Genomic DNA, 111813 nt, shown 5'->3' on the forward strand with positions numbered 1-111813 from the left:
GAATGGTGGCGGTGCGGTTGAAGAGGTCGATATCGAGAATGCGCGACATCTTGGAAAGACCGATGACGACCGCATCCTCCTGCGGAATGGCGCCGCCCGAAAGCGAGGTGCCGGCGCCGCGCGGCACGACCGGAATGCCGTAACGGCTGCAATATTTGAGAAGAGCTGCGACCTGCTCGGTCGTCTCCGGCAGCGCGACGGCGAGCGGCATGCGACGATAGGCGATGAAGGCGTCGGTCTCGAAGGGCTTCAGCCCGCGCTCGTCACTGATCAGACAGCCCTCGGGCAAGAGGTCCGCGAGGTCGGCGACGATCTCGCGGCGCCGGGTGATAACAGCCTGTTTCGGTTGCAGAAAACCGATTGTCTCCGCCATCAGCTCCTCCGGCCGCATATCAATTGGTTCATTTTCTTTACCACTAGGAGAGAGCCCTCGCAAATGCTATGAGCTTTTCCGTTTCGGAAACAATGGCAACGATTGATGACGAATTTAGGCGATCTTGAGATTTTTGCACGGGTCGTTTCCACAGGCAGCATGTCGGCTGCCGGGAGGGTGCTGGGCTTTTCCCCAGCCGTCATCTCGAAGCGCATCAAGAGGCTCGAGGATCGGCTCGGCACGCGGCTTTTGCAGCGCACGACGCGCCAGATCTCGCTGACGGAAGCAGGCCAGGGATTCTACGACCGGGTGCTCGGCATTCTGACCGGCATCGAGGAGGCCGAGGCCTATGCTTCCGGTCGCTCGTCGCATGCGCTCGGCATGCTCCGGATTTCGGCGCCGACTTCCTTCGGCCGGATGCACATCGCGCCGCATCTGACGAAATTCATGAAGGACCATCCGGACCTGAAGCTGCACATCGTGCTGACGGACGAATTCACGGATATCGTCGCCGAAGGCTTCGACATGGCGGTCAGGATCGGCGAGCTGGTGGATTCATCCCTGGTGGCAAGGAAGCTCGCGCCGGTGCGGCGGCTGCTCTGCGCCTCGCCGGAATATATCGCCCGCAACGGCGCGCCGAAGGAGATCGGCGATCTGGCCAACCACCTCTGCCTGCCGGCGCACAACAACGACAATTGGAAGCTCGAAGGGCCGGAAGGGGCATTGGTCTGGCACCCGGAGGGGCCGCTCGTCACCAACTCATCGGAAATCGTGCGCGCCGCCGTCATCGCCGGCGCCGGCATTGCACTCCGCTCCACCTGGGATATCGGCCCGGAATTGCGCAGCGGCCAGTTGGTGCAGGTGCTGCCGCAATGGGAAGGCTCGAAGCACCTGACGCTTTCGGCCGTCTATCCGAGCCGCCAGTTCCTGCCAGCCAAGGTGCGGCTGTTCATCGACTATCTGGCCGGGCTGTACGGGCCGATTCCCTATTGGGAGCAATAGTTCCTGCGCTGGTTATTTGCTTCTCGCATTCCCAACGCAAGACCGATGCACTTTTGCTGGAATTGCTTACTTGTGCTCGCTGTCCTCATGATGGCGGCGGATGCGGCGCACGATCAGCCAGACACCGGCAACGGCGAAGGGAACGGCAAGGCCGGTGAGCAGGCCCGGATCGATCGGCAGCTCGTGGCTGACGGCCTTGGCGAGATAACCGAACAGCCCGACCACGTAGTAGGAAATGGCGGCGACCGACAGGCCCTCGACTGTCTGCTGCAGGCGTAGCTGCAGCTTTGCGCGCCGGTCCATCGAATTCAGCAGCGCACTGTTCTGCCGTTCGAGTTCGACATCGACCCAGCTTCTGAGAAGAGCCGTGGCGCGGGCAAGCTTGCGCGACAGGTTGGCCTGGCGCTCCTCGACCGACTGACAGGTGCGCATCGCCGGCGCCAGGCGCCGTTCGAGGAAGGTGCCGATCGTCTCGTAGCCCGGCACCGGGGTCTCGGCGAGCGTGCGAATACGCTCCTGCACGATGCCGTAATAGGCGCGGCTGGCGCCGAAGCGATAGAGGCTGAGTGCGGCACCGGCTTCGAGATCGGCGGCAAGCCGGGTGATCTCGGCCAGCATGTCGTCGGCCTCCTCGCGCACATTTTCCTTCATGCGCTGGGTGATCCCGGTCAGGCCGTCCTCGGTCCGGCGGATCTCCGGCGATAGCGACTGGGCGAGCGGCAGGCCCATCATCGCCAGAGTTCGGTAGGTCTCGATGTCGAGCAGGCGCTGGACGAGCGCGCCGGTGCCCGCCTCCGTCATGCCGCGGTCGATGACCAGGATCTGGGTCAGGCCATCGCCGTTCTGGCGGAAGTCGGTGACGATCACCGCCTGGCCGTTCTTGGTTTCGCTGTAACAGAGGCTCGTCGGATCGAAAAGGCCGATCGCCTCGCGGGTCTCCGGCGTATCCGGCCGGATTTCCAGCCGGATACCCGAGATCAGCGAGCCAGGCGGCGAGAATCCGTCGCCAAACGGATGGATCGGCACCTCGCCGCCAAACTTCTCCGGCGGCGGTGCATCCCAGAAATAGGTGGAGAATTCCGTGTGCCGTTCCCAGCGCAGCGTGCCCTGCCCCCAGGACATCGCATGATGGTTCGCGTCCCGCCCCGGCGGGGCAATCCCGCGCGCCCGCGACAGCTCCGAAAGCACGGCGTGATCGACGATCGAGCCGCCCTCCGTCAGGAAGGCGAGTTGGAAGATCACCCGCGGCGTGGTCACCAGCGCATAGGGGCGCGAATGAACCTCACCCAAGGCCAAGGCGCGCATCGGCGCCACCGGAAATGCAAAACTACCCTTTGCCATGAAGCGCTCTTGTCCCCCTCACGCGTTCATCACGACTTTCTTATCAATCGAACGAGCAAAAGAAAAAGGACGCATTGCCGCAGTTTGACTTTTGTCATTCAGTCCAAAGTGGACAAGCAAATTGACCACTTGGTGCCGGCTGCCTAGATTGCGGCACAGTGCAGGGTGAGGAACCTGGGTGCGGCTTTCCGCCCTCTTCCGCTCTAACCTATGAGAATCACGATGAATTTTTGGCCAAAGAGACCGAACTTCACCGGGATCCGGGAGACCAAGACGTGACCGACGACCAGATCGACCTCTTCGCCCGCATCAGCCACAGCCGCACGGCCGACGAAGTCGTGCAGCAGATCGAGCTGCTGATTCTCGAAGGCGTGCTGCGCGACGGCGACCGGCTGCCGGGCGAAAGGGAACTTTCCAAGCGCTTCGACGTGTCCAGGCCGATCCTGCGCGAGGCCCTCAAGGAGCTCGAAGGACGCGGGCTCGTCGAGAGCCGCCACGGCGGCGGCACTTTCGTCGCCGACGTCGTCGGGCAGATTTTCTCCAAACCGCTGATCGACCTCATCGCCCGCCACCACAAGGCGACGCAGGACTATCTCGAATACAGGCGCGAGCTCGAAGGGCTGACGGCGGAACTGGCCGCCACCCGGGCCACGGATTTCGACCGCGACATTCTGACGAGGATCATCGAGCGCATGCGCACGGCGCACGCCGCCGGCGACTTCGACGCGGAACTCGAGGCCGATATCGAGCTCCACCAGGCAATTGGCGAAAGCGCCCACAATATCATCCTGATGCATACGCTGCGCGCCTGCTATCGGCTGCTCCAGCAAGGTATTTTCTTCCACCGAAACTCGGTTTTCGATGCGCCGGGCGCCCGCGACCGGCTGCTTGCCCAGCACGAGGCGATCTACGACGCGATCATGGCGCGGGATCCGACAGAGGCGAAGGCCGCGTCGCAGAACCATATCGACTTCGTTGCCGCCGCAACCCGCGAGGCGGAACGCACCGGCGAATGGAATCGTATCGCCCGCCTGCGCCTGCAGCAACGCGACCGCGCGAGCTGACGGAACAGGCCTACGCCCAGTTGCCGGCGCTTGGTAAACCGCCGCGGAAACGCCATATCCTGTCGTATCTGGACCACAGTTCAGCGGAAAGCTGGCTCCATATCCGGCTGCCCACTGGCGGCAACATTTACACGCAACAGGACGCTGCCATACTGGCTTTGACAGAAAACAAAAACACTGATTCGCCGAGAGGAGCGCAGACGACCTTGAACTTCTTGAACAGACTCGCATCCGATGTCCAGTTGATGTTGCGCCGCCCGGCGCGCATGCAATATGCCGCGCTCTGCTATCGGATCCGCAAGAAGACCAAGGCCCTCGAAATCCTCATGATCACCAGCCGCGACACCGGTCGCTGGGTCATTCCCAAGGGTTGGCCGATGCAGGGCAAACGCGCCCACGAGGTGGCCGAGCGCGAGGCCTACGAGGAGGCTGGCGTCAAAGGCCATGTGCAGAAATCGACGATCGGTTTCTATCTCTACCAGAAGCGCATGGACCACGGCCTGAAGATCTCGGTCAAGGTGCAGGTTCATGCTCTCGAAGTCGACGACCTTTGCAAGCACTTCCCGGAGGAAGGCCGCAGGCAGCTCGAATGGGTCGACTACAAGGAGGCTGCTTCGCGAGTGGCCGAGCCGTCGCTGAAGGACCTTATTCTCGCCTTTGGCGAACGCATGGTCGCGGCGTCTGCGCCGATGCCGAAGGCGGCGAACGGCTAACCTTCCAGGTTACCCCTACTGCATGTCTCCTTAAATCGAACGCGATTTGAGGACGAAGACATGCAGCAAATCAAAGTGCTACAGCGACCTTTGCACGTCTTAAAAGACGCGCGGCGCTGTAGAGCATCCAATGCCCTCAACGCGGGTTCCCGGACGCGCGGGCACCGATGTCCATCAAATCCACTTGAATGCGTGTTGCAGTGGCCTTAGTGGCCATGGTGACAATGGAGTTCCAGGCAGTGGCACAGCCGCGCATACGCCTCGCAAAACAGACGATCGACAAAGATCTCGACAAGCTCAGCCTTGCCGAAGAGGCATCGCAGCATGTCCGCCGCAGCCTGGCGGCGCCGGCGCTCGCCGGTCTCTTTCTACTCTTGAGCATGGCCTTTGCCGCGAGCTTCGTGACGAGTTCCGCGACCGCGCCGCTCATTCTGGCCGCGGCTGCCATCGCCGGCTACATGGCCATGAACATCGGCGCGAACGACGTGACCAACAACGTCGGCGCTGCCGTCGGCGCCAAGGCGATGTCGATGGCGACTGCACTTGCCATCGCCGCCGTCTTCGAAATTGCCGGCGCAATGCTGGCCGGGCGGGAGGTGGCGCTAACGATCGAAGCCGGCATCGTTTATGGCGAAGACGTGCTCGGTCCACAGACGATCGTCTGGATCATGATGGCGGCGCTGGCCTCTTCGGCGGCCTGGATCAACATCGCCACCTATTCCGGGGCGCCGGTTTCGACCACGCACTCGATCATCGGCGGCATCGTCGGGGCCGGCATCGCGGCAGCCGGCTTTTCCAGCGTGCAATGGTGGTCGCTCGCCGGCATCACGCTCAGCTGGTCGGTCTCGCCGCTGCTCGGAGGCACGATCGCCGCCGCCTTCCTCGCCTTCCTCAAGGAATTCATCATCTATCGCGAGGACAAGATTGCCGCCGCGAGGCGGTGGATGCCGGTCATTCTTGGCGTCACCGCGGGCTCCTTTACCGCATACCTCGCGGAGATCGCCCTGGTCCAGGTGGTCTCGATCAATTTGCCAACGGGACTCGGCCTGGGCGCCGTCATCGGCACCGCCATCTATTTTCTGACCAAGCCGTGGATCTACAGACAGTCCGAGGGGCTGGACAATCGTAATCAGTCGCTTCGCAAGCTGTTCCGTGCGCCGCTCATTCTGGCCGCGGCGCTGCTCTCCTTCGCCCACGGCGCCAACGACGTTTCCAACGCGATCGGCCCCTTGTCCGCGATCGTTTCGGCCCTGGACGGGGTCATTGCGACGGAGAAATCACCGGCTCCCCTGTGGGAACTGGCGATCGGCGCGCTCGGCATCTCGATCGGTTTGCTGCTCTATGGACCGAAGCTCATTCGCGTCGTCGGCGAGGAGATCACCAAGCTCAATCCGATGCGCGCCTTCTGCGTCGCGCTCGCCACTGCCGTCACGGTGCTGCTGGCATCGGCGCTCGGGCTGCCGATCAGTTCGACGCACACGGCCGTCGGCGCCGTCTTCGGCGTCGGTTTCTTCCGCGAATGGTACATCCGCAATTCCAAACGTCGCATGCAGTTTGTCCGGGAACGGACGGGCCAGACCGACTTCATGGAAACGGCGGAAACCAACTTCGCCGAAGTCCGGCGCCGGCGCCTCGTACGCCGCTCTCACTTCCTGACGATCGTCGGCGCCTGGGTCATCACCGTTCCCGCCTCGGCAGCGCTATCGGCCATCCTCTATTTCATTCTCTCCGGCATTTTCATGTGAAGGCACTCCATATGCGCGCCAATTTTCGCATGCAGCGACTGTTCGTCGAACATCCCCTTGACGCGGGCTCGGCCCATGAGGCGACGAAAGAGCAGTTCAACTATCTGGTGAATGTGCTGCGCTATGAAGAGGGTTCTTCGATCCTCGTCTTCAACGGACGCGACGGCGAGTGGCGTGCGGAACTCTCGTTCGCCAGCAAGAAGAAGCTGGTGCTGACCGCCGTCGAGCAGACGCGGCCGCAGCCGAAACCCTGCGACCTCGTCTATCTTTTCGCACCGCTCAAGGTCGGCAGGCTCGACTATCTCGTGCAAAAGGCGGTCGAAATGGGCGCAGGCATGCTGCAGCCCGTCATGACGCAGCATGTGCAAGGCAAACTCGGCAATATCGAGAGGGTCCGCGCCAATGTCATCGAGGCGGCCGAACAATGCGGCGTGCTCGGCATTCCCGATGTCGAGGAGCCGCGCCGACTGGAGGACGTGTTGGCCACCTGGCCCGGCGACCGACGCATCATCTTCTGCGACGAAGGCAGCGATAGCCAGAACCCGTTGCCGATCCTCTCGGCCGTCAAGGAAAAGAAACTCGCTCTGCTGATCGGTCCCGAAGGCGGTTTCTCGGAAGGTGAGCGGACGCTGCTCCGCAGCCTCGACTTTGTCAGCAGCATTCCGCTTGGACCGCGAATCCTCAGGGCCGATACCGCCGCAGTCGCGGCCATGGCAGTCATTCAGGCAACTGTCGGCGACTGGCGATAGCCGGTCGTTCCGGAGCAGGCCCGGTGCCGCGCGTTCTCCTAAAAGAAGAGGAATCTCTCAAGACAAGGCATGGTGGATCGAGGATACCTCGTTCCATGGAGCTTGCTCCAGCGCAAGCAATCGTCCTACTTTTTTTGATGAGATCTTGAAAGAAATTGACTTGCACCGCACCTGATTACGGTTCAAGCAGCCTTCATCAATTCCCGCTATCCAGCGAGAGCCGCCCAAACAAAAGAAGACGCTCATGGCCCGAGATACCACCGACCAGACGCCGGTAACCTCTATCGCTGACCTGACCGCCTACCTGGCAGCAGGTTCGAAACCGGTGGAACGGTTCCGGATCGGCACGGAGCACGAAAAGTTCGCCTTCTTTAAGGCGGACAACAGCCCCGTCCCCTATTTCGGCGAGGCCAGCATCCAGGCGCTCCTGAACGGCATGGCCGCCAAGAGCGGCTGGGAGCCGATCGTCGACGAAGGCAATATCATCGGCCTCGCAGAACAATCGGGCAATGGTGCGATTTCGCTGGAGCCCGGCGGCCAGTTCGAACTATCCGGCGCGCCGCTCGAAAACCTGCACCAGACCTGCAAGGAGTCGAACCAGCATCTCGCCGTGCTGCGCGAAATCGCCGAGCCGCTCGGCATCCGTTTCCTCGGCATCGGCGGCAGTCCGAAGTGGACCTTCGCCGAAACGCCGCGCATGCCGAAATCGCGCTATGGCATCATGAGCCGCTATATGCCCAAGGTCGGCACCAAGGGCCTCGACATGATGTATCGCACCTGCACGATCCAGGTGAACCTCGACTTCTCCTCGGAAGAGGACATGCGCCGCAAGATGCAGGTGTCGCTGAAGCTGCAGCCGCTGGCGACCGCGCTCTTCGCAAGCTCACCGTTTACCGACGGCAAGCCGAACGGGCTCCTATCCTGGCGCGGCGACATCTGGCGCGACACCGACAATCAACGTGCCGGCCTGCTGCCATCCGCCTTCGGCCCGGATTTTGGCTTTGCCGACTATGTCGAATGGGCGCTCGACGTGCCGATGTATTTCGTGGTGCGCGACGGCCACTACCACGACTGTACCCACGTCACCTTCCGCCAGTTCATGGGTGGCGCGCTCAAGGGCGAAATTGCCGAGTGGCAGCCGAACATGGGTGACTGGACGAACCATCTCTCGACGCTGTTCCCCGACGTTCGGCTCAAGCGCTTCCTCGAAATGCGCGGCGCCGATGGCGGTCCGTGGCGGCGGATCTGTGCGCTGCCGGCCTTCTGGGTCGGCCTTCTTTACGACCGCGAAGCGCTTGCTGCCGCGGAGACCCTGACGCGCGACTGGACCTTCGAGGAGGTAAGCGCGATGCGCGACGCGGTGCCCGTGCAGGCGCTCGCGACCAGGTTCCGCGCGGGCAATCTCTACGACATTGCCCGCGAGGTCATCGCCATTTCACGCGGCGGCCTGAAGCGTCGCAACCGGCTGAACGGCGAAGGCATCGACGAAAGCCAGTTCCTGGCGCCGCTTGACGAGGTGCTCGCCAAGAAGGCGACGCTCGCCGAAGACCTGTTGGCGCTCTACAACGGTCGCTGGAACGGCTCGGTCGAACCGGTTTTCGCCGAATACCAATATTGAGGCGGCCGCGGGGCACTCTCAAAAAGCGGTTTCCAGCCCCCGATTTCCCGTTATAGTGCAAGGATATGCGTCGCTTGCAGCGTCGCGCGTCGAGATGCCGAAGGGGAACTGGCATGGCACCGCTTTTTGACATGTTCGCACAGGCGCAGAACGGCAAGGCCATCGAACTGATGGCTCAACAATTCGGCCTCGCTCAGGAGCAGATGACGAAGGCGACGGTGGCGTTGCTGCCGGCCTTTTCGGCCGCCTTCAAGCGCAACACGGCCAACCCTTACGATTTCGGCGCACTGCTCACGGCGCTCGGCAGCGGCAACTATGCCAAATACTTCGAAGACATCAGCCAGGCCTTCACGCCGCAGGGCATGGTCGACGGCAACGGTGTTCTCGGACAGTTGTTCGGTTCGAAGGAAATGTCGCGCGCGATCGCCGCGCAGGCCGCCCAGGTCACCGGCATCAGCCAGGAGATCTACAAGCAGATGCTGCCGGTCATGGCCGATACGCTGATGGGCGGGCTGTTCAAGCAGACGACCGGGCAATTCGCCGCCGCAAGCGACGCCTTCGCCAACAACCCGATGGCGGCGGCGATGCGCCAGTGGATGGAAGCGGCCGGCTTTGCCAAGAAGCCGGAGCCGCAACCGAACCCCTTCGACAACCCCTTCACGCAGGCGATGCAGGGCTTCTTCGGCATGGCCAAAAAGGAAGAGAAGCCCAAGACGCCGGACGTCTTTGCCGACAACCCCTTCGTCAAGGCGTTTCAGGATATGATGCAGGCGGGTGCCACCGGCGCGCAGAAGCCGGCACCGGACAATCCGGCGCTTGCCCAGTTCTCCCAGGTAATGAACAGCATGTTCGACACCGGGCTGGAACTGCAGAAGGAATACCAGAAGAACGTCGAGGCTCTGTTCGACGCCTACAAGGCCGGGCCCGGCACAAAGAGCTGAAACGCCCCTTCCCTATCCAGGCCCCGTTGGCCGGCGCCGCCTACTGCGTCTGAGGGGCACGCGCCCCTGAGAAAATCTCAAAAGAAAAAGGCCCGGTACATGTCTTGGTCATGCACCGGGCCAAGCGGCAGGGTCTATTGGCTCTACCCTGCGGGGAACGTTGGGGCGCGCGACCTCTGGCGATCAGCAGCACCGAACTTGAAAATTCGCAGCATGATCCGCGGCGGCGGCAGGCTTTCGCGGATCATGCTCGACTGGCACACCCTAAGCGGCGGGATGCGCCGTGAAGCGGGCCGAGGATGCGGCTTCCCGCCTTCACCCCGCTTCAACTCGTCAACGGTCAGTCGTGGCGGGTCCCCTTGTAGAAGAGGCTCGCCCGGTTTCGCGAGGCGCGGGTCAGATAGCTCGCCGGATTGTCGAAGAAGGGCGAGGTGATCGCCTCGCGCACATCTTCTCGCTTCAGCCCCATATCGAGGAGCTGGCGGTCATCCAGGTCATTCAGACGGCCGATCGCATATCGGTTTCGCAGTTGGCGCCATACGGACGTCAGCATCCCTGCGACGCCGACGGCGCGGGAGGCAGGGGACTGCTTTCCTGCAACGAGGTCGAGATCGAGGACGTGGGTCGTGCGCATGACGGTACTCCTTTTCTTTCAGGCACGAAGAGGCCCATCCCCTGCGGGGAGGTCAAACGCAGGGGCGGGCCAAAAAGTTTGGGAATCGCCGGCGATTGCCGGCCGGGGATCGATGAATTTGCCCCTGATAGATCGCAAATCCTTATTGATCAGTCCAACGAATGTTTTTAATGATATTCATCAAACAATCTTATGGATGCATCACGGCCATGTCCGCACCGCTCGATATCGACCAGCTCCAGACCTTTGTCGCGATCGCCGACACGGGTAGCTTCACCAAGGCGGCCGACCGGGTCTTCAAGACCCAATCCGCCGTGTCGATGCAGATGCGCCGCCTGGAAGAGCGCATCGGCAAGCCGCTTTTCATGAAGGATGGGCGCGGCAACCGGCTGACCGTCGAGGGCGACCGGCTGCTCAATTTCGCACGCCGCATGATCCGCCTCAACAACGAAGCGATCGCCTCCTTCGACGACAATCGCCTCGAAGGCACGCTGCGCATCGGCACGCCCGACGATTACGCCGACCGCTACATGCCCGAGATCATCATGCGCTTCGCCAAGACGCATCCGAATGTCGAGCTCAATATCGTCTGCGAACCCTCCGTGGATCTCGCCGAAAAGATGGCCAAGGGCGACCTCGACATTGCGCTGGTCACGCACAATCCGCGCGCGCGCGCTTCCGATGTCGTCCGCACGGAGCCGCTCTGCTGGGTCAGCTCGATCAACCATCCGCTGCCGGAGAACGCACCGATCCCGCTCGCCGTCGGCCGACGTGACTGTCTGTGGCGGCAGGCCGCCTGTGCGGCGCTCGATGCGACCGGGCGGGAATATCAGATCCTGTTCACGAGCTGGTCTTCGACGGTGGTCGCTGCGGCGGTGCTGGCCGGCATGGCCGTGTCGGTCCTGCCGGAGTCGGCGCTCCGTCCGGGCATGAAGGTGCTGACGCTGGCAGACGGCTTTCCGGCGCTGGCGCCAGTGCAGATCGGCATCATGAAGCGTCCGGGCCTCTCGCCCTCGCTCTCGAATGCGATCAGCAACCACATCACCGCCTGCCTCGACAACATCACGCCGATCAGCACCAATGACGATATCGATGGCGATATCAAGGGCTTCCCACGCTATCCGCGGCTGAGGCAGAGCCATATGCTGCCGGGCTGGTAAGACCCAAACGACAGGAGGCCACGCACTCGAAGGGGCGCGTGGTTTTCATGCGGCTGTCCACGCGGCAGCGCGCCCTCCGACCTGTTCCGTGGCCGTGCCGACCGTATCCGCTGGGCGGGTCCGAAGCGCGGCCCGGCCACCTTGGCGAACCTGTTTTTCATCGCCGACGATAATCTCCGATTGCATTTGAACTCAAATTTGATAGGGCGTTCCTATCATGCTCACACTCCGACAGATGCGCTACTTCGAGGCGCTTGCCTCCGTTCGCCACTTCGGCAAGGCCGCCGAACTCGTTCACGTCAGCCAGCCGGCGCTCTCCGCCCAGATCATGGAAATGGAAAATCATCTGGGCGTGAAACTGGTGGAGCGCAGCCGCAGCGGCGTTTTTCTCACCCGCAAGGGCGAAGAGGTGCTGGCCCGCGCCCGCGCCATCCTTGCCGAGGTGGATCTGCTCGAGCAGAGCGCGCGCGCCAGCGCCGGGACGCTCGAGGGACGGATCCGCATCGGCGTCATCCCGACGCTCGCCCCCTACCTCGTGCCGCGTCTGGTGCCGCATCTGCGCAGCGTCTATCCGGCAATCGAGATCGAGTTGAAGGAATCGGTGACATCGCGGCTGGTTGGTGATCTCGGTGAGGGCCTGCTCGACGCGGTCGTTGCGGCGCTGCCGATCGACGCGGAAGGACTTGCGACGAAGCCGCTCTTCTCCGATCGGTTCTACATGGCGATGGCCGACGATGAACGCAACATCCTGATGTCGCCGCTGACCGAAGATCAGGTCGATGTCGAACAGTTGCTGCTGCTCGAAGAGGGCCACTGCCTACGCGACCAGGCGCTGGCCGTCTGCAGTACGGCCGGCAAGCGGCGCCTTGTCAGCTTCGGCGCCACGTCGATGACGACGCTCCTGCAGATGGTCGCCAACGGCATGGGCATGACGCTGATCCCCGAGATTGCCATTGCGACCGAGGCCGCGCGCAACTCGATCCGCATCGTGCCGTTCGCGGCCCCCGAACCGGCCCGCGAGATCGGCCTCGTCTGGCGTCGCAGCAGCCCGCGCGAACGCGATATGGAGGCGCTGGCGGCGGCCATCAGCGGCTGCGCCGACGATATCATCCGGGCGGCCGCCGCCTGAGCCGAACCCGCGTTCAGGCGAGCTTGGCCTTCAGGAACTCCACGGTCCGGCTCCAGGCGAGATCGGCGGCAGCCTTGTCATAGCGCGCGGCGGAGGTGTCGTTGTTGAAGGCATGGTTGACGCCGTCATAGATGTAGATCGTTGCGTCCTTGCCATTGTCCTTGAGCGCCTTCCGATAGGCGTCGATGCCGGCATTGATACGCCCGTCGAGCCCGGCATAGTGGAGCAGCAGGGCGGCTTTGATCTTCGGTACCTCCTCCGCCTTGGGCTGGGCGCCGTAATAGGCAACGCCAGCCTTGAGATCGGGCGAGCCGACGGCGAGCCGATTGACGAGGCCGCCTCCCCAACAGAAGCCGATGGCACCGACCTTCCCCGTCGATTGCTGGTGCCCTTGCAGGAAGGCCACGGTCGCAACGGCATTCGCCGTCGTTGCTGTCGCATCCAGCGCGCCGATCATCTCGCGCGCCTTGTCCTCGTCCGTCGGCGTCCCGCCCGATGGCGACAGGAAGTCGGGTGCAAGCGCCAGGAAGCCTTCGAGCGCCACGCGCCGCGCAACGTCGCGGATATGCGGATTGAGCCCGCGGTTTTCATGAATGACGATCACCGCCGGCAGCTTGCCGCTCATTTGCGCCGGGCGAACGAGATAGCCTTTCATGTCGCCGGCCGCGCCGGGATAGGTAATGTCTTCGCCGGCGACCCGTGTGTCAGTCGCGGCAATGATCTCCGCCTTGGCGCCGTTCGCAGCAAGCAGCGGTGCGATCGCCGCTGCCGCGGCGGCAGAGCCGGCCAGCCCGGTCAGCTTTTCCATGAAGCGACGGCGATCGAGGGTCAGATGCGTGTATTCATCATAGGCGTCGATCATCGCCTGCGTAATTTTCAGTTCCTGCATGTCGGCCTCCTTCGGTTTCGTTCTCCCGTGGCGGCAGACAGAACCGCCCGCGACAGAATAGGTGCGCGGACGGCGTGGAACAGACAAACTTGCGTTACCAATCGTGAACGGCGTCAGCCGTTGAGGTCGAGCACGATCCGGCCGTCGATCTTGCCTTCTTCCATGCGGGCAAAGATCGCGTTGATGTTCTCGATCTTGTCCCAGGTGAAATGCGAGGCGACCTTGCCTTCGCCGGCGAACTCCAGCGACTCCTCGAGGTCCTGGCGTGTGCCGACGATGGAACCGCGGATGGTGATGCGCTTCAGCACCGTATCGAAGATCGGCAGGCACATCTGGCCCGGCGGCAGGCCGACCAGCGCCATGGTTCCCTTGGAGCGCAGCATATTGAACGCCTGCTCCATCGCCTTGGGCGCCACCGCCGTCACCAGCGCTCCGTGCACACCGCCGGTCGCCTTTTGGACCTGATCGACTGCATCCTTGTCGCGCGCATCGACGACGAGGTCGGCACCAAGCTTTCTCGCCAGCGCCAGTTTCTCCGGAAAGATATCGACGGCGGCGACATGCATGCCCATCGCCTTGGCGTATTGCACCGCCATGTGGCCGAGCCCGCCGATGCCGGAGATCAACGCCCATTCGCCGGGACGCACCTCGGTCTCCTTCAGGCCCTTGTAGACGGTGACGCCGGCGCAGAGGATCGGCGCGGCCGGTCCGAATTCAAGCTTTGCCGGCAGGCGCTCGACGAAATCCGGATCGGCAAGGCCGTATCGGGCAAAGGTGCCGTTGACGGAGTAGCCGGTGTTCTGCTGGCTGCCGCAGAGCGTCTCCCAGCCGGTGCGGCAGGGCGTGCAGCCGCCGCAGGCCGTGTGCAGCCACGGCACGCCGACGCGGTCGCCTTCCTTCAGGCGCGCGACGCCGCTGCCGAGCTTGGCGACATAACCGACGCCTTCGTGTCCGGGGATGAAGGGCGGCTTCGGCTTGACCGGCCAGTCGCCGTTGGCGGCGTGCAGGTCCGTATGGCAGACGCCGGTCGCCTCGTATTTGATCAGAACCTGGCCGGGGCCCGGCTCCGGTATCGGCACTTCCTCGATTACCAGCGGCTTGCCGAATTCGCGCACCACAGCGGCTTTCATCGTTGCGGTCATCTCGTCCTCCGATGCGTTGTCGTCCAACGTCAGCAGACTACCCGCAAGAGCAGCACCGGGTACTTGATGCGTATCAAGGCGCGAAGATCATTTTGGCAAACTGTCTCAGATCTGAGCCAGTCGCGACCTAAGCGGGATCAGCTCATCGCCATCCAGACGGCAAGCCACACCCACATGGCGAAAAGCGTCGCGGCGCCCGCCATGAACAGCGGCCGGCGATAACGGATGCGGTTGCTGGTGACATGCACGAAGGCATGCACATAGCGCAGCGCGACGAAAAGCCAGGCAAGACCCAGCGAGACGATGTTGTCGGCCTCGGTGATGTAGAGCAGCACGCAGCAGACGTAGAAGAGAACCGGCAGCTCGAACTGGTTGGCGATGCTGTTCTTCACCACCAGGCTTTCGCCCGGTTCGTCGCGGTTCTCGCGAAACTGGGCCGCGTGCACCTTGCCGGCGCGGACAAGCCTCACCCGGCGGAGGGAAAGGAGAGCGTAGAGGCAGAAAACGAGAAGAACATGGACCACGATCGGCCAGAAAATCTCGAAACCCGTCATGCGCTGCTCCCTGAAATAAGCTCATTCTGAAAAACTTGATCTGAAAAGGCGAAGGGCGCCGCGAGTTCTCGCGGCGCCCTTCGAATGCAATCGCGATCAGTGCGCGCCCGGATAGTTCGGGCTCTCGCGAGTGATCGTCACGTCGTGGGCGTGGCTTTCGCGAAGGCCGGCGCCGGAGATACGCACGAACTGGGCACGCTCCTGGTATTCCTTGATGGTCGGGCCGCCGACATAGCCCATGGACGCTTTAAGGCCGCCGGCGAGCTGGTGCAGCACGCCTGCAACCGGGCCCTTGTAGGGAACCTGGCCTTCGATGCCTTCCGGAACCAGCTTCAGCGTATCGCGTACTTCCGCCTGGAAGTAGCGGTCCGCCGAGCCGCGGGCCATGGCGCCGACGGAACCCATGCCGCGATAGGCCTTGAAGGAACGGCCCTGATAGAGGAACACTTCGCCCGGGCTCTCATCGGTGCCGGCAAGCAGCGAGCCGATCATGACGGCCGAAGCACCGGCGGCAATCGCCTTGGCGAGGTCGCCGGAGAACTTGATGCCACCGTCGGCGATGACGGGAATGCCGGCCGCCTGTGCGGCTTCGACGGCGCTCATGATCGCGGCGAGCTGCGGAACACCGACACCTGCGACGATGCGGGTGGTGCAGATCGAGCCCGGGCCGATACCGACCTTGACCGCATCCGCACCGGCATCGATCAACGCCTTGGTGCCGGCGGCGGTGGCGACGTTGCCGGCCATGATGCGAACCGAGTTCGAGAGCTTCTTGACGCGACCAACGGCGTCGAGCACGCGCTGCGAGTGGCCGTGGGCGGTGTCGACGACGATCAGGTCGACGCCGGCATCGATCAGCCGCTCGGCGCGCTCATAGCCGTCATCGCCGACCGAAATGGCAGCGGCGGCGCGAAGGCGGCCTTGCGCGTCCTTCGAGGCGTTCGGATTGAGCTGCGCCTTCTCGATGTCCTTGACGGTGATCAACCCGACGCAACGGCCGCCGGCATCGACGACCAGCAGCTTCTCGATGCGGTGCTTGTGAAGAAGCCGCTTGGCTTCCTGCTGGTCGACGCTTTCCTTGACCGTGACCAGATTCTCATGGGTCATCAGCTCATGGATCTTCTGGTTCGGATCCGAAGCGAAGCGAACGTCGCGGTTGGTGAGGATGCCGACGAGACGGCCCTGCTTCTGGCCGCCGGCGCCACCGTTCTCGACGACCGGGATGCCGGAAATGCCGTGCTGCTTCATCAGGCCCAGCGCGTCGGCGAGCGTGGCATCGGGGCCGATCGTCACCGGGTTGACGACCATGCCGCTTTCGAACTTCTTGACCTGACGGACCTCTTCGGCCTGTTCGGCCGGCGTCAGGTTGCGGTGGATGACGCCGATGCCGCCGGCCTGTGCCATCGCGATCGCGAGGCGGCCCTCGGTCACCGTGTCCATCGCCGACGACAGGATCGGCAGGTTGAGGTCGATGTCCTGCGCAATGGTGGTCGCGATGTTGGTCTGACCCGGCATGACTTCGGAATGTCCGGGCAGGAGCAGAACGTCGTCGAAGGTCAAAGCCTCCAGACCAGTTGCCGTTTCGATGATGCGCGCCATGGCCAATTCCCTTCAATAAACGAAAACCCCCGGGGACGGGCTGCGATTTGTCCACCGGGTGACTTCAAAGCGTGTCTTGGAAGTTGGCGAGGGCTCGTAACACGGATATGTCAGGATGAAAATAGCCAATGCCGGGAAATGTCCCGCCTTCGACCGATATTTGTTGCAGGGCAACAATTTCGCGAGACACAGCCCGGGAGTCGGTCAGATATCGAGCTGATAGCTGACGGGCACGAAGCGATAGCCCTCGCCCTGTTTCTCGACGAAGCCGACGGCCGGGAACGGCATGTGGTAGCCGATGAAGGGCAACCGCTCGCTGGCGATCATGTCGAAAACCCTGCGGCGCGTCTCTGCCGCCTTCGCCTTGTCCATGTCGAAGCGCACTTCCCAATCCGGGCGCTGCAGCGACAGCACGTAATGGTTGGCCGTATCGGCCGTCAGCATCATGCCCTTGCCGTCGGAAGCGAGACGGAACACCATGTGGCCCGGCGAATGACCGAAGGCGGCAACGGCGGAGATGCCGGGCACGACCTCGGCGCCATCAGCGATGAAGGTCGCCTTTTCCGCAAGCGGCACCACCTTCTCCAGCACCGCCTTGTGCCCGTTTTCCGCCGGCGTGCCGGCGCGTGCGGGATCCGTCCAGAAGGCGTATTCGGCTTCGCCCATCACGTAACGGGCATTCGCGAATGCCGGCTTGCCGGCTTCCATGAGACCACCGATGTGATCGCCATGCATATGGGTCACCACGACGACCGAGACCTGCTCCGGCGCGTAGCCTGCGGCGCGGATACTCTCGGCGAGACGCCCCAGACCGGCTTGGCGGCCGCTCTCGCCCATGCCGGTATCGAAGAGCACGACATCCGTTCCGGTATCGACGAGAACCGGCGAGAAACTGTTGACCAGCGCCTCGGTCGGCAGAAAGTTCTGTTGCAGCAATTCCGCAACCGCCTGCTGCGGCTGGTTGATGCCGTAGATCTCATGCGGTTTCTCGATGACGCGCCGGCCGTCATTGACGACGACGACCTTGAAGGCGCCGAGCTTGAGAGAGCGGAACGGGGGATGGCTTGCGTACATGTCGGTCTTTTCCGCCTTTTCCTCAGCCGCCGCAATGCCGTCATCGACGATGGCGCAGCCAGAATGCCAAATGTTCCTGCCCCCATCGGGGTCCTGCGCTTCATCAACATTTCACTCATGGTCCATTCCCGCCTTGCTGCCCTGTCGAATCCCGTTGCCCCAATGGACAACCGGGCCAGAAGTAGCGTCTTGACAGCAATAGCCAGCCGGGATCACAGGCTTTTGATCCGCAATCACCGGTTTCGCCCCGACAAAAGCCATTACCAGCATTAGCTTCTCGCCATCGCTGACTGTCTCCGAAGCACCATTCCATGAACCGTATCGTCCCGATGATCCTCGCCGTCGCTCTCTTCATGGAGCAGATGGATTCCACCGTAATTTCCACGTCGCTGCCGGCCATCGCCCGCGACATCGGCGTCGGGCCGATCACCCTCAAGCTGGCGTTGACGGCCTATATGGTGGCGCTGGCGATCTTCATTCCCTTGAGCGGCTGGATGGCCGACCGCTTCGGCGCCAAGAAGATTTTTCGCGCGGCGATCCTCGTCTTCATCGCCGGCTCTGTTCTCTGCGCCATCTCCAACAGCCTCGTCGCCTTCGTCTTCTCGCGCTTCCTGCAGGGCATGGGCGGCGCGATGATGACGCCGGTCGCCCGCCTGGTGCTGGTGCGCGGCACGCCCCGCAGCGAACTCGTCTCGGCCATGGCGCTTCTCACGATCCCGGCGCTTGTAGGACCGCTCGCCGGGCCGCCGCTCGGCGGCTTCATCACCACCTATTTCTCCTGGCACTGGATCTTCCTGATCAACGTGCCTGTCGGCATCGCCGGCTATATCCTCTCCGGCATCTATCTGCCGACCATGGAGCCGCGGGATCCGCCACCGGTCGATGTGCTCGGTTTCGTGCTCGGCGGAATTGCCGCGTCCGGCATCGTCTTCGGTCTCTCCGTGATCAGCCTGCCGGCGCTGCCGCCTGCCGTCGGTATCGCCTCGGTGGCGGTCGGCACGCTTTCAGCGCTGCTCTATATCCGCCATGCCCGGCGCCATCCGGCGCCGGTTCTCGATCTCAATCTCTTCAAAGACAGCGCGTTTCGCGCCGCCTCGATCGGCGGCACGATCTTTCGCATCTCGGTCGGCGCGGTGCCCTTCCTGATGCCCTTGATGCTGCAGGTCGGCTTCGGGCTCAATCCGTTCCAGTCCGGCCTCATCACCTTCATTGGCGCGGTCGGCGCAATCACCACCAAGTTCTACGCGCGGCGCGTGCTCGCCTTCGCCGGCTTCCGCACGACACTGATCCTCGCCGCAATCCTCGCTGCGATCACCACCTTCGCCAACGGCTTCTTCACGCCGGCAACGCCCTACCTGCTGATGATCACCATCTTGCTGATTGCAGGCTTTGCCCGTTCCTTCTTCTTCACCAGCGTCAATGCGCTCTCTTTCGCAGACATAGACGATGCGGATGCCAGCAAGGCGACCTCGATGAGCGCGGTGCTGCAGCAGATCAGCCTGGCGCTCGGCGTCGCCGTTGCCGGCGCGATCCTCGAAATCGAAACCAAACTCAGCGGCGGCCCGCTGCAGCTCGACGATTTCCACACCGCCTTCATGATCATCGCCGGCGCCAACCTGATCGCGGCGATCCCGTTCCTCACCATGGCGAAGAACGCCGGCGCCTCGGTTTCCGGGCACCGGCTGCCGGTGCGCGAAGTCGAGTCGGCCGCGGGCAAGTAGGAAATCTCAGGACTTCCAGTGCCGACCTGCGTGCGAAGGAAGGCGCCCGTCCGTTGCGAGAGCTATTCCGGGCGCTCGCAGACGGCGGCGATCTTGTTGCCGTCGAGATCGCGCACCCAAGTGCCGTAAAAATTCGCATGGAACGGACGCAGCCCCGGCGCGCCCTCGTCCGTGCCGCCATTGGCAAGGGCTGCCGCGTGGAAGGCATCGACGGCCGAGCGCGTCTCGGCTCTGAGCGCGATGCTCACGCCATTGCCATAGGTGGCGGGCTCGCGGTTGAAGGGCGTCACCACCCAGAAACGGATGCGGTCGCCCTCGGACCCATAGCCGATCTCGGTCTCATCCTGGCGCTGGCGGCGGTAGCCGAGCGCCGGTAGCACCGCATCATAGAAGGAGCCGGCGCGCTCGAGATCGTTTGTTCCGACGGTCACGTAGAGCAGCATGTTATTCAGCCGCCTCGTCTTCGGTTTCCGTCTCGCTGCCGGCCTTCTGGCGTCCCTTGAAGCCCTTGGCGAGCAGGAACATTTCGACCGATTCGGCGCGCGACGACGCCGGTTTCACATGGATGACCTGGCGGAAATTCTGCTTGAGCATGTTGAGCAGGTCGCGCTCCGTGCCGCCCTGGAAGGTCTTCGCCAGGAAATGTCCGCCCTCGGCGAGCACGTCGACCGCGAAATAGGCGGCGACCTCGCAGAGATGCATGGTGCGCAGGTGGTCGGTCTGGCGATGGCCTGTCGTCGGCGCCGCCATGTCGGAGATGACCAGGTCCGGCGTGCCGCCGATCGCTTCCTTGAGTTTGCCCGGCGCCTCCGGGTCGAGGAAGTCCATCTGCAGGATACGCACACCCGGGATCGGGTCCACTTCGAGGAAATCGATCGCGGCGACGCGCGGATCGGCATCGGTCGAATTAGTGACCTTGGCGGCGATCTGCGACCAGCTCCCGGGAGCGGCACCAAGGTCGATGATGCGGCGGGCGCCGTTCAGGATCTTGTGCTTCTCGTCGATCTCCAAAAGCTTGAAAGCCGCGCGGGCGCGATAGCCCTCGAGCTGGGCGCGCTGCACATAGGGATCGTTGATGTGGCGCTCCAGCCAGCGGCGGGAGGATGCCTTGAGCTTGCCCTTCTTGACCTTCTGGCCAAGCTTGCGGCCGCTGCGGTTGCCGCCAACAGGGGGTTTTGTCATGCCTTGTTTCCTTCCTGGCTGCCGGCATTGGCGCCGCGCTGGTGACGGCGCGGCCGCGAGCGGCGCCAGGCTCCGTCATCCGCCATCATATCGGTCAGCAGCCCCTCGCGCAGGCCGCGATCGGCAACACGCATGCGGGTCGACGGCCAGCGGCGGCGGATAGCCTCGAGAATTGCGCAGCCGGCGAGCACCAGGTCGGCGCGATCCGGACCGATGCAAGGATTGGCGGCGCGCGCATTGAAGTCCCAGGAGAGCAGGCGCGCCTGCATGGCCGAGACTTCGTCGTCGGTGAGCCACAGGCCATCGACGCGGCGGCGATCATAGCGCGGCAAATCGAGATGCACGCCGGCAAGCGTGGTGACCGTGCCCGACGTGCCGATCAGGTGGAATCCACTGCCGGAAGCGCCGTTTGCCAGCGCCTCGACCGGGGGGCTTTCGAAGCGGGCAAGCATGCCCTCCACCTCATTCACCATCGCCTCGAAACTTGCCGGCGTCACGTGCTGGCCGCCATGGCGCTCCGAGAGCGTGACGACGCCAACCGGCAGCGAGGTCCAATGGGTGATGTGGTTGGCAAGCCGGTTCGAGCGCGAATCACCGATCCTGATGACGGCAATCTCCGACGAGCCGCCGCCGATATCGAAGAGCACCACCGAACGCGTCTCGCGATCGACGAGCGACGAGCAGCCGGAGACGGCAAGCCGCGCCTCGGTTTCGCGGTTGATGATCTCCAGTTCCAACCCGGTTTCGCGCGCCACCCGATCGAGGAAGTTCTCGCCGTTTTCGGCGGCACGCGCGGCTTCCGTCGCGATCAAGCGGCTGCGGCGGATCGTTCGGGCACCGAGCTTCGAGGCGCAGATCTTCAACGCCTCGACCGCGCGCTCCATCGCCTCGTCCGACAGGCGGCCGCTGGCACCGAGCCCCTCGCCCAGGCGAACGATGCGCGAAAAGGCATCGACCACCCGGAATTGGCCCGGGCGCGTCGGCTGCGCGATCAGCAGGCGGCAATTGTTGGTGCCGAGGTCGAGCGCGGCATAAAGCGGCGCCGGCGGTTCGCTGGCGGCAACATAGGGCGTGCGCGGTTGATCGGCGCGCTGGCCCGGCCGCGGCTGTGACGCCGTCTGTCCATTGGAAGCGGAGGTCGCGGACCGAGCATTGCCGCCATCGGCAGCCCTTTGCTGTACCGGCTGGCGCTCGCCGCTCGTCAGCGGACGGCCCTGGAGGCCACGACGATGCCGCGCCTTCTTGCTGCGCTTGTGGCCCTTGCGCTCGCCGAGCGACGGCTCGACGACTTGCGCGCTGCCGCCCTGCTGCGCGGACGGGCCCGTGGCCTGCTGCTTTGCGGATTTCGAACGACGACGCCGTTTGCGCTTACGCGCCGGTTCCGCATCGTTCTGTCCTGCGGGACGCCCTGCCATGCCGGCAGTGCCGGGCTGGCTGGCAATTGCAGACGGCGAAGCAGACGACTTGCGTCGTTTCCGCTTGCCCTTGCCGTTGCGCGGACCGAGCCTCGATCCATCACTGCGGCCTGCTGCCGACGCCCCGGATTCGGACGGCTTTTCGCCGTGATCGGGGTCTTTCACTTGTCTCAACCATGGCGCCGCGCAAGCCCTTGGGCCGCTCAAGGCGCTCTCTCGATTTTTCGTTGGCGCGACTGTACCAGCGCAATCCCCATTCGCCAAACTGTTTTTGACTGCGTCGCCAAGGACTAAGCCCGGATGCGGCCAACTCTGCGGACAACAATATGCCCAGCACCTCTGCCTTGGCGCGCTCACCACTGCCGCTCGCCCGCCAATGCGCGGCACCACCGCGCACCTCCGACGCCGCAAACCGGTGCAAAAATCCAGCCGCCACATCGAGATCGCATTTTTTTGCCAAAAGGTATTTGCATTGGCCGCCGTTTTGTTTATAAGCCCGCCACACCGACGCGACGGGCAGCACCCGACAGCGCACCTTGGGGAATAGGTTAACGGTAGACCAGCGGACTCTGACTCCGTTAGTCCTGGTTCGAATCCAGGTTCCCCAGCCAATCTCTTCCGCAATAGACGCAATTTTGCCGCGCACCCAACATCGTCGCATCTTGTCGCGTGCGATGTGCCCAACGGCTGGCAGTCTAGAAAGCCAACGCGCAGCCGTCCTTGCGCGGGTCCGAACCTGCCTGCAAGAAGCCGTTGATCGAATCGATCAGGATCGCCTGGCCGCCGCCATGCGGCATCTCCGCCATCTTCACCTCATGGCCGAGCGCCGCGAGCCCTTTCAGCACGTCCTCGCGGATGCCGCGTTCGGCCTCGAAGCGGCCCATCTGGTGGAAGCCGCGGGCGCAGTCGATCGCCTCCTGCACATTCATGCCGAAGTCGACGATGTTGGTCAGCACATGGCTCTGCCCGACCGGCTGGAAGCCGCCGCCCATCACCCCGAAAGACAACCACGGCCGGCCATCCTTCATCGCCATTGCCGGGATGATGGTGTGCAGCGGGCGTTTGCGCGGCCCCACGCAGTTGGGGTGCGCAGGATCGACGCGGAAACCGATGCCGCGGTTATGCAATAGTACGCCGGTCTTCGGGCTGCTGATGCCGGTGCCGTACGACCAGAACAGCGAATTGATGAAGGAACAGGCATTGCCCTTTTCGTCGACCACGCTGATGTAGACCGTGTCGCGATAGGTGGTGGCACCCGCCGGACCGGCGACCGGCATGGCCGTCTTCAGGTCGATGCGGCTGCGCAGCTCGTCGGCAAACGCAGCGGAAAGCAGCTTTTCTACCGGCACATCGGCAAAGTCGGGATCGGCGACATATTTGTCACGCGCCTGGAAAGCGAGCCTCGTGGTCTCGGCTTCAATATGGAAACGCTCGACGCCGACCGGATCGTATCTCCCCAGATCGAAGCCGCTCAGGATATTGAGCATCAGCAAGGTGGTGATGCCGACGCCGCTTGGCGGAATCTCCAGAAGTTCTATCCCGCGATAGGTCGTGGAAATCGGATCGACCCAGAAGGCCTCTTGTGCGGCGAAGTCGTCGAGCGCGTGCGTGCCGCCGAGGCTGCGCAGGTAGCCCACCATGTCCTCGGCGACCCAGCCTGAATAGAAACCGTCACGGCCATTGGCGGCGATCTCACGCAGAACCTTCGCATGCTCGGGCTGGCGGAACAGTTCGCCCGCCCTCGGGGCGCGACCATCCCTCAACCACATGCGCGCACTGTTTGCGTCCGCTTTCAGCTTGTCTTCGTTGCGGCTCCAATCGACGGCAACGCGTTCGGTGACCGCAAATCCCTCCTCGGCATGGCAAATGGCGGGCTGCAGCAGATCACCCAGCGGCATGGAGCCGAAACGCTGGTTCAGCTTGCTCCAAGCATCGACCGCGCCGGGAATGGTGACCGCATGCACCGAGGTGAGCGGGATCTCCTTCAGTCCCTGCTTCAGCAGGTGTTCGGCGGTGAGGCCCTGGGGTGCACGGCCCGATCCGTTAAGGCCGAAGACCCGACTGCCATTGGCAACATCGGTGCCGGCGGGAGCGAAGAGAACGAAATTGTCGCCGCCGATGCCGGTCGAACCCGGCTCCACCACGCATTGCACGGCGCAGGCGGCAATCGCGGCATCGGCGGCATTGCCGCCACGGCGCAGGATCTCGATGGCCGTGAGCGTGGCAAGGGCGTGCGAGGTGGCGGCGGCGCCATGCCGACCCATGACGACGGAGCGGCCAGGCAGGTGCAGGTCACGCATGGGGCAGGAACTCCAAAAAAGCCGAGAACAACTCAGGCGCACGAACCTAAGCGCCTGCCGGGCGGATGGAAAGGCTGCAGTCGATGCGCCCAGCGCCGCAACCGGTCGCCCGGCGCATGCCGCAGAAGCGAATGGCGAAACAGCACTTCCGGGCTGCCCAACGTCCCGCAAGAGGCGCATAATCTCGTCTCTTCCAAGCGATCAGGCGGAGGACGGCCGATGTTCGATGCTGGCAAAAAGACGGACGCTGAATATGCAATCGAGTACATCCAGGAAAATCCGGAAGCCGGTCTTTGTTGCGAGGATCAGCGCTGGTGGATTACGCCGAACGCGAACGAGACCGATCAGCAGATCCTGTTCCTCGACGCCGTCGAGGCGGAGCGCCTGAAGGACGATGCACGCCTTCAAGCTGTGCCTGACATCGCCCACCCTGGCCGAGCTCTCTGGATCATGCGGAAGATGACTTAAAGCACGTCGCGATCTTTCAGATTCGCTCCTTTGCTTTAAGTCTTTGATATTTCGCATGTCGTTATCGCAAAACCGCCGCACACTTTTGCGCGACAAGGGCGTCGAACGGACTGCGACCGTCAGAGGAAAAGCTGGCCTGCGCTAGAGCAGCCCCCGTCCCGCAAGGTTGCGCATCAGCGCCGCCGCGCCGAAGCTCCAGGGCGCACAGTCCGTCGAAAGCCGGACGGTGTTGGTCAACCGGCCGAGATCCGCGTTGGCGATCGTCACGACGTCGCCCAGCTTGTGGGTGAAGCCCTGGCCGGGTTCGTCGCGGTCTTCGACGGGAGCGAAGAGCGTGCCCATGAACAGCATCAGGCCATCGGGATATTGGTGGTGCGGGCCGATGGTCTGGGCGACGAGATCGAGCGGGTCGCGGCTGATCTCCGCCATCGAGCTTCGGCCGGTAAGCCGGTAGCCATCCTCCCCTTCGACGAACAGGGTGAGCTCGGCCTTGCGGACATCGTCGATCGCGTAGGTTTCGTCGAACAGGCGAATGAAGGGGCCGATGGCACAGGAGGCGTTGTTGTCCTTGGCCTTGCCGAGAAGCAGCGCGGAGCGGCCCTCGATGTCGCGCAGGTTAACGTCGTTGCCGAGCGTTGCGCCCTTCACCTGGCCGCCGGAGGAAACCGCGAGCACGATCTCCGGCTCCGGATTGTTCCAGTGCGAGGCGGGGTGCAGGCCGACATCGGCGCCGGGACCGACCGCCGAAAGCACCTGGGCCTTGGTGAAGACCTCGGCATCGGGGCCGATGCCCACTTCCAGATATTGCGACCAGACGCCCTCCTCCTGGAGTGCTGCCTTGACGCGGGCGGCCTCCGGCGAGCCGGGCTTCAGGTTGCGCAGGCTGTCGCCGATGACGGCGGTGACGCGGCTGCGGATCGCTTCGGCACGGGACGCATCGCCCGCCGCCCGCTCCTCGATGACGCGCTCGATCATCGAGCGCGCGAAGGTGACGCCGCAAGCCTTCACCGCCTGCAGGTCCGAGGGGGCAATCAGATGCAGGGTCGATGCATCCGCCTTCCGCGCGAGGCAGTCCTCAAGCGAGGCGAGTCGGTCGCCGGAAACGGAGCGCAGATGCGCGACAGGATCCGAAAGCTCGAGCAGGTCGCACATGGTCGGCGTCGTTTTCGAGGTGATATCGAACAGAGCGCCGTCGCGGATCGTGACAAGCGACGGCCCGCCGAGATCGGGCCGCCAGACGCGGCCGACAAAAGTGCCCTTGCTAAACGCTGTATCGGTCATGCTACCTCTTCCTCCATGAGCGCTCTATCTCTTGCAGCCGAGAAGAGGGCTGTAAAGCCGGCGGCGGGGTGAACGTCCCCTGGGTTGCAATATCCGGAACATTGCAAATTTTCACGCGTTTACGGTTATGCCACGCGCCCACCGGGCGCCCTTGTCGCTTCGCGACGGCGCGAAATCCGTTGCCCCACGACTGTTCGGGAAGGTTCAGGAGCAGTCGTCTGCGGCCAGGAGGACGCCAAGAAAAGGATGAACGCAATGAACCAGCACGAAGAGTTCAAGGACAAGCCGGTAATCGATCCGGTGACCGGTCAGCCTATGCCGCAAACGCAGATGAGCGATGTGCCTCCGGCCCGCTCGGGGCGCAGCAACTGGCCGATCGTCATCATCCTGCTCGCCGGTCTGGTATTGGCGCTGATCGCCTGGCTGCCGGCCGAACTGAGCCGCGATACGGCCGACACGGCCGCACCGCCGCCGAAAGCGGACCAGCCGGCTACTGGCCAGGCAACCCCTAATACGACGGCACCGGGCACGACGGGCCAGGCTACTCCGCCGGCTGACACCGGCACGGCACCTTCCAGCGGAACGGCGACGCAGCCGGCGCCGCAGCAGGGCAGCCAGACACCCGAAACGCAGGGTTCGACCCCGAACTCCACCCCGGGCACCACGCCCAACATGACGCAGCCCGCGCAGTAACGGCTGACCGATACCCGTGGCCCGGAGGGCACGCCCTCCGGGCCATTCGCGGTCAGGACGGCAAGGGTCACGCGGCAGATCGAGCGAGCGCTCAGTTCGGCTTGATCGATGCCGCGATCATCGCATCCCACCCCGCGGCGGCGCAGTCGGCGACTGCCAGCAGGGTTTCTCGTGTCGCCCCGTCGCGCGCTTCGATCGACATTCCGTGCTGGAGCGAAGCGACATAGGCCGCGATTGCCGCGCATGGGGTACCTTCCGGCAAGTCGCCTTCGGCGACGCCGCGCTCAAACCGACGCTCCAGCGCAACCTGCTTCTCGAGCCGACGCATCTTCAACGCGTCGCACACTTCCGCATCCCCACCCTCCATTTGCGGCGCAGAGAGCACGACCATGCAGCCGCGCGGTTCTATGCCGCGGGTGAAGTTGTCGGCGGTCCGCCTCAGAAGGTCGTGTACCGCCGCCTTGGCCGTTGGCGCCGCCTCCAGATCATCCCAGATGCCGGCGCCATCCGTCCGGCCATAGAGATCGACCGCCTCGATGAAGAGCCGTGCCTTGCTGCCGAAGGCGGCGTAAAGGCTTGGCGGTTTCAGCCCCATTGCCTGGGTCAGATCCGCAAGCGACGTGTTGTCGTAGCCCTTATCCCAGAACAGCTGCATGGCACGCGCCAGTGCCTCCTCTCGGGAAAAATTGCGTGGACGGCCGCGGCTCGACATGAGAGCAATTCCTTTCTGTATCGATCAATACATAAATCGCTTGACAGCGCCTGGCAAGTTGTCTCTCCATATATGTATCGATCACTACAAATATGGAGAGACGCGGTGACGAATCTGAAAGACAAGGTGGCCCTGGTGACGGGCGGCAGCCGTGGCATCGGCGCGGCGATCGCAAAGCGGCTGGCGACGGAAGGCGCGACCGTGGCGGTGACCTACAGTCAATCCAAGGCGAAGGCCGAGGCGCTGGTGACGGAGATCACGCGGGACGGCGGCAGCGCGTTGGCAATCAAGGCGGACAATCGCGAGGCGGGCGCCGTCGAGGCCGCCGTCCGGACGGTCGCCGAAAAACACGGCCGCATCGATATCCTCGTCAACAATGCCGGTGTATTCGATGCCGGAACGGTGACGGAGGTGACCACCGAGGACTTCGACCGCACAATCGACGTCAATGTGAAGGCCGTGTTTCTTGCCACGCGCGCCGCGGCTGCGCATATGCCCGAGGGCGGACGCGTCATCTCGATCGGCAGCAACCTCGCCGCCCGCGTTCCCTGGTCGGGCATGAGCCTCTATGTGCTGAGCAAGAGTGCACTTGTGGGATTTACCAAGGCCGTGGCGCGCGACCTCGGGCCGAGGGGGATTACCGTCAACGTCGTCCATCCCGGCTCGACGGATACGGACATGAACCCCGCCGATGGCGCGCACGCCGGTCCGCAGCGCGGGCTGATGGCGATCCCGCGCTTCAACGAAGCAAGCGATGTGGCAGGTGTCGTCGCCTGGCTTGCAGGTCCTGACGGCCGCAGTGTCACCGGCGCCGAATTCACCATCGACGGCGGCACCAACGCCTGAAGCCGCTTGCAGCAAACGAACAAGACCGGAAACATTGCTCCGGCCTTGTTCAAACGTTGCGCGCAGCCTGCCCGAACAATGCTTGAAACGACGCGTTTCCGCACGGTAAACCGCCCGATACCTCTCGCGGGATTGCGTCAGGCCAGAAAACGTTCCGGGCGGTAGGGCACGATATCGATCACCGTCTTTTCGCCGGTCATGGCCTCTGCCAGCGCCCTGCCCGTCACGGGCCCGAGTGTCATGCCATGATGCGCATGGCCGAAGGCGAGCCACAGGCCCTCGTGGCGCGGCGCCTTGCCGATAATGGGCATCATGTCCGGCGTGCAGGGACGCGCGCCCATCCACGGCTCCTCGTCGCGGCGTTCGGCGAGTGGGAAGAACTCGCGCGCCACCCGCTCGGCGCGCGTCAATTGCACTGGCGTCTTCGGCGCGTCGCGCCAGGCAAACTCGGCGCCGGTTGTGAGGCGCACACCGCGCAGCATCGGCGCCAGAAAGTAACCTCTCTCGGCGTCGAGCACCCAGTTGTTGAGCTCAGCGCCCTCCTGCATGCCGTAGTGCATATGGTAGCCGCGCTTGACCGCGAGCGGGAAGTGATAGCCGAGCTTGCGGGTAACCGTGTCGGCCCAAGGGCCGAGCGCCACGACGACTTCGCGGGCCTCGAGCGGGCCCTCCGGTGTCGCAACACGCCAGCCGGGACCTTCGAGCACATGCTCGGTTGTGGCCGCGTCGCCGGACACCAGGCGCCCGCCGAGCGATTGGAAATAGGCGAGATAGGCCTTGTTGAGGCTGTGCGGGTCACGGATCGACCAGGGATCGCTCCAGCGCAGACCGCCAACGAGATCCGCCCTGATCGACGGTTCTATCGTCTTCAGCTCGCTGGTCGAGAGTTTCTGGTGATTGACGCCGAAGCCGGCCGAAAGCTTTTCCGCCTCCTTGTAGGCGGCGTCCCGCTGCTTCTCGGTGCGGAACACCTTCATCCAGCCGTCCTTGCGGATGAGCTCGCCGGCCCCGGATGCTTCGATCAGGTCCTGATGTTCGCTGATCGAATGCTCGATCAGCGGCGCATAGAGATGGGCGATGCGCTGGTGTTGGGTAAAGCCCGAATGCCACCAATAGCGGGCCAGGAACGGCACCAATCCCGGCAAGGCACGGAAATGGTAGTGGGCGTCGATGGTGTTGTTCAGCGCGTAGCGGAAGAGCGCCCCGAAGTCGTGCGGGAAGCCATAGGGAAACACCCCCTCGCGCTGGATCAGGCCCGCATTGCCGTAGGAGGTTTCCTCGCCGGCACCGCGACGGTCGAGCAGCACCACCGACTTGCCGCGCCGCGCCAGATGGATGGCGGTGGAAATGCCGACGATGCCGGCGCCGAGAACCACTACATCAGTCTTCATTTGCGGCTGCCCCATAATCCGATCAAATCAAGCCGCGGCTTCGCCAAAGCCACGGCGCCAACGTCATTTCTTCTTCAGCGCGCCAAGCGGCATGGCAGAGACGACGAAGGCAAGATGCGTGATCGCCGCCCCACGTCCGATGTTCGCTCGAATATAGCTGCGTGCTCAAGAAGATCCGCAGCAGATGGCTGGAGGAGGTTGCCACGATCGAAGAGGCGACCTTGATCTTCAGCCACATTCCAGCGATTTCACGATGCTCGGTACCCTCAAGGAAAAGCTGCGGTTTCGGCATCAATAGCCAAGCGGGCCCGCAAGGGCAAGCAGACCAAGCCGAGGGTCAGATGCAGGAAGGGCGACGTTGCCGCCGCCCGTGTCGAACCCGCTCGAATTTGCGACCGCTCAGCCTCGACGCACCAGACCCGCAACCAGCGAAATCACCAGGAAGACGAGGAAAAGGAAGAAAAGGACCTGCGCGATGCCCGCGGAGGCACCCGCGATGCCACTGAAACCAAGTACACCCGCTATGATTGCCACAACGAGAAAGACAAGTGCATAGTATAACATAGCAATTCTCCTTGCCAGGATCACTGCAGAGCAAACGCCACAACTATCACTTTGTTCCGAATGGCATCTGAAACGCGATCTGCGAGAACCTTCATCTCCACAGAGCATTAACCCATCATTTACCACGATAAACAAAAGAGTCCCGAATCGAGACTGTTTGTACAGGAAACGCCCGGAACCTTCGCGATACTCTGACGTTCCTCCTCCATGGAATATGCAGGGTCGAAATGAAAATGCCGGCAGCACATATCTGGAAAACGGCGGTTGAAGCGGGTCGGGAGAGAAGGGATATCCGGGACCGGAATCTCCACATCGGCAAGACGATGCGCGAACTATACGTCAATAGCAGCGAAGATCAGAGCGCGAAACTCGAACATCTTCTCAAAGAACTTCACCGGCGCGAACGGATAAAAAAGAATAAATAGGCTAGCGCCGCAGGTATATAAAAAGCATCCGCGGCCAACATCGGGCGTGTGGTCTTATTATATTTTCCCTTTACCGCATTCGCATTTGAACATCACTGGGAAATAATTCCCCGTGAAGTGACGCGATATCCAGTGCTTCCCTATAACCCGTCGCGATCCTTCAGATTCGCGCCCTTTCGTTTCATGTTTGGACATTTCGCATAAAATCGCTGCGGACTTTCGCGCGGCATGCCTCAGCGCCGAGACATCCATTCGTCGATCTGTCGCTCCGCTTCGTCGCGCGCGACCCCGTAACGGGCTTGAATGCGCCCCGCAAGCTCCTCCCGGCGACCATCGATGATATCGAGGTCGTCGTTGGTGAGCTCGCCCCATTGCGCCTGGACCTTGCCTTTCAGTTCATGCCATTTGCCTTCAACGATATCCCAATTCATTGCTTCGCCTTTCGGTTGATGACGCCGCGGCGCGGCGCCTCGTGAACTCAATTGCGGCCCTTCGCATTGCTGTCGCGGCGCACAGCGACGGCATAGCTGCCGTCATCCACCTGCACCTTGACCTGCAGGCGACCCGAAGCGGTAACGTGCCACTCGATCGTCGCATCCTCCACAAACAGGGCCGGATCGACCTCGGCACAGGCACCATAGGCATGCTTGAAGCTCCCGGCGGTCGCCTCGATCGCCGGCGAAAGCAGTTCCCGGCATTCGTCTACGGTTTCGAAAGCTTCGATCGGCGCCGGCACCTCGCGGCAGGCATCGGTGGCCTGCATGCAGCCGACGAGGACCATGATGGCAGCGATATGTTCCATGGGCATGTTCCAACGTCAAACCTGAGAACGGCAAACGGCGATGCGTGCCCTCCCGTTCCGCGGGCGGAGATCAAATTTTTGTTGGAACCTTTGCCCGCGCAATGCGTTCGCCGCGCCCGTGCCTCGCGCTCTAGATTCGAAGAAACACGGCGGTCACTGCCGCCGACGAGGACGACTGCGCGATACAACTGCCGCCGCAAGATGCGAAGCCCGAGCAAAGGCTATGGAACAAAACGCCGCAGTCGTCGTTTTCGCAACGATAACAAGCGCTGCGACTGCGGCCGAGCGATGGAGGAGAGGCTGGGAGGCAAAGACACACCACACGGAGCTCGCTCTTTGCGAGCAAGTCAAAGCTGGCCAATGACGCGGCAGGGGGTGCGACGGATGCCTCATTGTCGTCATTCTGTTCGTCATCAGTCCCGGCAAATCAATTTCTAGCAACCGATTCTATGTTCAACAGAGCAACCTTCGGATAGGAACGCGTCATGAAAAAGATACTGATCGTAGCAAGCCTCATTCTCCCACTGGCCGCCTGCACGCAGACCGAAAAGGGTGCGGCAATCGGCGCAACCGGTGGCGCCATCATCGGTGGCGCAGCAACCGGCAATGTCAGAGGTGCAGCCGTCGGCGCAGCGGTTGGTGGTGTCGCCGGTGCGCTCATCGGACATGCCAACGAGCCGGGCCGCTGCATCTATCGCGACCGCTACGGCCGCCGCTATGAGGCCGCCTGCTGATCGGCATGACAATGGAGAGACGGGCCAAGGCCCGTTTCTCCACAAAGCGGGTTAGGACGCGCGTTCCGCCGCTTCCGCTTTCTCCAGCTTTTCAAGTAGATCGATGAAGAGGTCGGGAACCGGCTCCTGTTCCAACGCCTGGTATAGCGCCTTCAATCGGGCGCCGATCAATTCATGGGCATCCGGGACCTCTGCGGCCACACCCAATTCTCTACCCCGCCCATCCCGTCTTTCGATCGCGTCATCCATGCTCAGCCTCTACCACCGCTTGCCGTCTTTTCCATCCACCCGCGCGGGAGACCGATTCGGGAGTTCGCCGGATTTGCTCTAGGCCGAAAAACGTGTTCAAAACCATTCACGTATTCCGTCGGATCTCTCCTATCCTCAGAAAACAAACGAATCGTTTTGCACCTAAGGAAGTCGTTGATGTCACTTTCGACCCGGATCGCGCCACATCTGCCCTTTCTGCGCCGCTACGCCCGCGCCGTCACCGGTTCGCAGGCCGCGGGTGACGGTTATGTAGCCGCCGTTCTCGAGGCACTCATCGAAGACATCAGCCTCTTTCCGGACACGTCGAACGATCGAATCAGCCTCTACAAGCTATTCTGCTCGCAGTTCGAGAAGATTTCGATCGATAGGACGGAAAACGCCTCGCCGTTTGCCTGGGAGCAACAGGCAGCCGCCAACCTCTCGCTGATCGCGCCCGCCCCGCGCCAGGCCTTCCTGCTCATCTCGGTCGAAGGCTTCTCAATCGCCGATGCGGCCGAGATCATGGGGCTGAGCCAAGGCGAGTTTTCAAAACTCTTGACGGCTGCCTCGGAAGACATCTCGCGCCAGGTCGCCACCGACGTGCTGATCATCGAAGACGAGCCGCTGATCGCGCTCGACATCGAAGACATGGTAACCAGCCTCGGTCACAAGGTCACCGGTATCGCCCGCACCCATACGGAGGCGATGGATCTCTATCGCAAGACGTCTCCGAAGATGGTGCTCGCCGACATCCAGCTTGCCGATGGCAGCTCGGGTATTGATGCCGTCAACGAAATCCTCACGCAGGCCGCGGTGCCGGTGATCTTCATCACCGCCTTCCCGGAACGGCTGCTCACGGGCAAACGACCGGAACCCGCCTTCCTCGTCACAAAGCCGTTCAATCCGGACATGGTCAAGGCGCTGATCAGCCAGGCCCTGTTCTTCGATGAGCACGCACGCTCGGCCCGGCGCTGACGTGAACTAACCGGGAAGCTGTCTTTCCGATGGCTGCTCGTGCATTTCCTCTACAATCGCCATGGCGATCAGCGAAAGCGGAAGCGCCAACATGGCGCCGACGGCGCCCCACATCCATGTCCAGAAGATGATCGCCAGGAAGACGAGGAACGGGTTGACCTCGAGCCGGTGTCCCAGGATCGCCGGCATCACCAGATTTTCCATGGCAAGATGGACGACGAAGAAGGCTGCGGCCGGAGCGACGACCAGCAGAACCGTCTCGTGGGTCATCAGGCCGCCCACCAGCAATCCCGCCGTCATGGCGGTGACGCCGAGATAGGGAATGAAACTGGAGACGAAGGCGAACAATCCCCATAGCAGCGGCATGGCAAGCCCACCGACGAGCGCGATCAGCATCGTGACGACACCGAGCGCCAGATAGACCAGGCTGGCAATCGAGAAATAGCGCGCCAATGCCTCCTCGATCGCGTTCATGATGCGAATGGTGTTCAGGCGGCTTTCCCGGCTGGTAAACGCAAGGATCAGGGCCCGGCGCAATTGCAACCGTCCAAGCAGGAAGAAGCCGAGCGCGGCGAGGAAGATCAGTGTCTGAACCAGCGCCGGCGTCAATCCGGCGACGACGAGACCGAGCATCGGCCCGGCATTCTTGATAACCGTGTCGGCCACCGCGTCTTCGCCCGCCCCTCGGGCGAGCGCCAGCCGGCCCCATTCGAACCGCTCGATGAACGGCAGCAGGCGCTCCATGACGCTCTCTGCGAGGCGAGGCGCCTGCTGAGCGAGGTCGCTCAACGGGCCGAGCAACGTGTTGACGATCGCCGACAGGCCAAGAGCGAAGAACACCGCCAGAAGCAGGCCCCCCATGATGGGCGGCAATCCGAACCGCGCCAGGCTATCGGCAGCTCGCCCAAGCACGATGCCGATGACGATCGCCAGAGCAACCGGCATCAGGATCGTTTCCATGGTGTAGACGACGGCCGAACAGGCAATCACGAAGAGGCCAACAATGCTCCAGGCCACGAGGATTTCGATTGTATCGCGCTTCGGCGCGGCTGAAGGCGCTGCTGTTACGACCGCGATTTCCTCGTCGATGAGGCGCTTCGCCCTGTTCCGGGACGCGACCTGCCGCAACATTTCCACCATCATGCCTCGCTTTCTCTCATCCACCCGGATAGCGCCTCCCTGTGACGCGCGACGCGCGACCGCCTGCCAAGGCCTGATGCCCTGGCGGTCCAGCACTCATCGCAGAGAAGGACAGTTGTCGCCCGGCGCTCGATCAATGATGCTCCGGCGGGAAGACGTGCAGGGTCAGCGACAGCAGGCCGAGCCCCAGAATGATGATGAGCAAGGTATGGGCGACACCTGCTGCGGTGTACGGAACGAGACCAAACCCGATCAGGATGCCTGCGACTAGAAGGACACAGACCCGTGGCAGCCAATAGAGCATCGACAGTCCTCCCAAATGCGTTCGCCTGGTTTTTTGGCCGGTTTCTTGGATCGGACAGTTAACGTGCGGGCGTGTCGATTGGTTCCGCTGGCGCGCGCACGCAAGGCAACGAAAGACGCCGCCGGACCCGAGGCCCGGCGGCGCGGAAGAATGCGACGGTCGTACCGCGGGCCTTAGGCGGCGGCAGCGACGACGATGACTTCGACCAGATATTCCGGGGTCGCGAGCTTGGCTTCGCCGGTGGCGCGCGCCGGGGTATGGCCCTGCGGAGCCCAGGCGTCCCAGACCGAGTTCATCTTCGGGAAGTCGGCCATGTCGGCGAGCCAGATGGTGGCCGACAGAATACGGGTCTTGTCGGTGCCGGCGAGCGCCAGAAGACGGTCGACTTCGGCAAGCGCCTGCTTCGTCTGCGTCACGACATCGTCACCGGCATTGCCGACCTGGCCGGCGAGGTAAACGGTGTTGTTGTAGACCACGGCCTGGCTCATACGGGGGCCGGTTTCAAAACGCTTGATTTCCATGATCGTGTTCCTGAGGTTGGGCCGAACGGGTCCGTCCGGCCGAAAAGCGGCTGCCCGCCGCCGAAAGGCGAGAAGTGAAGGCGGCGCGACACCTCTACACGATCGCGCCCCCGAGTCAAAGAAGCCGGACAGTGGCTGCCCGGCTTCCTTGTTTCATTTCATTGGCGAAGGTTCAGGCGGCCCGTTTCTTGGCAAGCCGGGCCTTGATGCTCGCCACATCCGCACGCGGCGTCGCGGCAAACAGGGTCTTGGTGTAGCTGTGCTTCGGATCAGCAAAGACCTCGTCGCGGCTGCCATATTCGACGGCCTCGCCGAAATACATCACCATGACGTCGTCGGCGATGTAGCGCACGACCGAAAGGTCGTGGCTGATGAAGACGTAGGTCAGCTTGAACTCGTCCTGCAGGTCGGCAAGCAGGTTCAAGACCTGTGCCTGAACCGAAAGGTCGAGCGCCGACACCGGTTCGTCCAGCACCAGGAGCTTCGGGTTCAGCATCAGCGCGCGCGCAATGGCGATGCGCTGGCGCTGGCCGCCCGAGAACATGTGCGGGTAGCGGTTGAAGTGCAGTTCGGTGAGACCGACCTTCTTCAGCATCGTCATCGCCCGATCCCGGCGCTCGTCGGCGGGCGTATCGGTGTTGATGACCAGCGGCTCCATCAGGATATCGCCGATCTTCTGGCGCGGATTGAGCGAGCCATAGGGGTTCTGGAAGACGATCTGCACCTTGCGGCGCATCTCCGCCGTCATGTCGCCCTTGGCGATGTCGATCTTCTTGCCCTCGATCAGCAGTTCGCCCGAGGTTGCCGGGTCGATCAGGGTGAGAATGCGGCCAAGCGTCGACTTGCCGCAACCGCTTTCGCCGACGATCGCCAGGGTCTTTCCCTGTTCGACGCTGAAGCTCACGCCCTTGAGCGCGTGAACGGTCTTCGCCTTCTTCAGCAGACCGCCGGGGATATGGTAGTCGCGCACCAGGTTGCGCGCTTCGAGAATCACGCTCATTGGGCAGCTCCCTCATCGACGAAGAGTTCGGAAATCGTCGGCAGACGATCGCCGGTTGCGTTGTCCGGCAGGGCCGCCAGGAGTGCGCGCGTGTAGTTGCTCTTCGGGTTCTCGAAGAGCGTCAGCACGTCAGCCTCTTCCATCTTGCGGCCCTTGTACTGGACAACCACCCGGTCGGCGGTTTCCGCAACCACGCCCATGTTGTGCGTGATCATGATCAGGCCCATCTTGTGCTCGGCCTGCAGCTTCATCAGGAGGTCGAGGATCTGCTTCTGGATCGTCACGTCGAGCGCGGTGGTCGGCTCGTCGGCGATCAGCAGCTTCGGGTTGCAGGCGATCGCGATCGCGATCATCACGCGCTGGCACTGGCCACCCGACATCTGATGCGGGAAGTGGTTGAGCCGCTCGGCCGGATCGGGGATGCCGACCGCCTCGAACAGTTCGATCGCCCGCTTACGCCGGGCGGCCTTGTCGAGGCCCATATGGACGCGGAGCACTTCCTCGATCTGGAAGCCGACCGTGAAGCACGGGTTGAGGCTGGCGATCGGCTCCTGGAAGATCATGGCAATGTCCTTGCCGACGATCTTGCGTCGCTCATTGGCCGACATGCCGAGCAGGTCGCGGCCGTTGAAGGCCAACTTGTCGGCCGTGACTTTCGCCGTCCACGGCAGAAGTCCCATGGCCGCCAGCATCGACACGGACTTGCCCGAGCCGGATTCACCCACGATCGCCAGAACTTCGCCCTCGTGGACCTTCATCGACACGCCGTTGACGGCGCGGAAGGGGCCGGAGGCCGTCTGGAATTCGACGACCAGGTTTTCGATTTCGAGAAGCGCCATGATCAGGACCTCTTCAGCTTGGGGTCGAGCGCATCGCGCAGGCCGTCACCCATCAGGTTGATCGCCAGCACCGTGATCAGGATCGCGATGCCCGGCAGCGTGACCACCCACCAGTGGCTGCTGATGAACTCGCGTGCTTCGGCGAGCATCGTGCCCCATTCCGGTGTCGGCGGCTGGGCGCCCATGCCGAGGAAGCCGAGGGCCGCAGCATCGAGAATGGCGCTCGAGAAGGAGAGCGTCGCCTGGACGATCAGCGGTGCCATGCAGTTCGGCAGGATCGTCTTGAACATCAGGCGACCATGGCCGGCACCGGCAACCTTGGCGGCAACGACATAGTCACGGGTCTTTTCGCTCATGACCGCAGCGCGCGTCAGGCGCACGAAGTGCGGCTGGAAGACGAGCGCGATGGCGATCATGGCGTTGACGAGGCCCGGGCCGAGCACCGCGACGAGCACCAGGGCCAGCAGCAGCGACGGGAAGGCAAGGATGATGTCCATCACGCGCATGATGACGGTATCGACCCAGCCACGGAAGTAGCCGGCGATGACACCGAGCGCGATGCCGCCGACGAGCGACAGCGTCGTCACGATGACGCCGACGAACAGCGAGAAGCGGGTGCCGTAGATCAGGCGGGACAGCATGTCGCGACCGACGGCGTCGGTGCCGAGCAGGAAGTCGGCGCGGCCGGCCTCCTGCCAGACCGGCGGGACCAGCACCGCATCGCGGTACTGTGCCACCGGATCATGCGGGGCGATCCACGGCGCGAAGACGGCGAGCAGAACGAGGAAAAGGAAGAACACGAGGCCGATGACGGCGCCACGGTTCTCGGAGAAATAATACCAGAACTCGGCCAGTCGCGCCCGGCGGGACGGATCGGTCGAAACGGCGCTTGTTGCAGCAGCTTGAGACATGACGCCCTCCTTAGTGCCGGATACGCGGATTGATGAGACCGTAGAGCAGGTCGACGATGAGGTTGACCAGCATGATCACCGCGGCGATGACCAGGAGACCGCCCTGGATGACGGCGTAGTCACGACGCGACACCGAATCTACCATCCACTTGCCGATGCCCGGCCAGGAGAAGATCGTTTCGGTCAGGATCGCGCCGGCGAGCATGACGCCCACCTGCAGGCCGATGGTGGTAACCACCGGGATCATCGCATTGCGCAGCGCATGAACGCCGACGACACGGAAGGTCGAAAGCCCCTTGGCGCGCGCCGTGCGCACGTAATCTTCAGAGAGCACCTCGAGCATTGCCGAGCGCGTCTGACGCGCGATGACCGCAAGCGGAATGGTGCCGAGCACGATCGTCGGCAGGATCAGGTGGCTGACCGCCGACTTGAAGGCACCGGCCTGACCGGACAGCAGCGAGTCGACCAGCATGAAACCCGTGACCGGCGGGAAGAAGTACATCAGCGAGATGCGGCCCGACACCGGCGTCCACTGCAGCATGCCGGAGACCAGCATGATGAGCAGCAGACCCCACCAGAAGATCGGCATGGAGAAGCCGACGAGCGCGGTGCCCATCATCGCCTGATCGACGGCCGAACCGCGCTTGATCGCGGCGATCACGCCGGCGGGAATGCCGAGGATGACTGCAAACAGGATCGCGCAGAGCGAAAGCTCGACGGTCGCCGGGAACAGTTCGAAGAACTGGTCGATGACCGGCTTCTTGGTCACGATCGAGGTGCCGAAATCCCCCTGGAGCACGCCCCAGAGATAATCGAGGTACTGGACCACGATCGGCCGGTCGAAACCGAGTTGATGAGAAATTTCCGCATGTCGCTCCGGCGACATGACGCGCTCGCCCGAAAGCAGCGCTACGGGATCGCCCGGAAGCAGGCGAATGAAGGAGAAGGCGATGATGGAGACCCCGATGAAAGTCGGAATCAGGACAGCCAATCGCCCCATGAGAAATCGGAACATGTTAAACCCCGCGCCACGTTGCCGCGGCATTGTTTCCCGCCGCTGGCACCACTGCATGCTTCCTTAAACCCTATCGGACCCAAGCGCAAAAACATGCAGCAACACTAAATGTCACAGCGCCCCTGGCGCGTCGGGTGACGCGTGGCGCCGCGGTAGATGCAAAGAGGGGCGCTTGCCCTATGACAAACGCCCCCTTAAGGATCTGTTAACTAAATTACTCGACGATGTCCACGCCGTCGAAGGCAAAATCGCCGAGCGGGCTCTGAACGAAGCCTTCGACATTCTTGCGCATCGGAACGACGGAGAGCGAGTGGTCGATCGTCGCCCACGGCGCTTCGCGCTTGAAGACGGCCTGCGCCTCTTCATAGAGCTTCGTGCGCTCGGCGATGTCAGAGGTTTCCTTCGCCTTCTTCACGAGCTTGTCGAATTCCTCGTTGCACCACTGCGCGCGGTTGTTGCCGCCGACAGCGTTGCAGCCGAGGAGCGTGTCGAGGAAGTTGTCCGGATCGCCGTTGTCGCCGGTCCAGCCGAGGATGACGGCACCGTCACGATCCTTGGCCTTGGACTTGTCGAGATATTCGGCCCATTCGTAGGAGACGATCTCGGCCTTGACGCCGACCTTGGCGAAGTCCGACTGCATCAGTTCGGCTGCACGGCGAGCGTTCAGCATGTACGGACGCGAAACCGGCATGGCCCAGAGCTTCATGGACAGGTCCTTGACACCTGCGTCCTCAAGCATCTTCTTGGCGACTTCCGGCTCGTAGGTGTCGTCTTCGAGCTTGTCGTTGTAGGACCACATCGTCGGCGGGATCGGGTTGACGGCCGGCTGGGCAGCGCCCTGGAACACGGCGTCGACGATTGCCTGCTTGTTGATCGCCTTGTTCAGCGCCTTGCGGACTTCAACCTTGTCGAACGGAGGCTGGGTCGTGTTGTAGGCGAGATAGGAGACGTTGAGGCCGGCCTGTTCCATGACCTTCAGGTTCGGGTCTGCCTTCATCTTTTCAACGTCGGCAGCGTTCGGATACGGCATCAGATGGCATTCGCCGGCCTGGAGCTTCTGGAAGCGAACCGAAGCGTCGGTGGTGATCGCGAAGACGAGGTCGTCGATCTTCTGCTTGCCACCCCAGTAATCCGGGTTCGCCTTGTAGCGGATGACGGCGTCCTGCTGGTAGGCGACGAAGGCGAACGGACCGGTGCCGAGCGGCATCTGGTTCATCTGTTCCATCTTGCCGTCAGCCTGCAGCTTGTCGGCATATTCCTTCGACAGGATCGAAGCGAAGGGCATCGCGATGTTGGCGAGGAACGGTGCTTCCTTGCGCGTCAGGGTGAACTTGACGGTCAGGTCATCGACCTTTTCGACCGACTTGATGACTTCCGGGAAGCCCATGCCGGCTGCGTATTCCCACGAAGCGCCAGCGATGTACTTGTTCCACGGGTTGTCGGCCTTGAGCTGACGCTCATAGGAGAAGACGACGTCGTCCGCATTGAGGTCGCGGGTCGGCGTGAAGAATTCGGTCGTCTGGAACTTGACGCCCGGACGCAGCTTGAAGGTGTACTCGAGACCGTCGTCGGAGATCTTCCAGCTCTCGGCGAGGCCCGGCTCAACTTCGGTCGTGCCCTTCTTGAACTCGAGCAGGCGGTTGTAGACCGTGTGCGCAGCCGCGTCGAAGGTCGTGCCGGCGGTGTACAGGCCCGGGTCAAAACCCTCAGGCGAACCTTCCGAGCAATAGACGAACGTCTTCGACCAGGCAGAGCCGGCCATCAGCGTGGCAAGCGCCGTCGCTGCAAAGAGAGTAGTGAGCTTTTTCATGAGCTTTGCTTCCCAGATTTGTTTTTGTTCTCGTGTTTTCCTGACGCGGAACGCCGTTGCCCCCCGGTCAAGGCCGGATGGAACGACATTTGGCGTCGCATTGCAATAAGTCGCCGCATAAATTTGTCTATGCGAAAAATTCGTCCTCAGGTAGAGCCGGGATATCTGTCCACTGTTTTAGAATCGACTGACGAATCAGTGCAGCGCGACGCTTTCGAACCAAGGCTTTCCGCCTGCTTCCGCAGGGTTTGTCACACGCCTCGTCCGTCCCTCCACCGGGGCTGGTCTCACCCCGGATGCCCACTTCTATTCTACCGCGAACGGCGGGCTGGCGAAATACGCGATCATTCGCCGTACGAGGACTCGATTCGGTCGCTACAGCTTTCCGTCAATCCCAAGATACTATGGTAGAAATCACCAACAGGATTGTGCAATAAAATGTATACAAACTCGGGGGAGACAATCGACGTGCGCAGACGTCCTTGGGAGGGACCGGCAGCCGCTTTTTACCGTTCGCCGTCTTTCGGCAGGATTGCCGAGGAACGGATATGACGCTTGCTGCCAGCAATGCCGCAGCCGGTCTTAGCCGGTTGATTGCGCCGGTGCGCCGGGTAGACTGCCGCGCGACGACAAGGGGATAGCCATTCCGTGGCGGCTTTGCTGGAAAATCACAGGCGGTACGACCTTCGCGACGACCTTGAGAAAGCGCTGAACCGCGTCGACTTCTTCCGTATCTTCCACACCATGGCACTCCGCTTCGGCTTCAGCCATTTCGGCATTCTCCAGCTCGGCAACGAGAACGATGCGTGCATGCTGTCCAGCCGCCTGGTGCTGCACGATCTGCCGTCCGGTCTCGCCGAGGAGTACGACAAGCGCCACCGCTTCGGAGACTCTCTGTTCTACAAGACGCTACACCGGTCGGCGATTTCCTCCGTCTGGCGGACGGACGACCCGGGTTGCGACGCCGGCCAGAATTTGCTCGTGCAGCTTGGCTTCGAGCTGCTCCTCAGCGTGCCCGTGCATGCGGCCGCGAGCGGCGCCCGCTACGCCGTGCTCTTTCTTGGCGATGGCGACGACATCGGCCGCGCCGAACATTTCGAGCTTGCCTATGACGCGGTTTCAGCCTTCGACTATTTCTATCGCGTCGCCCTGGCCAACAAGACCGGCATGGGCCTGACGCCGCGGGAAACCGAAATTCTCAAATGGATCTCGCACGGCAAGACGGCAAGCGAGATCGCCCTCATCGTTTCCGTGTCGGAGCACACCGTGAATTCCCACACCGCAACGATCCTGAAGAAGCTCGACGTCGTCAACCGTACCCAGATGGTGGCGAAGGCGATCCGAGAACAGATCATCCAGTGACAACCGATGCGTGGTATTGCATGAGGCCACGCCCCACGAACAGGCGCCCGCAAGTCAGCAAGGGTATCGGTCATGACGCGAAATGCTCACATCCTGCTCGTTGACGACGATCCGACGGAAAACCTGATCCTGCGCGGGTTGATCCGCAAGGTAAGCAACATCGCGATCGAGCTGCATTATTGCCAGACGATGGAAGACGCGCTGGCGTTCCTGCGCTCGGGCAAACCGGTGTCGATGATCCTGCTGGATAACCGGCTTCACCCACAGCTCGATTTCCGCGAGACCGTGCCGGCGCTCCGGCGCCAGGGTTACATCGGTCCGATCGGGGTAATTTCAGCGTCGCTCGCCGATCCGTATTTTCAGAATCTGGAGGAGTACGGTGCGGATTTCCGCATCGACAAGGCGGAAATCGACCCGACTGCGATCGATTTCATATTGCGGGAGTATCTACCGCAGGCGTGAGAGCCGGCGAACTCCGCCACGGCGCCGCGCGCCCTATCAGACGCACAAAGGTCGCTCTAGCACTTTGACATGCAGTGCGTCTGGGATCGTCAGGCGGCCGTCGTCTGCGGACGCTTCGTCTCTTCGAGGCCGAGCAGGAAGTTGATCTGCGGACGCGCCTTGACGAGGTCGTCGATCGTATAGCCCTGCAGCACCTCGAAGAAGGCATTGAGCGCCTTGCGGAGTGCCGCGTTCAGGCCGCAGCTATCGACGAGCGGACAGTCGATCTCGCCCGCCTCGAAACATTCCGCCATCGCGAAGCTGTCTTCCGTCACCTTGACGACATCGAACAGGGTAATGGCCGACGCGGGCTTCGGCAGACGCACGCCGCCATTGCGGCCACGAACGGTCTCGACCAGGCCGGCCTTGGTCAACGGCTGCAGAATCTTGAAGAGAAACAACTCGGAAACGCCATAGGCCCTGGCGATTTCGGGAATGCGGCTGAGCTTTTCTCCGTTCGCGGCGCAGTACATCAACATGCGAACCGCGTAGTTCGTTTGTTTCGTCAGACGCATCATTCACTCCGGCATTCGAGAGGTTCACGAGTTCATCATATAGGACGGATCGTAGTTTGGAACAATTCCAAAAACCTTGAAAAATCACTTCTTCTTGAGTGTTGACGGTTTCCCGATTGACTGTTTGCAGCGTCGACGTCAGAAAGATGAGCGATTTTGTTAACTTAGATCAAACAAGAAAATGGAGGAAGCGATGTCCGTTTCAAGAGCAGCGATGGGCGTTTTGTCCCTGACGGCAACCCTGCTTACGACGAGCGCCGCCTGGGCCGACGGTGAGGTCAATATCTACTCCTACCGGCAGCCCGATCTGATCAAGCCGCTGCTCGATGCCTTCACCAAGGAAACCGGCATCACCACCAATGTGCTCTTCCTCGACAAGGGCCTCGTCGAGCGCATCCAGGCCGAAGGCGCCAACTCGCCGGCCGACGTGATCCTGACCGTCGACATCAGCCGCCTGACGGAAGCCAAGGACGCAGGCGTCACGCAGCCGGTCGTCAACGAGACGATCAACAAGGACATCCCGGCACATTTCCGCGATCCTGACGGCAACTGGTTCGGGCTCACCACGCGCGGCCGCGTCGTCTACGCCTCCAAGGATCGTGTCGCCCAGAACGACATCACCTATGAGGAGCTTGCCGATCCGAAGTGGAAGGGCAAGATCTGCACCCGCGACGGCCAGCACTCCTATAATATCGGCCTGTTCGCCTCGATGATCGCTCACCACGGCGAAGCCGAGACCGAGAAGTGGCTGACCGGCCTCAAGAACAATCTCGCCAAGAAGCCCGACGGCGGCGACCGCGACCAGGCCAAGGCGATCCTCGCCGGCGAATGCGACCTGGCGCTCGGCAACACCTATTATGTCGGCCTGATGATGACCAACGAACGGGAGCCGGAGCAGAAGGAGTGGGCGGCCGCCATCAAGGTGCTCTTCCCGAACGCCAAGGACCGCGGCACGCACGTCAACATCTCGGGCATGGCGCTCGCCAAGAATTCCCCGAACAAGGAAAACGCGCTGAAGCTGATGGAATTCCTCTCGGAAGGCGAAGCCCAGAAGATCTACGCCGAGCAGGTGTTCGAATATCCGGTTCTGCCGGGCGCCGAACCGTCTGACGTCGTGAAGTCCTTCGGCACGATCAAGCCGGACGAACTGCCGCTCGCCGAGATCGCAGCTAACCGCAAGAAGGCGTCGGAACTGGTCGACAAGGTCGGCTACAACGACGGTCCGCAGGACTGATCGCAAGCCAACTGATTGAGTGCGAACAGCGGGCCATCGGTCCGCTGTTTTCGTTTACAGCCTCACGCCGGCAAGTCCGATAGCAGCAGCATATTTGCCATGCGCCGGACCCAACAAAAAGGGCCTCCCGAAGGAGGCCCCGAGGCGGGAGGATCTGTTGTCCCGTTACTTCATCGTCGGCATGACGAACTCGGCACCATCCTTGATGCCCGAGGGCCAGCGCTCGGTGATGGTCTTCGTGCGGGTCCAGAACTTGATCGAGTCCGGGCCATGCTGGTTCAGGTCGCCGAAGGACGAGGACTTCCAGCCGCCGAAGGAATGGTAGGCGAGCGGAACCGGGATCGGCACGTTGACGCCGACCATGCCGATGTTGATGCGCGAGGCGAAGTCGCGGGCAGCGTCGCCGTCACGGGTGTAGATCGCGACGCCGTTGCCGTATTCGTGCTTCATCGGCAGATCGAGCGCTTCCTCGTAGGTCTTGGCGCGAACGACCGAGAGAACCGGTCCGAAGATTTCCGTCTTGTAGATGTCCATGTCGGGCGTGACATGGTCAAACAGGCAGCCGCCGATGAAGTGACCGTTTTCATAGCCCTGGAGCTTGAAGTCGCGGCCGTCGACCACGAGTTTCGCGCCCTGCTCGACACCGCTGTCGATCAGGTTCCGGATGCGCTGCTCGGCTTCCTTGGTGACGACCGGGCCCATGTCGGCCTTCTCGTCGGTGTAGGGGCCGATACGCAGGCTTTCGACCATCGGGGTCAGCTTCTGGATCAGGCGGTTGGCGGTTTCTTCGCCGACCGGGACGGCAACCGAGATCGCCATGCAGCGCTCGCCGGCCGAGCCGTAGCCGGCGCCCATCAGCGCGTTGGCGGCCTGGTCGAGGTCGGCGTCGGGCATGATGATCATGTGGTTCTTGGCGCCGCCGAAGCACTGGGCGCGCTTGCCGTTCATCGCCGCCGTGCCATAGACGTAGCGGGCAATCGGCGTCGAGCCGACGAAGGAGACGGCGGCGATATCCGGATGGGTCAGGATCGCGTCGACCGCGCCCTTGTCGCCGTTGACGACATTGAGGATGCCGGCAGGCAGGCCCGCTTCGATCATCAGTTCAGCGAGGCGGATCGGAACGGACGGGTCGCGTTCCGACGGCTTCAGGATGAAGGCGTTGCCGCAGGCGATCGCCGGGGCGAACATCCACATCGGGATCATCGCCGGGAAGTTGAACGGCGTGATGCCGGCACCGATGCCGACGGCCTGGCGGATCGAATACATGTCGATGCCGGGGCCTGCGCCTTCGGTGAATTCGCTCTTCTGCAGATGCGGAATGCCGATGACGAATTCGCAGACTTCAAGGCCGCGGACGAGGTCGCCCTTGGCGTCCTCGATCGTCTTGCCGTGTTCGCGCGAAAGGATTTCGGCAAGCTCGTTCATGTGCGCGTTCAGAAGCTCGACAAACTTCATGAAGACGCGGGCGCGGCGCTGCGGGTTGGTGGCCGCCCACTTCGGCTGCGCCGCCTTGGCGCTCTCGACCGCTGCCGCCAGTTCCGCGTCGCTGGCGAGCGCTACCGTACCCTGTACTTCGCCAGTTGCCGGATTGAAGATGTTGCTGACGCGGCCGCTCTTGCCGGCAACGCGCTTACCATCGATGAAATGACCGATTTCGTACATGGTGGTTCCTCCAGACCTTGATTGTGGCGGCATGATCGCACTACGATTTCAACAAATCAATTTCCTATATTCAGCAACCGTTGTGCAGAAATTAAAGCCCACGGCTGCGCACCGAGGTCTCGACACTATGAACTGGGACGATGTCAGAATGTTTCTAGCCGTCGCGCGCACCGGACAGATCCTGGCGGCGTCGAAACGGCTCGGCGTCAACCATGCCACTCTCAGCCGCCGGGTGACGGCGCTTGAGGAAACGCTGAAGACGCGGCTTCTGGTGCGCCGGCCGAACGGCTGCGAGCTGACGGCCGAGGGAGAGATCTTCGTCACAGCAGCCGAGCGGATGGAAACCGAGATGCTGGCGGCGCAATCGCAGATCGGCCGGATCGATACGGCGATCGCCGGCACCGTTCGCATCGGCGCGCCCGACGGTTTCGGCGTGTCTTTCCTGGCGCCGCGCCTCGGCCGGCTGACGGCCCGCTATCCGGAACTGAAACTGCAACTCGTGCCGGTGCCGCGTTCCTTCTCGCTGTCACAGCGCGAGGCCGACATCGCAATCACCATCGAGCGGCCGGAACAGGGGCGCCTCGTCTCCTCGAAGCTCACGGATTACACGCTCGGCCTCTACGCCTCGTCAGCCTATCTCGAAAAGCACGGTATGCCGCGCACGATCGACGACCTGAGGGAGCATCGCCGGATCGGCTATGTCGAGGACCTGATCTTCACGCCATCGCTGAACTTTTCCGCCGAGATCATGCGAAGCTGGGATGCCTCTTTCGAGATCTCCAGCGCCACCGGCCAGACGGAGGCGGTGCGCTCCAGCGCCGGCATCGGCATCCTGCACAATTACATCGCCCGCCACACGCCGGAGCTCAAACGCGTCCTGCCGGAGACGACCATCCGCCGTGCCTACTGGACCACCTATCACGAAAGCGCCCGCGACCTCGTGCGCGTGCGCACGGTGGTCGCCTTCCTGCAGGAACTGGTGACGGCGGAGCACCAGATCTTCGTCTGATACGCCTCAAACGGAGAAATCCGCGGACCAATCGCGCGCTACAGCGCCGCGCGTTTTCGGACGCATAAGGGCCGCTGTAACACTTTGCAGCACTGCATGTTTTGTCCTTAAAGCGGATACGATTTAAGGAAACATGCAGCAGCAACCCGGCGGCCTCGTCGAGCGAATTGCCGCTGTCAATGGGCGACTTGCGAAGCAGCCGCCATCAACTCCTCGGGATTGAGCGCCTGGCACAGGTTTTGGCCCTGGTCCTCAACTTCCGTAAAGCTCCAGCGCACCACGCCTTCACGATCGAGCAGGAAATGACCGACAAGCTGCATATGGCCGGGTATCCTCACCTGCTGATCGGCATCTGCGATTTCGTACCCGTCCTTTTCGCTCAGGAGGTCGCCGGCCGTCGCCGGGTCCATCGGTTCGGGCAATTCCCCCGGCAGATCGACCCGCATCGTCTTGACGAGGTCCATCCCGACCCTGTGTGGCCAGTCGGTCTCATCCTCGGTGAACTCGAGGAGAGGCAGGCCGAAGGCGCGGTGTGATGCCCGGTCAGGGTCGGATGCGGCAAGAAGGCCGGGTATCGGATGATAGCGGAAATAGAGTCGCGCGCGTTCGACCGGGGTGTTCACCACTGCTAGAGACTCCACGCCTTTTTCGCGCAGGGCCGGGTTGAACTGCGCCATCGCCGCGACATGGCGCCGGCAGAAGGGACACAGCAGGCCCCGATACAACCCGACCAACAACGGACGACGGCCGCGAAAATCATCAAGTGCGATCTTCCCCTCGCGGGAGATCGCATCCAGCACAAAGTTCGGCGCCTGCTCGCCCAATCGCAACGGATGTTCCAAATATTGTGGAGACATGGTCAACCTCCGCCCGGCAAGCGCTTCGATGTTGAGCGCGGCGCAAACGCCCTGCTCTACTGCATGTCTCCTTAAATCGACCTCGATTTGAGGACGAAGACATGCAGCAAATCAAAGTCCTACAGCGACCTTTGCGCGTCTGATAAGACGCGCGGCGCTGTAGCGCAAAATGCACTCGGCCCCCGTCATGGTGCGGTGTCGAGATCAAGCGTTGGCCGGTCTGACCTCTCGCCTTAGCGCATAGCCATAATCAACCTGAGAATGGCCCCACATCGGCTCGCGAGCAAGCAGCAAACGGCGGTTCCTGATCCGTTCACGGGACGCTACGCCAGCCAGGCCGCATCGACGTCCCGGCACGCGTCTTCCCCTACTTGATGCGCGATGGACCGGAGCATCTCAGAATGCAGGTTGTCCCCGCGTCGCATCTAAAGGGAAATCCCGGCTTCGCGGAGCCCGTCCACCAGCCGGCCCAGAACGCCCGGATCCTTGTAGGGCATGGCACGCTTGAAGTGATCTATCGAGAAATTCGGATTGACCTCGAACACCTCATGCCAATAACGCCGCGCCTCCTCGTGGCGCCCGGTGCGGCCGTAGAGACAGGCGAGATAGAAACGCGTCATGTCCGAGCGTGGAGCCAGCGCCAGTCGACGCTTGAAGGCGATCTCGGCCTCGTCGAAACGGCCGAGATTGAGCAGGGTCCGCCCGAGGAAGTGCAGCGAAAGGTCGAATTGCGGATCGAGCCGGTGGGCTCGCGTGTAATAGGGCAGCGCGTCCTCGAACTTGCTCTGGAAGTCCCGGATCGAGCCGAGAGCCGTGTGACCGCCGGCGGAATTGGGGTCGAGCTTGAGCATGCGCTGCGCCGCGACTTCCGCCTCGTCATAACGCCGGGCCCAGCAGAGCGCGAGCGACAGGGCATGATGGCCGTGTGCTTCGTTCTCGTCGGTTTCGATAGCCTTCTCGGCAAGCGCCAGGGCACGCGAAACATTGTCGAACGTGCCGCCGTTCCACCGGTTGATATAGTCGGTCAAGGCGACGATCGAGAGCGACGCATAGGCAGCGGCAAGGCCCGGATCGATGGCGATGGCGCGTTCGAGCATGCTGCGCGCCTCGGCAGAAGATTGTACGTCGAACCGCAGGATGGCCTGGCGGGATCGGACGAGCAGGTCATAGGCTTCCGGATCGACCTTGTTGCGGCTCTCGCGCCGCTCCTCTTCACCGGCCGTCAGCTTCACCTTGAGCGCGGTGACGATGGTGCGGGTCACTTCGTCCTGAACCTCGAAGATATCTTCAATTCCACGGTCGTAGCGTTCGGCCCAGAGATGACCGCCTGTCGTTCCGTCGATCATCTGGGCATTGATCCGGATCCGATTGGCGGCACGGCGAACGCTGCCTTCAAGCACGTAGCGAACGCCGAGATCGCGGCTGACCTGGCGGATATCCGGCGACTTGCCCTTATAGGCGAAGGAGGAATTGCGGGCGATGACGAAGAGGCCTGAAACCTTGGAAAGATCGGTGATGATGTCCTCGGTGATGCCGTCGGCGAAATAGCCCTGTTCCGGATCGCCGGACATGTTGTCGAACGGCAGCACGGCGATCGACGGCCGGCTCGGGAGCTGCGGCGGCGATTCGGGCACAACCTTCACCGGCGCGTCATATTCGTCCGGCGACCAGCTCCAGATGTGCACGGGGCGTTCGATGTTCTTGACCTCGTGGTGGCCGCTGTCGAAGAAATCGAGGTCGATGCGACCATGCACATATTCGTGCACCCCGTCCGAGATCGCCACGCCGCCCGGTTTGGCAAGCGCTTCTATCCGGGCGGCGACGTTGACGCCATCGCCGTAGAGATCGCTGTCGGCGACCATGATATCGCCCATGTTGACCCCGACGCGCAGCACGATTGCCTGATCCGCCGGTACGTCGCGATTTGCCGCCGTCATGGCTCGCTGAAGTGCTGCGGCGCATTCGACGGCATTGACGGCGCTGGAGAATTCGACGAGCACACCGTCGCCCGTCGTCTTGAAGACACGGCCCTGATGGGTGGCGACAAGCGGCTCCAGAACCTCTTTCCAGCGCGCCATGAGCTGCGTGTAGGTGTTTTTCTCGTCGCGCTCCATCAGCCGGCTGTAACCGACGACGTCGGCAGCCAGGATCGCAGCGAGCCTGCGCGTGATGGATTCATTGGCCATGGGATTGCAGCGCCTTCCGAGAATCCGTTGGTCGAAATTTTACCGACGGATGGCGCCAATGTCTATTCGGACGGAAGGTGCCCGCGGCCGCTTATTTGCCAGAAGAGGACCGTCGCCCTCGTCCCGTAGGCGACAGGCATTCGCGCAACCGGAACAGCTTCATCGCCGCCTGACTGCGGCAGCGTCACCGATTAACCCGTTCTGGGTATCACAGCACAGGAACAGAGCGCCGTCTCCCAGCGTTTCTGCTCAATGGGAGACTCCCATGCGATGGTTCAGGGCGATCGCCCACGAACCAGCGGGATCGCGCGGAAGCGATTCGTACGTGGAGTCGAGCAAGGAGGATGGAACGATGCTTGTCGCTGTTACCGGCAGGCCAATCCTGCCGGGTGAATTCGTCAAGATCGACGATGTCTTCAACGATGCGATACGGGAAAGAAATCTCCCGCGCCGCTCACCCGAGGCCATTGCACTGGCCGCCCGGCTGATAGAACTCTACCAGAATGGCGTTGATGACGTGACGGCATTGAGAGCGATGGCCAAGCTGTTCTGAGAGCGCGCGATGCTTGCGCCGGCGGCTCGACAAAATGCTTCAACATCAGAGAGATAGAGAAGAAATGGTACGGTTGAGTGGGGTCGAACCACTGACCTCAGGTGCCACAAACCTGCGCTCTAACCAACTGAGCTACAACCGCACGGCTGGCGACGTCGTGTCGCTTGGCGGCTCACATACGGAGAGTTCCGTCGATTTGCAAGCCTTAACTTGAGATTATCCTGCAAAAAGACCGGATGGCAACCCATCCGGTCTTTTTGAATTTCGGCGCGTCCGGCAGATCCAGGAGCAACAGCGGCCTGTCGCCACCCGCCACGCAGCGCAATCGGTCGGCTTAGGCCTTCTTGAAGGAGGACATTGCCTTTTCGGCAGCTTCCTTGCCCGGCTTTGCGACGTTCTCGGCAACCTTCTTGGTCGCTTCCTGCATGGTCTTCGCCTGCTCGACGGCGAGTTCGGCCTGCTTGCGGATGAAGGTCGTCTGCAGTTCGACGAGCTCGGAGAGCGACTTCACGCCGAGCAGCGCTTCCATGTGCGAAAGCGAGTTTTCGGCATTCGTGCGCAGCGCATCGATCGCCTTGAGGCCAAGTTCGACGGTGCCGGTCTGAGCGCTTTCAAGCGTGGCTTCGACGGTCTTCGTCGCCTCTTCGGCGGCCGTCTTCATCTTGGCATAGGCTTCCTTCGACTGGGCGGCACCCTTTTCCGCGAAATCGCGGAAGCTGTCGGTGAACTTCGCCGGGTCGAACGAGGAAAGCGAAAATACGTCGTCGGTCTTCTTGGTAGCCATGAAAGCGCTCCTTGGTGTCAGGCCCTCTTTTGAGGCGCCGTTGCTTGATGCGCACTATATAATCGATCTCCTTGTGCATTGCAATAAAATTGTGCAGCGCACAAAATCCGAGGCATTAACCTTTCGCGGTGAAAGCCGGGACGAAGCTCCGGGCCTCGCTGGACCCTCGCGGGCGGGCCGGGTATTAATAGAGTGTTAACCCGTAAGCGATCCGTCAATAGGCCAGTCCATGCCCGCGAGACAGTATCCTTTCATCGACATCGCCGTGCATGCGCGGGTGCGAGAGCATTTCGCCCGCGGCGATGCGGCGATCCTGTTTTCGCGGGACTTCGAACGCATCCTCTGGGCAAACGACCAGGGCGCCGCGTTCTTCGGCGCCGGATCGATCTATGACTTCATCGATGCGGGGCCGGACCAGAACGATCTTTCGCTGCGCCAGTTGCGCGCCGCGGCCGCGCAGCTCGTGCGCGTCGGCGACCGCCGCCAGCTTTCGATCCGGAAGTTCTCGGGCTTCCGCGGCACGCCGCTCAATGTCACCGTCGAGATGATCCGCGTTCGGCCGGATGACGATGCCGTGCTCTTTACCGCGCCGCATGCGGGCGCGCCGCTTTCGATCGAGGATCGGGCCGCGCGAATGATCGCCGGCCTGGACGGCCCCGATACCCACATGGCGGTGCTCGATGGCGAGGGCGCCATTGTCGCGCACTCCCCGGGTTTTCCCGGCCTCGGCATGTCGGACGAGACGCGCAGGCAACTCGTCGTCGCCGTTTCGCGCGATCACGACTGGCTGATCAAGCGCCCGGTCGCCACCCGGAAGGGGCATTTGCCGGCAGCCGTGGGCAAGATCGCCGACGATCCGTCGCTGCATCTGCTCTTTGCCGTCGAGACCATTCTCGGCACCCTCGACCCCGAGGAAGAGTCTCCCGTGGCCGAACAAGTGCCGGTGCCGCCGCCCGTCCAGAGTCAGGATCCGGGCGAAAGCGGGATTGCGACCGAACCCGAATTGGCAACCGACGAAATGGGCGACGAACCGGCCGCAAGCCTGGCGCCGATCGAGCCGCTGGAAACAGTCGTCGAACCGGAGGCATCCGACGTAGAACCGCAGGCCGGCGAAAGTGCCCTAGTCACGGACGAGGTGGACACTCCCGCGGAGACAGTCATCGAGCCGGACCCGCTTAACGCCTCCGTTGAGGCGACAGCCTTGCCAGCCGAGGGCGAAACCGACGCTGAAGACCTGAGCGCCGAGACCACAGAAACTGTCGCCGGGGCGGCAGCCGCCGAGGAGGTCCTGGTCGAAGAGGAAGCCCAGGTCGAAGGGGAGCCCCAGGCCGAAGGGGAGACGGGCGAAACCGGCGAGGACGACACGGCTCCCACCGAGAAGGCCGATTTCGTCTTTACGCCTGGCGGCCGTGCGGTGCGTTTCGTCTGGAAAATCGATGCCGAGGGCCGCTTCAGCGAAATTTCCGAGGAATTCGCGACCGCGGTCGGGCCGCGCGCGGCCGATGTGATCGGCACGAGCTTCACCGATGTTGCGGTGCGCTACGATCTCGATCGCGACCACAAGATCAGCACGCTGCTGCAGCGCCGCGACACCTGGTCCGGCAAGACGATCTTCTGGCCCGTTCAAGGCACGAGCCTCAAGGTTCCGGTCGATCTGGCCGCTTTGCCCACCTATTCCCGCTCGCGCGAATTCGACGGCTTCCGCGGTTTCGGCATCGTACGCCTTGCCGATGCCGTCGAGGACGAGAACGCTAACGGCCTGGCGCTCGGCCCCGAGACAAAGGTGGACGAGCCTGTGGACCCATCTCTGCCGGAAGAGGCCGGGAGCGAAGGACCAACCGGCGAGATCGAGGCCGAAAGCCAGGTTGCGGCAGAGCCTACCCCGGATGAAGGCGGCGCTGCCGAACACGAAGACCTGCCGCTCTTCTCGGTCGCGCCGGAAGCAACGGATCTTCCGCCTGAAGAAGAAAGCCCTATTGACGAGCCTGCGTCTCCCCCGGGTCCTGCCCAAAGCGGGCGTCCGACGCTGCGCGTCGTGGAGACACCAAGCCCTCGAACCCCCGACAAGATCGTCGAACTCGAGCAGCACCGTGCGGCGAGCGGGCTGACGCGCGGCGAACAGGCGGCCTTTCGCGAGATCGCCCGCCAACTGGGCGAGAATTTCGGCAAGCCGGCCGACGAGGCAGAAGCGGCGCCGGAAAACGGCGAAACAGTCAGCGCGGCAACGGCTGAGTCCCTCCCCCCGAGCGAGGACGACAGCACGGCTTCAATGCAGCCGTCAGGCGAGCCGGAGACCGAAGACGCTGCACCCGTCGAGGCAGACGGAAGCGAAACCGCGCTCGAAGCGGAGACACACGACGACGGGGATGGCGAAATCGAAGGCCAGCAGCAGACGGCCGATATCGGTCTCAGCGGCGAGATTCTCGACAGCCTGCCGATCGGCATGCTCGTCCATCGCGGCGACCAACTGCTGCACGCCAATCCGGAGTTCCTGCGGCTCACCGCCTATGACGACCTCGACGCGTTCGCACAGGAAGGTGGCATAGACGCGCTCTTTGCCAATGGCGAAGAGGCAATCGACGGCGAGCCCGACGGCACCTTGACGCTGATCCGCAGGGACGGCCAAATGCGGCCAGTCACCGCCCGCCTGCACTCGATCCGCTGGGACGGCAAGGGCGCCTTGATGCTGGCACTGACACCAGCGAGCGCGCCGAGCGCCGAACCGACCAAGGGTGACGAGGCGGTCGCAGGGGGCGAACAGGTCGAGAGCCTGAAGACGGAAATCGACGAGCTCAAATCCATTCTGGAAACGGCCACCGATGGCGTGGTCGTTCTCGGCCATGACGGCGATATCCGCTCGGTGAACCGTTCGGCCAGCGCCCTCTTCAACTATGACGAGGGCGAGATCCGCGGCAAACCCTTCGCGGCGCTTTTCGCCCATGAAAGCCAGAAGGCGGTCATCGACTATCTGCACGGTCTTTCCGGCCATGGCGTGGCGAGCGTGCTGAATGACGGTCGCGAGGTGATCGGACGGGAGGCCAATGGCGGCTTCATCCCGCTGTTCATGACCATTGGGAGGCTTTCGGCATCCAACGGCTTCTGCGCCGTGATCCGCGACATCACCCAATGGAAGCGGACGGAAGAAGAACTCCGGAACGCCAAGCGCGCGGCGGAAACGGCAAACGCCCACAAGACCGAGTTCCTTGCCCGCGTCAGCCACGAGATCCGCACGCCGCTCAACGCGATCATCGGCTTCTCCGACATGATGGCAAGCGAGCATTTCGGCCCGGTCGGCCATCCGCGCTATATCGAATATGCCGGCGATATCGGCCGGTCGGGCCGCCACGTGCTCGATATTGTCAACGATCTCCTGGATATCTCGAAGATCGAAGCCGGAGAGATGGAACTCGACTTCGGCGCCGTCGAGATCAACGAGGCGGTTTCGGAGGCCGTGTCTCTCGTCCAGCCCCAGGCCAACAGCCAGCGCGTCATCATCCGCACCTCGCTTTCGGCGGCTGTGCCGAACGTCGTCGCCGACGGTCGCTCGATCAAGCAGATCGCGCTCAACATCCTGGCAAATGCCATCCGCTTCACGCCCTCGGGCGGTCAGATCGTCGTATCGACCTCCTACGAGGCGAATGGCAGCGTCATCCTGCGGATCCGCGATACCGGCGTCGGCATGACGCGCAGCGAGCTGGACCAGGCGATGAAGCCGTTCCGGCAGGTGACGACGGGCGGACGCAAGCGCGGCGACGGCACCGGGCTCGGCCTGCCGCTGACAAAGGCCATGGCGGAAGCGAACCGGGCGCACTTCTCGATCACCTCCGCGCCGAACGAAGGCACGCTGGTGGAAATCTCCTTCCCGTCACAACGCGTCTTGGCGAACTGAGACCGGATGTTATAAGGAAATGTTGACTTGCGGCGGCCAGTTTGCTGGGCGCCGGTTAGCTATTCCTGCCGTCTCGCTTCGGAATCGATCGATTGCAGTCCACCTCTCAGAGCACAAAGCGGCGTCTTGCACGGGCAGGAACCGGTCTTTCCCATCCTCTCCTGGCGACCTGGGCCGGCCTGACGTCGGTGATCGTGCTGATGCCGATCATCGCGATCGCCTGGCTCGCCGTGTCGGGCGGCGGCGGCAACTGGCCGCACCTCATGGAAAACGTCATTCCACGCGCAACCGGGCGAACGCTCCTCCTCGTTTCGCTGACGGGTGCCAGCACAGCGATCATCGGCATCCTGACCGCCTGGCTGGTGGCAAGCTGCGAGTTTCCGCTCCGCCGATTTCTCTCCGCAGCCCTCGTGCTGCCGCTCGCCATCCCCGCCTATCTCGCAGCCTATGCCTTCGGTGAACTCCTCACCTTCACCGGGCCGGTGCAAAGCCTGGTCCGCTTCATCTTCGGCTTCAAGACGAGCCGCGACTATTGGTTTCCGGATATCCGTTCGCTCGGCGGCGCGGTGCTGGTGTTGAGCTCCGTGCTCTATCCATACATCTATCTCGCCTGCCGCTCGATGTTCCTGATGCAGGGACGGGCGGCTGCGGACGTCGCGCGCACCCTCGGCGCCGGTCCGCTCAAGGTGTTCTTCCGCATCCAGATCCCGATGGCCCGCCCTGCGATCATGATCGGCCTGACGCTGGTGGCGATGGAGACCCTGAACGATATCGGTGCCGTCGAATTCCTCGGCGTGCAGACGCTGACCTTCTCGATCTTCGACACATGGCTGAACCGCGGCAGCCTTGCGGGTGCAGCGCAGATCGCCTGCATCATGCTGGTCTTCGTCATCGGATTGATGATGATCGAACGGGCCGCACGCCGCCGCCAGCGCTTCTCCAGCCAAAAGACGACCTCGGCCGTCCACGATGCCGTCCGGCTGTCTTTGACCGGCTGGAAGAAATGGGCGGCGATGTTCGCCTGCCTGCTGCCCGTCCTCTCCGGTTTCGCCGTGCCGTTCTTCATCCTCGGCAACTTTGCCCTGAAGCGGATCGACCAGTTCGTGGAACCCCGTCTCCTGAACGCGCTTTTCCACAGCATCCTGGTTTCGGGCGCGACGGCGATCGCCACGGTGCTGCTCGGCTTCGTGCTGGCCTATGCGGCGCGCACCGGGCACTCCCGGGTCTCCGACACGGCCGGGCGGCTTGCCTCCTTCGGCTATGGCGTGCCCGGCACGGTGCTGGCGATCGGCGTGCTCTTTCCACTCGCCGCTCTCGACAACGCGATCGACGCGGGCATGCGGGAAACCTTCGGCATCTCCACCGGCCTGATGATGACCGGCACCAGCTTTGCCATCATCTATGCCTGCAGCGTGCGCTTCCTGACCATGGCGGAAGGCACCCTCGAAGCCGGCTTCCAGAAGCTCTCTCCGCATCTCGACATGGCCGCGCGCGCGCTCGGGCGCACGGGCGGACAGACTCTGCGCACCGTGCTGCTGCCGATGATGCGTCCGGCCGTTCTGACTGCGGCCCTGCTCGTCTTCATCGAAACGATGAAGGAGTTATCCGCCACGATCATGCTGCGGCCCTTCAACTTCAACACCCTCGCCACCCTCGTCTACGAGGATGCCTCGCGGGCAAAGGTCGAGGATGCCTCGGTTGCCGCCATGATCATCGTCATCGCCGGCATGATCCCGGTCATCGCGGTGTCGCGCTCGCTCGAAAGTCGATCCTGATCGGCCCCGGGCTCCACTCGTTTCTGACGGTCGAAACGGCATAAAAAAAAGGTGGCTGGGAGGCCACCTCGATAGTCGAATGCTAAATCAACAAGTGCTCGAGAAGGGATGACATCATGTCTGCGGCGGCATCGCTGCCGAACGCCGACCTACATCGACCGGCCCCAAGTTGACATGACAATGCGCCCCAAATTCTTAACAAGACCTTACCAGGCGACTCCGCAATTTTAGTGATTTTTCAGCAAGTCTGAAGGCTTGGTTAATTCGGGGAGCGCCAACAAGTTAACGCCCCCTCAATTCTTTAGGGCCTCGAGACCGGCAAAAAGGTCGAGCGCCTCGGGGTTGGCGAGCGCCTCCTTGTTCTTCACCGGACGGCCATGCACGACATCGCGAACGGCAAGCTCGACGATCTTGCCCGACTTGGTGCGGGGGATGTCGGTGACCGCGATCACCTTCGCCGGCACGTGGCGCGGCGACGCGCCGACGCGGATGCGGTTCTTGATCGCCTTGGTCAGATCGTCGGTGAGCGTGATCCCGGATGCGAGGCGGACGAACAGAACGACGCGAACGTCGTCTTCCCAATCCTGCCCGATGCAGAGCGCCTCGACGACCTCCTCCATCTGCTCGACCTGATTGTAGATCTCCGCGGTGCCGATGCGCACGCCGCCCGGGTTCAACGTCGCGTCGGAGCGGCCGTGAATGACGATGCCGCCGTGTTCGGTCCATTCGGCAAAGTCGCCATGGCACCAGACGTTGTCGAAGCGCTCGAAATAGGCGGCGCGATACTTGGCGCCTTCCGGATCGTTCCAGAACATCACCGGCATCGACGGGAACGCCTTGGTGCAGACGAGCTCGCCCTTTTCGCCGCGCACGGACTGCCCCTCGTCGTTCCAGACATCGACGGCCAATCCGAGGCCCGGCCCCTGGATCTCGCCGCGCCAGACCGGCTTCAGGGGATTGCCGAGCACAAAGCAGGAGACGATATCCGTGCCGCCGGATATCGAAGCGAGCTGGACGTCTGCCTTGATCCCTTCGTAGACGAAGGAGAAGTCTTCCGGCGACAAGGGCGAACCGGTGGAGGTGAGCAGCCTCAGGGTCGAGAGGTCATGGGTCTTGGCCGGCACGAAGCCGCCCTTGCGGACCGCATCGATGTACTTGGCCGAAGTACCGAACACCGCGAACTTCTCGGCCGCGGCATAGTCGAAGAGCACGTTGCCGTCGGGGTAGAAGGGCGAGCCGTCGAAGAGACAAAGCGTGGCGCCGACCGCCAGGCCCGAGGCCAGCCAGTTCCACATCATCCAGCCGCAGGTGGTGAAGTAGAAGAGCTTTTCGCCGCGACGAAGGCCGCAGTGGAAACGGTGTTCCTTCAAATGCTGCAGCAAGGTGCCGCCGGCCGAATGCATGATGCACTTCGGAACACCCGTCGTGCCCGACGAAAACAGTACGTAGAGCGGATGGCCGAAGGGAAGCCGTTCGAACGTCAGGGCCTTCGCCTTGAAGGGCGCGATGAAATCTCCGAGCGTCGCAGCGCCCGCGATCGAGGCGGCGAGCGCCGCGCTATCGCCGGCGTAGGGTACGATCAATGCCGGCACGGCAAGGCTTGCCGAGACCGCGCGCACCTTCGCGTCGACGTCCTGGCGCTTGCCGTTGTACCAATAGCCGTCGCAGGCGATGAACAGCTTCGGCGCGATCTGGCCAAACCGATCGAGAACGCCCTGCTCGCCGAAATCGGGAGAGCAGGAGGACCAGATCGCTCCGATCGAGGCAGTCGCCAGCATCAGCGCGATGGTTTCCGGCATGTTCGGCATCATCGCCGCGACGCGATCGCCCGGGCCAATCCCTTGCGCTTTCAGCGCCTGCTGCAGTCGCGACACCAAGGCTCGCAGCTCGTTCCACGACAGGCGGTAGTCGACCTTGTCTTCACCGCGGAACACAAGCGCATCGCCATCGCCGGTTTCGCGAAGCAGGTTCTCGGCGAAGTTCAGCTTCGCTTCAGGGAAGAAACGGGCATCGAGCATCCGGTCGCCATTGACGAGGGCGGTCGTGCCACGCTCGCCGATGACGTTGCAATGCTCCCATACTGCGGTCCAGAAATCGCCACGCTCGGCCACCGACCATGCATGGAACGCGTCATAATCCGCAAAGGTCCTGCCGAAGCGTTCGCTGCACCAGGCGATGAATTCGGCCATGGGGCTATGCGCACGGATCTCGGGACCGGGAACCCACAACGGCTGCTCTGCTTGCATGCTTTTCCTCCACTCCTGCTCCAGGCTCTCTATACCATGCTGCATCGCAAAATAAACAGTGCCCGCAATCGCCTCGGCGTCGCGCCGGCGACATTTACCTGTCTGTTTCCTGTCCGCCGCATTTGATTTCTGAGGGCCGAAGGCCTATCCAACATGCGTGACCCAAGCGACGGCGACCAGGCGGACATGACACGGAAATTCCTGCATATGATGCGCGACGCACGCCTGCGGTCGCGGTTCCGTCGTCGCCACTTCCTCTGGGCAGCGGCGATCGGAGTGGGGCTTGCTGCCGCCTACAATGCCGCGCTGCCTCTGCTGATTTCCACCGCCGATGTGCGCCCAAGGGTGGAGCACATGCTCGACGCCTGGTCCGGTGGGAAGAGCCGGATAACAGGCAATCCCGAGATCAGCTTCTGGCCGGAACCGACCCTCACGCTCCGCTCCGCGACCATCGAGACGACAGACGGCACATCGCGCAAGCTCGCGAATATCGGCAGTATAACCGCTTCCTTCAGCCTGCTCTCGGCCATCGACGGCGATCCGGAACTCGAGGACATCCGCTTGATCGAGCCGGTCGTCACGCTGGAAAGACGGACGGATGGCACGCTCAACTGGCAACCCCCACACTGGTTGACTGCGCCGGAAAGGCCGACCTCCAGCGACGATACGCCCTTCGGTGACGTCACGGTCGAAAACGGGCGCCTGCAGGTCATCGACCTCATCACCAACCAGACCCGCGAATTTTCCGGCATCGCCGGAACGGTCAAGTGGCCCTCCTTCACCGAGCCTCTGGGCGCCGAGTTCTCGGGCAGCCTTGGCGGACAGCTGGTGACCTGGACGCTCGACTGCAGCGAGCCGCTGGCCCTGCTCGCCGGTCGCAACACGACGCTCAGGACATCGCTGAGCTCAACTCCATTGAACCTCTCTTTCGAAGGCATCGGCAGCCTCTCGCAGACGCCGATCAGTTCGGGTCGGCTCCAGCTTTCGACGGCATCTCTGCAAACGCTGGCAGCCTGGTATCAGGGCAAGGCTGGCCACGCCCTGCCCGACAGCAGCCTCAACCTCAGCGCCAATGTCACGACAGGCGATCGCTCCCTGAAGTTCGACGATCTGCAGCTTGCTCTGGGCGGCGCCAATGCGACCGGTGTCCTCGACGTCTCCACACCGGCCAACGATACGCCCCGCATAGAGGGTACGCTCGCCTTCGACCGTATCGGCCTCAACGGCCTGCAGCCACTCATCGATCAATTGCCGGTAGAGCCTGACGACGTCACCAAGCAGCTCCGCGACGCTTTCGCGCGGACCTGGCGCGCCGACCTCCGCCTATCGGCGCAGGAGGCATCGATCGGTCCTCTGCGGCTGACGGATGTGGCCGCCGGCGTGATCATCGATCACGGGCGCGCTTCCATCGACGTCGCCGACAGCACCTATGCCAATGGTCGGCTCAGCGGCCGGATCGCCGTCTCGGAAGCGGGATTGGCAAAGGGCGGCAAGCTCGAACTGGTCCTGAAGAATGCCGACCTCGCCGCAGCGCTAGCGGATTTCGGGTTTACAGGCCCAATCCCGACCGGCCGAGGAAACGTCAACTTCGACCTTGTGACCGAGCATCCGTTCTGGACCGAGCAGGCGGCCGAAGCCTCGGGCAGCATCAGGCTCTCGCTCGCCAACGGCAGCCTCTCCGGCTTCGACGCAAACACCTTCGCGAACCTGGTCAGGGCGGGAGAGTTCTTCTCGCTGGCTCAGGCCAGCGATGGCAGCTTCGCCTTCCAGACCGCCGACATCGAAGCGAGCTTCGGCCAGGGGTCGGCGCGGCTGAACCAGGCGCTTTTCACCGGCCCAACCGGCAGTCTCTCGGTCAATGGCGTCATTCCCTATCGCACCGGCAGCCTGGCGCTCGCCGGCACCTTCATCGACGCGCTCAACGCCGGACAAAGGTTGCGCTTCTTCGTCGGCGGTTCCTGGCCAAATGCAGTGATCTCGCCCCTGTCGGTCCTTGGCGAGCCCAATTGAAAACGGCCGGCGTCAGGAACACCGGCCGTTGGCCTACAGTTCACAGCGACAAAAGCCGCCCACGCTAAGCGCGGGGCTGCTCCCGCTCAGGATTGGGCAAAGGCAGCCCGCTCGTCTCGCTCGCGCTGCGCCTCACGCTGCTTGGTAACGATGGAAGCAACGACCACTCCGATCGCCACGACACCGATGAGGATGGTGCAGATCGCGTTGATTTCCGGCGTCACGCCGAGCCGCACCTGGCTGTAGATCTTCATCGGCAGCGTCGTGGCGCCCGGTCCCGTGGTGAAGCTCGAAATCACGAGATCATCCAGCGACAGCGTGAAGGCCAGCACCCAGCCGGAAAACACCGCCGGCGCGATAACCGGCAGCGTGATCGCAAAGAAGGTCCGGACCGGGGTAGCGCCGAGATCGAGTGCCGCCTCTTCGATCGACCGGTCGAAACTGAGCAAGCGCGACTGCACGACTACGGCGACGAAGCACATGGTGAAGGTGATGTGCGCCAGCGTGATGGTCCAGAAGCCGCGGTCGAGGCCAATGGCGACGAAGAGCAGCAGGAGCGACAGGCCGGTTATCACCTCGGGCATGACGAGCGGCGCATAGACCATGCCGGAGAACAGCATGCGGCCGCGAAAACGCGTGTAGCGAACGAGCGCCAGTGCCGCGAGCGTTCCCAGCACGGTTGCACATGTCGCAGAGATCAACGCGACGCGGATCGTCACCCAGGCGGCATCGAGCAGCGCCTGATTGTGCCAGAGCTGCGCATACCATTTGATCGAAAAGCCAGCCCACACCGTGACGAGTTTCGACTCGTTGAAGGAGAAGATCACCAGAAGCACGATCGGCAGGTACAGAAAGCCGAAGCCGAGCACGATCGAGGCGATGTTGAAGCGTGACCAAGTGCCCATGTCCTACCTCCCCTCGCTGTCGGCTTTCGCCTGCGCGTTCTGGAAGTAGACGATCGGCAGCACCAGGATCAGAAGCAGGATCGTCGCCACGGCGGAGGATACCGGCCAGTCGCGGTTGGCGTTGAACTCGTTCCAGAGAGTCTTGCCGATCATCAGCGTTTCCGAGCCGCCGAGCAGGTCAGGGATGACGAATTCGCCAACGGCCGGAATGAAGACGAGCAGGCAGCCGGCGACCACACCCGCCAGCGACAGCGGGAAAGTCACGCGCCAGAAAGCGGTGAACGGCGTGCAGCCGAGGTCGAGCGCGGCCTCCGTCAGCGTGTGGTCCATCTTCTCCAGCGAGGAGTAGATCGGCAGCACCATGAAGGGCAGATAGGAATAGACGATGCCGATGTAGATCGCCCAGTTGGTGTTGAGAATGATCAAGGGCTGGTCGATCACGCCGGTCGCCAGGAGGAACTGGTTGAGCAGGCCCTCGGGCTTCAGGATCGCGATCCACGCATAAACGCGGATCAGGAAGCTCGTCCAGAACGGCAGGATCACCAGCATCAGCAGCGTCGGGCGGACGGTCTTCGGCGCCTTCGCCATGCCGTAGGCGATCGGATAGGCGATCAGCAGCGTCAGGACCGTCGAAACCGCCGCGATGATGACGCTCGACACATAGGCGTTGAAGTAGAGAACGTCTTCGGTGAGCCAGACGTAGTTGTCGAAATTGAACTCCCGCGCCTTCTCGACAATGCCCGACAGGCCGCCGAAGAGGTCGAAAACCGGCGTATAGGGCGGCATCGCCACGGCCGTCTGCGACAGCGAGATACGGAAGACGATGAAGAAGGGGATGAGGAAGAAGAAGAGCAGCCAGGCATAGGGGATGATGATGACAAGGCGGCTGAAGAGAGCGGATGCGACGCGTGTCATGGTCTCAATCCTTCAGAACGACGCCGGCGTCTTCGCCGAAGGAAACCCAGACTTCCTGATCGTAGCCGAGCGGGTCCTCGACCGCACGCACCGCGTTCAGCGACGACGCCTTGATCACCCGTCCATCCTTCAGACGCACGTGAAAGACGGTCATGTCGCCAAGATAGCCGATATCCCAGATCTCGCCCTGGACGGCGTTGACGGGCGCATTTGCCGGCGGCTGCCGGCTGACGCGGATCTTTTCCGGACGGACGGCGACCGCGGACCTGGTGCCGGTCGCCGGTCTTTCGGGGGACGCCATGCGGATGGGGAAGCCATTGGCGCCTTCGAGCCGCACGTAGCCGCCCTCGGCTCCAGAAACCGCTCCCTCGAAAATGTTGACGTCGCCGATGAAGTCCGCAACGAAACGGGAATTCGGCGCCTCGTAAATCTCGGCCGGGGTCGCGACCTGGATGACCTTGCCGTGGCTCATGACCGCGATGCGATCAGCCATGGTCATCGCCTCCTCCTGGTCGTGCGTCACGACGACAAAGGTGAGGCCAAGTTCCTGCTGCAGATCCATCAGTTCGAACTGGGTTTCCTCGCGCAGCTTCTTGTCGAGCGCGCCGAGCGGCTCGTCGAGCAGCAGCACTTTCGGCCGCTTGGCGAGCGAGCGGGCGAGCGCGACGCGCTGACGCTGGCCACCGGAAAGCTGATGTGGTTTGCGCTGGGAGAACTTTTCGAGCTTCACCAGCTTCAGCATCTGCGCCACGCGCGCGGCGATATCCGCTTTCGGCATGCCGTCCTGTTTCAGGCCGAAGGCGATGTTGTTCTCGACCGTCATGTGCGGAAAGAGCGCATAGGACTGGAACATCATGTTGACAGGCCGCCGGTAGGGCGGAATGCCGGCGAGGCTTTGCCCGTCGAGAATGATCTCGCCTGAGGTCGGCTGTTCGAAACCGGCGAGCATGCGCAAGAGCGTCGACTTTCCGCAGCCGGAAGCGCCGAGGAGCGCAAAGAACTCGCGTGTGTAGATGTCCAGCGAGAGGTCGTCGACGGCGGTGAAGTCGCCGAACCGCTTTGTCACGTTCTTCACGGAAATGAATGGCTTGGAAGCGGGATCCGCCCAGGGGGCAAAGGACCGCCGGATACTGCCGAGAGACTTCATCATCAATCCCCGAATGATACAGCCGATCGGGCGCTCTCGTTTTCCCCGGCGCCCATTAAGAAAATTGCCCGGATCTTGAGGTCCGGGCAATTCGTTCTCCGCTCTTACTGGCCGGTTACGACCTTTGTCCAGAGTCGGGTCAATACCCTCTGTTCTTTCGCCTCGAAGGGCGTCACCGTGAACAGTTTCTGCATCACCTCATCCGACGGATAGATGGCGGTGTCTTCGAGAACGGCCTTGTCGAGGAACTGCTGCGACGCCTTGTTGCCATTGGCGTAGAAGACATAATTCGATGCCTTGGCAACCACCTCCGGTTTCATCATGTAGTTGAGGAAGGCATGGGCTTCCTCAACGTGCTGCGCATCGGCGGGGATCGCGAACATGTCGAACCACATCTGCGCGCCCTGCGACGGGATCGCGTAGTCGACGGTCACGCCGGCCTTTGCTTCCGCCGCGCGGTCGCGCGCCTGGAAGACGTCGCCGGAGAAACCGACGGCCAGGCAGATGTCGCCGTTGGCGAGCGCGTTGATGTATTCCGACGAATGGAACTTGCGCACATAGGGGCGGATGCTTGCGAGCAACTCGGCCGCCTTTTCCAGATCGGCGGCATCGTGGCTGTCCGGATTGAGGCCGAGATAGGCGAGTGCCGAAGGCATGACGTCGGTCGGGGAATCGAGGATGTGGATGCCGCAATCCTTGAACTTCGCCGCCAGTTCCGGCTTGAAGATGACATCCCAGTTGGGCTTCGCGTCGGTGCCCAGGATCTCTTTCATCTTGTCGACATTGTAGCCGATGCCGGTCGTGCCCCACATGTAGTCGACAGCATATTCGTTGCCCGGATCGTACTTCGCCGTACGCTCCATGATCACGTCCCACATGTTGGAAAGGTTCGGCAGCTTCGACTTGTCGAGCTTCTGGAACACGCCGGCGGCGATCTGCCGCTGCAGGAAGGTTGCCGTCGGCACGACGACGTCGTAGCCCGAGCCGCCGGCGAGCAGCTTCGTCTCCAGGATCTCGTTGGAATCGAAGACGTCATAGACGACCTTGATGCCGGTCTCCTTGGTGAAATCTTCCAGAATGCTGCTGTCGATGTAATCCGACCAGTTGTAGACGTTGACCACGCGCTCCTGCGCCGAGGCCAGCATGGTCGAACCGGCCAGTACCGCTGCCGCCAGGGTTGTGACGATGAGCTTGGACATACAACTCCCCTCTTGGTTTTCATTTCGGGGCCCCGGCATGCCAAGGCACCGTCCAATCCGTTTCGCTCAGGCGGCGAGGTTAGGCATGTTTCTCGATAACCTCAAGCGCTTTCGTGGCGATAAAAGACCGCGCCGCGCCAGTCGGTGTTTTTTCACAAGTCGAGGAAAAACGGGCACTTATGACGAACCGCCGTGCCGCCGCTTAAACCTGCCGGTACTCCCTGCCGCAGTTAACCATGTCGGATGCTCGACATGCACGAACCGATGTTTACAATTGATTAACCATGATCGCCGTGCGAATTTTCCGCCGGTTGTGCATCAAGGGTTGGGTATTGCGATGGGCGAGAAGATCATAGGCGAGAGCGCCCCGGGTGGGCGAAGCCGCAGCATCGATCCCAGGGAGTTGAAACGCCTGTCGGCTCTCGAGCCACGGAAGGCGCTGGGCGCAATCGCTTTCGATTGGGCGATGATCGCAGCGGCGATCGCCGTCAGCGAATATGCCGGCAATCCTCTCGTCTATCTCATCGCCGTGGTGCTGATCGCTGGACGCATGCATGCGCTCGGCTGCATGATCCACGAGGCGGCGCATTACCGAATCATCCGCAACCGAAAACTCAGCGATGGGATGAGCGACCTGCTGCTCGCCTGGCCGGTGCTCGCAACCGTCGACGGCTATCGTCAGAACCATCTCGCCCACCACCAGCACGCCAATACCGACGCGGATCCGGACTGGACCGCAAAGCTCGGCATGCCACAATTCACCTTCCCGCAGAAACTTGCGCGCGGCATCGCCCAGTTGCTTGGCTACCTCATCGCGGTCAATTCGCTGCGCGACATGTTGCATATGGCCAAGCGGATGGGAAAGAACGATCGCTCGACGCTCCAATACAAGCTGCTGCGCATCGGCTTCTACGTGGCCGCCGCAGCGGTCTTCACGCTGCTCGGCATCTGGCGGGAAGTGGCGCTCTATTGGGTCGTGCCGTTCCTCACCTTCTTCTGCCTGTTCCTTTACATACGCAGCGTCGCCGAGCATTTCGGCAGCATGGACTATGGCGACGAGTTGACGAGTTCACGAACCGTCTACCCGCATGCCTGGGAGAAGCTGTTCTTCGCCCCCCACAACATCAACTATCACCTCGAGCACCATCTCTATCCGGGCGTGCCCTTCTACAATCTGCCGGAACTGCACGCGATCCTGATGCGCGACAAGGCCTATGCGGACAAGGCGCACATTACCCGCGGCTACACCACCGGGCTGCCGGCGGAATGTTTCGCGCCGAATGCACCGCTGCTGCCGAACCAGCATCCCGTCAGCTACTGAAAATCGAAGACGCTGAGCCCTGTCGCCATCTCATCGAGCCCAAGTGGTCGCGTGACCGGCGGTTCGGCGCGTGCCAGACAGCCCTGCCGCTCGCAGAGCCGACAGGCAGCACCAACCGCGACCGCCGGCGGCAACGCCGAAGCGTAGACGACCTCGTCGGCGAAGGATGCCTCGCAACCGAGAAGCAGGGCCGTGCGCCTGACCCGCTCCTGGAACGCCGCCTGCGGGCCATCCAGCGTGCGCGCCACCGTCAGAAACGCAGCACCATCCGGCATTTCGACACGATCGACCAGAACCTGCCCGGGCACCGAAAAGGCGGCATGAATGTTGAGCTTCGGACAGCCGCCGCCGAACTTCGCCTGCGGAAAGCCAGCAGCGCCGGCCCGCCGCAAGCGATGGCCGGCATTGTCGATCTCCATCAGGAAGAACGGCACGCCTTGCGCTCCGGGTCGCTGTAGCATGGTCAGCCGATTCGCGGCCTGCTCGAAAGAGACCTGGAAGCGGGCGCGCAACATATCGACATCATATTTCGCCCGCTGCGCGGCGGCGAGGAAGGCGGCATAGGGCATCATCAGCGCATGCGCGCCATAGCGCGCAAGCTCGAAACGGGCGATGCGGCGCGCCTCCGCGGTCGAGAAACGCAAAGGCTCGAGTTCGGCGATGATCGCTTCGTGGCAGGCGATAGACACCGCCTCCATGGCGATCTCGCGCAGTTGGTCATAGGGCGACAGCCGCTCGGAGATGAAGAGGCGCATGGAATGCCGATCGAAACGGCGGCGCAGATTGGGCATAGCATGCACAGGCAGGCTGCGAACGACCAGGCCATGTTCCTTCTTCAGCCAGTTCTTGAGAGCGCCCACGAGATCATCGCCGGGCGACAGCGCCTCGTGAAAGATCTCCGCCGCCGCCTCTATCGCAGCAAAGTGGTTGGGCCGCGCCTCGAAGGTTTCGCGCACCTCGTCCATCGGCAGCCGCGCGCCGGAAAGCGCCTCCATATGCCCCTGCCCCGCCAGCAGATCGGCGAGATCCTTGAGGCGTGCCGCCTGCTCGCGATAGGCGCGATAGAGCTTGACGACACCGCCCGCGGCATTGGGAGCAGCCTCAGCCACCTCGATCAGTTCCTGCTCTCCCGGTAGCTCGGCTGACAGCAGCGGATCGGCAAAAACCTCGCGCAACTGTGCCAGACTGCCGCCGGTTTCTCCCTGCAGTTCGTCGAGATCGACCTTGTAGACCGAGGCCAGTTTCAGGAGCAGTTGCACCGTCAGCGGCCGCTGATTGCGCTCGATCAGATTGAGGTAGGACGGCGAGATGCCGAGTGCCTCGGCCATGGCCGTCTGCGTCAGCGACAGGCCATTGCGAATACGCCTGACCCGCGGACCGGCGAAGATCTTGTTCTCGGCCATTTGTAACTACCTTTACAACTCGCGAAGCACATAGTGTTTTACATCTTTTACAGATTTACTTCGCACTTCTGTCAAAGGCAAGACAAGATAACCCTTTTGATCGCGCCATTTCATCGTTTCCAATAGCCGAATGCCGCGGCGCAATGTAAAAACTGTCACATGAACTCGAAACACGAAGCACCGTACGACGAAAGTCGAATGGATGAGAGATTTTGACAGGAGGAATGCAATGACTGATTTTTACAAGCTTGTTCCGAGCGCACCGCAAGGCCGCTTCGATGGCGTCGACCGCCCCTATAGCGCAGAGACCGTGAAGCGGCTGCGTGGGTCGGTCGAGATCCGCTATTCGCTGGCCGAAATGGGCGCGAACCGCTTGTGGAAACTCATTCACGAGGAAGACTTCGTCAATGCGCTCGGCGCACTCTCCGGCAATCAGGCCATGCAGATGGTCCGCGCCGGCCTGAAGGCGATCTACCTCTCCGGCTGGCAGGTCGCGGCCGACGCCAACACCGCCTCGGCCATGTATCCCGACCAGTCGCTCTATCCAGCCAATGCGGCGCCGGAACTCGCCAAGCGCATCAACCGCACGCTGCAGCGCGCCGACCAGATCGAGACCTCCGAAGGCAAGGGCCTTTCGGTCGATACCTGGTTCGCACCGATCGTCGCCGACGCCGAAGCCGGATTCGGCGGCCCGCTCAATGCCTTCGAGATCATGAAGGCCTTCATCGAAGCCGGTGCTGCCGGCGTCCACTACGAGGACCAGCTCGCTTCGGAAAAGAAGTGCGGTCACCTGGGCGGCAAGGTGCTGATCCCGACGGCGGCCCATATCCGCAACCTGAACGCCGCGCGGCTTGCAGCCGACGTCATGGGTACCCCGACGCTTGTCATCGCCCGTACCGATGCGGAGGCGGCAAAGCTCCTCACCTCCGATATCGACGAGCGCGACCGTCCGTTCGTCGACTATGACGCCGGCCGCACGGTCGAGGGCTTCTACCAGGTGAAGAACGGCCTCGAGCCCTGCATCGCCCGCGCGGTCGCCTATGCGCCGCATTGCGACCTGATCTGGTGCGAAACCTCGAAGCCGGATCTGGAACAGGCCCGCAAATTCGCCGAGGGCGTGCACAAGGCGCACCCGGGCAAGCTGCTCGCCTACAATTGCTCACCGTCGTTCAATTGGAAGAAGAACCTCGACGACGCGACGATCGCCAAGTTCCAGCGGGAACTCGGCGCGATGGGATACAAGTTCCAGTTCATCACGCTCGCCGGCTTCCATCAGTTGAACTTCGGCATGTTCGAGCTGGCGCGCGGCTACAAGGCGAGGCAGATGGCCGCCTATTCCGAGCTGCAGGAAGCGGAATTCGCGGCAGAAGCCAATGGCTACACCGCGACGAAGCACCAGCGCGAGGTGGGCACCGGTTATTTCGACGCCGTCTCGATGGCAATCACCGGCGGCCAGTCCTCGACAACCGCCATGAAGGAATCGACCGAGCACGACCAGTTCCGCCCGGCCGCAGAGTGAAAGACCGGCGGGAGCGCGGCAATCCCTGCCCGCTGCGCTCCTGCCGCTTCTCATAAATCAGAGTGGAATGGGAGGGCTGCCCCCATCCCACAATAGCCTCGAACCTCAAGGAGAAGTCCAATGACAGTCCAGACACGCGTCAAGGAACGGGCCGAGGAACAGTCTTCGGCGATGACCCCGGACCAGCAGGCAGCGATCCGCATGGTTGCCAACGACCTGCACCGCCTCAACCAGTCCGTCATGAAGGCCGTCGATGCCGGCGTATCGGTCGAGCTCGTTCGCTCGGCCCGCCACCACGGCGGTGAAGGCAATTGGGGCGATCTGCTGATCCCTGTCATCGTAACCCAGGGCAGACCATGACACTCGTTGCGGTGACGCTTGCGATGGCCCTGCTTTCGTCCGCTTCATTTCAGCCGGCGGCGGCAATCAGAGTGGCGACAGCAATTTCAGGTTGAGAGCCGCACATGTCATGGCGCAGATGCGACGTTGCCAGAGATTGGAATGGCCGGCGAGAATGCCGGCCATTCGGCATTGCGGCACCGAATCATGATTCAACATCTTCTTCGATATGCCATTTCAAGTTGATCGCACGGCGCGCAGCGGCTTATATTAGCCCAGCCTATCTTAGGTTGGGGCAAGCATGTATCGATCGACGAAAGCTGCCGATACGGCCGAATTGACGGAGCTCATCTACGGCGCCGCCTTTGGTGACTGTGGCTGGCAGGACTTTCTTGACCGGCTGACGACGACAATGCCGGACGGGCGCTCGGCACTCCATTACCACGATCTCACGTCGCCAACGGCATGCGTGCCCTATGTCTCCGGCTTTACGCCGGATGCCATCGATCAGTTCAACAACCACTTCGCGGCGATCAATCCCTGGATACCGAAGTCGGTGCTGGTGCCGGTAGGGCGCGGTCTCGCCGGCGAACACATCGTCTCGCGCGCGGACCTGGTGAAATCGGAATTCTACAATGACTGGCTGAAAGCCCAGACCGGCTGCGAAAGCACCGTGGGCGTGACCATCGTGCGCAGTCCGACGCGCACATTGCTCGTATCGACCTGCACGTCATCGACGGACGAAGAGCTCAACCGGCGGGCGGCGGATCAATACACCCTTCTTGCTCCCCATCTGAAGCGTGCCTTCGACTTCCTGCGCCGGCGCGACCTGATGATGGCCGAACAGCATGAAGGCCGGACGCTGCTCGATACGATCGGCGTCGGCGTCATCTATGTCGGCGACAATCTCCGCATCCGATCGATGAACGACAACGCCGAGCAGATGGCGGCGAAGGGCTCTCCGTTTCGCGTCACGATCAACGGGCGCCTGGTCATGGACGAACCGGAAACCAACACGACACTCGAGCTTCTGGCCTCGCCGGTCGGCACTCCGGCTCAGCCGCAGGTTCGCCTCGTCAGGACTGCAGAGGATGGCGCGGTTCGGATCACGCTGGTCCGGCGGAGCGCGAACATCTTTACCGAACTTCTCGATGGCCCCACCGTCGCCGTGCTGATCGAGCCGGCGACCTCGCTCGTTTGCGACCAGCGCCTCAACCACCTGAGAGACAGCTACGGCCTTACGCCGGCCGAACTCCGCATCGCGTCCGGCGTCGCCACCGGTCTGACGCTGAAGGAGATGTCGCAGGCCAACGGCGTCAGCTACGAGACGATCCGCACGCAGCTCAAGAGCATCTATGCCAAGACCCGGGTCAATTCGCAGGCCGCCCTCGTCAAGCTCCTGATGCGCTGACCAAAGGCGCCGTCATCCAATTTGGCATTCCTGCAGCACCGGTAAGACACAAGCTGGCCCTACGCGCGCTCAGCCGCGGCGTGGCCTCTTTCCGGCAAAGACGTCGGCATGGCTGCGCAACAGCTTCGTCATGCGGTCGACTACGGTGCGGATTTCCCTTCGGTGCCGGTCCTCGTTGTTCATCACGATCCATTGGCGGTGCCTCAGCGCGGGGATTTCCTCGCCTGCCCGCTCCAGCATCGGATCGAGGTCGCCGACGAAGCAGGGAAGCACAGCGCAACCGGCGCCTGCCCTGGCGAGGTCCAAGAGCGAACGCGGCCGTGTGATGGTCGCGACAATCCTGCCTTCTGCCTGTTGGTGGGGCCAGCGAAGATAGGCCGAGATCGCCTCCTCCTCACCCACTGCCACCCATCGGGTGTTGGCAGCCGCCGGTGCGTTCTTCTGGCGATAGGCGGCATAGGCGACGTCACCGACCGGGCTCGCCGCCAGATAGGTTTCCTCGGGCTCGAATGCGCGGATGCCGATGTCGGTCTCGCGGTAGGCGAGGCTGGCACGGGTCTCGCCGACGGTCACCGCCAGGCTGAAACCATCCCTCTCGGTGCAAAGCGCCGGAAAATTCTCCGCGAGCAGCCAGGCAATCCAGGTGCCGACGGTGATGCGGACGGTCGCGCCTTCACCCTCGCGCCGCCAGCTCTCGACCCGGCGCGCCGCCGCCTCCATCTCCTGAAGCTGCTCGAACAGGAGCTCGCCGTCGCCGGTGAGCTGGTAACCGGTCTGGCTGCGCAGGAACAGGGAGCGGCCCGTCCGCTCCTCGAGCTCCAGCATCCGCCGTCCGACCGTGGCAGGGCTCGAACCCAGCGCCTGGGCGGCGCCGGTAAGGCCGCCGGTACGCGCCACGCTCATGAAACAGCGGTAGATGTCCCAATCCAGATTTTTCATTGCTGAAAAACATAGGCCGATTTCCGCTATATGTAAAACTGCTTTGGATGCATAAAAGGAGTGATGCCCATCAAACGAGGAGCATCACCATGGAAATGATGGCAATGGTCTATATCGCCGACATGGCCCTGAAAAACCGGCGTTGGGACGAAGACTTCGATCCGAAGCCGCCGGGACTTCTTCGGCGCATGTTTGACGCCTTGATTGCCAAGATCGTCGAGCGGCGCAGGAGACGCCTCGGCGCCGAAAAAAAGAGCACCGCGGAGCCCTGCGGCCACGCGGTGCAATGTTAGCCCCTGCCCTTGTTATATCGCGCGGCAATACCGATTGCCGTGCTTCCGTCCGAAGGCGGACGTCCGCCGTCGGCGAATTCGATTGCCGGCCGCCTCAGGCGGCCCGGTAGCCGTAGTCGTCCGCCTCCGGCTCCAGCCGGAACTGCTCGACGAGCATCATCAGTGTGTCCGCCTGGTGCGCGAGCGACCGGCTCGTCGCCGTCGCCTCTTCGACCATCGAAGCGTTCTGCTGCGTCATCTGGTCCATCTGGTTGACCGAGCCGTTGACCTCGTTGAGCGCTACGGCCTGATCGCGGCTTGCGGTCGCGATCATCTCGACATGCTGGCTGACGGTGACGATCTGCGCGCTGATCGATGCCAGCACTTCGCCCGTTTCCTTGACCAGGTGCGAGCCGGCATTGACCTCGTTGGTCGATTTGTTGATGAGGCCCTTGATCTCGCGCGCGGCTTCCGCCGAGCGCTGCGCCAGCTCACGCACTTCCTGGGCAACAACGGCAAAGCCCTTGCCTGCTTCACCCGCACGCGCGGCCTCGATACCGGCGTTCAGCGCCAGGAGATTGGTCTGGAAGGCGATGTCGTCGATCACCTCGATGATCTGTTCGATCTGGCGCGAGGCCTCCTCGATGCGTCCCATGGCGGCGATCGCGTTGGTGACGACGGTCGCCGAACTGTCGGCGCTGCGCTTGGTCTGGATCACGGCATGGTTGGCTTCCCCGGCACGCTCGGCAGACGAGCGAACCGTCGCGGTGATCTGGTCGACAGCAGCCGCCGTTTCTTCGAGCGATGCGGCCTGAGCTTCCGTCCGCTTCGACAGCGAGTCCGCGGCATGGTGCATGCTGGAGCCGCTTTCCTGGATCGCCTGCGCATTGGCGCGGATCTGCGACAGCGTGTCCTGCAGTCGGATCAGCGAGCCGTTGAAGTCTTCGCGCAACTGTTCGAGACGACCGTGGAAAGGAACCTCGATCTGGCGCGAGAGATCGCCCTGCGCCAGACGGCCGAGACCGGCGGCCAGCTCGCTGACGGCCAGATCGATCTGGCGATCGAGTTCGCGCTTTTCCTGGTCGTTACGGCTGCGCTCGATTTCGGCGCGGGTCCGCTGCTCCTCGCTCTCGGCCTCGATGCGGACCTTCGAAAGCGCGTTCTCCTTGAACACGCCGAGCGCGCGCGCCATGTCGCCGATTTCATCGCGGCGCGCATCGCCGTCGATCGCTGTGTCGAGGCGGCCGTCTGCGAGGCGACGCATGGCAGCAGTGATCTGGCCGATCGGCTTCTTCAGCGTCAGCGTCAGCGCAATGCCGGCAAGCAGCGCGATGACGACGCCGGCGACGGTTGCCGCCACCGAGATCTGGTTCGCTTCCTGGCGTTCTGTTCCGGCGGCGACCTTCTGGCGCTCGGCAAAGCTGGTGAGATCGCCCCAGATCTGGTCGATCGACTGGCCGGCGGCGTCGAAATCGGCGGTCCGCTTGACGGTAATTTCGACGAGCGCCGCGGCATCCTTCTTCATCGCGGTCAGGATCGGCATCAGCGTATCGGCGATCTTGTCGAAGGAAGCACCGTCGCTGGCGACGCCACGCAGCGTTGCCATGTTCTGCTGAACGGCAAGCGACTTATCGAGCAGCTTCTGGCGGTTTTCTTCGTTGGTCTGGCCCATGAAGGTGGCGGCGGAAATCTGGATGTCCGTGATCGACCCGGCGAGTCGGCGGGTCGCGGTAAGCACCGATTCCGTCGTGACGATCTGTTCGTCGAGTTCGGCGAAGATCCGCGTCGCGTCGCGCATCTTGCCGACCGATGCCGCCTCCAGGCGGAAGCTCGCGGTGCGGAAACGGTCGACATATTTGGAGATGCCGGCGAGCGTCTCCGGGCCGGGCGGCGCCTTCAGCAGCGCGCCGATCTCGCTCGAGGCGGAGGTGATCGTTTCGGCCAGCGACTTCTCGTCCTTCGGCAGCAGGCGGAAAATGTCGCGCTCGGTGCGGCCGATCATCGGGAAGCGCTCCTTGACCGCCTTCAGCTTGTCCTCGACGGAGATCGCCTTGCTGACTTCGGTGCCAAATTCGTTGAAGAAGCGGCTGGCGCGCATCAGCTTCTCGGCTTCGCGCAGCATGGTCTTGGCGGCGTTTTCGCTTTTCCGCACGGCATATTGCAGCCGGTTCGACTCCTCGTTGATCTTGGAGCGCTCGATCAGCAGCGCGTCGAGGTTCGCCGTCATCGCAGTGCGCAGTTCCTGCTCACCGACATGCAGCTTCCAGAGACCGTCGATGCGCGCCTCGATGTCGTTTGTCGCGGCGATTGCGGCAGTCAGTTCGTCCTGGCCGCTCTGGCCGGCAACCTGGGCGGCCGTCGCCGCAAGCACGTCCTTCTGGGCCGAAATCTTCGATTGGACGGCTTCCCTGGTTTCCTCGGTCGTCGAATGCAGGAAGGCGTTCATGCCCGCATAGACATCCTTGAAGCCGCTCAATGTCTGCAGCACGCTGTTCGAAATCTCCATGCGCCCCTGTAGCAGGCCGGACGCATAGAGGCCGGTGATACCGACGGCACAGATGCTGACGACGAAGGGAAGGATGAAAAAGAGCACCTTCGTCTGGATCTTGAAACGGGCAAGAATTCTATCAATGAACATGGAAAACACCTTGGCTCGCAGCTCGCATTCGCCTCCCCCGGCTGCTCAAGACATCTTCGCATTCAACGACTGGGCGTGAATGCACGGACGATCGAGAGCCACCCGATGCGCAAAACAGGCTGATGTTTTTCGGAAAATCATACGGCGAACGCCGTCAGTCCGTCGGCAATCATTGCGGATCCACGTCGCCGCTCCTAGGCAACGCGAACCTGACGAAACTCACTTCGTCGCACTATTTAATTTGAACGATTAAAATTTGTATAAGCGCGATCGCCTGCGGCAGAAAATCCGAAGGAGCGCTGAGGCGCCTCAACTGCGCCCGAGGAACCGGCCGTCTAAAGCCGGTCGCCTGAGATCAGAACCAAAGGGCCGGAAGAGCTGCGAGAGCGGCAACGGCGAAAAAAGCGATCAGTGCGAGGCGCGTGATTGCGGCCTTCTGCTGACGACTTTCGTCGGTGCGGGCGATCGCTATGGCGCGGGGACGGCGGCGTGGTTGGTTCATGGCATCCTGTCCTTGTCACATTGACCGGCAACCATCGACCCGGACGAACCGGCTTGCCAGTCACACATATATTGCAGCCATGCCGTGGTGGAGGAAAGTCAAAAAATAGGAAACAGTGTTATTTCCGTTTATGTGACAATCCGATCTCACCAACCGCCGGCTGTGCCGACGAAAACAAAGGTTCGATCAGATCCGTTAACAATCGCTGGAGCACGGCCCGCCAAAAGCGGGGAGATCACACGTCCTGCCCGGCGGCAAAGCCCGATGCCCAGGCCCATTGGAAATTGTAGCCACCGAGCCAGCCGGTCACATCGACGCATTCGCCGATGAAGTAGAGCCCCGGCGCCGCCTTCGCCTGCATCGTCCTGGAATCGAGCCCGTTGGTATCGACGCCGCCGAGCGTGACTTCGGCGGTACGATAGCCTTCCGAACCGGCGGGCTTGATCGTCCAGGCCTGGATCGAGGACGAAAGCTGGTTGATCGTCTTGTCCGAGAGGTCGGCCAGCTGGCGCCCGGTCAGCTTCGCGCCTTCGACGAAAAACTGCGCAAGCCGGCGCGGCAGGATATCACCGAGCGCCGTCTGCACCGCCTGCTTGCCGTGGGTGCGCCGGATTTCCTTGAGGATTGAAGCGATGTCGATGTCAGGCATCAGCCGCAGCACGATCTCCAGTCCTTCGCGCCAATAGGACGAGATCTGCAAGATCGCCGGGCCGCTCAGGCCACGGTGGGTGATCAGCACCGCCTCGCGAAAGGCTGTCTTGCCGCAGCGGGCTTCGGCGTCGGCAGCGACGCCCGACAGTTCGCCGATCGTTTCGAGCTGCGCCGGATCGAGGGTCAGCGGCACGAGGCCCGGCCGCGTTTCGACGATGCCAAGCCCGAACTGCTCCGCGATCCGGTAGGCGAACCCGGTCGCTCCCATCTTCGGGATCGACTTGCCGCCGCTGGCAATGACGAGCGACTGCGCATCCACGGGCCCGTCCCCGGTCATGACACGGAAGCCCGCACCATGGCGTTCGACGCTTTCGATCGTTGTCTCCAGCCGCAACTCGGCGTGCACGTCGCGCATTTCTGCGAGCAGCATCCTGATAATGTCCTTGGCCGAATGGTCACAGAAGAGCTGGCCAAGCGTCTTTTCGTGCCAGGCGATGCCGTGCCTTTCGACCAGTGCAAGGAAATCACGCGGCGTGTATCGCGCCAGTGCCGACTTTGAGAAATGCGGATTTGCCGAAAAGAAGTTCTTCGGCCCCGCATGGATGTTGGTAAAATTGCAGCGCCCACCGCCGGAGATGCGGATCTTCTCGCCGGGCGCCTTGGCATGGTCGAGCACGAGCACGCGGCGCCCGCGCTTGCCCGCCTCGATGGCGCACATCATGCCCGCGGCACCGGCGCCGATGATGACCACATCCTTCTTTTCAGCCACGAAACACCCCAGCTCTTTTGTCCTTCCTTCCCGGTGGCGGGGACGAAAGTCAATGACGAAGCCCATCTAGCCAATTGCCAATCTACGGTTATGATGCGCTATCCGAAGCCAAAACCGGTGATTTATGCCCTCCAAGAGAAGTGCTGCCCAACAAACAACGAAAATCAGCAAGACCTCGAAAATCCCCCCCGCCCTGCACTCCCTCCGCGGCGTGAAGACCTGGAAGGAAGCCACGGACTGGCTCAAGATACGCGGCATCGAAGACATCGAATGCATCACGCCCGACCTCGCCGGCGTGCCGCGCGGCAAGATGATGCCGACCTCGAAATTCACTTCCAACACCTCGCTGGCACTGCCCTCGGCGATCTACCGCCACACGATTTCGGGCGAATATCCTGATGAAACCGGGCAGTTCCGTTACGATTCCCGCGATAGCGACATCAAGCTCGTACCCGACCTCTCGACCCTTTCGGTCGTGCCCTGGGAAACCGACCCGACGGCGCAGGTGATCTGCGACATCGTCGGCTCGCAGGGCGAACAGATCAGCTACACACCGCGCAACGTGCTGAAGCGGGTGGTCGATCTCTACAGGCAGAAGGGTTGGAAGCCGGTGGTGGCACCGGAAATCGAGTTCTATCTCGTCGCCCAGAACGACGACCCGGACTATCCGCTGCATCCGCCGAAAGGCCGCTCGGGCCGCTCCATCCTTGGCGGCCAGGGCTACTCGATCGCCGGCATCAACGAGTTCGACGAACTGATCGACGACATCTACCACTTCTCCGAAAAGCAGGGCCTCGAGATCGACACGCTGATCCACGAGGAGGGCCCGGCCCAGCTCGAAATCAACCTTCGCCACGGCGACCCGATCGAGCTTGCCGACCAGGTGTTCCTGTTCAAGCGCACGATCCGCGAGGCGGCGCTGAAGCACGGCATCTACGCGACCTTCATGGCCAAGCCGATGCAGGGCCAGCCGGGTTCGGCGATGCACATCCACCAGTCGGTGGTCGAGATCAACACCGGCCGGAACCTGTTCTCGAACCCGGACGGTTCGGCATCGAAGGAGTTCTTCCACTTCATCGGCGGCATGCAGCACTACGTGCCGCGTACGCTGGTCATGATGGCGCCCTACGTGAATTCCTATCGCCGGCTGACACCCGACATGTCGGCGCCGGTCAACACCGCCTGGGGCTACGACAACCGCACAACGGCTTTCCGCATTCCGGTGTCGGAACCGATCGCCCGGCGCATCGAGAACCGGCTGCCGAGCTCGGATGCCAACCCCTACCTGGCGCTCGCCGCCTCGCTCGCCTGCGGTTATCTCGGCATCATCGAACAGCGCGAGCCTACGGCACCGACCGAGGACACGGCGAACGAAGGCGAGATCCTCCTGCCGCGCGGCCTGCTCGAAGCCGTCGCCCTGCTGGAATCGGCACCATCGCTTGCGGATGTGCTGAGCCCCGAGTTCATCGCCATCTATGCCGGCGTCAAACGCGGCGAGTTCGAGACCTTCATGCAGGTCATCAGCCCCTGGGAACGCGAATTCCTGCTTCTCAACGTCTGATCTCAGAGGTTCTCCATGCCCTGGCAAAGCCCGATCTCGCCCGGTTATTCCTGGTATGAGGCAACGGTTCCGGATCGACCGGAGTATCCTGCCATGCCGGGATCGCGAAAAGCCGACATCGCGATCGTCGGCGGCGGCTATACCGGGCTGCAGGCTGCCTACAACCTGGCGCGCCAAGGCGTCGATGTGACCTTGATCGACGGCTGCCGCTTCGGCGACGGTGCCTCTGGCCGCAATGGCGGCCAGTTCGGCACCGGGCAGCGCGCCTGGGCGGACGAGACCGAGGAAAGCCTCGGTCATGAGCGGGCACAGGCACTCTTCGACATGGCCGAGAATGCCAAGCGCTATGTGCTCGACTTCGCAAGCACGCACGCCATCGACATCGAATTCGTGCCCGGCCAGCTTTCGGTGGGTCACAAGAAGGCTCTCGAAAAAGACTACCGCGACCATGCGGAAGCCATGGCAACGCGCTTCGGCTATCCGCATCTGTCCTTCATGGGCCGCGAGGAAACCGCAAGCAGGCTCGGATCGAGCCATTACCACTTCGGCATCCGCGACGCCGGCACCGGCCACATCCACCCGATGAAGCTTCTGGTCGGTCTCGCGAAACAGGCCGCCCTTGCCGGCGCCAATCTCTTCGAGCAGACGAAAGCCCTGAAGATCGGTCGCAGCAGCGGTGCGATCGTCATCACCACGGACCGTGGCACAATCACCGCCGATCGCGTGCTCGTCGCCTGCAATGCCTATATCGGCAACCTGGAGCCGGTAAGCGCCAGCCACGTCATGCCGATCCGCTCCTTCATCGGCGCGACCACGGTGCTTTCCGACCACCCGACCGTCATACCCGGCGGTGAATCGGTCGATGATTCGCGCTTCGTCGTGCGCTATTTCCGCAAGTCACGGGACGGGCGGCTGCTTTTCGGCGGCCGCGAGGCCTACACCGCCGACAACCCGCGCGACATCTCGACCCACATCCGCCGGCAGATCAGCGAGATCTATCCGGAACTCGCCAATATCGAGATCACCCATGCCTGGGGCGGCTCCGTCGGCATCACCATGCCGCGCACGCCCTTCTGCCGCGAGGTCATGCCCGGCGTCACCTCGATCGGCGGCTATTCCGGCCACGGCGTGATGCTTTCCAACTATTGCGGCAAGCTCTATGCGGATCTCGCGCTCGGCAAGGACACCGAACTCGATCTCTTGAAAGCCCTGAAAATCCCCGCTTTTCCCGGTGGTACACGGTTCCGCTCCGCCCTTCTCTTCCTCGCGTTAAGCTGGTACGCATTACGGGACAGGTTCTGAAACGCGCTTCCGCGGCATTTTATTGCACCGCACTCTAGCGCTTTTAAATCGATTAGATTATATGTGCCCGTGACCTGAACAGATCGAGATATCCCATGAGCAGCCAGATCATTCCCGTCGAACCATTTGATTATGTGGTGTTCGGGGGCACCGGCGATCTTGCGGAGCGCAAGCTGTTGCCGGCGCTCTATCACCGCCAGTTGGAAGGCCAGATCACCGAGCCGACCCGTATCATCGGCGCGTCGCGCGCAGCGCTCAGCCATGAGGACTATCGCAAGTTTGCCGTCGATGCGCTGAAGGAACACCTGAAGGCGGACGAGTACAAGGAAGAGGAAGTCGCGAAGTTCGCTGCGCGCCTTTTCTACGTTTCGGTGGACGCCAAGTCGGATCAGGGCTGGGATGCACTGAAGAAGATCCTCGAAGAGGGCAAGGACCGTATCCGCGCCTTCTATCTCGCCGTCGGTCCGGCGATCTTCGGCGACATTTCCGAACGCATTCGCGATCACAAGCTGATCACCAAGAACACCCGCATCGTCGTCGAGAAGCCGATCGGCCGCGACCTCGCGTCAGCGACCGAACTCAATGACACGATCGGCAAGGTCTTCCGCGAAGAGCAGATCTTCCGCATCGACCACTATCTCGGCAAGGAGACGGTGCAGAACCTGATGGCGCTGCGCTTCGCCAATGCGCTCTACGAGCCGCTGTGGAACTCCGCCCATATCGACCATGTGCAGATCACCGTGTCGGAAGCCGTCGGCCTCGAAAACCGCGCCGGCTACTATGACAAGGCCGGCGCGCTGCGCGACATGGTACAGAACCACATCCTGCAGCTCGTCTGCTTCGTCGCCATGGAAGCGCCGACCTCGATGGACGCGGAAGCGGTCCGCGACGAAAAGCTCAAGGTTCTCCGCGCGCTGAAGCCGATCACCTCGGCGAATGTCGAGCAGGTGACGGTGCGCGGTCAGTACCGCGCCGGTGCTTCGGCCGGCGGCCCGGTCAAGGGCTACCTCGAAGAACTCGAAGGCGGCATCTCGAATACCGAGACCTTCGTGGCGATCAAGGCCGAGGTCAGCAACTGGCGCTGGGCCGGCGTGCCCTTCTACATCCGCACCGGCAAGCGTCTCGCCGGCCGCATGTCGGAGATCGTCATCACCTTCAAACAGATCCCGCACTCGATCTTCGACAACAATGCCGGCCGCATCTCGGCCAACCAGTTGGTCATCCGCCTGCAGCCGAACGAAGGCGTGAAGCAGTCATTGATGATCAAGGACCCAGGCCCGGGCGGCATGCGCCTGCGCAATGTTTCGCTTGACATGAGCTTCGCCGAGGCGTTTGCCGTGCGCAATGCTGACGCCTATGAGCGGCTGCTCTTCGACGTCGTCCGCAACAACCAGACGCTGTTCGTACGCCGCGACGAAGTCGAGGCTGCGTGGAAGTGGGTCGACCCGATCCTGAAGGCCTGGGAGGAAACCGGGCAGCAGGTCCAGGGCTACACCGCTGGCACCTGGGGTCCGAGCCAGTCGATCGCGCTCATCGAGCGTGACGGCCGCACCTGGAACGATGCGATATAGGTGCCCGATGACGACGCAACTTCATACCTTCGAAAACGGCGCGGCATTGGCGGAAGGCTTGGCTGAAGCCGTAAGCAGTGCACTTTCTGCCGGCATCGCGACACGCGGCACCGCGAGCATCGCGGTTTCCGGCGGCTCAACGCCCAAGGCTTTCTTCCAGGCGCTGTCCAGCAAGGACATCGCCTGGGACAAGGTAACGGTGACGCTCGTCGACGAACGTTTCGTGCCGCCGGAAAGTGATCGATCGAACCACGGCCTGGTTGCCGCCAACCTGCTTCAGGGCAAGGCGGCCAAGGCCAAGTTCCTGCCGCTTTACCACGCGGCCCCGACCGCCGAAGCTGCCGCCGAACTTGCAAGCCGGGAAACGGCCGCGATCGGCGCACCGTTCGACGTGGCCATTCTCGGCATGGGAACGGACGGGCATACGGCGTCGTTCTTCCCCGGCGGGTCGCAACTCGCGCGCGCCATCGACCCGGCAACGCCGCGCGGGGTGATCACGATGGAGGCGGAAGGCGCCGGCGAACCCCGCCTGACCTTCACCTTTGCCAGCCTTCAGGATGCGCGGCTGCTGGTGCTGCACATCGAGGGCGAAGGCAAGAAGACCGTTCTCGCCAAGGCGGAAGAGGCCGGCGACGAGAAAGATATGCCGATCCGCGCGATGCTGCGCCGTGCCGCATCGTCGGTGCAGATTTACTGGGCGCCGTAGATCGAATGCTGTTGGGTCGAATAGGCCCAATAACAAAGTGGAGACACGTTCAGCCTGTGGTGCGCCCCACCGGAACGGACACGTGTTTCTGACAACATGCCGGGACGCGACGTGCGCTCTCCCAAGCTCGCCGCGCTCCGGACCGATGACTGGATGAAGATGAGGAGTCCCAAGGCTCCGGAACAGGATTTGCCATGTCCGCCGATTCCCGCATTGCCTCGATCACCGCTCGCATCGTCGAGCGTTCGAAACCGCACCGCGAACCCTATCTCGACCGCATCCGCCTTGCAGCGTCGAGCGGCCCCCACCGCAGCGTCCTCGGCTGCGGTAACCTTGCGCACGGATTTGCCGTCTGTTCCCCCGCCGAGAAGGTAGCGCTTGCGGGCGACCGCGTGCCCAATCTCGGCATCATCACCTCCTATAATGACATGCTCTCGGCGCACCAGCCGTTCGAGACCTATCCGGCGCTGATCCGCGAAGCCGCACGCGAGGCGGGTGGCGTCGCGCAGGTTGCCGGCGGCGTGCCGGCCATGTGCGACGGCGTCACGCAGGGGCAGCCGGGCATGGAGCTGTCGCTCTTCTCGCGCGATCTGATCGCCATGGCCGCAGGCGTCGGCCTGTCGCACAACATGTTCGATTCCACCGTCTATCTCGGCGTCTGCGACAAGATCGTACCGGGCCTCGTCATCGCGGCGCTGACCTTCGGCCATCTGCCGGCCGTCTTCGTGCCCGCCGGCCCGATGACTTCGGGCCTGCCGAACGACGAGAAAGCGCGCGTTCGCCAGCTCTTCGCCGAAGGCAAGGTCGGCCGTGACGAGCTTCTCGAAGCGGAATCAAAGTCCTATCACGGACCAGGCACCTGCACCTTCTACGGCACGGCCAACTCCAACCAGATGCTGATGGAGATCATGGGCTTCCATCTGCCGGGCGCCTCCTTCATCAATCCCGGCACGCCGCTGCGCGACGCGCTGACCAAGGAAGCGGCCAAGCGGGCGCTGGCGATCACCGCCATGGGCAACGAGTTCACGCCCGCTGGCGAGATGATCGACGAGCGCTCGATCGTCAACGGCGTCGTCGGCCTCCATGCGACCGGCGGCTCGACCAATCACACCATGCATCTCGTCGCCATGGCGCGTGCCGCCGGCATCGTGCTCACCTGGCAGGATATCTCCGAGCTCTCCGACATCGTGCCGCTGCTGGCCCGCGTCTATCCGAACGGGCTTGCCGACGTGAACCACTTCCATGCCGCCGGCGGCATGGGCTTCCTGATCAGCCAGTTGCTTAGCGCCGGCCTGCTGCACGACGATGTAAGCACCGTTTTCGGCCAGGGGCTCGACGCCTACAAGATCGACGTCCAGCTCGGCCCCAATGGTGGCGTCGTGCGCGTGCCGACACCGAAGGAAAGTGCCGATCCCAAGGTGCTGGCGACCATCGACCAGCCGTTCCAGCACACGGGCGGCCTGAAGATGCTGACCGGCAATCTCGGCAAGGCGGTCATCAAGATTTCGGCGGTCAAGCCGGATCGCCATGTCATCGAAGCTCCGGCAAAGATCTTCCATGATCAGGCCGAGCTCAACGCCGCCTTCAAGGCCGGCAAGCTCGAGGGTGATTTCGTCGCCGTCGTGCGCTTCCAGGGTCCGAAGGCCAATGGCATGCCGGAACTGCACAAGCTGACGACCGTGCTCGGCATCCTGCAGGATCGCGGCCAACGCGTCGCCATCCTCACCGACGGGCGCATGTCCGGCGCCTCCGGCAAGGTGCCTGCGGCAATCCACGTGACACCGGAAGCCAAGGATGGCGGCCCGATCGCCCGCATTCAGGAAGGCGATATCGTCCGTATTGACGCCGTTGCCGGAACGATCGAGGTACTGGTCGAGGACATCGCGCTGAAGACGCGCGTGCCCGCGCATGTCGATCTCTCGAACAACGGGTTCGGCATGGGGCGCGAGCTTTTCGCGCCATTCCGGGCGATTGCAGGTGCTGCCGACCAGGGCGCCAGCGTTCTCTTCCACTGAGGCGTAGAGAGCGCCGCCTCCTGATCGGGGGCGGTGCTTTTTCTATGGCCGAACTTTTCTTCGGGGCCGCAGCGATCCGTGCGCCCATACGATCCGTTTATGGCAACGGACCGGGGAACATGTCATTGCGGCCATCGTAGCGCTCGATCTGCAGCACAAAGACATCGACGCCTTCGATGCAGCGGGCATTGATGGAAATCCTGTCGTCCGGGTAGCCGCTGCGCATGATCGGCGTCGAGCAGGTCGGGCAGAAATGATGCCCCTCGTTGAGGCCGCGCCAGATGTAGCTCGACAGGCGACGCTTCTCGGTAAGCAGCTTCACTTTGGCCGCATCCACCTTCCAATGCAGGAAACCGGAGCGCCGGCAAGTCGAGCAATTGCACTCGATGAGGCCGGTTAGCTCCTCGTCGACCTCGACTGCGATTTCGCCGCAATGGCACGAAAGCCGATAGGGTCGCTGCATGGCTATGGTCCGATCCGTTGACGAAGAACACAACCATCCATTGAGTTCTGCGGGACAGTCAAGCCCGAGATCACTGGTTAACGGTAGATGTCGAGTGTCCGGTTGCGATGGTTCGGATGGGTGCTGTAGACGAAGATACGATTGAGATCGCGGTCGGTCAGCAGGCGGAGAAACCGTGCTTCGATGACGTTGTTGGCATGCACGCGCTTCAGCAGGCAGCCAATCATCTGGATACGGGCACTCGGGATATCGAGATAGAAGTTCTGCGGAAGCTGGTACTGCGTCAGAATGCTGAGGACGGCACCGCTCTTCGACAGCTTGATGATTTCGCAGCGCCGCGAGCTCAGCTGCGTCATACCCTTCTCGGTATACTCGATGCGCGCCTCGTTCCGTGTGTCCTCCATCGGAAAGTTCGCTTCCCGATCATACATGAAGGACTCTTCCTTGTTCAGGAAGTGCCGCTGCATTATAGGCGTCGCGCCTCTCATCGATATGCCTTTCCTATCCCCTTTTGAGACAGAATAGCGGCAGAGATTTAACAGAGGGTTTGATCTACAGGTTGCATTGGAAAAACCCGTCCGATTTCTCGGGCGGGTCGAAAAGCGCGAGGTCGGTATCGTCACTCAGGCGCGATAGCTGCGCCCATCGGCGTCAAAGAGGTGCAGCTTGGCCTTGTCGGCGGTGAAGCGCACCCTGTCGCCGCGATGAACCGGCAGGATGCCGGGGATCTTGGCGATGATCGGCTCCTTGTCGACGAGCCCTTCGATGTAGAGCAGCGTCACTTCGCCGAGCGCCTCGACGATGGAGACTGTGCCTTCAAACAGGAAGTCCTCGCCAGTCGTGACCTGCAGGTCTTCCGGCCGCGCGCCGAAGCTCGCCGTCTTGCCGTTTTGCGATGAGTCCGTCGGGATATCCAACGTCACGCTCTTGCCGCCGGTCAGCTTCACCGTCGTTTGCGCGCCGGTGGCGGTAACGGTCGAAGGAATGATGTTCATCGCCGGCGAGCCGATGAAGCGGGCAACGAAGAGATTGGCCGGACGCTCGTAGAGCTCCAGCGGCGCGCCCACCTGCTCAATGTGGCCCTGTGACAGCACCACGATGCGATCGGCGAGCGTCATCGCCTCGACCTGGTCGTGGGTGACGTAGATCATCGTCGTATCCGACATCTGTTCGCTAAGCTTGGCGATCTCGATGCGAGTGGCGACGCGAAGCGCCGCGTCCAGGTTCGAGAGCGGCTCGTCGAACAGGAAGACCTTGGGGTTGCGGCAAATCGCGCGGCCGATGGCGACGCGCTGGCGCTGGCCGCCGGACAGCGCCTTCGGCAACCGGTCGAGATATTTGGTGAGCTGCAGGATTTCGGCGGCGTTGCGCACGCGGCGGTCGATCTCCTCCTTGGTCTCCTTGGCAATCCGCATGCCGAAGGCCATGTTGTCGTAGACCGTCATGTGCGGGTAGAGCGCGTAGGACTGGAACACCATGGCGATGCCGCGCTTCGACGGCGGCACGGTGTTGACCCGCTCGCCGTCGATGAACATGTCACCGCCGGTGATCTCTTCGAGACCGGCGATCATGCGCAGCAGCGTGGACTTGCCGCAGCCGGAAGGGCCGACGAAGACGATGAACTCGCCCTGCTTGATGTCGAGATTGATGCCATGAATGACATCGACCGCGCCGTAGGACTTGCGGATATCTTTAAGCAGCAGACCTGTCATCACACCCTCCCCTTCGGTTCTTCCCGTCTATCCTTGCTGTCATAACTCGGTCCTCAGACCAGCCGCGCGAAAAACGCGCCCCAGGCCGGCAGGTTCACCGTTCTGTCCTGGACCTCTGCGACGAAGCCGTGTCCTTCCAACGCGGCAACCGGCTCGTTCGGCAGGTCGGCCGTCGCCGGCGCGCCGCTCATGTTGAACAGGCAGAAGAGCTTCTCGTTGCCGTAGCTGCGCACGAAGGCGAGAACCTCTCCGTCCGTGCTCAGGAACTCGATCTCGCCCTTTGCGAAAGCCGGATGGGCTTTCCTGAACTGCAGGAACCGGCGGTAATGTTCGAGAACGGACGCCTGGTCGCCCTGCTGCGCCGATACGGCACGCGCCAGGTGTTCCGTCGGCACCGGCAGCCAGGGTTTCGCGCTGCCGAAGCCGCCGTTGACCTTCGCACCGTCCCAGACCATCGGCGTGCGGCAGCCGTCACGGCCCTTGAAATCGGGCCAGAACTGGATGCCGTAGGGATCCTTCAGATCCTCATAGGCAAGTTCCGCCTCCGTCAGCGCCAGTTCCTCGCCCTGATAGATGCAGACCGATCCCCGGAGCGACATCAGCAAGCTCGCGAGCAGCTTCGCATGCGCGTCGCGATCGGCGACACCATCGCCCCAGCGGCTGACATGGCGCACGACATCGTGGTTGGAGAAGGCCCAGCAGGCCCAGCCCTCGGGGGCTGCCTTCTGGAAATCGCGGAGAACCTCGGCGACGGTAGCCGGCGTCAGCGGGTCCGGCGCCAGGAACTCGAAGGCGTAGCACATATGCATCTTATCGCCGCCGGAAGTGTATTCTCCGGCAATCTCGAGGCCGCGCTGGCTGTCGCCGACTTCGCCGACCGCCGCGATCGCCGGAAACTCGTCCATGACCGCGCGGAAGCGCTTCAGGAAGTCCAGGTTCTCCGGCTGGTTCTTGTCGTAGAGATGTTCCTGATAGTTGTAGGGGTTCACCGCCGGGGCAGTCTGGGCATTGCGGCGCTCGGGCGCCAGCGTCGGATTGTCGCGCAGCTTCTTGTCGTGGAAGTAGAAGTTGATGGTGTCGAGACGGAAACCGTCGACGCCGCGTTCGAGCCAGAATCGCTCGACGCCGAGCAGCGCCTCCTGAACGTCCGGATTGTGCAGGTTGAGGTCCGGCTGCGAGGTCAGGAAGTTGTGCAGGTAATATTGCAGGCGGGTCGGATCCCAGGCCCAGGCCGAGCCTCCGAAGATCGACAGCCAGTTGTTGGGCGGGGTGCCATCCGGCTTCGAGTCCGCCCAGACGTACCAGTCGGCCTTGGCGTTCGTCCGGCTCGACCGGCTTTCGACGAACCAGGGATGCTGGTCGGAGGTGTGCGACAGCACGAGATCGATCATCACCCGGATGCCGAGGCGGTGCGCCTCTGATATCACCGCGTCGAAATCGGCAAGGCTGCCGAAGATCGGATCGATGTCCGTATAGTTGGAGACGTCGTAACCGAAGTCCTTCATCGGCGAGGTGAAGAACGGAGAAATCCAGATGGCATCGGCACCGAGTGCTGCGATGTGCGGCAGCCGGGCAACGATGCCCTTGAGGTCGCCGATGCCGTCGCCGTTCGAGTCCTGGTAGGAGCGCGGATAGATCTGGTAGATCACCGCGCCGCGCCACCAGTCCCGGTCAGGCTGTAAAGTGGATTGGCTCATTTCGGTCATGCTCATTTTGGTCGAAAGTCCCTTTTGTCAGCCGCCCTTGACCGATCCCGCCAGCAGACCGCGCACGAGATAGCGCTGCAGGCTGAAGAAGACGATCAGCGGAACGACGATAGTGATGAATGCGGAAGCCGTCAGGATTTCCCAGTTGCCGCCGCGTGAACCGAGCAAGTTGACGAGCCGGCCGGTCAGAACCAGTTCGTCGGGGCCTGCGCCCAGGAACACGATCGCGACCAAGAGGTCGTTCCAGGTCCACAGGAACTGGAAGATCGCAAAGGAGGCCAGCGCCGGGAAGGACAGCGGCAGGATGATCTTGACGAAGATATCGAAATCGCTGGCGCCGTCGACGCGGGCGGATTCCATGATTTCGCGCGGCAGGCCGGCCATGTAGTTGCGAAGCAGGTAGATCGCAAGCGGCAGGCCGAAGCCGGTATGCGCAAGCCAGATGCCGACATAGGTCTTGGCCGGCACACCGAAGAAGGCACCCACGCCGTTGTAGAGCTTCAGCAGCGGGATCAGCGACATCTGCAACGGCACGACCAGCAGGCCGACGACGACGGCGATCAGGATCGCCCGGCCGGGAAACGGCATCCAGGCGAGCGCATAAGCGGCGAAGGCAGCGATCATGATCGGGATGATCGTCGCGGGAACGGCAACGGTCAGCGAGTTGATGAAGGACCGGCCGATGTTTTCGGCGCCCAGCACCTCGGCATAATTGTCGAAGGTGAAACGTGGCGGTGACGACGCCGTGACGAAGATACGCTGGCCGCGCGAACCCTCCATCTTCTTGTCGGAGACGATCTCGAAACTGCCATCCGCCTGAACGGTCAGCTTTTCGCCGTCGTTGAGTTCGGCGGTCTCGCCGGCCTTGAACGCGGTCGGCTCGCGGCTCGAAAAGCCGAAAGCGGAGATCTGACCGGTCTGTCCGTCGAGCAGGTTGCCGGATATCACGAACTTGCCGTCGCGCTCCACCTGCGTGTCCGGACCTGGCGCCCGGACGACGATGTTTTGCGACGATGTCGACAGCGCCGTCCACCAGCCGGAAACGGCAAGCTGATCCTTGTCGCGCAGCGACGAGATCAACAGGCCGGCGGTCGGCAGCGTCCAGAGCGCGACGATCAGCAGCACCGAGAGGTGGACGATCCACATGAGGGGGGAGCGTGTCGCTGGATTCATCTCAGTGCCCCTTCATTTCCTTGGCCGCATTGCGGATGTTCCAGACCATGATCGGAATGACGAGGATCATGATGACGACGGCGATCGCCGCGCCGCGACCGAAGTCACCGCCCCCGCGGAACATCCAGTCGAACATGAGGTTGGCGAGCACCTGGCTCTGCCATTGGCCATTGGTCATGGCGAGAACGATGTCGAAGACCTTCAAAACCAGAATGGTGATGGTCGTCCAGACGACGGCGATCGTGCCCCAGATCTGCGGCACCATGATCTTGAAGAAGATCTGCCAGCCATTGGCGCCGTCGATGACGGCCGCTTCGATCGTTTCCTCGGGAATGCCGCGAAGCGCCGCGGACAGGATGACCATGGCGAAACCGGTCTGGATCCAGACGAGGATCGCCATCAGGAAGAAATTGTTCCAGAAGGGCAGCGTGATCCAGGCCTGCGGGGCGCCACCGAAGGCGACGACGATCCCGTTCAGAAGGCCGATCTGTTCCGCGCCCTCGGGGCGAAAGTCGTAGATGAACTTCCAGATGACCGCGGCACCGACGAAGGAGATCGCCATCGGCATGAAGATCAGCGTCTTGGCGATATTGCCCCACCAGATACGATCGGTCAGCGCAGCGATGATAAGACCGAAAAAAGTTGCGAGCGCGGGGACCACCAGCAGCCAGAGGAAGTTGTTGTAGATCGACTGGCGGAACTCGCCATCATTGACCATCCAGGCATAGTTGCTGGCGCCGACGAAGTTCTGTCCCGCGCGATCATGAACGCTGTACCAGAGCGACATAAAGACGGGATAGATAAGATACACCGTCAGCGCAAGGAGCGCCGGCCCCAGGAACAGCCACGGGCGGATGGCGTTGGTGATACGCAGGTTCCGTGAGGCGACGGCACCGGATTTCCCTTTCGACGGGAAGACCAGGTCGAGAATGAAACTGGTTCCCCAGAAATAGGCGGCACAGCCGATGACTCCGCCCAGCATGAACCCTGCAGCCTTCACAAGCTGAAACAACATGACATGTCCCTCCCCCTCGGTGCACGATCACGTGCAGGGCTGGCGATTGCCGCCGTTCTCATTGGGGCCCGCCACTTCTCATGGTTAAGAGCGGGAAGCGACGGAAAAGCGCATACATTTTCCTCGTCCGCTCAGGCGTGCCCGGGTCGGCAACGGGCGGCATTTCTGCCGCCCGTCATCGGTTGTGTTACTTGATGGCGTCCCAGGCCTTCTGAACGCCGTCGGCGACGTCGGCCGACGACTTGCCGCCGACGAAATCGACCATGCCGGTCCAGAACGCGCCCGCGCCGATCTTGCCCGGCATCAGGTCGGAACCGTCGAAGCGGAAGGTGGTGGCGTTCAAGAGGATCTCGCCCTGCTTCTTCAGCGGCGGGTTGCCGTAAGTCTCGACGTTGACGCTCTTGTACGGTGTCAGGAAGCTCGTCTGCGCCATCCAGACTTCATGCGCGATCGGCGTCTTCAGGAAGTCGATGAAGGCGCGTGCGGCCGGCGAATCCTTGGTGATCATCGCCAGCGTGCCGGCGCCGAGCACCGGATTGCCGAGGTCCTTCTTGCTCTCGTATGGCGGCATGTAGAAGAAGTCGGCATCTTCGCCGATCACCGTTCCCTCCGGGAAGAAGGACGGGATGAACGATGCCTGGTGGTGCAGATAGCACTTCGGCGGCGATGCGAAGAGGCCCTTCGGGCTGTCGCGGAAGTCGGTGGAGGCAACGGCTGCGGCACCACCATCGACGAACTTGTCGTTCTTGGCGAACCAGCCGAATTCGTCGAGCGCGCCGACGACGGCGGGATCGGTGAACGGGATCTCGTTCTTGACCCACTTGTCATAGACGTCGGCCGGCTGCGTGCGCAACATCAGGTCTTCCACCCAGTCGGTTGCCGGCCAGCCGGTCGCGCCGCCGGAACCGAGGCCGATGCACCAGGGCTTGCCGCCGTCGGCGGCGATCTTCTCGGTCAGCGCCTTCAGCTCTTCCATGGTCTTCGGCACTTCGTAGCCGGCGTCCTCGAAGTTTTCCGGCACGTACCAGACGAGCGACTTCACGTCGATCTTGTAGGGAAACGCATAGAGCGCGGCGTTGCCGTCCTTGCCCTTGTAGGTCGAAAGATCGACCCAGGACTGCCCGGCGGCATAGTTGTCGAGCAGCCACTTCTGGGTGTCGTCGCCGAGCGGCGTCAGGTAGCCTTTGGAGGCGAGATCGGCGATCAGGCCCGGCTGCGGGAGGATCGAGATTTCGGAGGGGCTGCCGGCCTGGGTGTCGATGACGATCTGTTGCTCATAGTTTTCCGAGGACGAATACTTGATCTCCGCGCCGGTCGCCTCGGTGAAATAGGCATAGACGCTCTTGAACAGAGCCTCGTCCTCGCCGCGCCACGGACCGAAGATGGTCAGCGTCTGCCCCTTGAGGTCGTGGCCCTTCTTGAATTCCTCGAAGCTTGCCCAGTTGAACTTCTTGTCTTCACCCGGCTTGAACTTGAGGTCCGCGGCGCCTGCAGCACCTGCCAACAGGGCAAACGCTGCCACGCCCAACAGCAATGATCTCTTCACGTCCTTCTCCTCCCAAGATGAACCCGGATCCCGCCGGGCAGACGACAATGCGCAAAATTCAAAGCGCTTTGAGTTCGCTAACAAACCATCGCGACACTCCAGGAGTCAAGAGATTTCCCATCTCTGTCCTCGATGCGACGAATTTGTGCTTTGCGGTAACATTTTGCACCGCGCAATGGTTGAATTCCGCTTTGTTGCTCGAAAAACGGATGCTACACAAACCTCGGCGCTGGGACCAAACACCAAAAATCATACGGATATCCAAAGCGCTTTGGGAGGAATCCTGGCCATGGCGGTCAATCTCAAGCAACTTGCGGAATTACTCGGCCTGTCGCAGACGACGGTCAGCCGGGCACTGAACGGCTACCCGGAGGTCAATGCCGAGACCCGCCGGCGCGTGCTGCAGGCCGTGCGCGAGACCGGTTACAGGCCCAACCGCGCCGCCCAGCGGCTGGCCACAGGCAAGGCCTATTCGATCGGCATGGTCATGCCGATCGCTCCCGGCATCGATTCCGACGTGCATTTCGGCGAGTTCCTGGCGGGCCTTGCGGAAGAAGCGGTCAAGCACGACTTTCACTTCGTGCTCAATCCGAGCGCGCCGGAAGACGAGGAAGTGACGTTCCGGCGGCTGGCGGCAAGCGGCAATGTCGATGCCCTGTTCCTTGCCTATATGCGCGCCAACGACCCGCGGATCGCCATGCTGAAATCGCTGTCGATCCCCTTTCTCGTCCATGGCCGCTCGATCGGCGAAAGCCGGGACTATCCTTTCCTCGACATCGACAATACGGCCGCCTTCTACGACGCGGCGCGGCTGCTCATCCAGCTCGGGCATCAGCGGATCGCGCTGATCAACGGCCCGGAATATCTGACCTTCTCCATCCGCCGTCAGAAGGGAATGCTCAGGGCACTCTCCGAACACGGCCTCGCGCTCGACGAAGCGCTGGTCCAGCATTCCTTGATGACGGATGAACACGGCTACCGCAGCATGCAGCGCTTTCTGCAGCATTCGCAGCCGCCAACGGCGGTTCTGTGTTCAAGTACGGTATTGGCCCTCGGCGCCGTCCGGGCGATCAATCAGGCGGGATTGAAGATCGGCGAGGACATTTCGCTGATCGCGCATGACGACGTGTTGCCGATGCTGAAGCCCGAGAATTTCAGCGTACCGCTGACGACGACGCGCTCGTCGCTCCGGGCCGCGGGAGCCCGGATCGCCACACGGCTGATCGGCGGCATCCTGAAACGCGGCGACTACCCGGAACAGGAACTCTGGCGCGCCGAGCTCATCGTGCGCGCGTCGACCGGGCCGGCCCCGCAAAAATGAAAACGCGCCGCAATCGCGACGCGTCTCGTCATTCCATGTGAACCGGGATCAGAAGCGCGGCGGCTTGCGGCCAGCCTTGCGATAGGCGGCAATCACCGTGTTCGCCATCAGCATGGCAATCGTCATCGGGCCGACACCGCCCGGGACCGGCGTGATCACGCTCGCCACCTCGGCGGCTTCGGCGAAGGCCACGTCGCCAACCAGCTTGGATTTACCCTCGCCCTTTTCCGGCGCCGGTACCCGGTTGATGCCGACATCGATGACCGTCGCGCCGGGTTTCACCCAGTCGGCCTTCACCATCTCTGGGCGGCCGACGGCGGCAACGAGGATATCGGCATTGCGGCAGACGGCCGCCAGGTCCTTGGTGCGTGAATGGGCCGTCGTCACGGTCGCATTGGCAGCGAGCAGCAACGCCGACATCGGCTTGCCGAAGAGGTTCGAACGGCCGATAACGACAGCGTTCAGCCCGGAGAGGTCCTCGCCGTGGGTCTGGCGCACGAAGACCATGGCGCCGGCCGGCGTACAGGAGACGAGACCGCCTTCGAGATCACCGGTGGCGAGCTTGCCGGCGTTGACGACGTGCAGGCCGTCGACGTCCTTTTCCGGCAGGATCGACTGGATGATCGGCTCGGACTTCAGGTGCTTCGGCAACGGCAATTGCACGAGAATGCCGTGAATGGAGGAATCCGCATTGAGCTCCGCAACCAGGGCGGCGAGCTCTTCCTGCGTGGTTGCCTCCGGCAGAGTGTGCTGGATCGACAGGAATCCGCACTCCTTGGCCATCTTGCTCTTCGACGAAACATAGGCGTGGCTTGCCGGATCGTCCCCGACGATCACGACGGCGAGACCTGCGCGAACACCGGCATCCGTCTCCAGCGCCTTGGTCGCAGCCTTCACAGTCTCGATGACCGAAGCGGCGACTTTCTTGCCATCAATCACAGTCGTCACAGCATGTTCCTCCTGGCTTCCTGTTCACGCGGCACACTCTAGTTCGCCCGGGAAAAGGCGATGGCCTCAAAGCGCCCTATGCTGTCCCAAACGCATAAATGCAAGAGGCGATGGAGCGCTCGGCGTTCGTTTCGCTCCGCCTGGCGGCATTTCCTTTCACAGGTGAGAGGCGTGCTTGGCCTCGCTCAAAGGCATGAGAGCCCGATCTGTGTACGATTGCGAAGTGAATGAGCCCACGCTGGGGGACGGCCTAGCCACGCGCCAGTTTCTGGCGGGAGTAATGCTCGACGCGAGACCTCAGCGCGCGAAGATCTTCCTGTACCTTGGCAATATCGCTCCCGGTCTCTGCGTAGGGTAGCGGATGCCGCGGCGTAGAGCCCCCCGCTTCGCCACGACGGGCAGCGGCATAAGCGGCCGTCAGCGATTGAGCATGATGCGCCGCAGGGCTGAACGGCGGCGGAAGATCGGACTTGGCGGACGCCGGCTCGGACCGCGGCTGCGTGCGCGGCGAGGGCTCGGGATCACCCTCCGGCTCCGGTGGTTCCGGATCCTGATCGCGCTGCGGCCGTGCACCAGGGGCGGCAAACAAACCGCGCATGCTGCGGTAGATGCCGAGCAGTACGCCGAGGCCGAAGCCGGCGAAGAAGCCGGCCATTGTGGCGGCAACCACGATGATCTTGCGGGAGGGGCCTTTTGCCTGCAACGCCGGCTCGGCCTTGGAGATCACCCGGATGTTCTTCGCCGTCAGCTTTTCCTCTTCGCGCGTTTCGCCGGCGCGCTTCAGGAAGGATTCGTAAATTTCGCGGGTTGCCGAGGCTTTCCGCTGCAGCTCACGCAGTTCGACGAATTCCGCGGAAGAATCGATCTGTCGCGCCTTCTGCACGGCAAGCTGCCGCACCAGGTCCTGTTCGGTGCGCTGGGCGCGATCGAGCTCGGTTCCGGCTGCGGCCGCAATGCGCCGCAGTTCATTGGCGATTTCGGAGCGCGAGGCTTCGAGCGCCTGCTGGGCTGCGATCCGTTGCGGGTGGCGTGGCCCGAGGCTCGCGTCAAGTGCGCTCAATTGCGCCCTGGTCGCGGCATATTGCTTGCGCAGTTCGGACAGCGCCAGCGAGCTGATTTCCTCCGGATAGGCGCCGGTCAGTACGTCGTTCAACTGCACCTTGCCGGAGGCTTCCGCTTTCGCTTTTGCTTCGGCGATGCGGTTGCGGGCGGCGGCCACCTGGTCGCTGAGGCTCAGAAGCTGCTTGTCGGCGATCAACTCGCCGCCGGCGCCGACGATGTCATTGGTCGCCTTATAGTCCTCGACCGCCTTCTCGGCCGCATCGAGCTCGGCCTTCAATTCCTTGATGCGGGCGTCCAGCGCCACCGTCGTCTTCTGGAAGAAGCCGGACTGCGCTGCGGTTTCCTCGCCAAGGAAGGTTTCGACCAGCCGGTTGGTGATCAGCGCCGACTTCTCGGGGTCGCGCGTCTGTGCCTCGACCGTGACGATGAAGGTCTTCGGGTCGCGCCAGACCTGGATTGCTTCGCTCAACTTCTTCAGCACACGAGCGGATGCGTCGCCGCCGCCCTTGCTTGCAAATTCCGCATCCTTCTCGAGGTCAAGACCGGCTGCAACCTTCTCCATGACGGTGCGCGAGCGCAGCACTTCAAGCTGGCTGTCGACGAGCGCGAGAATGCCTTCGGTCGCCAGTGATTGTTTCGACAGATCGGAATCGGTGAGCCGCACCTCGCGCGGATCGATGTAAAGCTTGCTTTCGGAGACGTAGACGCTGGACGTTGAAAGCGCGAGCAATATGCCGCCCATGGCACCGAGCGCGGTCGTTGCAATAATGATCTTGCGAAGCTGCCAGACGGAGCGCAGGACCGTCTCGATGTCGACGAGAGGACGGTCGCCCGGTGCGTCAGCGACGGGCGCGGCTGCCGCCTGGGCATCGTCCGATCGGCTGTCGGCCAACCATCGTACCAGCCTGTCACCCGCGCCGCTCAAGCCGCGGCGATGCTTGGTCGATCCCTTGCTTCCCTTCAGAGCTTTCCCGCCGCTTGTCGGCTGCGCCGCGGAACGGTTCGTGTTCCGCGCGCCGGGACGGCCACTCGGGCCATCGGCTGCGGACAGGCGATTGAGCAGAGGAGAATTGGCCGCGGACGCGCCGGCCGCACGCGGCTTTTGCGCGCGCGCGGAACCGCGCGTGTCGTCGGCTACGAAATCGAGCAACGATGCACGCGGAACCGGGCGTTTCTCGTCGTCGATGTCGAACATGACTGATCCCGCGGCTGCCGAGACGGCGAATTCCGAAAAGTGAAGCCAAGCTAAGCAAACATGGAAAATAAATGGTTAATTTCGGCAGATCAGCGGGTGCAAACAGGCCGATCTCACGCCTTATTAAGCTTTCCCGGCTATGACCGTAGACGGAGAGCCGTTCCAGTAGAAGGCACTGCAGGCCCTGCGTCCGGAACTGCGTAAAAACAAAGAGATAGAGCGCGTCCGTCGCCCCCGAAGGAAAATGCGCTATTGGAACGTCGGCCGTGCCTCATCGCGTCAAAGCGCTATACTTCCGCCACCGGGCGCTGATCCACGCCTACCTGTCCATGACCGGAGGTTCGGCCGGGCGGCTCGTGCTGTCGCTCGTCTACTTCATCGCCGTCGCGAACACGCTTGCCATCGCCGATTTCGGTCTCTTTGCCACGGCGTCGGCGGCCGGCATCATGATATCGCGCGTGCTTGCCTTCGGCTTCATGTCGCCGCTCTATCGCGTCGCCACCGTCAAGCCTCTGCTGGTCGGAACCTACAGCGCCGGCTTCCTCGTCGGCGCGGTAATCTCGCTGCCGCTGATTGCCGTGATCTGTGCCGCCACCTTTGTCGCCCTGTTTTCCCGGGACATGACGGCGGGCGCCTTCTCTGCCTTCATGCTGGCCGAGATCATCTGCTGGCGCGGATTGGAAACCGCGGTCATCGTGCTGAACGGCCTCGGCCGCTTCGGTCGTGGGGCGTTGCTCGTGGTGATCGGTACAGCGATCCGCACCGGTGCCGCACTGCTCTTCGCGCTCCTGTCCTGGAAGACGCTTGAGGCGTGGTCCTATTTCTACCTGACTGCGAATGCGCTTGGCCTCGCCGTGGCGCTCTTGTGGTTCTACCCTCGCGTCCGGCTGCGGTGGAAGCCGAGGCTCTATTTTCGGCGCTGGGCGGATTCCGTCTCCGTCGCCGGTGCCGAGGTGCTGTTCTACATCCAGTCGGAATTCGACAAGATCGCCGTGCTTGCCATCGGCGGTCCGGCGGTCTCCGGCCTTTATGCCATCCTGATGCGACTTGCGGACCTGACGGCGCTGCCGGTGCGGTCGTTCAATACCCTGCTCGTCCAGCGCATCATGCGCACGCCCGAGGCGATCGCGCGCTGGCGGACCAGATTGTCGATCGAGCTTCTGGTGGCGCTGGCTTCGCTCGCGGCAATCGCGGTCATGGCTCTCTATCTCTGGATCTTCCCGAACGGCCTCGGTCATAACGTCTCTGCCGCCGCCCCGATCGTCGCGATGGTCCTTCTCGTTCCCTCGTTCCGCAACCTGATCGAATATCACTCCGAACTGCTCTATGCGACGGGGCGGACGGTGCGGCGAATGCTCAACCTGCTGATCGCCGGTGTGGTCAAGGTGGCCCTGCTGGTGCTGGTGCTGCGGACGACGACGGACGTTGCCGCATGGGCGCCGGCACTCAACGGGATCTTCCTGGCGCTCTACGCCCTGTCCTTCACGCTGACCTACACGGCACTCAGGAAGCCGGCTGAACGCGTCATCTGACGCCGGCCGAACCTTCAGGCGGCAAGTTCGACGACCGCCCGGCGGATGTCGTCGAGGTCGTGCCCGACGAAGGATTGAACGCCGATGCCGATCTGATGGGGCGCCATGTCCTTCAGAAAGTCCCTGAGGCCGGAAAGGTCCTGCCGGTAACTGTCTTCAAACCAGAGCACGTGGCAGAGCGCGGCATCGGAGGGCACATGTCCCTCCCCGGCGAGCACCTCGTCGACGAAGCGGCCATAGATCGTGCATTCGGAGAAGGCACGCGTGCGTGTGATCGCCCGCACCCAGTTCCGCCCGTGCCGGGCCTCGATATGGTCCAGAAGTTTCCGGCACGTGTCGGTGCGCCAGCCGATCAGCGTGTTGATATAGTCGTTGGCCGGCAGCCGATAGGGACCAATGCCGAGAAGGCGGTCGGAATGGACCAGCCACTCGAGATGGTTGGAACGCATATGTGCGTCAATCGCTCCATCCTTGCGATAGAGTGTCAGCCGATCCGCCTGCCAGAGGCTGGCGGGATCGAAGGGACGCAGGAAGACAACGTCGGAGTCGACCGCAAACATCGCCGCCTCGTCGATATGGCGCGCGAGCGCCAGGCGACGAAGCTGTTGTGCATGCCAGCCACGCAGCGGCAGGCCAAAGGGACTAAGCCACACTTTTCTGCGGCCGGCGGACAAGGGATCCGTAACCGGATGCAACCACCAGGGCAGAAGATCGCGCTCGCTGACGACTACCCGCCGCGCCCCTTCCAGTTGCCGGAAGAGCGCGACGTCAAAGTCGGCGACCAGCAGATAGTGCTTCCAGTCGCCCTGAAGCTTGCGGTCCATGCTTTCGCACATGAGCCTGCAACGCTCGAAATCGTTCGCATAGGACGCTGTGACAACCGCGGTGCGCATGGTCTGACCGTTCACGATGTTCCCGTTCGAAGGCTGGTGTCGGCGATCGTATCGCGCGAACGTCCCGATAATTTGTGCCAGAGGACATGGCACAGGAAAAGCGGGTTTCCGAGAACGTAGCGGCGCCACATGCGCCGCGGTTCCATCGCCAGGCGAAAGAACCATTCCAGCCGCAGCCGGCGCAGGAATTTCGGCGCCCGCGGAAACTCCTGCGCGACGAAATCAAAAAGCGCACCGACGGTGATGACGAGCCGAGCATCCTGGGGGCCGACATGGGCATCGACCCATTTCTCCTGACCCGGACTGCCCATCGCGACCAACAGGACGTCGGCCTTCGCCGCGCGGACTTCAGCGAGAATCTCCTGCGACCGGTCCCGATCGAAGAAGCCATCCGAAACCGGCAGGAACTCGTGCCACGGCGCATGCGCGCGAAAGTTCTCGGCGGCACGCGCGAGCACCTTCGGCCGCGCACCGATCATCGCGATGCGTAGCGGCCTTTCGACATAGGTCAGCAATGCCGGCACGAAGTCCGTGCCATTCAGATTGGCAGGAAACATGCGGCCGTAAAAAAGATAGGAAGCGATATCGACGCCGTGCCCATCCGGAAAGACGACCTGGCGCGCCAACGCCGCGCGGTACTCCGCGTCGCGCATCATCAGGTTGGCGTTGTTCGCATTGAGGAAGGCAAGGACCGTTTGCCCGTTGGGCCGCGAAAGCGCTTCGGCGGCGAAGGCGAAAGCCTTCGCCCAGCCGAGATCGACAACCGGCATTCCGAGGATCAGACGCCGCGACAGAGAACCGTTGTTTGCAGCAACGGTCTTCGTCACGATCGCCCCCCTTCATGAATCGTCAAGTCCGGCGGCAGCGACGGCCCCTCCGCAGCGCTCGCAGGCGCAAAGCCCACCAGCACGTTGCGCATCACCCGCATCAGTCTCACTTTCTGGGCACGATGGAAGGCCGAGCCGTCGAGACGTTGACGGTCGCCGGCACGCGCCTTTGCAACCTTGTCGACCAGAAGCCGCGCGAATTCCGAGGGATCGTCGGCCGCGGAGCAATTGTCGGGAACCGCGTCGATGCCACGCAACGACGCCTGCGTTGCTACGCAGGGCATGCCGAGTTCAAAGGTCTCGAGGCTTTTCAGTTGCACGCCGGTGCCGCCGCGGCTGATGAGCGGGATGACCGCGCTTTCGGTTATGAAGGCACGCGCGTCCGGCACCCGCCCGACGAAACGGACGCCCGGGTGAGACACCGAAGGCACGCCGTCCAACTGACCGGCGATTGCGATCGACATCGCCTCCGGCAGATGCGGTACAACCTCGGCGAGGAACCAGTCGAGACCCAGCCTGTTCGGCCGCCAGCTCCACGTGCCGATCAGGCCGAGATCGTGACGGGGGTGTTGATCAGCTTCGCCGGTCGGGGCAAGCGGCGTGCCCCAACCCGTAACCAGCGGCAGAACGAAGGCCCGCTCGCTGACGGCGCGGCCGAAACCGAAACGATCCGCCTCGGCAAAAGTCCAGACGGCGACCGCATTGTGCGCCAGGTGCTGCTCGTAGTGTTCGAGATATTGCGCCTCGCGCCGGAAGAGAAAGCGCTCGATGGTTCCCTTTGCCCGCTCGGCGTTCTCGAAAGCGGAATCCGCCTCGACATTGTGCGCGACATAGATCGACGGATAGGGTCGGAAGACCTGCGCGAAGGCGGCCGGCAATTGCACCGAATTGAGCACCAGCCCATCGAACGGGGCGAGGCTGTCGAGGATCGACTGAATCCGGTTTGCCGATACCGTGAGCATCTTGCCCGATGAAACCGACGTGCGGTTGAGGAAGGCGGTCGTGAGCCAGCGCAGCTTCTGAAGCTTGCCGACCCTGGCATTGGTGACCTCGAGCTCGCCGAGGAGATGCATCTCGCAATCGTGGGCGGGCGTGCGCCCTGGCTGGAGAAAACCGATGACGCTGACCCGGTGACCGAGTGCACGCAGACCGTCAAGCACGGCCCGGTTGGCGATGTCGAAACCGGACGCCGGATTGGCGACGGGAACGAGCGAGGAAACCAGGACAAGATGCATTTTGCCACACGTCATGAATGGAGCTGGGCACTTCTTTAGCAGCATGAGGTGAAGGAGCACTTAAAGCCCCCTTTCAAAATCCGCCGGACAGGTTCAGCATCTGTTTAGGAAGATTTGTTGTATTGCCCGTTAGTTTTGCTTGCACAGGTTTCGCCATGACGTCGACCGGCCAGGACATTTCCGTCTATTTCCGGACAGAATTGGAGGATGCCGGCGACATCGAAGTCGTCGTCGTGCTGCCGACGTTTCGCCGGCCCGAACACGTCGTCAAGACGCTGAAAACCATTGTTTCCCAGAGACCTGACGTCTCCTTTGCCACCGTCGTGGTGGAGAACGACGATGAAGGATTGGCCGGCGCTCAGGCCGCCAAGGACTTTTTCCTGGGCCATCCATCCGAATCGATCGTCATCGTCGCGCACCAGCGCGGCAACTGCCATGCCTACAACGCCGGCTGGTCGATGGCGCTCGAGACCTATCCGAATCTCAAGGCGATCGCGATCATCGATGACGACGAGATCGCGGCGCCCGAGTGGCTCGATTGCCTCATCACGGTACAGGAAACGACGGGTGCGGACATGGTCGGGGGGCCGCAACTCCCGGTTTTCGAGGGTGACGGCGGGCAGAAATGGAAACGCCACCCGGTTTTCACGCCCCACTATGATACGACCGGGCCGGTGCCGATCCTCTATTCCTCCGGCAACGTGCTCGTTACCCGGCCCGTTCTCGACACCATGCCGCGGCCCTTCCTGGACCCGGCATTCAACTTCATCGGCGGCGGCGATGCGGATTTCTACAGCCGCAGCAAGGAACAGGGATTCTGCTTCGCCTGGGCTGCCGATGCCTGGGTCGCCGAGACCGTGCCGGCACGCCGAACCAGCGCATCCTGGATCCGCGCGCGTAGCCTCCGCAACGGCGCGATCTCGACAATGCTCGAACATCGACGCGACCCGAGCTTCCGCGGGCGAATGAGAACCTTCGGCAAATCCCTGGCACTGCTTGGTGCATCGGTCCCGCGCGGCATCGAGCTCTGGAGCAAGAGCGGCCTGGCAGGCGCAGGGCTCTACCACTTCTACGTCGCGCTCGGCCGGTTGATGGCAGAGTTCGGCCTCGTCAACGAACAGTACCGCAGCCCTGAGAAAAACTGACGAAGCGGGGTTCGGAACAGCGTTCCCAGGAAAAGCCTGGAATGGCTTTCCGTCCGGAATATCGCAACGTCAAAATGAAATGATCGAGATCGGAAAGCGAGCGGACAAGTGCCCGCTTTCTCCGGTCAATGCGTGCTGCTTGCCTTGACGGCGCCTTCCGGCAGCCTGTCGCTGGCGACATTGCCGTTCTTGTCGACGATCGGAACCGGCTTCTGCCGCGGCACGTTCTGGCTGTTGGCGACGCGCTTGACGTCGTCCTTGGTGAGGTATTCGAGCTGCTCGACGAGCACCTCGGTAATCACCTCGTCGCCGAGCTTCTTGTTCAGGCCATCCTTCACCGTGGTCTTGAAGGTCGGCAGATCGAAGGTGCCGGTGTCGGCGACATCGATGAATTTCGAGCCGACGAGCAGATCGTAAAGCTCGTCGGTGACCATCTGCCGGAGCGGGGCACGAAGATTGTTAATCCCCTCCTTGGTCGCGGAGAAGGAAAGCTTGGTGAGGAAATAGCCCTGGACGGAGCCTTCCCTGATCACCGGAATGGTGATCATCTCACCGGGAACATATTGCTCCGATGCGCGCCGGGCGGCCTCGCCGTCCGGGACGGCGGGCGCCGAGGCGCTTTGCATCGAGAAATAGACCGATCCGAGCGTCACCGCGCAGACCCAGACCCCGGTGAGAATGAGCTTCAGCATCAGAAATCGCTATAGCGGAACTGCGCTTCGGAATAGATGCCGTCCGCATCGGCATCCTGTGCGGCCGTCTTCAGGAGATCGACGACGGAACGCACCGCTTCGAGATGCGCCTCCACCTTCTGCGAGTTGACCGCCAGCTTGTCGCGAAGGTGACGGGCGTGCGAGGTAAAAGTCGAAGACGTCTCTCCCGGCTGCATGTCGCGATGCAACATCGTCAGTTCGTAGAGGCAACGGCTCTTGTGTGCGTTCGACGTCTTGATGTCGAATTCCGGGTCGATGCCGATGCGGCTGTTCTCGTTGTCGAGGATCATTTCCAGTCGCCCGAGCACGTTCTGGATCCGGACGTCATTGGATGCCACAGCTTCCATCAATCAACTCCCAATTGGATCACGATGATTTGGGTCGGATCGGCCCGAATCACAAACATGATCGATTCCTATGAATTAGAGCGGGATGCGGGCGGAAAACCGCATACACTTTTCCTCATTCCGCTCTAGGCCTGCTTGTTCTTGTCGTCGGCCGCAAAGCCGGTCAGCGTCTTGCGCTCGTATTCCTGCACGAGGCTTGCGGCGAGGTTCCGGCTGTTGCCGTCGAGCGAGGCCTGGACCCGATCTGTCGCGCTGCCGCTCGCGAGCTGATCGGCGATGCCGATCCCGCCGTTCTTCGACAGCACGTCGCCGATCTGTTCGGCCATCATGCTTTTCCAGATGTCGCCGGCCGTCCCCTTGCCGAAGACGTTTTCGCTGTCCGTCGGCAACATCGATTTCACGAAATTCTGCAGCACCATGGCCTCGAACTTGCGATAGGTTTCGGGGATCTTCTTCTGCTCGACACGATTGTTGATGTCGCCGAGCCCGGTCGACCCTTCGGAAGAATTGAGGATATTGACGGCAGCGGCGAAGCCGTTGCCATTCTCCGCAAGGCTCGTCGCCTTGAACGCGGCGCGATTGGCCTTCAACCGGGCCTGCGCTTCCTGCACTTCGGTCGGGTCGGCGGCGCGCACGACATCCATCACCAGGTCGCTGGGCGGAGAGATGGCCATGACGAATCCTCTCAAAATCGAGCCGGCATCGACCAAGGGCGATGCACAAAGGCAATAGTCGGACCGGCATTGCTCCAGCGTCGGAGCATCCCCGGATGGCGTACTATCGCCCGTCAACCTTACCGGAAGCTGGCGCCTGTCCCGTAAGGTGTTGATCGATCAGGTCATAGATGGAGTTGTCGGCCTCTTCGCGCTCCTCGGACTGCCGCGCATCCTTCATGTTTTCCTCGAGCCGGTCGGCCTTTGCCCGCTCCCTCAGCATTCGCGCCTCGTGCGTTTGCTGGATGCCGAGCAACATCTGGTCCTTCTGCACCAGACGTCCGACCTGCGAGGAATAGTGGCCGGAGAACATGCGGTGCATCGGGTGGGCCGAGCCCATGGCGTCGACGACCACGTCGATCGTCTCGGCCAGCACTTCGCGCTGCCGCACCATCTCGACATAGTCGGCCTCGGCCATCTGCTCGAGATGGCGCTGGACGGCGACCAGGCGCTTGAGCTTCTGCGAACGCGTCTTCATTCGCTATCCTCCCTGCATGACCGGCGCGAAACCGTCGCCGAACAGGCGCAGCATCGCGGCGATGCCGAGATAGAGCAGGAACAGGCCACCCATGATCAGATAGGGCTGCGAGATGAAGTAGATCGGGATCTGCGGTGCGAGCTTGTTCACCATGCCGATCGCCACGTTGAAAAGCAGACCGTAGATGACGAAGGGGCTCGCGAGCCTCAGCATGATCATGAAGGTTTGCGCCAGAGAATCCGTGAGCGTGATCAGCACGCCCTGCGGATCGAAGGCAGTACCGATCGGCATGGCGCGATAGGATTGCACGATCGCCTCGATCATCACGTGATGGAAATCGAGCATGAAGAGCACCATCAAGCCGGCGAAACTGATGAGGCTGGTCAACTGGTTCTCGGGCGTGTCTTCGATCACATCCGACGAGGGCGGAGGACTGAAACCCATCAACATGGTGATCGCCGTGCCGGCGAACTGCAACCCGAGCACGTAATAGCGCGCAACGAGACCCATGACGACGCCGACGGCCGTTTCGGCGGCGATCAGGTAGATATAGGTATGTCCGTTGCCGGTCACCTGCGGATAGATGTCCGTCCACATGACCGGCAGGATCGCCATGGACACCGCAACCGCAATGAACAGCCGGACCTGCATCGGAATACGAGCAGAAGAAAACCCGGGCATGATCATGATGCAGCCGCCGATCCGGCAGAAGGCCGCGAACAGCGCCAGCACCGTGCCCTCCGGGTCGGTGATCATGAAATCGAGCCGATGATCTTGATCTCGAGGCCCTTGGCAAGCTCGACATGCGAGAGCACGGGCAAAGTGGCAAAGAGGCGCTCGATGATCATGCGAACATAAGAGCGGGATTCGGGCGAACTTACCAGTACGAAGGGCATGCCGCGATCGAGATGTTCACGGATAACTTTGGTCGCCTGTTCGCTGAACTCTTCCAGATGGCGCGGGTCGATGTCGAACTCGACGACTTCGCCCTTGGCGTCGCGCTTCAGTGCCTGGTGGAAGACCATGTCCCACTTGTTGCCGAGCCTGAGCACGCGCAGGACGCCGTTGTCGGCAAGGTCGCCGCAGAGCTGCTGCGACATGCGCACGCGCACATGTTCGACGATCTGCTCGGTCTTGCGCACATGCGGCGCAAGCTCGGCGACGGCTTCGAGAATCAGGTGCAGGTTGCGGATCGAGACGCGCTCGGCAAGCAGCAGCTTCAACACGGCCTGAAGACCGGAATAGGACATGTGCGAGGTGCAGATCTCGTCGGCGAGCTTGCGGTATTCCGGATCGAGACGCTCGATCAGCACCTTCACGTCCTTGTAGGAGAGCAGGTGCGGCAGGTTGTTGCGAATGACCTCGCTCAAATGCGTGAGCACCACCGAGACATTATCGATCGGGTGGAAGCCCTCGCGTTTCAAGTCTTCGGTGAAGGTTTCGAGGATCGAGACCGCCGGCATGCCGAAGGCGGGCTCGCGAATCTCGTCGCCCGGCACGCTCGGCCGGCGACCGCCGCCGGTCACGACAAGCACTTCGCCGACGCGCACGGTGTTCGAGGCGATCGTCGTGCCGTGGATGCGGATATGGTAGGCTTTGTCCGGAATGCTGATGTCGTCGGAAACCTTGATCTCCGGAATGACGAGGCCGTACTGCCCGGCGAATTTGCGGCGCATCTTGCCGACCCGGAAGGCCAGTTCCTGGTGTGCGCCGAGCAGCCGGGTCGAGACCTGCTTGCCGAGAAGAAGCTCGATCTCGGCGGTTTTCAGCACCGACTTCACGGAGTCCGCCTCGCCTTCCTTGGTCTGCTGCACCTTTGCCGCTTCCTCGGCACGGCGGGCGGCGTTCGCCGCCTCGATCTGGCGCGGCACGAGCCAGCTCAGGAACGCCATGCCGCCGCCGAGCACCGCGAAAGGCAGGAACGGCAGGCCGGGAACGACGGACAGGAGAATGATAAGGCCGGAGGCGACCATCAGCGCGCGTGGATAACCGCCGAGCTGGCCGACGACGGCCTGATCGGTCGAGCCGGCGGTGCCGCCGCGCGAAACAAGCAGGCCCGCGGCGAGCGATACGATCAGGGCTGGGATCTGCGAGACGAGACCGTCACCGACCGACAGCTTGACGAAAACGTCGGCCGCTTCGCCGATCGGCATGCCGTGGCGGAGATAACCGATGATGATGCCGCCGAAGATGTTGATCGCGGTGATGATGAGGCCGGCAATCGCGTCGCCGCGCACGAATTTCGAGGCACCGTCCATCGCGCCGTAGAAGGAGCTTTCCTCTTCCAGCTCGCGGCGGCGGCGCTGCGCTTCCTTCTCGTCGATCAGGCCCGCCGAGAGGTCGGCGTCGATCGACATCTGCTTGCCGGGGATCGCATCGAGGGTGAAGCGCGCGCCGACTTCGGCGATACGTGTCGCGCCCTTGGTGATGACGATGAAGTTCACGGTGATGAGGATCAGGAAGACGATCAGACCGATGACGAAATCACCGGACATGACGAGGCTGGCAAAGCCGGAAATGACGCCGCCGGCGGCGCCGTGCCCTTCATGCCCGTGCGAGAGGATGACTCGGGTCGTGGCGATGTTCAGCGCCAAACGCACCATGGTCGAGATCAGCAGGATCGTCGGGAAGGACGAGAATTCGAGCGGGCGCTGGATCCACAGCGCCACCATCAGGATCAGCACGGAAAAGGCGATCGAAAAGGCGAGGCCCAGGTCGATCAGGAAGGTCGGGATCGGCAGGAAGAGGATCGACAGGATCGCCACGATCCCGAGCGCGAAGCCGACGTCCCGGCCCTTCGGTGCTACCTTCGGGATGATCAGCGCTGCTTGTTGTGCCATGTCTCTTCCGTCTCATCATGAGAACAAGGCAGCATTCACACGCGCTGCCCCACTATAGGAACGGAGATAACGGCCCAAGCTTGCGCGAGGGTTTCACGGACGGGACGTCCGGATCGCCTCGCGCCGTGCGCGGTCAGAAGCCGGACTGGATGCGTGAGAAGATGATGTCGGTGAAGATGGAGATCTGGGCGCCGATGAAGGGCGCGGAGACAGCGACGGTGATCATGACCGCAAGGATCTTCGGGACGAAGGTAAGGGTCATTTCCTGGACCTGGGTCAGCGCCTGAATGAAGGCGATGACCACGCCGACGATCATGGCGGCGAGAACGGCGGGGCCCGAGGCCACGATCACAGTCCAGATCGCGGCCTGTACGATATCGAGGGCATCCGCCTCATTCATGGATGTGTCACTTCACCTTGACGCCCGGGCCGATAATGAGCTCCTTGCCACTATCGAGCACCGCAATGATTCCGTCGGAGTATAGTTTCACTTCCTTAACCACGCCAGTGGTCTTGCCGTCCTCGCTGGTGACGGTGCGGCCGATGACGGCATCCGCTTCGCTGAGCGAGGTGCGCTGCAGAAGACTTTCGAGGTTCTTGTTCGTCTTGATCGTCTGCTCAACCTGCGAGAAGGTCGCAAGCTGGGCGATCTGCTGCGTCGCATCCATCGGCTGCGTCGGATCCTGATTCTTCATCTGGGCGACGAGCAGCTTCAGAAAGCTCTCGTAGTTGAGCGATGCCTTGGCGGCGTCGCCGCCCGAATCCTGGCCGGAAACGATCGGGGTGTAGCTGTTGTTGTTGACGCCGCTTACCGCCATGGTGCGATTTCCTTGCGAATCTGCTCGACCGTCGCCGGCGTGATTTCCTGCGTGTTGAGGATGCGGTCTTCGATCGGATAGAGGCCGCGGATCGCCTTCAGCGCCTCGAAGGCACGGCCGTTGGTGACGAGACCGTCGACACGCTTCAATTCGGCCAGGACCTCTTCGTTCTTGAAGCAGTTGAGCAGCATGACGATCGACTTGCGGAACATGGCGGTCGACTGTTCCGCACCTTCCGGATTGATGAGGATCATCTGCGCGATGAAGTAGAGCTGCTTCAGCGGCGTGGTTGCGTCTTCCGGCTGCAGCACGTGGTTTTCGAGCAGGAAGGTGACATCATTCAGGAATTCGACCGCAACCTTGCGATCTACGCGAAGCACCGCGCCGTTGACAAAGATCCGTTCGCCCGATTTCAGCGAAATACGCAGTGTGCTCTTCATTTCAGTCCATCCCTGATGATGGTGGTAATGTCAATTATGCCCTGGAAGTTGGAGGATTCGCGTTTGCGGATCTTCTCCGTCTCATTGAGTATCCAGATGGCGATCGAAATCAGATTGGCGCGCAGCTCTTCGTTGAGCTGGTTTTCCGGAGCGCGCAGATCCTCGATGAAACGGATCCACAGGCGCCGGGTGAAGTAGATGGCCTCGATGGCCTCTCGCGAATACCCTTTCTGCTGTTTCGCTGCTTCCATGAGCGCGATCGAGCGATCGAGTACCTGCCGTTCTCGATTTTTGGAGTCGGCAACGCCGTCCTCCATGATCTCGGCATAGGAAAACTGGTACATTCAGACATCCTTCATGTTTGTCCGGTTCCCCATACTAGAGGAAATTAAGCAAGCTCATCTGCTGCAGTCGCGACGTTAGTGTATAGGACGTTTCCAACTGCACCTTCAGCGTGTTGATCCGGGTCGATGTCTCGATCGGATCGACGCCCTCGATGTCGGCGACATGCGTGTTGACGAGCTTGAGCTGCGCTTCGATGGAGGTGTTCGCCTTCTTGACGCGCGACTCGGAGATACCGAGCGAACTACGCTCAGCGTTCAGGCCGGCGATGCCCTGCTCTACATAGTCGAGCGCGGCGACGCCGATGGCCGCGCGCACCTCGGGCGTTACGTTCTGGTCCATCAGTTCGGCGGAAATCACGCTTGCCAGCGCGAACATCCGGAAGCCGCGGGTATTGGCGTTGGTCGAGCTTTCGATGACTTCGCTGGCGCTGATCCGGCTCGTCATGTTCTGGTTCGAAGCGTCGGACCAGTTGGCATCCCAGCCCGGTCCGGTAAACATCGGTTCGACCGTGTTCTTGATGAAGTCCTGCATCTGCGTGACGGAGAACTGGTCCATGCCGGTCAGCGGCGGAACCTGTACGGCCATGAAGGTCGAGAGGGCGTTATCGAAAGCTGTCTTGGCGGCCGACGGCGGTGTCGTGCTGTAGTCGGCAACCGGCTTGGCGTCGGTATTGATGCCCGAGAACAGGAACTCGCCGTTGAAGGACGTATTGGCGGCAGCGGTAAAGGTCTGCAGCGCGCCCATGATCTCGGTCTTCTGGATCTTCAACTGGCTGGCAGCATCGTTGCCCTTGTAGGTGACAAGCGTGTCGCGCACCTTTTCCGCGGCCTTCGCCATCGTATCGAGCGCACCCTGCGAACCGGAGAGACGCTGGGTCACCACCGAGTTCGTGGTCTTCATCGAGTTCAGCCGGTCCAATTCGCGCTGCAGGTTGAGCGAGCGCGACGCCGTCGCCCCAAGCGCCAGGCCAACGTCATAATGGCGTCCGGTGGTCTGCTCCTGGGTGAGTTTAAGCAGCTCCGACTGATTCTGCTGGATCGTCAGGCGCATAGCGCTCTGGATCGCCAGATTAGAAACGTAGGACGTCTTCATGATTACCTCACGGCTTCCATAAGGGCTGCCATCATGGCATCCACTGTGCTGACCAGCTTGGCCGATGCTTTGTATGACTGTTCGAGATCGAGCAGCAGCGACAGCTCTTCGTCGATGCTCACACCCGTCTGCTTGCTGAGTGCTTCCTGGGTGCGGGCCAGCATTGCCTGCTTGTTGTCGTCCGCAGTCGAAGCCGTCTTGCGCGTCTGTTCGAGCCAACCGACCGAACCGGTCGCAAAGTTCAAAAGGCTGCTGTTGCTGTCGAGGCCCGTCGACGGGTCGAACGACATGTTCTCGCCCATCTTGTTGATGAAGCCGTCAAGCAGATCGGTATAGCCGGGGCTCGGGTTTGCGGCGCCCCCCGGGTTCGAGACCACACCGTTGAAGCCACCGTCACGCAGCAGCAGCGGGTTCGCCTTGGCCATGGCGTTGACGGTGATCCTCGATGCAAGTCCGGGGACGACGGAGCCCGCGGCCGGAATGCCGGCGCTTCCCCAGGTGAACAGGCCGGGCTGATAGGCTATCGCCGGCGGATTGCCTTCCTTGAAGAGCTCGACCAGGCCGCGCGCGATTTCGTCCAGCTGCGACTGGAACTTCGGCGCGATGTCGTCGCGCAACTGCACCAAACTTGCGAGCTTGCCCTTGGCAGTGGTGTCCGCACCTGTCCCGGCCGCGATCGGCACGCCATCGACAAAGATCTTGTTGCCGGTGACGGTCGCGTCAAAGGTGGTGGTCGGGGCGAAGGTAACCTGACGCGGAATGTTCTCGAAAAGCACCGTGCCGTCGGTGGTAAAGATCACCGTGTCGTTGTTGCCGCGCGTCACGGTGGAGATACCGATGATCTCCGAAACCTGCTTCAGGATCTTGTCGCGCTGGTCGAGCGCGTCGCTGGCGTCACCGCCTTGGGCCGTCGCCGACTTGACGGCGTTGTTGGCCTTCTCGAAATCCGCCAGCAAGCTGTTCAGCTTGTCGACTTCAATCGCGATCTCCTTGTCGGCATCCTTGCGCAAATCCTGCACCGTGGTGGAGGTCTTGTTGAGCGAGTCGGCGAGATCCTGCGCATCGGAGACCGCCGTGGCGGCGATCGTCTTGTTCCCCGGCGTCGCGGCAAGGGTCTGCAGGCTGTTGCGGAAGTCGGAGAGCAGCTTGGAAGGCGCCGTCTCATAGTCGTTGCCGCCGAGCGCCGACTTCAGCAGTTCCAGCCCATCGCGAAGCCGGGCCTGCCCCGAGGCTTCGCCAATGCTGGCGATGCTCTGCTTGAGCAGCGCCTCGTTCTGGGCCCGGTAAATGGATACGACCTGCGCCCCGTTCGGCGTGCTGCCCAAGAGCGCGAGCCGGCGCGAGTAATCCGCATTGCCCGCATTCGCGATGTTCTTCGACACGATCGCGGTCTGCTGCGCCGTGTTGCTGAAGGCCTGCTGTGCGATGGATATTGCGGAGGACAGCGACATGACGCGGACCGTATCTCTTTCAATTACCGTTTCAGGTTGACCAGCACGTCAAGCAGGTCCGAGGCGGTCTGGAATACCTTGGAGTTTGCCGTGTAGTTGCGCTGCGCCTC

105 protein-coding genes, 2 tRNA genes and 1 pseudogene (2 of these 108 cut by a window edge) are annotated in these 111813 nt (G+C 62.5%); 38 read left to right on the forward strand and 70 right to left on the reverse strand.

The window, feature by feature from the left end; all coding sequences use genetic code 11:
- Positions 1-373, reverse strand: partial view of an FAD-linked oxidase C-terminal domain-containing protein gene (locus ACQ5BM_RS14470; protein ID WP_429812283.1) — the beginning only. It extends 1067 nt beyond the left edge of the window; only the first 373 of its 1440 coding nucleotides appear in the window; it begins with the start codon at positions 371-373; the stop codon falls past the left edge of the window.
- 105 nt (positions 374-478) lie between these two features.
- On the opposite strand from ACQ5BM_RS14470, the gene ACQ5BM_RS14475 reads away from it, so the two are divergent.
- On the forward strand, positions 479-1375 hold the full coding sequence (locus ACQ5BM_RS14475; RefSeq protein ID WP_429812285.1) for a LysR family transcriptional regulator: 897 nt from the start codon (positions 479-481) through the stop codon (positions 1373-1375).
- 66 nt (positions 1376-1441) lie between these two features.
- On the opposite strand, the gene ACQ5BM_RS14480 is transcribed toward ACQ5BM_RS14475, so the two are convergent.
- Positions 1442-2716: a DUF3422 family protein gene (locus ACQ5BM_RS14480; RefSeq protein WP_429812287.1), complete on the reverse strand. Its 1275-nt coding sequence runs from the start codon at positions 2714-2716 to the stop codon at positions 1442-1444.
- A gap of 275 nt (positions 2717-2991) precedes the next feature.
- On the opposite strand from ACQ5BM_RS14480, the gene ACQ5BM_RS14485 reads away from it, so the two are divergent.
- From ACQ5BM_RS14485 to ACQ5BM_RS14510, 6 genes are all read left to right on the forward strand, one after another.
- On the forward strand, positions 2992-3780 hold the full coding sequence (locus tag ACQ5BM_RS14485; protein WP_429812290.1) for a FadR/GntR family transcriptional regulator: 789 nt from the start codon (positions 2992-2994) through the stop codon (positions 3778-3780).
- 206 nt (positions 3781-3986) lie between these two features.
- Entirely contained in the window at positions 3987-4493 is a 507-nt protein-coding gene (locus ACQ5BM_RS14490; protein ID WP_247958043.1) for an NUDIX hydrolase, read from the forward strand.
- A 239-nt stretch (positions 4494-4732) separates the two neighbouring features.
- Positions 4733-6238: an inorganic phosphate transporter gene (locus tag ACQ5BM_RS14495; RefSeq protein WP_429812293.1), complete on the forward strand. Its 1506-nt coding sequence runs from the start codon at positions 4733-4735 to the stop codon at positions 6236-6238.
- A gap of 11 nt (positions 6239-6249) precedes the next feature.
- Entirely contained in the window at positions 6250-6987 is a 738-nt protein-coding gene (locus ACQ5BM_RS14500) for a 16S rRNA (uracil(1498)-N(3))-methyltransferase (RefSeq protein WP_429812296.1), read from the forward strand.
- A 244-nt stretch (positions 6988-7231) separates the two neighbouring features.
- Positions 7232-8605 (forward strand): glutamate--cysteine ligase, encoded by a 1374-nt coding sequence (locus ACQ5BM_RS14505; RefSeq protein WP_429812299.1) that lies wholly within the window; start codon positions 7232-7234, stop codon positions 8603-8605.
- 113 nt (positions 8606-8718) lie between these two features.
- Entirely contained in the window at positions 8719-9546 is an 828-nt protein-coding gene (locus tag ACQ5BM_RS14510; RefSeq protein ID WP_429812301.1) for a DUF937 domain-containing protein, read from the forward strand.
- A 340-nt stretch (positions 9547-9886) separates the two neighbouring features.
- On the opposite strand, the gene ACQ5BM_RS14515 is transcribed toward ACQ5BM_RS14510, so the two are convergent.
- On the reverse strand, positions 9887-10180 hold the full coding sequence (locus ACQ5BM_RS14515; RefSeq protein WP_429812303.1) for a DUF1127 domain-containing protein: 294 nt from the start codon (positions 10178-10180) through the stop codon (positions 9887-9889).
- 209 nt (positions 10181-10389) lie between these two features.
- On the opposite strand from ACQ5BM_RS14515, the gene ACQ5BM_RS14520 reads away from it, so the two are divergent.
- Positions 10390-11340, forward strand: a complete 951-nt coding sequence (locus tag ACQ5BM_RS14520) for a LysR substrate-binding domain-containing protein (RefSeq protein WP_429812305.1) — start codon at positions 10390-10392, stop codon at positions 11338-11340.
- Positions 11341-11557: 217 nt separating this feature from the next.
- Entirely contained in the window at positions 11558-12469 is a 912-nt protein-coding gene (locus tag ACQ5BM_RS14525) for a LysR substrate-binding domain-containing protein (RefSeq protein ID WP_429812307.1), read from the forward strand.
- Positions 12470-12482: 13 nt separating this feature from the next.
- Here ACQ5BM_RS14525 and ACQ5BM_RS14530 read toward each other — a convergent pair whose 3' ends face one another.
- The 5 genes and pseudogenes from ACQ5BM_RS14530 to ACQ5BM_RS14550 form a co-directional block, all read right to left on the reverse strand.
- Positions 12483-13358 carry a dienelactone hydrolase family protein gene (locus ACQ5BM_RS14530; RefSeq protein ID WP_429812310.1) on the reverse strand — a complete coding sequence of 292 codons (876 nt, stop codon included), beginning with the start codon at positions 13356-13358 and terminating at the stop codon, positions 12483-12485.
- A gap of 113 nt (positions 13359-13471) precedes the next feature.
- Entirely contained in the window at positions 13472-14500 is a 1029-nt protein-coding gene (gene adhP / locus ACQ5BM_RS14535) for an alcohol dehydrogenase AdhP (protein ID WP_429812313.1), read from the reverse strand.
- Between the two features lie 137 nt (positions 14501-14637).
- On the reverse strand, positions 14638-15054 hold the full coding sequence (locus tag ACQ5BM_RS14540; protein ID WP_429812316.1) for an MAPEG family protein: 417 nt from the start codon (positions 15052-15054) through the stop codon (positions 14638-14640).
- A gap of 96 nt (positions 15055-15150) precedes the next feature.
- Positions 15151-16653: an IMP dehydrogenase gene (gene guaB, locus ACQ5BM_RS14545; protein ID WP_429812318.1), complete on the reverse strand. Its 1503-nt coding sequence runs from the start codon at positions 16651-16653 to the stop codon at positions 15151-15153.
- A 204-nt stretch (positions 16654-16857) separates the two neighbouring features.
- A pseudogene (locus tag ACQ5BM_RS14550) lies at positions 16858-17846 on the reverse strand (MBL fold metallo-hydrolase).
- 192 nt (positions 17847-18038) lie between these two features.
- On the opposite strand from ACQ5BM_RS14550, the gene ACQ5BM_RS14555 reads away from it, so the two are divergent.
- Positions 18039-19448: a DHA2 family efflux MFS transporter permease subunit gene (locus ACQ5BM_RS14555; RefSeq protein WP_429812321.1), complete on the forward strand. Its 1410-nt coding sequence runs from the start codon at positions 18039-18041 to the stop codon at positions 19446-19448.
- A gap of 62 nt (positions 19449-19510) precedes the next feature.
- On the opposite strand, the gene ACQ5BM_RS14560 is transcribed toward ACQ5BM_RS14555, so the two are convergent.
- Genes ACQ5BM_RS14560 through ACQ5BM_RS14575 form a run of 4 tightly spaced genes read right to left on the reverse strand, consistent with a single transcriptional unit; the run spans position 19511 to position 22568 of the window.
- Entirely contained in the window at positions 19511-19891 is a 381-nt protein-coding gene (locus ACQ5BM_RS14560; protein WP_429812324.1) for a VOC family protein, read from the reverse strand.
- A gap of 1 nt (position 19892) precedes the next feature.
- Positions 19893-20630 carry an RlmE family RNA methyltransferase gene (locus ACQ5BM_RS14565; protein WP_429812327.1) on the reverse strand — a complete coding sequence of 246 codons (738 nt, stop codon included), beginning with the start codon at positions 20628-20630 and terminating at the stop codon, positions 19893-19895.
- Positions 20627-22210, reverse strand: a complete 1584-nt coding sequence (locus tag ACQ5BM_RS14570; protein ID WP_429812329.1) for a Ppx/GppA phosphatase family protein — start codon at positions 22208-22210, stop codon at positions 20627-20629. Before ACQ5BM_RS14570 ends, ACQ5BM_RS14565 begins: the two co-directional genes overlap by 4 nt.
- Entirely contained in the window at positions 22146-22568 is a 423-nt protein-coding gene (locus ACQ5BM_RS14575) for a hypothetical protein (protein ID WP_429812910.1), read from the reverse strand. The genes ACQ5BM_RS14570 and ACQ5BM_RS14575 overlap by 65 nt, the downstream gene beginning before the upstream one ends.
- A 14-nt stretch (positions 22569-22582) precedes the next feature.
- Here ACQ5BM_RS14575 and ACQ5BM_RS14580 point away from each other — a divergent pair.
- Positions 22583-22656: transfer RNA gene (locus ACQ5BM_RS14580), tRNA-Gln, on the forward strand.
- Positions 22657-22740: 84 nt separating this feature from the next.
- Here ACQ5BM_RS14580 and ggt read toward each other — a convergent pair.
- Positions 22741-24345, reverse strand: coding sequence for a gamma-glutamyltransferase (gene ggt, locus ACQ5BM_RS14585; protein ID WP_429812332.1), 1605 nt, complete (start codon positions 24343-24345; stop codon positions 22741-22743).
- A gap of 219 nt (positions 24346-24564) precedes the next feature.
- On the opposite strand from ggt, the gene ACQ5BM_RS14590 reads away from it, so the two are divergent.
- Complete coding sequence (locus tag ACQ5BM_RS14590) at positions 24565-24813, forward strand: hypothetical protein (RefSeq protein WP_429812335.1); 249 nt, start codon at positions 24565-24567, stop codon at positions 24811-24813.
- A gap of 141 nt (positions 24814-24954) precedes the next feature.
- Here the strand turns inward: ACQ5BM_RS14590 and ACQ5BM_RS14595 are convergent, their stop codons facing one another.
- A complete protein-coding gene (locus ACQ5BM_RS14595) occupies positions 24955-26094 on the reverse strand; it encodes a fumarylacetoacetate hydrolase family protein (RefSeq protein WP_429812338.1) in 1140 nt (379 codons plus the stop codon).
- A 255-nt stretch (positions 26095-26349) separates the two neighbouring features.
- Between ACQ5BM_RS14595 and ACQ5BM_RS14600 the strand changes: the two genes are divergently transcribed.
- Positions 26350-26787 (forward strand): hypothetical protein, encoded by a 438-nt coding sequence (locus ACQ5BM_RS14600; protein ID WP_429812340.1) that lies wholly within the window; start codon positions 26350-26352, stop codon positions 26785-26787.
- Positions 26788-26878: 91 nt separating this feature from the next.
- Here the strand turns inward: ACQ5BM_RS14600 and ACQ5BM_RS14605 are convergent, their stop codons facing one another.
- Complete coding sequence (locus ACQ5BM_RS14605; protein WP_429812342.1) at positions 26879-27442, reverse strand: TetR/AcrR family transcriptional regulator; 564 nt, start codon at positions 27440-27442, stop codon at positions 26879-26881.
- 129 nt (positions 27443-27571) lie between these two features.
- On the opposite strand from ACQ5BM_RS14605, the gene ACQ5BM_RS14610 reads away from it, so the two are divergent.
- Positions 27572-28345 (forward strand): SDR family NAD(P)-dependent oxidoreductase, encoded by a 774-nt coding sequence (locus ACQ5BM_RS14610; RefSeq protein ID WP_429812345.1) that lies wholly within the window; start codon positions 27572-27574, stop codon positions 28343-28345.
- A 137-nt stretch (positions 28346-28482) separates the two neighbouring features.
- Here ACQ5BM_RS14610 and ACQ5BM_RS14615 read toward each other — a convergent pair whose 3' ends face one another.
- The 3 genes from ACQ5BM_RS14615 to ACQ5BM_RS14625 form a co-directional block, all read right to left on the reverse strand.
- Positions 28483-29736, reverse strand: a complete 1254-nt coding sequence (locus tag ACQ5BM_RS14615) for an NAD(P)/FAD-dependent oxidoreductase (protein WP_429812348.1) — start codon at positions 29734-29736, stop codon at positions 28483-28485.
- A gap of 22 nt (positions 29737-29758) precedes the next feature.
- A complete protein-coding gene (locus tag ACQ5BM_RS14620) occupies positions 29759-29974 on the reverse strand; it encodes a hypothetical protein (protein WP_429812351.1) in 216 nt (71 codons plus the stop codon).
- A 161-nt stretch (positions 29975-30135) separates the two neighbouring features.
- Positions 30136-30300 (reverse strand): DUF1328 domain-containing protein, encoded by a 165-nt coding sequence (locus tag ACQ5BM_RS14625; RefSeq protein ID WP_173515678.1) that lies wholly within the window; start codon positions 30298-30300, stop codon positions 30136-30138.
- Positions 30301-30527: 227 nt separating this feature from the next.
- Between ACQ5BM_RS14625 and ACQ5BM_RS14630 the strand changes: the two genes are divergently transcribed.
- Entirely contained in the window at positions 30528-30725 is a 198-nt protein-coding gene (locus tag ACQ5BM_RS14630) for a hypothetical protein (protein ID WP_429812353.1), read from the forward strand.
- A 233-nt stretch (positions 30726-30958) separates the two neighbouring features.
- Here ACQ5BM_RS14630 and ACQ5BM_RS14635 read toward each other — a convergent pair whose 3' ends face one another.
- The gene (locus ACQ5BM_RS14635; protein WP_429812355.1) at positions 30959-31156 is read right to left on the reverse strand and encodes a CsbD family protein; all 198 of its coding nucleotides are present in this window, start codon (positions 31154-31156) and stop codon (positions 30959-30961) included.
- 47 nt (positions 31157-31203) lie between these two features.
- A complete protein-coding gene (locus ACQ5BM_RS14640; RefSeq protein ID WP_429812357.1) occupies positions 31204-31527 on the reverse strand; it encodes a hypothetical protein in 324 nt (107 codons plus the stop codon).
- 485 nt (positions 31528-32012) lie between these two features.
- Here ACQ5BM_RS14640 and ACQ5BM_RS14645 point away from each other — a divergent pair, with 485 nt between their 5' ends.
- On the forward strand, positions 32013-32261 hold the full coding sequence (locus ACQ5BM_RS14645) for a glycine zipper domain-containing protein (protein WP_429812360.1): 249 nt from the start codon (positions 32013-32015) through the stop codon (positions 32259-32261).
- A gap of 51 nt (positions 32262-32312) precedes the next feature.
- Here ACQ5BM_RS14645 and ACQ5BM_RS14650 read toward each other — a convergent pair whose 3' ends face one another.
- Positions 32313-32510 carry a NepR family anti-sigma factor gene (locus ACQ5BM_RS14650; protein ID WP_429812361.1) on the reverse strand — a complete coding sequence of 66 codons (198 nt, stop codon included), beginning with the start codon at positions 32508-32510 and terminating at the stop codon, positions 32313-32315.
- Positions 32511-32687: 177 nt separating this feature from the next.
- On the opposite strand from ACQ5BM_RS14650, the gene ACQ5BM_RS14655 reads away from it, so the two are divergent.
- The gene (locus tag ACQ5BM_RS14655; RefSeq protein ID WP_429812364.1) at positions 32688-33485 is read left to right on the forward strand and encodes a response regulator; all 798 of its coding nucleotides are present in this window, start codon (positions 32688-32690) and stop codon (positions 33483-33485) included.
- A gap of 6 nt (positions 33486-33491) precedes the next feature.
- On the opposite strand, the gene ACQ5BM_RS14660 is transcribed toward ACQ5BM_RS14655, so the two are convergent.
- The 8 genes from ACQ5BM_RS14660 to ACQ5BM_RS14695 all read right to left on the reverse strand — a co-directional run bounded on the left by ACQ5BM_RS14660 (position 33492) and on the right by ACQ5BM_RS14695 (position 41025).
- On the reverse strand, positions 33492-34622 hold the full coding sequence (locus tag ACQ5BM_RS14660; RefSeq protein ID WP_429812880.1) for an AI-2E family transporter: 1131 nt from the start codon (positions 34620-34622) through the stop codon (positions 33492-33494).
- A gap of 136 nt (positions 34623-34758) precedes the next feature.
- The gene (locus ACQ5BM_RS14665) at positions 34759-34929 is read right to left on the reverse strand and encodes a hypothetical protein (RefSeq protein ID WP_429812366.1); all 171 of its coding nucleotides are present in this window, start codon (positions 34927-34929) and stop codon (positions 34759-34761) included.
- Positions 34930-35102: 173 nt separating this feature from the next.
- Complete coding sequence (locus ACQ5BM_RS14670; protein ID WP_060516475.1) at positions 35103-35450, reverse strand: RidA family protein; 348 nt, start codon at positions 35448-35450, stop codon at positions 35103-35105.
- Between the two features lie 172 nt (positions 35451-35622).
- Entirely contained in the window at positions 35623-36450 is an 828-nt protein-coding gene (locus ACQ5BM_RS14675; RefSeq protein WP_429812369.1) for an ABC transporter ATP-binding protein, read from the reverse strand.
- Positions 36447-37289 carry an ABC transporter ATP-binding protein gene (locus tag ACQ5BM_RS14680; protein WP_429812372.1) on the reverse strand — a complete coding sequence of 281 codons (843 nt, stop codon included), beginning with the start codon at positions 37287-37289 and terminating at the stop codon, positions 36447-36449. The genes ACQ5BM_RS14675 and ACQ5BM_RS14680 overlap by 4 nt, the downstream gene beginning before the upstream one ends.
- Before the next feature lie 2 nt (positions 37290-37291).
- Complete coding sequence (locus tag ACQ5BM_RS14685) at positions 37292-38200, reverse strand: ABC transporter permease subunit (protein ID WP_429812374.1); 909 nt, start codon at positions 38198-38200, stop codon at positions 37292-37294.
- Positions 38201-38210: 10 nt separating this feature from the next.
- Complete coding sequence (locus ACQ5BM_RS14690) at positions 38211-39215, reverse strand: ABC transporter permease subunit (RefSeq protein ID WP_429812377.1); 1005 nt, start codon at positions 39213-39215, stop codon at positions 38211-38213.
- Between the two features lie 214 nt (positions 39216-39429).
- Positions 39430-41025, reverse strand: a complete 1596-nt coding sequence (locus ACQ5BM_RS14695) for an ABC transporter substrate-binding protein (RefSeq protein WP_429812380.1) — start codon at positions 41023-41025, stop codon at positions 39430-39432.
- A gap of 648 nt (positions 41026-41673) precedes the next feature.
- Here ACQ5BM_RS14695 and ACQ5BM_RS14700 point away from each other — a divergent pair.
- Positions 41674-42387, forward strand: a complete 714-nt coding sequence (locus tag ACQ5BM_RS14700; protein WP_429812383.1) for a helix-turn-helix transcriptional regulator — start codon at positions 41674-41676, stop codon at positions 42385-42387.
- Between the two features lie 72 nt (positions 42388-42459).
- A complete protein-coding gene (locus tag ACQ5BM_RS14705) occupies positions 42460-42849 on the forward strand; it encodes a response regulator (RefSeq protein WP_429812385.1) in 390 nt (129 codons plus the stop codon).
- Positions 42850-42938: 89 nt separating this feature from the next.
- On the opposite strand, the gene rirA is transcribed toward ACQ5BM_RS14705, so the two are convergent.
- Positions 42939-43403 (reverse strand): iron-responsive transcriptional regulator RirA, encoded by a 465-nt coding sequence (gene rirA, locus ACQ5BM_RS14710; RefSeq protein ID WP_173515664.1) that lies wholly within the window; start codon positions 43401-43403, stop codon positions 42939-42941.
- Between the two features lie 214 nt (positions 43404-43617).
- Between rirA and ACQ5BM_RS14715 the strand changes: the two genes are divergently transcribed.
- Positions 43618-44637 carry a Fe(3+) ABC transporter substrate-binding protein gene (locus ACQ5BM_RS14715; RefSeq protein WP_429812883.1) on the forward strand — a complete coding sequence of 340 codons (1020 nt, stop codon included), beginning with the start codon at positions 43618-43620 and terminating at the stop codon, positions 44635-44637.
- A gap of 165 nt (positions 44638-44802) precedes the next feature.
- Here the strand turns inward: ACQ5BM_RS14715 and ACQ5BM_RS14720 are convergent, their stop codons facing one another.
- A complete protein-coding gene (locus ACQ5BM_RS14720) occupies positions 44803-46299 on the reverse strand; it encodes a CoA-acylating methylmalonate-semialdehyde dehydrogenase (protein WP_429812387.1) in 1497 nt (498 codons plus the stop codon).
- Positions 46300-46426: 127 nt separating this feature from the next.
- Here ACQ5BM_RS14720 and ACQ5BM_RS14725 point away from each other — a divergent pair, with 127 nt between their 5' ends.
- A complete protein-coding gene (locus ACQ5BM_RS14725; protein ID WP_429812390.1) occupies positions 46427-47308 on the forward strand; it encodes a LysR family transcriptional regulator in 882 nt (293 codons plus the stop codon).
- A gap of 176 nt (positions 47309-47484) precedes the next feature.
- Here ACQ5BM_RS14725 and ACQ5BM_RS14730 read toward each other — a convergent pair whose 3' ends face one another.
- Together ACQ5BM_RS14730 and ACQ5BM_RS14735 are read right to left on the reverse strand one after the other, a co-directional pair.
- Positions 47485-48165: a peroxiredoxin-like family protein gene (locus tag ACQ5BM_RS14730; protein WP_429812393.1), complete on the reverse strand. Its 681-nt coding sequence runs from the start codon at positions 48163-48165 to the stop codon at positions 47485-47487.
- Positions 48166-48590: 425 nt separating this feature from the next.
- Positions 48591-50351, reverse strand: coding sequence for an adenylate/guanylate cyclase domain-containing protein (locus tag ACQ5BM_RS14735; protein WP_429812395.1), 1761 nt, complete (start codon positions 50349-50351; stop codon positions 48591-48593).
- Between the two features lie 352 nt (positions 50352-50703).
- Between ACQ5BM_RS14735 and ACQ5BM_RS14740 the strand changes: the two genes are divergently transcribed.
- The gene (locus tag ACQ5BM_RS14740; RefSeq protein WP_429812398.1) at positions 50704-50904 is read left to right on the forward strand and encodes a hypothetical protein; all 201 of its coding nucleotides are present in this window, start codon (positions 50704-50706) and stop codon (positions 50902-50904) included.
- 65 nt (positions 50905-50969) lie between these two features.
- Here the strand turns inward: ACQ5BM_RS14740 and ACQ5BM_RS14745 are convergent.
- Both ACQ5BM_RS14745 and ACQ5BM_RS14750 read right to left on the reverse strand, forming a co-directional pair.
- Positions 50970-51046, reverse strand: a tRNA-His gene (locus tag ACQ5BM_RS14745).
- 192 nt (positions 51047-51238) lie between these two features.
- Positions 51239-51688: a phasin gene (locus tag ACQ5BM_RS14750; protein ID WP_429812400.1), complete on the reverse strand. Its 450-nt coding sequence runs from the start codon at positions 51686-51688 to the stop codon at positions 51239-51241.
- Positions 51689-51917: 229 nt separating this feature from the next.
- Here ACQ5BM_RS14750 and ACQ5BM_RS14755 point away from each other — a divergent pair, with 229 nt between their 5' ends.
- Together ACQ5BM_RS14755 and ACQ5BM_RS14760 are read left to right on the forward strand one after the other, a co-directional pair.
- Complete coding sequence (locus ACQ5BM_RS14755) at positions 51918-55577, forward strand: PAS domain S-box protein (RefSeq protein ID WP_429812402.1); 3660 nt, start codon at positions 51918-51920, stop codon at positions 55575-55577.
- Between the two features lie 92 nt (positions 55578-55669).
- Positions 55670-57352, forward strand: coding sequence for an ABC transporter permease (locus ACQ5BM_RS14760; RefSeq protein ID WP_429812404.1), 1683 nt, complete (start codon positions 55670-55672; stop codon positions 57350-57352).
- A gap of 293 nt (positions 57353-57645) precedes the next feature.
- On the opposite strand, the gene ACQ5BM_RS14765 is transcribed toward ACQ5BM_RS14760, so the two are convergent.
- Complete coding sequence (locus ACQ5BM_RS14765) at positions 57646-59598, reverse strand: acetoacetate--CoA ligase (RefSeq protein WP_429812406.1); 1953 nt, start codon at positions 59596-59598, stop codon at positions 57646-57648.
- 186 nt (positions 59599-59784) lie between these two features.
- Here ACQ5BM_RS14765 and ACQ5BM_RS14770 point away from each other — a divergent pair, with 186 nt between their 5' ends.
- Positions 59785-61608 carry an AsmA family protein gene (locus tag ACQ5BM_RS14770; protein WP_429812885.1) on the forward strand — a complete coding sequence of 608 codons (1824 nt, stop codon included), beginning with the start codon at positions 59785-59787 and terminating at the stop codon, positions 61606-61608.
- An 86-nt stretch (positions 61609-61694) separates the two neighbouring features.
- Here the strand turns inward: ACQ5BM_RS14770 and ACQ5BM_RS14775 are convergent, their stop codons facing one another.
- The 4 genes from ACQ5BM_RS14775 to ACQ5BM_RS14790 form a co-directional block, all read right to left on the reverse strand.
- Positions 61695-62513, reverse strand: coding sequence for an ABC transporter permease subunit (locus ACQ5BM_RS14775; protein ID WP_429812408.1), 819 nt, complete (start codon positions 62511-62513; stop codon positions 61695-61697).
- A 3-nt stretch (positions 62514-62516) separates the two neighbouring features.
- Positions 62517-63428, reverse strand: a complete 912-nt coding sequence (locus ACQ5BM_RS14780; RefSeq protein ID WP_429812410.1) for an ABC transporter permease subunit — start codon at positions 63426-63428, stop codon at positions 62517-62519.
- A 4-nt stretch (positions 63429-63432) separates the two neighbouring features.
- Positions 63433-64578 (reverse strand): ABC transporter ATP-binding protein, encoded by a 1146-nt coding sequence (locus ACQ5BM_RS14785; protein WP_429812413.1) that lies wholly within the window; start codon positions 64576-64578, stop codon positions 63433-63435.
- Positions 64579-64679: 101 nt separating this feature from the next.
- Positions 64680-65774, reverse strand: a complete 1095-nt coding sequence (locus tag ACQ5BM_RS14790; RefSeq protein ID WP_429812415.1) for a polyamine ABC transporter substrate-binding protein — start codon at positions 65772-65774, stop codon at positions 64680-64682.
- Between the two features lie 337 nt (positions 65775-66111).
- Between ACQ5BM_RS14790 and ACQ5BM_RS14795 the strand changes: the two genes are divergently transcribed.
- Positions 66112-67095, forward strand: a complete 984-nt coding sequence (locus ACQ5BM_RS14795) for a fatty acid desaturase family protein (RefSeq protein ID WP_429812417.1) — start codon at positions 66112-66114, stop codon at positions 67093-67095.
- Here the strand turns inward: ACQ5BM_RS14795 and ACQ5BM_RS14800 are convergent.
- A complete protein-coding gene (locus ACQ5BM_RS14800) occupies positions 67089-68498 on the reverse strand; it encodes a helix-turn-helix domain-containing protein (protein ID WP_429812419.1) in 1410 nt (469 codons plus the stop codon). The genes ACQ5BM_RS14795 and ACQ5BM_RS14800 overlap by 7 nt on opposite strands.
- A gap of 229 nt (positions 68499-68727) precedes the next feature.
- On the opposite strand from ACQ5BM_RS14800, the gene aceA reads away from it, so the two are divergent.
- The 3 genes from aceA (at position 68728) to ACQ5BM_RS14815 (ending at position 71767) form a co-directional block, all read left to right on the forward strand.
- Positions 68728-70017, forward strand: a complete 1290-nt coding sequence (aceA, locus tag ACQ5BM_RS14805; protein WP_429812422.1) for an isocitrate lyase — start codon at positions 68728-68730, stop codon at positions 70015-70017.
- 120 nt (positions 70018-70137) lie between these two features.
- On the forward strand, positions 70138-70377 hold the full coding sequence (locus ACQ5BM_RS14810) for an SMc00767 family acetate metabolism repressor (protein WP_034800815.1): 240 nt from the start codon (positions 70138-70140) through the stop codon (positions 70375-70377).
- 280 nt (positions 70378-70657) lie between these two features.
- Positions 70658-71767, forward strand: coding sequence for a helix-turn-helix transcriptional regulator (locus ACQ5BM_RS14815; RefSeq protein WP_429812425.1), 1110 nt, complete (start codon positions 70658-70660; stop codon positions 71765-71767).
- 69 nt (positions 71768-71836) lie between these two features.
- Here ACQ5BM_RS14815 and ACQ5BM_RS14820 read toward each other — a convergent pair whose 3' ends face one another.
- Positions 71837-72706, reverse strand: a complete 870-nt coding sequence (locus ACQ5BM_RS14820) for a LysR family transcriptional regulator (protein WP_429812427.1) — start codon at positions 72704-72706, stop codon at positions 71837-71839.
- Between the two features lie 104 nt (positions 72707-72810).
- Here ACQ5BM_RS14820 and ACQ5BM_RS14825 point away from each other — a divergent pair, with 104 nt between their 5' ends.
- Entirely contained in the window at positions 72811-72999 is a 189-nt protein-coding gene (locus tag ACQ5BM_RS14825; RefSeq protein ID WP_429812430.1) for a hypothetical protein, read from the forward strand.
- Between the two features lie 94 nt (positions 73000-73093).
- On the opposite strand, the gene ACQ5BM_RS14830 is transcribed toward ACQ5BM_RS14825, so the two are convergent.
- From ACQ5BM_RS14830 to ACQ5BM_RS14840, 3 genes are all read right to left on the reverse strand, one after another.
- A complete protein-coding gene (locus ACQ5BM_RS14830) occupies positions 73094-75616 on the reverse strand; it encodes a methyl-accepting chemotaxis protein (RefSeq protein ID WP_429812432.1) in 2523 nt (840 codons plus the stop codon).
- 355 nt (positions 75617-75971) lie between these two features.
- A complete protein-coding gene (locus tag ACQ5BM_RS14835) occupies positions 75972-76118 on the reverse strand; it encodes a hypothetical protein (protein WP_429812434.1) in 147 nt (48 codons plus the stop codon).
- A gap of 235 nt (positions 76119-76353) precedes the next feature.
- Positions 76354-77538, reverse strand: a complete 1185-nt coding sequence (locus ACQ5BM_RS14840; protein ID WP_429812437.1) for an NAD(P)/FAD-dependent oxidoreductase — start codon at positions 77536-77538, stop codon at positions 76354-76356.
- Positions 77539-77662: 124 nt separating this feature from the next.
- Between ACQ5BM_RS14840 and ACQ5BM_RS14845 the strand changes: the two genes are divergently transcribed.
- The 5 genes from ACQ5BM_RS14845 to edd all read left to right on the forward strand — a co-directional run bounded on the left by ACQ5BM_RS14845 (position 77663) and on the right by edd (position 84693).
- Positions 77663-79099, forward strand: a complete 1437-nt coding sequence (locus ACQ5BM_RS14845) for a glutamine synthetase family protein (protein ID WP_429812440.1) — start codon at positions 77663-77665, stop codon at positions 79097-79099.
- Between the two features lie 15 nt (positions 79100-79114).
- Complete coding sequence (locus tag ACQ5BM_RS14850) at positions 79115-80401, forward strand: NAD(P)/FAD-dependent oxidoreductase (protein ID WP_429812442.1); 1287 nt, start codon at positions 79115-79117, stop codon at positions 80399-80401.
- A 95-nt stretch (positions 80402-80496) separates the two neighbouring features.
- On the forward strand, positions 80497-81972 hold the full coding sequence (zwf, locus tag ACQ5BM_RS14855; protein WP_429812444.1) for a glucose-6-phosphate dehydrogenase: 1476 nt from the start codon (positions 80497-80499) through the stop codon (positions 81970-81972).
- A 7-nt stretch (positions 81973-81979) separates the two neighbouring features.
- A complete protein-coding gene (gene pgl / locus ACQ5BM_RS14860; protein ID WP_429812447.1) occupies positions 81980-82678 on the forward strand; it encodes a 6-phosphogluconolactonase in 699 nt (232 codons plus the stop codon).
- A 194-nt stretch (positions 82679-82872) separates the two neighbouring features.
- Entirely contained in the window at positions 82873-84693 is a 1821-nt protein-coding gene (edd, locus tag ACQ5BM_RS14865; RefSeq protein ID WP_429812450.1) for a phosphogluconate dehydratase, read from the forward strand.
- A gap of 97 nt (positions 84694-84790) precedes the next feature.
- Here edd and ACQ5BM_RS14870 read toward each other — a convergent pair whose 3' ends face one another.
- The 7 genes from ACQ5BM_RS14870 to ACQ5BM_RS14900 form a co-directional block, all read right to left on the reverse strand.
- The gene (locus tag ACQ5BM_RS14870; protein WP_429812452.1) at positions 84791-85156 is read right to left on the reverse strand and encodes a GFA family protein; all 366 of its coding nucleotides are present in this window, start codon (positions 85154-85156) and stop codon (positions 84791-84793) included.
- A 77-nt stretch (positions 85157-85233) separates the two neighbouring features.
- The gene (locus ACQ5BM_RS14875; protein WP_429812455.1) at positions 85234-85644 is read right to left on the reverse strand and encodes a hypothetical protein; all 411 of its coding nucleotides are present in this window, start codon (positions 85642-85644) and stop codon (positions 85234-85236) included.
- 135 nt (positions 85645-85779) lie between these two features.
- Entirely contained in the window at positions 85780-86868 is a 1089-nt protein-coding gene (locus ACQ5BM_RS14880) for an ABC transporter ATP-binding protein (RefSeq protein ID WP_429812458.1), read from the reverse strand.
- A 53-nt stretch (positions 86869-86921) separates the two neighbouring features.
- On the reverse strand, positions 86922-88574 hold the full coding sequence (locus ACQ5BM_RS14885) for an alpha-glucosidase family protein (protein ID WP_429812888.1): 1653 nt from the start codon (positions 88572-88574) through the stop codon (positions 86922-86924).
- A gap of 27 nt (positions 88575-88601) precedes the next feature.
- Entirely contained in the window at positions 88602-89747 is a 1146-nt protein-coding gene (locus ACQ5BM_RS14890; RefSeq protein WP_429812460.1) for a carbohydrate ABC transporter permease, read from the reverse strand.
- 1 nt (position 89748) lies between these two features.
- Entirely contained in the window at positions 89749-90762 is a 1014-nt protein-coding gene (locus tag ACQ5BM_RS14895) for a carbohydrate ABC transporter permease (RefSeq protein WP_429812463.1), read from the reverse strand.
- A gap of 187 nt (positions 90763-90949) precedes the next feature.
- Positions 90950-92308: an ABC transporter substrate-binding protein gene (locus ACQ5BM_RS14900; RefSeq protein ID WP_429812465.1), complete on the reverse strand. Its 1359-nt coding sequence runs from the start codon at positions 92306-92308 to the stop codon at positions 90950-90952.
- A 289-nt stretch (positions 92309-92597) separates the two neighbouring features.
- Here ACQ5BM_RS14900 and ACQ5BM_RS14905 point away from each other — a divergent pair, with 289 nt between their 5' ends.
- The gene (locus tag ACQ5BM_RS14905; RefSeq protein ID WP_429812467.1) at positions 92598-93629 is read left to right on the forward strand and encodes a substrate-binding domain-containing protein; all 1032 of its coding nucleotides are present in this window, start codon (positions 92598-92600) and stop codon (positions 93627-93629) included.
- A gap of 48 nt (positions 93630-93677) precedes the next feature.
- Here the strand turns inward: ACQ5BM_RS14905 and folD are convergent, their stop codons facing one another.
- Together folD and ACQ5BM_RS14915 are read right to left on the reverse strand one after the other, a co-directional pair.
- Positions 93678-94577 (reverse strand): bifunctional methylenetetrahydrofolate dehydrogenase/methenyltetrahydrofolate cyclohydrolase FolD, encoded by a 900-nt coding sequence (gene folD, locus ACQ5BM_RS14910; protein ID WP_429812470.1) that lies wholly within the window; start codon positions 94575-94577, stop codon positions 93678-93680.
- 250 nt (positions 94578-94827) lie between these two features.
- On the reverse strand, positions 94828-96834 hold the full coding sequence (locus ACQ5BM_RS14915) for a GumC family protein (RefSeq protein WP_429812472.1): 2007 nt from the start codon (positions 96832-96834) through the stop codon (positions 94828-94830).
- Between the two features lie 266 nt (positions 96835-97100).
- On the opposite strand from ACQ5BM_RS14915, the gene ACQ5BM_RS14920 reads away from it, so the two are divergent.
- Positions 97101-98366 carry a lipopolysaccharide biosynthesis protein gene (locus ACQ5BM_RS14920; protein ID WP_429812474.1) on the forward strand — a complete coding sequence of 422 codons (1266 nt, stop codon included), beginning with the start codon at positions 97101-97103 and terminating at the stop codon, positions 98364-98366.
- 14 nt (positions 98367-98380) lie between these two features.
- On the opposite strand, the gene ACQ5BM_RS14925 is transcribed toward ACQ5BM_RS14920, so the two are convergent.
- Genes ACQ5BM_RS14925 through ACQ5BM_RS14935 form a run of 3 tightly spaced genes read right to left on the reverse strand, consistent with a single transcriptional unit; the run spans position 98381 to position 101321 of the window.
- Positions 98381-99274 (reverse strand): DUF6492 family protein, encoded by an 894-nt coding sequence (locus tag ACQ5BM_RS14925; protein ID WP_429812476.1) that lies wholly within the window; start codon positions 99272-99274, stop codon positions 98381-98383.
- A complete protein-coding gene (locus ACQ5BM_RS14930) occupies positions 99271-100086 on the reverse strand; it encodes a WecB/TagA/CpsF family glycosyltransferase (protein WP_429812478.1) in 816 nt (271 codons plus the stop codon). Before ACQ5BM_RS14930 ends, ACQ5BM_RS14925 begins: the two co-directional genes overlap by 4 nt.
- Entirely contained in the window at positions 100083-101321 is a 1239-nt protein-coding gene (locus ACQ5BM_RS14935) for a glycosyltransferase family 4 protein (RefSeq protein ID WP_429812480.1), read from the reverse strand. Before ACQ5BM_RS14935 ends, ACQ5BM_RS14930 begins: the two co-directional genes overlap by 4 nt.
- A gap of 155 nt (positions 101322-101476) precedes the next feature.
- Between ACQ5BM_RS14935 and ACQ5BM_RS14940 the strand changes: the two genes are divergently transcribed.
- Positions 101477-102466, forward strand: a complete 990-nt coding sequence (locus ACQ5BM_RS14940) for a glycosyltransferase family 2 protein (protein WP_429812483.1) — start codon at positions 101477-101479, stop codon at positions 102464-102466.
- 125 nt (positions 102467-102591) lie between these two features.
- Here ACQ5BM_RS14940 and ACQ5BM_RS14945 read toward each other — a convergent pair whose 3' ends face one another.
- The 13 genes from ACQ5BM_RS14945 to ACQ5BM_RS15005 form a co-directional block, all read right to left on the reverse strand.
- The gene (locus ACQ5BM_RS14945) at positions 102592-103158 is read right to left on the reverse strand and encodes a hypothetical protein (RefSeq protein ID WP_429812486.1); all 567 of its coding nucleotides are present in this window, start codon (positions 103156-103158) and stop codon (positions 102592-102594) included.
- Positions 103158-103526 (reverse strand): hypothetical protein, encoded by a 369-nt coding sequence (locus ACQ5BM_RS14950; protein ID WP_429812489.1) that lies wholly within the window; start codon positions 103524-103526, stop codon positions 103158-103160. The genes ACQ5BM_RS14945 and ACQ5BM_RS14950 overlap by 1 nt, the downstream gene beginning before the upstream one ends.
- Before the next feature lie 125 nt (positions 103527-103651).
- Positions 103652-104200, reverse strand: coding sequence for a rod-binding protein (locus ACQ5BM_RS14955; protein WP_429812491.1), 549 nt, complete (start codon positions 104198-104200; stop codon positions 103652-103654).
- A 103-nt stretch (positions 104201-104303) separates the two neighbouring features.
- On the reverse strand, positions 104304-104717 hold the full coding sequence (locus tag ACQ5BM_RS14960; RefSeq protein ID WP_429812493.1) for a hypothetical protein: 414 nt from the start codon (positions 104715-104717) through the stop codon (positions 104304-104306).
- A gap of 3 nt (positions 104718-104720) precedes the next feature.
- Positions 104721-105473 (reverse strand): flagellar biosynthetic protein FliR, encoded by a 753-nt coding sequence (gene fliR / locus ACQ5BM_RS14965; RefSeq protein WP_429812495.1) that lies wholly within the window; start codon positions 105471-105473, stop codon positions 104721-104723.
- The gene (flhA, locus tag ACQ5BM_RS14970; protein ID WP_429812497.1) at positions 105470-107557 is read right to left on the reverse strand and encodes a flagellar biosynthesis protein FlhA; all 2088 of its coding nucleotides are present in this window, start codon (positions 107555-107557) and stop codon (positions 105470-105472) included. Before flhA ends, fliR begins: the two co-directional genes overlap by 4 nt.
- A gap of 133 nt (positions 107558-107690) precedes the next feature.
- Positions 107691-107957 carry a flagellar biosynthesis protein FliQ gene (fliQ, locus tag ACQ5BM_RS14975; RefSeq protein WP_043624946.1) on the reverse strand — a complete coding sequence of 89 codons (267 nt, stop codon included), beginning with the start codon at positions 107955-107957 and terminating at the stop codon, positions 107691-107693.
- 7 nt (positions 107958-107964) lie between these two features.
- On the reverse strand, positions 107965-108375 hold the full coding sequence (flgD, locus tag ACQ5BM_RS14980) for a flagellar hook assembly protein FlgD (protein ID WP_173515619.1): 411 nt from the start codon (positions 108373-108375) through the stop codon (positions 107965-107967).
- Positions 108366-108815, reverse strand: coding sequence for a flagellar biosynthesis repressor FlbT (gene flbT / locus ACQ5BM_RS14985; RefSeq protein WP_173515618.1), 450 nt, complete (start codon positions 108813-108815; stop codon positions 108366-108368). The genes flgD and flbT overlap by 10 nt, the downstream gene beginning before the upstream one ends.
- Positions 108812-109159: a flagellar biosynthesis regulator FlaF gene (gene flaF, locus ACQ5BM_RS14990; protein WP_034800744.1), complete on the reverse strand. Its 348-nt coding sequence runs from the start codon at positions 109157-109159 to the stop codon at positions 108812-108814. The genes flbT and flaF overlap by 4 nt, the downstream gene beginning before the upstream one ends.
- A gap of 34 nt (positions 109160-109193) precedes the next feature.
- The gene (locus ACQ5BM_RS14995) at positions 109194-110252 is read right to left on the reverse strand and encodes a flagellar hook-associated family protein (protein ID WP_429812500.1); all 1059 of its coding nucleotides are present in this window, start codon (positions 110250-110252) and stop codon (positions 109194-109196) included.
- A gap of 2 nt (positions 110253-110254) precedes the next feature.
- Positions 110255-111703, reverse strand: a complete 1449-nt coding sequence (flgK, locus tag ACQ5BM_RS15000) for a flagellar hook-associated protein FlgK (RefSeq protein WP_429812502.1) — start codon at positions 111701-111703, stop codon at positions 110255-110257.
- Positions 111704-111726: 23 nt separating this feature from the next.
- A protein-coding gene (locus tag ACQ5BM_RS15005; RefSeq protein WP_429812504.1) for a flagellar hook protein FlgE crosses the window boundary here: on the reverse strand, positions 111727-111813 show its final stretch. Its footprint extends 1146 nt past the window's final position; 87 of the gene's 1233 nt are visible here — the last part of the coding sequence; the start codon falls outside the window, past its right edge — the gene reads right to left on this strand; its stop codon occupies positions 111727-111729.

It is taken from the genome of Ensifer sp. B1-9 (assembly GCF_050474445.1).
In the GTDB taxonomy this organism is placed as follows: Bacteria; Pseudomonadota; Alphaproteobacteria; order Rhizobiales; family Rhizobiaceae; genus Ensifer.

What these genes read in the sequence shown, in the direction of transcription:
- ACQ5BM_RS14475 (WP_429812285.1), top strand. Translation starts at nt 479, where the DNA reads ATGACGAATTTAGGCGATCTTGAGATTTTTGCACGGGTCGTTTCCACA.
- ACQ5BM_RS14480 (WP_429812287.1), bottom strand. Translation starts at nt 2,716, where the DNA reads ATGGCAAAGGGTAGTTTTGCATTTCCGGTGGCGCCGATGCGCGCCTTG.
- ACQ5BM_RS14500 (WP_429812296.1), top strand. Translation starts at nt 6,250, where the DNA reads ATGCGCGCCAATTTTCGCATGCAGCGACTGTTCGTCGAACATCCCCTT.
- ACQ5BM_RS14505 (WP_429812299.1), top strand. Translation starts at nt 7,232, where the DNA reads ATGGCCCGAGATACCACCGACCAGACGCCGGTAACCTCTATCGCTGAC.
- ACQ5BM_RS14510 (WP_429812301.1), top strand. Translation starts at nt 8,719, where the DNA reads ATGGCACCGCTTTTTGACATGTTCGCACAGGCGCAGAACGGCAAGGCC.
- ACQ5BM_RS14515 (WP_429812303.1), bottom strand. Translation starts at nt 10,180, where the DNA reads ATGCGCACGACCCACGTCCTCGATCTCGACCTCGTTGCAGGAAAGCAG.
- ACQ5BM_RS14520 (WP_429812305.1), top strand. Translation starts at nt 10,390, where the DNA reads ATGTCCGCACCGCTCGATATCGACCAGCTCCAGACCTTTGTCGCGATC.
- ACQ5BM_RS14525 (WP_429812307.1), top strand. Translation starts at nt 11,558, where the DNA reads ATGCTCACACTCCGACAGATGCGCTACTTCGAGGCGCTTGCCTCCGTT.
- ACQ5BM_RS14530 (WP_429812310.1), bottom strand. Translation starts at nt 13,358, where the DNA reads ATGCAGGAACTGAAAATTACGCAGGCGATGATCGACGCCTATGATGAA.
- adhP (WP_429812313.1), bottom strand. Translation starts at nt 14,500, where the DNA reads ATGACCGCAACGATGAAAGCCGCTGTGGTGCGCGAATTCGGCAAGCCG.
- ACQ5BM_RS14540 (WP_429812316.1), bottom strand. Translation starts at nt 15,054, where the DNA reads ATGACGGGTTTCGAGATTTTCTGGCCGATCGTGGTCCATGTTCTTCTC.
- guaB (WP_429812318.1), bottom strand. Translation starts at nt 16,653, where the DNA reads ATGGCGCGCATCATCGAAACGGCAACTGGTCTGGAGGCTTTGACCTTC.
- ACQ5BM_RS14555 (WP_429812321.1), top strand. Translation starts at nt 18,039, where the DNA reads ATGAACCGTATCGTCCCGATGATCCTCGCCGTCGCTCTCTTCATGGAG.
- ACQ5BM_RS14560 (WP_429812324.1), bottom strand. Translation starts at nt 19,891, where the DNA reads ATGCTGCTCTACGTGACCGTCGGAACAAACGATCTCGAGCGCGCCGGC.
- ACQ5BM_RS14565 (WP_429812327.1), bottom strand. Translation starts at nt 20,630, where the DNA reads ATGACAAAACCCCCTGTTGGCGGCAACCGCAGCGGCCGCAAGCTTGGC.
- ggt (WP_429812332.1), bottom strand. Translation starts at nt 24,345, where the DNA reads ATGCGTGACCTGCACCTGCCTGGCCGCTCCGTCGTCATGGGTCGGCAT.
- ACQ5BM_RS14590 (WP_429812335.1), top strand. Translation starts at nt 24,565, where the DNA reads ATGTTCGATGCTGGCAAAAAGACGGACGCTGAATATGCAATCGAGTAC.
- ACQ5BM_RS14595 (WP_429812338.1), bottom strand. Translation starts at nt 26,094, where the DNA reads ATGACCGATACAGCGTTTAGCAAGGGCACTTTTGTCGGCCGCGTCTGG.
- ACQ5BM_RS14600 (WP_429812340.1), top strand. Translation starts at nt 26,350, where the DNA reads ATGAACCAGCACGAAGAGTTCAAGGACAAGCCGGTAATCGATCCGGTG.
- ACQ5BM_RS14605 (WP_429812342.1), bottom strand. Translation starts at nt 27,442, where the DNA reads ATGCAGCTGTTCTGGGATAAGGGCTACGACAACACGTCGCTTGCGGAT.
- ACQ5BM_RS14610 (WP_429812345.1), top strand. Translation starts at nt 27,572, where the DNA reads ATGTATCGATCACTACAAATATGGAGAGACGCGGTGACGAATCTGAAA.
- ACQ5BM_RS14615 (WP_429812348.1), bottom strand. Translation starts at nt 29,736, where the DNA reads ATGAAGACTGATGTAGTGGTTCTCGGCGCCGGCATCGTCGGCATTTCC.
- ACQ5BM_RS14620 (WP_429812351.1), bottom strand. Translation starts at nt 29,974, where the DNA reads ATGTGGCTGAAGATCAAGGTCGCCTCTTCGATCGTGGCAACCTCCTCC.
- ACQ5BM_RS14625 (WP_173515678.1), bottom strand. Translation starts at nt 30,300, where the DNA reads ATGTTATACTATGCACTTGTCTTTCTCGTTGTGGCAATCATAGCGGGT.
- ACQ5BM_RS14630 (WP_429812353.1), top strand. Translation starts at nt 30,528, where the DNA reads ATGAAAATGCCGGCAGCACATATCTGGAAAACGGCGGTTGAAGCGGGT.
- ACQ5BM_RS14635 (WP_429812355.1), bottom strand. Translation starts at nt 31,156, where the DNA reads ATGAATTGGGATATCGTTGAAGGCAAATGGCATGAACTGAAAGGCAAG.
- ACQ5BM_RS14640 (WP_429812357.1), bottom strand. Translation starts at nt 31,527, where the DNA reads ATGGAACATATCGCTGCCATCATGGTCCTCGTCGGCTGCATGCAGGCC.
- ACQ5BM_RS14645 (WP_429812360.1), top strand. Translation starts at nt 32,013, where the DNA reads ATGAAAAAGATACTGATCGTAGCAAGCCTCATTCTCCCACTGGCCGCC.
- ACQ5BM_RS14650 (WP_429812361.1), bottom strand. Translation starts at nt 32,510, where the DNA reads ATGGATGACGCGATCGAAAGACGGGATGGGCGGGGTAGAGAATTGGGT.
- ACQ5BM_RS14655 (WP_429812364.1), top strand. Translation starts at nt 32,688, where the DNA reads ATGTCACTTTCGACCCGGATCGCGCCACATCTGCCCTTTCTGCGCCGC.
- ACQ5BM_RS14665 (WP_429812366.1), bottom strand. Translation starts at nt 34,929, where the DNA reads ATGCTCTATTGGCTGCCACGGGTCTGTGTCCTTCTAGTCGCAGGCATC.
- ACQ5BM_RS14670 (WP_060516475.1), bottom strand. Translation starts at nt 35,450, where the DNA reads ATGGAAATCAAGCGTTTTGAAACCGGCCCCCGTATGAGCCAGGCCGTG.
- ACQ5BM_RS14675 (WP_429812369.1), bottom strand. Translation starts at nt 36,450, where the DNA reads ATGAGCGTGATTCTCGAAGCGCGCAACCTGGTGCGCGACTACCATATC.
- ACQ5BM_RS14680 (WP_429812372.1), bottom strand. Translation starts at nt 37,289, where the DNA reads ATGGCGCTTCTCGAAATCGAAAACCTGGTCGTCGAATTCCAGACGGCC.
- ACQ5BM_RS14685 (WP_429812374.1), bottom strand. Translation starts at nt 38,200, where the DNA reads ATGTCTCAAGCTGCTGCAACAAGCGCCGTTTCGACCGATCCGTCCCGC.
- ACQ5BM_RS14690 (WP_429812377.1), bottom strand. Translation starts at nt 39,215, where the DNA reads ATGTTCCGATTTCTCATGGGGCGATTGGCTGTCCTGATTCCGACTTTC.
- ACQ5BM_RS14695 (WP_429812380.1), bottom strand. Translation starts at nt 41,025, where the DNA reads ATGAAAAAGCTCACTACTCTCTTTGCAGCGACGGCGCTTGCCACGCTG.
- ACQ5BM_RS14705 (WP_429812385.1), top strand. Translation starts at nt 42,460, where the DNA reads ATGACGCGAAATGCTCACATCCTGCTCGTTGACGACGATCCGACGGAA.
- rirA (WP_173515664.1), bottom strand. Translation starts at nt 43,403, where the DNA reads ATGCGTCTGACGAAACAAACGAACTACGCGGTTCGCATGTTGATGTAC.
- ACQ5BM_RS14715 (WP_429812883.1), top strand. Translation starts at nt 43,618, where the DNA reads ATGGGCGTTTTGTCCCTGACGGCAACCCTGCTTACGACGAGCGCCGCC.
- ACQ5BM_RS14720 (WP_429812387.1), bottom strand. Translation starts at nt 46,299, where the DNA reads ATGTACGAAATCGGTCATTTCATCGATGGTAAGCGCGTTGCCGGCAAG.
- ACQ5BM_RS14725 (WP_429812390.1), top strand. Translation starts at nt 46,427, where the DNA reads ATGAACTGGGACGATGTCAGAATGTTTCTAGCCGTCGCGCGCACCGGA.
- ACQ5BM_RS14730 (WP_429812393.1), bottom strand. Translation starts at nt 48,165, where the DNA reads ATGTCTCCACAATATTTGGAACATCCGTTGCGATTGGGCGAGCAGGCG.
- ACQ5BM_RS14735 (WP_429812395.1), bottom strand. Translation starts at nt 50,351, where the DNA reads ATGGCCAATGAATCCATCACGCGCAGGCTCGCTGCGATCCTGGCTGCC.
- ACQ5BM_RS14740 (WP_429812398.1), top strand. Translation starts at nt 50,704, where the DNA reads ATGCTTGTCGCTGTTACCGGCAGGCCAATCCTGCCGGGTGAATTCGTC.
- ACQ5BM_RS14750 (WP_429812400.1), bottom strand. Translation starts at nt 51,688, where the DNA reads ATGGCTACCAAGAAGACCGACGACGTATTTTCGCTTTCCTCGTTCGAC.
- ACQ5BM_RS14755 (WP_429812402.1), top strand. Translation starts at nt 51,918, where the DNA reads ATGCCCGCGAGACAGTATCCTTTCATCGACATCGCCGTGCATGCGCGG.
- ACQ5BM_RS14765 (WP_429812406.1), bottom strand. Translation starts at nt 59,598, where the DNA reads ATGCAAGCAGAGCAGCCGTTGTGGGTTCCCGGTCCCGAGATCCGTGCG.
- ACQ5BM_RS14770 (WP_429812885.1), top strand. Translation starts at nt 59,785, where the DNA reads ATGACACGGAAATTCCTGCATATGATGCGCGACGCACGCCTGCGGTCG.
- ACQ5BM_RS14775 (WP_429812408.1), bottom strand. Translation starts at nt 62,513, where the DNA reads ATGGGCACTTGGTCACGCTTCAACATCGCCTCGATCGTGCTCGGCTTC.
- ACQ5BM_RS14780 (WP_429812410.1), bottom strand. Translation starts at nt 63,428, where the DNA reads ATGACACGCGTCGCATCCGCTCTCTTCAGCCGCCTTGTCATCATCATC.
- ACQ5BM_RS14785 (WP_429812413.1), bottom strand. Translation starts at nt 64,578, where the DNA reads ATGATGAAGTCTCTCGGCAGTATCCGGCGGTCCTTTGCCCCCTGGGCG.
- ACQ5BM_RS14790 (WP_429812415.1), bottom strand. Translation starts at nt 65,774, where the DNA reads ATGTCCAAGCTCATCGTCACAACCCTGGCGGCAGCGGTACTGGCCGGT.
- ACQ5BM_RS14795 (WP_429812417.1), top strand. Translation starts at nt 66,112, where the DNA reads ATGGGCGAGAAGATCATAGGCGAGAGCGCCCCGGGTGGGCGAAGCCGC.
- ACQ5BM_RS14800 (WP_429812419.1), bottom strand. Translation starts at nt 68,498, where the DNA reads ATGGCCGAGAACAAGATCTTCGCCGGTCCGCGGGTCAGGCGTATTCGC.
- aceA (WP_429812422.1), top strand. Translation starts at nt 68,728, where the DNA reads ATGACTGATTTTTACAAGCTTGTTCCGAGCGCACCGCAAGGCCGCTTC.
- ACQ5BM_RS14810 (WP_034800815.1), top strand. Translation starts at nt 70,138, where the DNA reads ATGACAGTCCAGACACGCGTCAAGGAACGGGCCGAGGAACAGTCTTCG.
- ACQ5BM_RS14815 (WP_429812425.1), top strand. Translation starts at nt 70,658, where the DNA reads ATGTATCGATCGACGAAAGCTGCCGATACGGCCGAATTGACGGAGCTC.
- ACQ5BM_RS14820 (WP_429812427.1), bottom strand. Translation starts at nt 72,706, where the DNA reads ATGAAAAATCTGGATTGGGACATCTACCGCTGTTTCATGAGCGTGGCG.
- ACQ5BM_RS14825 (WP_429812430.1), top strand. Translation starts at nt 72,811, where the DNA reads ATGGTCTATATCGCCGACATGGCCCTGAAAAACCGGCGTTGGGACGAA.
- ACQ5BM_RS14830 (WP_429812432.1), bottom strand. Translation starts at nt 75,616, where the DNA reads ATGTTCATTGATAGAATTCTTGCCCGTTTCAAGATCCAGACGAAGGTG.
- ACQ5BM_RS14835 (WP_429812434.1), bottom strand. Translation starts at nt 76,118, where the DNA reads ATGAACCAACCACGCCGCCGTCCCCGCGCCATAGCGATCGCCCGCACC.
- ACQ5BM_RS14845 (WP_429812440.1), top strand. Translation starts at nt 77,663, where the DNA reads ATGCCCTCCAAGAGAAGTGCTGCCCAACAAACAACGAAAATCAGCAAG.
- ACQ5BM_RS14850 (WP_429812442.1), top strand. Translation starts at nt 79,115, where the DNA reads ATGCCCTGGCAAAGCCCGATCTCGCCCGGTTATTCCTGGTATGAGGCA.
- zwf (WP_429812444.1), top strand. Translation starts at nt 80,497, where the DNA reads ATGAGCAGCCAGATCATTCCCGTCGAACCATTTGATTATGTGGTGTTC.
- pgl (WP_429812447.1), top strand. Translation starts at nt 81,980, where the DNA reads ATGACGACGCAACTTCATACCTTCGAAAACGGCGCGGCATTGGCGGAA.
- edd (WP_429812450.1), top strand. Translation starts at nt 82,873, where the DNA reads ATGTCCGCCGATTCCCGCATTGCCTCGATCACCGCTCGCATCGTCGAG.
- ACQ5BM_RS14870 (WP_429812452.1), bottom strand. Translation starts at nt 85,156, where the DNA reads ATGCAGCGACCCTATCGGCTTTCGTGCCATTGCGGCGAAATCGCAGTC.
- ACQ5BM_RS14875 (WP_429812455.1), bottom strand. Translation starts at nt 85,644, where the DNA reads ATGAGAGGCGCGACGCCTATAATGCAGCGGCACTTCCTGAACAAGGAA.
- ACQ5BM_RS14880 (WP_429812458.1), bottom strand. Translation starts at nt 86,868, where the DNA reads ATGACAGGTCTGCTGCTTAAAGATATCCGCAAGTCCTACGGCGCGGTC.
- ACQ5BM_RS14885 (WP_429812888.1), bottom strand. Translation starts at nt 88,574, where the DNA reads ATGACCGAAATGAGCCAATCCACTTTACAGCCTGACCGGGACTGGTGG.
- ACQ5BM_RS14890 (WP_429812460.1), bottom strand. Translation starts at nt 89,747, where the DNA reads ATGAATCCAGCGACACGCTCCCCCCTCATGTGGATCGTCCACCTCTCG.
- ACQ5BM_RS14895 (WP_429812463.1), bottom strand. Translation starts at nt 90,762, where the DNA reads ATGTTGTTTCAGCTTGTGAAGGCTGCAGGGTTCATGCTGGGCGGAGTC.
- ACQ5BM_RS14905 (WP_429812467.1), top strand. Translation starts at nt 92,598, where the DNA reads ATGGCGGTCAATCTCAAGCAACTTGCGGAATTACTCGGCCTGTCGCAG.
- ACQ5BM_RS14915 (WP_429812472.1), bottom strand. Translation starts at nt 96,834, where the DNA reads ATGTTCGACATCGACGACGAGAAACGCCCGGTTCCGCGTGCATCGTTG.
- ACQ5BM_RS14935 (WP_429812480.1), bottom strand. Translation starts at nt 101,321, where the DNA reads ATGCATCTTGTCCTGGTTTCCTCGCTCGTTCCCGTCGCCAATCCGGCG.
- ACQ5BM_RS14940 (WP_429812483.1), top strand. Translation starts at nt 101,477, where the DNA reads ATGACGTCGACCGGCCAGGACATTTCCGTCTATTTCCGGACAGAATTG.
- ACQ5BM_RS14945 (WP_429812486.1), bottom strand. Translation starts at nt 103,158, where the DNA reads ATGCTGAAGCTCATTCTCACCGGGGTCTGGGTCTGCGCGGTGACGCTC.
- ACQ5BM_RS14950 (WP_429812489.1), bottom strand. Translation starts at nt 103,526, where the DNA reads ATGGAAGCTGTGGCATCCAATGACGTCCGGATCCAGAACGTGCTCGGG.
- ACQ5BM_RS14955 (WP_429812491.1), bottom strand. Translation starts at nt 104,200, where the DNA reads ATGGCCATCTCTCCGCCCAGCGACCTGGTGATGGATGTCGTGCGCGCC.
- ACQ5BM_RS14960 (WP_429812493.1), bottom strand. Translation starts at nt 104,717, where the DNA reads ATGAAGACGCGTTCGCAGAAGCTCAAGCGCCTGGTCGCCGTCCAGCGC.
- fliR (WP_429812495.1), bottom strand. Translation starts at nt 105,473, where the DNA reads ATGATCACCGACCCGGAGGGCACGGTGCTGGCGCTGTTCGCGGCCTTC.
- flhA (WP_429812497.1), bottom strand. Translation starts at nt 107,557, where the DNA reads ATGGCACAACAAGCAGCGCTGATCATCCCGAAGGTAGCACCGAAGGGC.
- fliQ (WP_043624946.1), bottom strand. Translation starts at nt 107,957, where the DNA reads ATGAATGAGGCGGATGCCCTCGATATCGTACAGGCCGCGATCTGGACT.
- flgD (WP_173515619.1), bottom strand. Translation starts at nt 108,375, where the DNA reads ATGGCGGTAAGCGGCGTCAACAACAACAGCTACACCCCGATCGTTTCC.
- flbT (WP_173515618.1), bottom strand. Translation starts at nt 108,815, where the DNA reads ATGAAGAGCACACTGCGTATTTCGCTGAAATCGGGCGAACGGATCTTT.
- flaF (WP_034800744.1), bottom strand. Translation starts at nt 109,159, where the DNA reads ATGTACCAGTTTTCCTATGCCGAGATCATGGAGGACGGCGTTGCCGAC.
- ACQ5BM_RS14995 (WP_429812500.1), bottom strand. Translation starts at nt 110,252, where the DNA reads ATGAAGACGTCCTACGTTTCTAATCTGGCGATCCAGAGCGCTATGCGC.
- flgK (WP_429812502.1), bottom strand. Translation starts at nt 111,703, where the DNA reads ATGTCGCTGTCCTCCGCAATATCCATCGCACAGCAGGCCTTCAGCAAC.